The sequence below is a fragment of the Haloarchaeobius marinus genome (assembly GCF_051207415.1).
GTDB lineage: Archaea > Halobacteriota > Halobacteria > Halobacteriales > Natrialbaceae > Haloarchaeobius.
This window is the reverse complement of the sequence record NZ_JBPKGD010000001.1, coordinates 827,607-942,949: the sequence shown is the minus strand read 5'-3', so window position 1 is coordinate 942,949 and position 115,343 is coordinate 827,607. Positions and strand designations below refer to the sequence as shown.

Here is a 115,343-nt window from a genome sequence, read left to right as displayed (position 1 = left end):
CAGGGACGAACACCCCGTGACTCACCGCTACCGACCGCCGCGTCAACGCATCCACACGCCGGGCAATCGCCCGGTACAGCGCGTTACCTGACACGTAGTACGGACGCCCCAGGTAATCGTCGTCCAGCTCCAGCAGCACCTGCTGAATCACCGTCACTGCTCACCACCTCCGAGTCGAGAGCGGCGCTGCATCGTTCGCCACCACGCGTAACTCTCCTCGACGAACTGCAACGCCGTCGACCACGACCGGATCCGCCGCAACTGCGCATCTACCACGCGCCACATCCGGTCAGCATCGACGTCGAACGGATGTTCGGGTAACCGTGTCCACACGTCAGCCCAGGACTGCGCCGGCGCAGCACCAAGCCGCGCGGCCGACCGCTCACCCGGTTCACCAGTGATGCGTAGCGCAAACGACGGCATCACCAACACCGTTCGATGCGGCACCACACGCGGACCGTTCTCCTCATTCTCGGCCTGGTCCACCACGAGGTACAACTCGTCGAACCCGTACCCAGCCCGGTAATTATCCACCAGCGCAGCCGTCAGCAGCGTATGGAACTTCAGCGACGTGTACGGGTAGTACACGGACTCGTTGAAGATCGACGCCACCGACGACTCCAACCACGCCGCGTGCATCTCCACCGGAACCTCGATCTGCACCAACTCCGCCAATGCACTACGGATTCCGCCATCAACCCGACCCGCCGACGTCGCCGTCTCACCCGTCACGAGCGACAACCGGAACGGCGAAATGTGATTCTTCACAGACTGCGTCGGCTCACCACGCGGCCGACTCAGCAACGCTGCATCTGCATCAGCGCCCAACGGTACCGGTTCGTTTACTGGGACACCAGCGAACTCCGTCGCCGCATCTTCATGCGACCGGCCTCGTGACTTGTGCACGTCGTGCCGATACACCGACAGCATCGACACACCCGTATCTGTCTTCACCGACGCCGACTCAGCATCAGCAGTCGGCGACGAGGTCACACCGGCGTTGGCTTCCTGCTCGGTCACCGGACGAATCTCCGTCGACGGCGGCTGCAACTCATCCAACTCGTCGTCACGATCACCACTATCCGTCACGCAGATTCATCCCCCGACTCGCCGTCAGGCACCGGTAAATCTCCGTCACGCGCCGCCGTGCGCGCCTGTAGCGCCTTGACGAACTCCGGCCGGCACTCCGACCGCCACACCTCATCCTTCTCCGCCATCGCAGCGGTCGCGTCCTGCGCTCGATTGAACACGCGCCGCACCTCCCGCTCACTGTACAGCGGATTAATCACCCACGCATCCGCGATCCCGGCCCCGAAATTCCGTGCCCCACCGATCTGGAACTCGAACTGATCACTATGCGCGTCGAGGAACGACACCGCTTCGAGGAACAGCCCGACGAATTCCGGCTTCAACTCCCGGAGCGTCAACTTCCATGTCCCCTCGACGTTGCCGAGCACGTCACGGTCCGCCTGGCGTAGGGGTTGTCCACCATCCTCTTCGTTCCGCGACCGAACCTGATTCGAGATCTGTCGGAAGTGCGCTTCCGCCTCTCCGTCCAAGACATCCACCTGCCGACGGATCGGCGAAAACGACACCGGGCGACGCAGCAACTTCCCCGGCTGATCGCCGAACCCACCGAACAAATCGTAGACGACACACCCATCGTCGTGTTCATCGAGGCACGCGCCCTTCTCGTGGTAACCCGAGTCGAGATCGCGCTCGTACACGTTCGCACGCATGTAATCCGCGTTCGGCTCTCCCGGGTGGCACGCAGTCGCCCCGGCAACCTGGACGACTTGCTCACAGCCGTGCCGCAACCACCCGCTCAGGGTGAACGGGCTAATTTGTCCCTTGATCTGATTCATCGGATCATCCGCCTCATACCGAGACGCCGACGCATGATGCCGATCCGTGACGATCCCGTCCCCAGGGGACAGCAGGTCGATTTCGAGCCCAACGTACACGTCCGGCAACAACATCTCCTCCACCGACCGCGGCAGATCCACCTTGACATCGAGATGCGAATCCACGAGCACCGACTCGCCCGACGTCATCGCTGCATATCACCCCAGAACAACCCGCGAACCACATCGCCATCTGGACGACCCGCACGACGCCGTGCCTCTTCCAGAGACACCTTTGCCTGCGTCTCGGACGTTTCCGGTACCTCGACATCAGACGCGCCGTTCGCAGGCGACCCGCCATCTGGGATCTTTCGTACCGACTTCGTCACCGCCGCACTCAATGCCACCACCTCTGGATCCAACAGGACCGGCCACGACGATTGCGTCGCCCCGTCCGAGCACACCCCAATGCGGCCCTCGACAAGCAATTCCCGCACACCCAAGGTGTACTCCTCCGGCAGCTCGTGACCTTCATCACCGCACACAGCGTGTCCGACCTGAAACATCGCCTCACCAGCCGGCCGAAACACGTACACAACGACCGACTCACCCTCGTGAAGAGGAGAGCCGCACACTTGACACGTCGCGGCCCCTTCCCCGAGCGAAACACCAATTAATTGAGATATTTCTTCAAGTAGTCGATCATCGATGCTCTCTTGACCTACTGGTGCTGATTCGTCCATGGGTTCTTGCATACCTCTGGAAGAGCCCAGCTCGGATGTTACAGGCATCCGGGCCTTCTCGTGAGATCGTGCCCCGTAGAGCTGGGCCTTCCTACATACAATTACTGTATGCAGTCATATAAAGATTACTGTGAGTAGTAACTATGACTGTATGGAGTAACTACGTGACTGCCTTCAGTAAGAATTACTTTGACACCGGGTGCCGAATCGCCAGTATGGTGGACGACCAGTATCGAGGCCTCCTCACCGAACGAGAGCGAGAGATCATCCGGGGAGATGCTGATGTATCTGACAACTATCGCTATCGCGTTGTGAGTCGAATACGTACGAAAATCGAGAATATCGATGAGGACGTAGAGATTCTGGCGGATAACCGGGAAGATTTGCTCGAAGAACTGCGGGAGGTGGTCTGTGCAGATGAAGAATGAGTCATCGGAGGGGTTGTAATGGAGATCGTTAGTACAATGGGGACAGGGTCGTTAGGGCGTGAGCTGAACCTAGAGCCTCTCGTTAGCGACCTTGAGTCACAATTTGGCGAGGTAGTGAATGCAAATTTTCGAGGCGACTCTATGGTGACCATTCGATTGGAAGAAGCCGGTCCTGCATACATTATCTACCGAACCGGTTCATTCCAAATCCGGGGTGCCAAGTCAGAAGACAAGTTAGTTAGTGCTGAGAAACGTTTCCGAGAGGCATTAGGTGAACTTGAAATCGAGATAGACGATTACGAGTTTGATCATGTGACTTCGGTGTTCATGGAAACCCTTGACCAAAAGGTAGATCTTGAAACTGCGATGATTGCTCTTGGTTTGGAAAATGCCGAATACGAGCCGGAACAATTCCCAGGGCTCATTTATCGACCTCCCTCTTTCGAGGTCACTTTGTTGGTCTTCGCAAGCGGGAAGATCATCATTGGCGGAACTACTGACAGGAACCAAGCTCTCGATGCCGTAGATCACCTACGAAGGCAGTTGAGTTCCATAGAACACGTTTGAGGCCCGTGTTCCTAAAAAAGACTATCAATCTGCTCTAAGAGGCCAGCGATTGCCTCTTCGGCCGAAACGACGTCTGTTGTCCCGGTGATGATCACCTTTCCAGAGCCGAAGATTAACATCACAGAGTCATGGTCCATTGGTCGGTAGACTAGCCCAGGAAACTGCTCTGGCTCGTACTCAGTGAACTCCAGTCCTAGTCCGATAGCAAGCGCTGAGAGATTCAGTTGTTGGCCGAGGTCTTCCATACAAACATAGTTCTGAATTTTATACCACTCATCCTCGGCTTTCGGAAGAATACTCTGGTCTGTGAGTAACCGGAGGAATTCTGAGCGAGTAGCAGATGATTCGTCCGCTGAGTCTGCTCCAGTGATAATGTACTTGCCCGTACGGTAAACCGTGATCAGCGGTGCAGAGTCATCAAGCCGGAAATAGGCACCTGGATATTTCTCTGGGTCGTAGTCAACGACTTCACTCAATTCACGTGCTACGGTCTCAAGATCTAGCTCTATACCCAGAGAGCCCGAAGCGACGACGTTCACCACGCTAACCATTCTGTAATCCTCTATGTCACGTCACTCGTCTCGCCGAATAATAAACTGCGGTAACTGACTCTCTTGTCGCCGGTCTTTGCTGGATGTACAAACTGCCAAGAATCGCAGCTGTCCGGAGGTGACGTAGGTTCAAATACGAAAACGAAGGGAATTACCCTCGGATGAGTCACAGACACCCCGCGACTGTTTGCCAAGAGTATATATAATGAAAGGGAGAACAGCCGTCAAGCGAAATATGTCTGTCCGAACTCCCATCGAAGGTCTCACCTCAATCGAAAACGGGGGCGACGTTATCGACTATCTGCTCGACTCAGAAGGTCTAAACTACAGCACCTTTGTCGAGATCCCGAGCGGAATAAAGCGCAACCAAGGGAGGAACGACTGGTACGAAGCACACTTAGTCGATGAGAATGGTGAAGGCATCATTCGATACATCGAACTGGAAGCATCTGGGGATAGTCCCGCATTTAGCGATCTGAAGCGACACCTGAAACGCCACGGAAGCCCAATTAACGAACTATTCACTGTCATCACATACAGGAAATCCGATGAGGGTCCACTGACAAGTCCTCTGAATGATGACCTCACTTTTCTCTACATTGAGGAGCAGTTTTCCTCCGAAGATGTGGAGGTCACATTCGATCTAAACTACTTCACGGTCAAGCGATTTGGCGTCGAACCGGCTTATCTCGACTATCTTGATGATCTCGCTGTAGGCTCTGGGCAGGGGCGAACGAGTCTCGAAGGTGATGTGGAGGAAGTTTTCTCCATTCGGGAGATCACGCGAAGCTTCTACCAGGACTTCGGAGAAATTTTTCGGGAAGACCTTCAAGACGCGATTCACGGTCTGGTAGACCCGGGAGAGAATCTCAACGCCTACACAAGAACAGTCGTCAACCGAGTTCTGTTCCTACTGTTTATCGAGGAGAAGGGTTGGCTCGATGGGGACGTCGACTACGTCGAGAACAAGTATGAAGAGGTGGCCGAAGAGGACGATCTGCACGTTTACTACGACTTATTCGAGCCACTGTTCTTCGAAGCACTCTCAGAGGAGGACACGACGGAATCGGAGAGACTCGGTCGAATTCCCTTCCTCAACGGTGGTCTATTCGAGCGCAGGGATATCGAGGAGGACGTTGAAATTGACGAGGCGTTCTTCGACAAACTCCTCAGTCCGGAGGATGGCGACGATGGCGAACCGGAAGGCTTCCTCCGGCGATACAAGATCTCGCTTCGTGAGTCGAATCCCAGCGAACAGGAACTCGTCGTCGACCCGGAGTTCATCGGGCGTATCTTCGAGATGTTCATGCAGGAGGACGAGCGTTCAGAGGTGGGCGCGTTCTACACCCCGAAACCTATCACCGCCTACATGACGAAGAACGCGCTCAAGCAGCACCTGCTGGGGCAAACCGACATCTCCCACGAAGAGGCTGTGTCACTGGTTAGTGACCACACCGCCCCCGACTCGCTCACCGAGGATCAGATCGCGGACGTCAATAACGCTCTTCGATCTGCGACCGTACTGGATCCGGCAGTGGGCAGTGGCGCGTTCATAATCGCCATGCTGGAGGAGCTTGTCGCCGTCTCGGAAGCACTCGACAGTAGTACTGGCGACGACCGAAGCCGGTTCCAGTTGAAAGAAGAGTTCATCGCGGACACGCTCTACGGTGTCGACATCGACGCCGGTGGTATCGAACTGTGTAAGTTCCGTGTGTGGCTCCACCTAATGCAGGATCTCAACGTGAACCACGACGAGTTCCTTGATTCTAACGAAGAGTTCGCACTACCCAATCTCGGATTCAAATTCTTTGTCGGAAACAGCCTTGTCGGGGAGCATGACCCAACAAACGTTGATGCCCAGCAAGCTACCCTAACAGGGGGGCTCGACAGCACACTCGAAGAGATTCACGAGATTAGGACCCAATACCAGACTGCACACGGTGATGAAAAGGATCGACTCGCCGAGCGTCTTGAGGAACTTACTGACGAACTGGATACTCAGTTGGCCGTTGAGAAGAGTAGCTGGATGACTGAGGTTGCTGAAGAAACGGACGAAACCTTCGCGTGGACACTAAACATTCCAGAGGTTATTCTGGACGGGGGGTTCGATATTGTAATTGGTAATCCACCGTACGAAGGGCAATCTCAACAGGACTATGTCGGAGAACTCGCCCGCTTCTACGACAAGAAGTACGACTTCTACAAGACAATCCCACGCATGCGGCACGACCTGTATCAGAAGTTTAATATCCGGGGCTGGGAGTTGACCCGAAAGGGAGGAGTACTATCCTATATTACGAGCAATACGTTCTACACCATCGGGTCTAAGCAGACGACTCGGCAACTGCTCCAGCGGAACCAATTACTAGACTTACTGCGAGCAAATCCTGACACATTCGATGCGACGGTTGAACCTGCGATTTTCGCATTGCAGAAACGGGACCCGGACTCGTCACATAAATTCAATTATATCGACGCCTCAGAAACAGAGATTCAGGAGTATCGATCGTTTGTTCGGGAATTAGACACTTTCGAATCAGACACTGAACGGGTCAAACCGCTTGACCTCCGCGATTCATCCCGCGGGTACCGCGTCCGACTCCAGATCTACAAAGACACACTTCGGAGCGCATTCTTCGAGCCGACAGAAATGAATCTGAGACTCCATGACCAATTTATGTCTAGAATCAAGGGCCTTGCTGAGGAGTGGGAGTCTGAGTTACAGGACGTAACAACATTGAAAAATAACGCTGAGAAAATAACTCGCAATCATATCTCAGAATTAGACGAGGGTGACGTATCTATAATCGGGCTACTAACTCTCGGAGGACAAGGACTGACAACTGATAAAAATGCCAAGTACATGGCGTTTTTAGAAGGGACTGAGGAGGCCGAAGAGTTAGCCAATCGAAATCCCGATTTCGAACTGAACGAACGGAATGAAAATGAGTATAAATACCTTGACAGGGTTATTTCCAAAGACCGGGTTGCGGATCCCAGTAACCTTACTTCGCATGAACAATTAAATGGGATCGATAGCTCGGAGAAAGCTACGTGGGTTCCCCTTGAAAAGGGATTCCGTCAGTCAGATCTATACTACAAATCAAAAGTCCAATATATAAACTGGTCAAAAGAGTCACTTCAGGAGATTCAAAGTCACAGGAACGGGATTTTGAAAAATATTGACTACTATTTCGAACCCGGTGTCTTCATTTCTAGAGGAGGATTTGCGAACCTCCGGGCACGATACACGAATAATCGGGCTATAGACGCTACTGGAAGTATCTTAGCACCAACTGACCGACAAAAACTGTCCGAAAAGTACCTTACTGGAATCCTCAACTCAGAGGTACCCATCCACATCACCGAGAATTTCATCAATTCAACCGGAATGGAGACCGCCGACCTCCGTCTAATTCCCATCCCCATCCCGACTGAGGAACAGCGGGAGAGCGTCGAGGCGCTGGTCGATAGAGCGATTGAGTCCCAACGAGGGAACCGGTCGGAGTCTCTTGAATCGATTCAGACAGAGGTTGAAGAGATTGTAGAGCAAATTTATCAGGTGGACCTGGATGAGTGACTTTGACTGGTCCGACTACTCTGACGTCCTTGACAACCGCGAGTATGATGTCGCCGAACGAGCGAACGCGCTCGCGCCTGAAGCCGAGACTGTCCGCATCGCTGTCGGATACTTCTACCTCGGCGGTTTCGATCTCCTGAAAGAGAATCTCCGAAGGGCTGAGCGCGTCGAAATTCTCATTGGGACCGATACTGACCAGCGCACCATCGATGAACTCGAACGTGGATTCGCCGACGACCTAGATGAGTACGACCGCACTGAGGCCCAAGAAGGGATCAATCGACTTTACGAACTCATTCAGCAGGATAAGGTAGATGTACGGGTGTACGACGACAGTCGGTTCCATCCGAAACTCTACCTCTTCGAGCACCCGGCAGGGTCCCCGGACCTCGGACGAGCGATTATCGGCTCTTCAAACCTCTCTGCCAGCGGCCTCCGTGGCAACGTCGAACTGAACGTCGAAAAGAAAGACAACAACACTATCCGGTATCTCGGCGAGTGGTTTGCGGACATCTGGGAGGAGGCCAGCGAATTCGATAAGGACCTGATGTCCGCCGAGATAGAGAAGTCGCAGTTCGGAGACGACCTGCCGGACACCTCCACAGGAGAAGGTGAAACATCGGTCGCCGAGGTGGAAACGATTTCACCGTACGAAGCGACGAAGCGGTTTATTGTCGAGCAGTTTTCCCGAGACGTCCGAGAGGGCACCCTACTTCAGGACATTACTGGCGATTACGAGGAACAACTCACAGCGTTCCAGCAAGACGCGTTCAGGGCAGCTCGTCGTCCGCTCGAAAAATACAACGGCGTTGTTCTAGCGGACAGCGTCGGTCTGGGCAAGTCATACATTGGTGCTCCTCTCGTTCAGGACTACACGAGTTCCCGAGATGACGTTCTCATTATCGCTCCCAAACGGCTGAAGCGGATGTGGATGCGGGACCTCCTTGATGCCGACACCGGCGAGTTCCCGACAACTGCTGAGAAGACGTTTATGAGCTTCAATAAACTCTCCCGTCTGTCTGAGAAGGAGATCCAACGGCTCCGTGGAGTTGATCTGATTCTCGTCGACGAAGCCCACAACCTCCGAAATACTGGAACACAGCGCTACGATAAACTCCAGTCAATCGGTCGGATGGGCAAGAAGTTCGTGATGCTCACTGCGACACCGATCCACAACTCCGTCCGAGACGTTGACAATTTGATTAAGGTGTTTGCCGACGACGACGACTTCGACATTGAGCTTCAGGGCTTGTCACCGAGTGAGATCTTCAAACAGTACGACCGCCTCTCCAGCGAGGAAGACAAGTCCACGAGCACCCAGAGTCGCATTTCGAAGCTTGAGAAGCTTATTGAGTCGATTATGCGGGAAGTGATTATTTCGAGGGACCGGAAGTACATTCTCGAAAATTATGAGGACATCACCATCGGAGATCGGGCCATTAGCGTCCCTGATCGAATGCCCCGTCTCGTCACACCTGATGATCCTCGTCTCGACGAACTCTATAGTGATATCGTCGAGACAGTCATCGGCTCAGACGACTCCGAAAACTCCGGATTGAACATCCCCTACGTTAGCGCTGATCGGTATGACGCTGACGGAGACGAAGAAGAGGAACTAATCATTGAGTATCAGAATGCGAGCATTCTGATGCTCATCAATCTCCTCAAACGTCTTGAGAGCAGCCTTGCCGCGTTCGAGAGCTCTGTTGAACGGCTTATGGAACGAGAGCGCATCACACGTCACATCGCTACTGGTGACCTGGATGATGCGCAAAACCGGAGTGACGCAGTCGAACAGATACGAGATACATTCGAGGACGATTTCGCCAAAGATGTTGACTTTGAAGATGTCGCAGAAGCCCTCAATAGAGTCAGCCCATCGAAAAGGGATGAAATCGTAGCAGATATTGACGAAGACCTTCGAGAACTTGATCGTATAAAACGGCAAGCACAGAATGCACTTCAGACCAAAGAAGACGGACGCACTAAAGACGCTAAGGCGGAACGTCTGCGTGGATTAATTGACCGAGAGCTATCGGACGAGAAGGTTCTCATATTCAGCCAGTACGTACCCACGATCACGCATCTCTTTGAGCAACTAACTGGAGAGAATCCAGCACACACTAACGTTGCTACGCTCGGTCAAGATCCGAGTAATCCTACCGTCGGATTTGTCCATGGGGGAAGTGGGTACGATGAGAGAATTGTTGAGCGATTTGCTCCGGAAGCCCAAGAAGCCGATGTGACCCCCGGTGAAGAGATTGACATACTGTTTGCGACCGACGTACTAGGGGTCGGGCAGAATCTTCAGGATGCACGAGTTCTCGTGAACTACGATCTCCACTGGAACCCAATGAAGATGGAACAGAGAATTGGGCGTCTTGACCGCATCACCACGCGGCATGATGAACTGTGGATCTACAACTTTGCTCCGACAGGTGACCTACGGAAGCAGCTCGGGCTCGTCGAGCGGATTCAAGAGAAAATCGAAGATATCGCTAACACGTTTGGTCATGCCGCTCCCATCTTGGATACTGCTGAAGAGCAAGTACACAAGACGCTCATCACCTACGAGCGATTGGAAGAAGGCGGTGCAGAGTTTGGAGACGAACGCTTGGAGGGTATCGGATCGAAGTACGACGATCTCAGAAATGTCGTTCGAGCGTTCTGTGAGGAGAATGATGTCGATATCGAGGAGCTTCAGGAAACCTACGATGCCGTCGCAGACAGGTCTGAACCGCAGTATTTCGTCTCTCCTGGCGAAGAAGGATACGTCTCTCTCGCACACTTAGAACACAGTAGTGGACGCACTGAATGGCGAACCACTATCTTCGATTCAGATCGAGTACAAAGCACCACAATTGGGGGACAAACGGTCTTCACCCAATTCCCACGGCTGGAGACAGATGAAGTTCGAGTGTTCGAGACCATCTCCTCCCCCGATACCACTCGCCACACGATTCCAGAGGACGATTTTGAGGAGTTGAAATCTTTCGTAGGTGAGCTAGGCACGCCAAGTACCTGGCAAAACGATATATTGAGCAGACAGAGTGGCGATAGCGACGTCGTTACCGACATCAAACAGTTATGCCGACAGATTGCGGACAGCGACGAGGACGTAAGCGGAGAAGCAGAGGAAATCCTCGAACTCTTGGATGATCACGAGATGAGCGACTGGGCCGAGGGGCAGTTGCGCACGATACATCGGAGACGTCGTAGATACGGGACCAACGGTACAATCCGAAGGATACACCACAAACTCACAGAGGAGATTGAGCTAGTTGATCCAGAAACCGTTACAGATGCAGATGTCGCTCTTGCAGGGCAACTGGATGACAGTGCATCTGAGACCTGATTGGGTTCGGACCTCTCATAAACCCAATTCGGGATGACAACACGTCTGTGCAACGAACTATAATCAAAGATTAGTCACTGGCACATTGAGTTCTGTTTCAATCGCGTCCAGAACTGTGTCTACTGTGAATTCGGAGAATGCTTCCGTGTTAATGTTCCTGCGGACTTTGTGTGGTCGGTATGATGCGGTCTGCATATTTCGTGTGCGGACGGTTCTGAGCGAGTCTCGGAGACTGGCTTTTTGAACCGGGTTATCGAGGTCGTCTATGGATTCTCCTTTCGGTCGAATCCAGAGTTCCCAGTCGAATCCGTCAGAAAGTATTGCTACTGCATGGATGTCGAGATCGCTGTCAAGATAGTTCTCCATGTCACTCCGTGCGTTTTCGATTTTCTTTGGGGGTTTTACTTCGCCGAAAAACCGGATGTCTTGTTGCATCGCTGCCTCGATTGGAATCGAAGTAATTGCGAAGTCGGGGATGCCGCCGCCTCGTGGCCATCGTGGCGCGTACTGTTTCGGTTGTGGGCGCAACGAGTACCCGAATGCCTGTCGGAGCATCGGGAATACAAGATGGTCTTCGATGAAACGCTCTGGTTTTTGGATGAGGTACTTTCCTTTGAGAAAGTATTGTCCGTCAACGACAGTGTCGAAGTGTGCGGTGCATTCGCGTGCTCCGATCTCATCAATGAAGTCCTCTAGAACGTTTAGGATATGGTTGGCAAGTGGGTCGTGATCATCGAAGGTGGTAGATTGGCTTGTCATTTAGTTAAGTAACGTGTCAATCGGTTATTCTTCAGTACTTATCGGAATGTAGCGTTAGAAATCGAAGAGGGATTGTTGCCGCTCGTAGTCGTATGGTTCAGTGAGTACTTGCCTGATTGCTGAGTAATTTATTTGGGCATGTCGGTTCTCTTCGATTGCCCGATCAACGATCCAGGCTCGGAACTCCTCGTACCGTTCTGTATCATCGATGAGTTCGCTAATATCAACAGTTTGTAATTCTCCGTGACGGGCGAAATATATTCCAACGCGAGTTATTTCGGGGTACTTGCCATTGAATGACTCTCGGCCGCTTCGGGAGACAGTCTCTGCATCATACAGTTCGCGTTGTACGTCATTCAGTACGTAGTATAACAGGAGTTGCCGCCAGAATGCGTTCGTGAATGATTTGCGCTCTGTTGTCTTGATGTCGACGAGTAAATTGTCAACGATGAAGTCGCCTTCTCCCGGGAGAATATGGCGAAAGTGTCCGAATCGAGGCTTTTCAAATACTACCTCACCGGTGCCCCATTCTTGGGCACGGAGAAGGCTGAACAGCTCTTTTATTTCACAGAGGAGTTCGTTCTCAATCGCTTCGCGGTTGATCCAAGACTTGATTGCGTCAGGGGGTTGCCAACCGCGTTAAGCAGCGCGGCTTTCACGACACCGTCTGTATTCATTCCTGTCTCAATGAACTGATTGACTATTTTAGAGAGACCCTCGTGTTCCGCCCACTGAACCGGGCTTCGTTGATCCCAGTCGGGCCGGTCCTCATTCATCGCATCCCATTCGTTTTGATTTGACGGGCCCGCAGCACGGTCTTCCCACTTCTTCCCGTCAAATACGGTAACTTCAACCTTAGGTATTTTACAGTACCGGGCACCCCTAATCCATTTCTCGCCATCATCGTCTTCCAATTCTCTGGAGGAATGAATCGACGGTCGGATTACTTCCTCACAGTTCCGGTACAACCATACCTTACAGAGGAATTCGACTACCTGTCCGATTAGTTTGTGACTGTACCCGTTGTTCGGGACCGAAAGATCACGTGAGGCGTCGGTGCCAGGGTTAGGATACGTAGAATCGATTTCGTGCCGCACTTCGTCAATTTGAATAAAATCCGTCACACCGGTTGCCATACTACTGTGAGTTCGTACTCAAGTCGTCCTGATAAGACCACGCATGAATCAAGCGGGATCCTATGGCATCAAAAAACGTCTTGCAGTGGCCCGGCTTGCTCGACTGTGTCGTAGGTGTTCCGAATGTCGTTAAACGATAGGTATCGGAGAGTGCAGTGGTCGGCGGGTTGGAGGACGTGTTGAAATGTTGGGCGGTTAATCTCTTCCCGGACCTTGTCCTCATCATCGTCCGGGGCGACGATGTGCATATCGACGGCGATGTTTGGGACTTTCACCATGAAGTCGGTCATGCGGAGGATGCCGCTGTAAACGCTGGTAGTACTTTCGACTTCGAACATTTTCACGATGAAATCGTCTTGCAGCCAGATTACATCAACGTACTTGATGATGCGTGTGGCGGCGGCACTGAATCCGGGGAGGTTGAGGTTCTCAACGCAGTCGTTACCGAGCCGGTTCCCGTTGTACGTGCGGTTTTTGTCATTCGTGGCCACGTACACGTCGTAGCCGTGTCGCAGGCCGAGTTGAATGAGTAACCACTGGATTTCGGTGTGTTCACGCGGATCGTCATCGCCTCCACTAGTGTCTGGTGGGTCGATCTTACCACCGTTGTGGAAGTCTTGGAAGGCTTCTTCGATTGAATTGTATTCCCGGAGGAGACTACTGACTGCGTCTTGGGATACGCGAAGGAACCGGTAGGGAACCCAGTTGTCTTCGTACCCGAGTACCTGCGCGATTCGCTCTCGGTCGACAGATATCTCTTGGTAGTCGGTGACAGTATAAATGAACCGGCTGTCAGGGTTGTCCCACAGCGCGTCACCGACTGACGGGTTTTCGAAGGCAGCGCCGACACGCCCGGCAGCAAAGAAACCACCGTCGTTATAGAAGAGGAGCGGGTCACCGGTCTCCATTTCTTCAAAAAACGTGCGTTTCTGATTCCCATCGGTGGTACCCCAAATCCGTGCTTCGGCTTGTTTCTGGAGATCCTCAGGCGCTTCCGCGGGGACAGAAACCGGCGAGGCGACGGTGTCGTTGAATCGCTGAATCCAATCGTCACCGACCGGAACGACATACAGACGAGTCATAATCAGTTGATACCGACTGGAATGTCTTTTAGCTTATCAGGATACTGGTACAGCAAATGTGTAACTAATGTGCCCCGTCCAATTGCATAAAGATCCATACCTTGTCTCTGTCACTGTTTCATTATGCCTCCAGATCGCCTCCGTAGTATTGTCCCGATGTTCGGGGGTGGGACGCGCTACGTTGAGACATTAGATGCGGTACTTGACTTCGTGACCAATCATCAGCCGACGTCGGATGAACTCGTCGGGTGGCACCGTGGTTCATTCCAGAACGTTTCTAGTCGAGATTCGATTATGCGTCGGGTGAGTTATTTACAGCAGGTCGGGTTCCTCCGCCAGACGAACGATCATTAGGAACTCGGTGATGCTGGTCGGGAATACGTTGAGCAGGGTGATGTAGCGACGCTGCTACGAATTATGTGTGATCGGAACGTCGGGTTACGGAGCCTCATGTATGCGTTGGCTGCGGGTCCGATGACACTCGCAGAGGTGAGTGAGCAGCAGCTCGACACGCATCCAGAGTTAGGGTGGAGCCGCGGAGAGACAGACATGGCGAAGCAGCGGGTGAACTGGCTGCGGAGTATGGGGCTTGTCGAGAAACGCGGAGATGAGTACGCGTTGACGGATGACGGCCTTCAGTTCGTTGAGCGTGCGGTGGAGGAGTGGGCTGATTCGGACTGGACACCGTCGGTGAGTGATGATGGGATGCGTGCTGGGACGTACGAAACGACTGTCCACGCACGGTCCGTCGATCCGGAGTTCCGCGCGACAGTGCTGTCCCGGCACGACCGGACGTGCCCGATTTCCGGCGTGGATCATCCCGGCCTGTTGGACGTGGCGCATGTCCTGTCGTGGAGCGATTATCCTGAGCACAGGGCTGATCTCTCGAACGTACTGGCACTCAGTAAGACGCACCACGCGGCGTTCGACCGGGAGCTGTTCACTATCGATCAGGATTACCGGCTGTGCGTGAATCCACGCTTCGAGACACAGAGTGATCTGCTCCAACGGACGATTATCGACCGTGCAGGGGAGCGAATCTCAATTCCGGATGATAATTTGAAGCCGCAGTATATTTCGAGACACAACGCGGCTCTTGAGTGGGTGTGAGTCAGTTTACAGCGGAACGTCTTGAGTGGGTGTGAGTCAGTTTACAGCGGAACGGAATCTCGCTCGCACGCAGCGAGTCGCTGTCAGGACGATGGTGTTTGCCGAAATACCTCGACCGCTCTCAATTTGACCGCTGGGCTTATGTTAATCTCTTCTGATGTGATTATCAGATGGCATCAGTAGAGGTTCTGTGTGTAGCTGATATTCATATCGGGCGTCGTCCAAGCCGGCTTCCTGATAGGTACGATCCGGCCGATTTTTCTCCCCGGACGATCTGGGCTGATCTCGCGGAATCGGCTGTTACTCAGGGAGTGGATGCGGTCGTCGTTGCGGGTGACCTTGTTGACCAAGAAAACAGGTACGCGGAGGCGTTCGGTGCCGTTGAGTCCGTAGCGACCACACTTGCAGAGGCTGGTATTCCTCTCGTTGCTGTCGCTGGTAACCACGACGCCGACGTGCTCCCAAACCTGGCTGAGGCAATCGAAAATCTCCAGTTGCTCGGCCGGAATGGTACCTGGGAGCGAACAGCCTTGACCGACGGTGAGGGTGAACCGAACCTTCACGTCGACGGGTGGTCGTTTCCCGGTCGTTACTACCACGAGAGTCCTTTGGATACGTACGACTTGGTCGATGAGGGCATTCCACGTCTTGGCGTCGTTCACGCAGACGTTAGTGGTGAGGATCGATACGCACCGGTCGCCATGGACGACTTGGCGACGAGTGGGCACTCGGCGTGGGTTCTTGGTCATCTCCACGTCCCGGGCCCCCGTCACGTGAACCCGCCAGTCCTCTATCCAGGGTCGCTCCAACCGTTGGATCCGAGCGAGACCGGCGGTCACGGTGCGTGGTTCGTCTCGGTCAAGACTGACGGGACAGTAGAGACAGAGCCGCTCAGGTCAGCGACACTGCAGTACGAGGAGGTTGTCGTCTCAACGGACCCTGACCACGGGTTCCACGACGTCGTCGATGCCACCCACGAACAGTTACGTGGGACAGCCACAAAGTGCGGCCCCGAAACCGAGGTCCTTGCGGTCACAGTAACGGTTTCGGGACGAACGGACGCAGACACTGATCTCCGAAGTCGTCCCGGGGAGCTTGAACAGGTTGAGCTCACGGACGGCGGGACGGCAGTGCGTGTTATCGACGTGACTGTCGATACGAAACCGTCGATCAATCTCGCTGATCGCGCTGGCGACGATGATCCAGTCGGGTACTTGGCCGGATTGCTGCGTGCACTCGACGATGACGAACCGCTGGACCCGTATCGGGGCGTCATAGAGGCCGCTCACACGAGTGTCCGCGAGACCCACGACTCGAACGCGTATCGGGAGCTCAAGAGCCACGACGAGACGTACACTCGCCCGACGGAAGCTGAAACGAAGGAAGTACTCCGCCGACAGGCTCGGCAACTCGTCGACGCGTTCGTTGAGCAGCAGGGGGTGCCCGCAGATGAGTGAGCCGGTCCCGACTGACGCTGACCAGCCGGACACCGACCGCGCCACAGGAGAAGGCCGAGAGACCCCAGTCGGAATTAACGCTGTTACCCTCGACCGTGCGCCCGGGTTTGAGTCGGCTGGCTTCTCGCTTGACGGGTTTTCGCCAGGGGTCAATGTTGTGTACGGCGCGAATGCGGCTGGTAAATCGACGCTTGCGGAGGCGATCCGTTGGTCGTTGTGGCCCGATGAGGCCCCGTCGGCGGCGACTGTTCGGACTGAACTTACCTACGATGGGGAGTCGCGGCGGATCGAACTGCACGGTGGCATCAGTGAGCACTTTCGTGATGGCGAACCCGCTGATGCAATCCCGGTGCCGTCGCTGGATGGTGGTCGTCGGTACGCATTGTCGTTGCACGACATGCTGCAAGAAGAAACGGACGACGGCGAGTTTGCAAGCGTCATTCAGCGTGAGTCGACTGGCGGGTTCAATATTGATGCAGTCCGTAGTGAGTTCGACCTTACTGATGGGGCCAGCCCTGCCACACGGGGGATTAGTGCCACGAAAGAGGCGGCGGCAGCTATCGATAAGGTCGAGGAACTGCGGCGGGACGCGCCGGATTTGGAGGCAGAACGGACTCGTCTCAGTCAACTCGAAGAGGACCTCGCGGCCGCCGCCGATGCGAGTGAGCGCGTTGATCTGCTTGAGACGGCGATTGAGTACCGGAAGGCGCAGGACGCCTACGACCAGCGGGCCGATGAAGTAACATCGTTCCCGGAGGAGCTGACGTCGTTCGATGGTGATGAACTGGACCAGCTCGACGATCTTGACGAGCAGATAGGGCAACAGAAGCGCGTTGAGCAGGAGGCCGCGGTGAAATGCCGCGAGGCCGCTGACAAACTGGCCGGTACGGAACTCCCGGAGGACGGCGTTACCGATGAGGTGTTGCAGACGCTTCGAGAGTACCGGGATGACCTCGATGAAGCTGAAGATGATCGTGACCGGTTGCAACGCGAAGTAGCAGATGCAGAAGCCACGCGCAGTGAGGTACGGGGGAAGATTCCCCTAAACCTTGACGGTGAGATGCTCCGCGAGGTCGACACGGATGACCTTGCCGAGCTTCGGTCGTTCGTTTCGAAGGTAGCGGAAGTCGACGGGAAGGGGCAGGTTGAGGCTGCTATTGATGAGTGGCTCGCTGGGGAATCGAATGAATCTGCAGATCGTGGAACGCTGGAAAGCGGGCGGAATGCGCTTGAGAACTGGCTCGCAGCCCCGCCAGAACAAGCTACTGACGAACCGAGTAGCCGAGGCCCTGTTGCAGCGGCCATCACGGCGGGGATCCTGACGGGCCTGTCAGGTGTCGTGATCGCGCTGACAGTAAATCCGGCTGGGGGGCTGCTGACGGTCCTCGGGCTCGCCCTCGCTGGCTACGCAGTTCTCTCCGCGAGGAGTGACGATACTGGAACTGACAATACTGCCAGAGCAACCCATGCGGAGACGTTCCGGCAGACTGGACTTCCAGAGCCAGATTCGTGGGAACCTGACGCAGTCAGGGACCGGGTAGCTGACCTTCGTGACCGACTGCGTGTCATCGAAGTGGACGAGCAGGAGGCTCAGAAGCGGGATGAGCTCCGTGCGCAGTTCGATATCGACGATGTCAGGGATGAACTGGAGACGGCGCGTGAGCGCCTTCGGGACCGATTCGACACCGAAATTGACGACGACATTGAACTGGCGGTGACAGTAGAGCGTGTTGAGCGCTGGCAGGCTGCTGATGAAACCGTCACTGGGAAACAGGCGGCACTACAGGAAGCCAGCGATCAGGTCGAAACGTATCGGGAGCAGTTCTGCGCGAAGATTGAGCCCTATGTAACCGACGCGTACTCCTACACGGTCGAAACGAGTGCCGATGCGACGGCTGCTGTTGAGAGTCTCGAACAGCGACAGCGCGACTACGAAAATGCGACTCAGCGACTCGAAGATGTCGATGGGAGCGTTGCTGCGGCCCACGAGGAACTCGACCGGTACAGGGCCGACCGAGAGGTATTATTCACCGAGCGTGGCTTGGATCCTGGCGACCGGGAGCGCCTTGCAGCGCTGTGTGAGCAATACTCGGAGTACGAATCAGCCGTTGAGGCAAAAGGAACTGCGGAGACCACCCTTGAGAATCGACGTTCAGACCTTCGTGACCACGATGCTTACGAGGAAGAGATCGAAGAGCGAGACAGGGACGACTTGGAAAAAGAGTTAGACGAAAAACGGGGGATTGCGGGCCGGTACGACGAGCTGTTACAAGAGAAAACGACGCTGGAGAAGGAAATCGAGGATGCGAAGGCGTCGACGGAGATTGCTGACGCTGTTCAAGAACGAGGTGAAGCCTTGCAAGCACTTGAGGAAGCACTCGAAACGGACGTGGCCGACGCGGTCACGGATACACTCCTTGAGTTCGTCGAGGCGGAGACAGTTACCAGCAACCAAGAGCCGGTGTTTCAGCGGGCGGATGATCTCTTGCGGCGGATTACTGACGGGCAGTTCGAGCTCAGACTCGATGACGGTACGTTTAGGGCATACGATACGGGAGAACAGCGACGTGTTGACCTGAACGATTTGTCGAGTGGGACGCGCGTGCAGGTCCTGCTCGCGGTTCGGGTCGCTTTCGTCGAACACAGAGAGCAGGAGACTGCGCCCCCGTTGTTACTTGACGAGACGCTGGCACCGTTCGATGACCAACGAGCTGAAACGGTCCTTGACACCGTGATTGACCTGGCCCGGGCAGGGAGGCAGGTATTCTACTTCACGGCTCGGCACGATGAACGCGCACGGTGGGAGACGCGGCTTGAAGAGTCGGACGTCGAGTACAGTCTCCAGCAGTTGACGGCGAGCGACGGGCACGACCCTATCGCTGAACCACCGATACTCGAAACATCCAGTGCAATCGACGTGCCAGCCCCGGACGGCGACGATCACCGGACGTACCGTGAACGACTGGATGTCCCGACGTTCGACCCACGACAGGGAGCGGCCTCAGCTCCACTCTGGTACGTGACCGAGGACCCGGAAGTATTGCATCGACTCCGTGCGGCAGGTATTGAGCGCTGGGGGCATCTCCAATCGCTACTGGAGATCGGTGCCGTCGATGGCCTCCTGTCGGACACGTCCCGAGAGCAGGTCCGCCGACACGGTGCGGCACTGGAATCGTTCGTCGAGGCGTACACGGTCGGGCGCGGAAAGGCAGTTGACCGTGACGTACTAGAAGCGATCGACGCTGTCAGCGACAATTTTATTGATGAAGTTAGTGCGTTGGCCGATCAGGTTGATGGCGATCCAGACGCGCTTCTTGAGAAGGTCCCAGACATCCATCGATTCGGCTCGCGCAAAACCGAAAAACTTCTAGAATGTCTCCGCGACGAGGGCTACCTTGATCCGCGCCCAACGCGACCGGACGAACAGATCCGGTCAACAGTGGTTGACACGTACTGTCAGCACGGAGTCGAACCATCCACGGCAGCAACGGCTGCAGATAGACTCCTTGATCGGATTTCAGCAGGCCCCGACCCGAGTGAGAAAGCGGACTGAGAGCACCCTCGATTCATGACTATCCGGTTATCCTAAGCATCGGGATAACGGGAAGAATTAGCATCAGACGATGTCTGTGGCGGGCCGGCGGTAGGTATCGTCGAGGCTGGGACCACCGAGGGCGGTGTAGAGGTTGATGAGGTCCGCGACGTCGCTGATGCAGTAGTCTTTGAGGAGTTGTGTGAGTTCGCGGTGGACGCTGGTATGTTCGATGCCGGCTTTGATGTTTTGTACGTATTTGTTGCCGAGGACTTGCCCGATGTGCTTGCCTTGGACAGCTTTCCCGTCTATTCCAGAGAGATAGTTGTCGGGGAAGTCGTAGTCGTCGTACCAGACGCTGTCGTTGTCAATCCCAGTAAGGTCGTAGGCCTTCCAGTCAGGAAGGATGTGCTGGTCGTCCCAGAGCTCGGCTTCGTACTCGTCGGCAGCTGCGAGCGCGACATCAACGTGGTTCTCGAACAAGGTCTCTGTGCGTGTCAAGAAGTCTCGGTCAGCACTATCGTCGATGTCGCGGGCCCAGTTCAGCAAGTGCGTGCCGTCGAACCAGGTACCATTGTACGTCAGGAGACGATCTACGCTGCGGTCAGCACACCACGCGAAGAGCCGCTCGTAGAGGTCAATCGTATACTGGTCGTCCCAATCGCCGCTCCGAAACAGCACTTCGGTTTTTGGTGTGTCGTTCAGGTCGTCAGCGTACGCGAGGCTGACAGCGAAGAGTTCGAAGTACTGGGTGTCGTTCGAGTTGTCGGGCGGCTCTTCGAACGGGCTCGCGGTTTCGATGTCAATGACAAGTGTGCCCACCTAGGCAGACCTCCTGATGTGATGCGCGTCGGACAGTACCATGTTTGTTGTGGATGCCGATCTGGAGTCCGGCAGTTAGTGGTGAACACTCCAGTAAATTTCAGAAGCACTAGCTGAAAGTTCGGGGAGCCAGTTGAGGTATTGCGGGTACTGTTTGTCTGATGTGAAGAGATCAGTCCCGTTGAGATGAGTGACAATGTTGCTTGTGCCAGATGTTGTGGCACCGTTCGTGAGGAGAAGGCTGGTGACTGTGACGTCTGGGTTGTCAACCGGTGGCGTTACTTGCGACCCCCGCTCGATGACTCGCGGCAGGCGTAGTCGGTTATTCCTCCCACTCGATGGGGCGTTCAATGATCGGGTCGTCGTCGAAGTCGAAGCTGCGGAGGTCTACCTGGACGTTCCGTTCGCGTGTTTCGCGTTGCCGGTTCCGTAACCGGTCGAACGGTTGTGGTATTTCGAGGAGTTCTGCGTCACCGCTGTTGCCGAGTCGAATGTTTCGGGCGACGTAGAGGTAGTAGTGCTCGCTGAGTGGGCCGCCTGCGGCTTTCCATTCGTTCCACGAGAGTGACGGTTTGCGTGTGTTCAGGCCGGAGGTTTTGAGCTCGATGCAACGGTCGATCATTGCCTCGCCGTTGTCGTCGGTTCGGATCGTTAGGACGTCGAATCCGGGCCAGTCGCGGTCGAGCGGGTTTTCTGCGGCGGATAGGCCGCGTTGGTCTGCGAACCGATGAATCGCGGATTCGAGGAGGTCGGAGTGTTCGCGGTGCTTCAGGTATTCTTCTGGTGTGTGAACGTCGAAGACTTTCGATTCCGGGTTGGGTTCGTCGGCATCCGCGAGCCGCGTTCGTTCTGCATCAATCGTAATTGCCATACCGAACGCGTCAATCTCGTCACGATACTCTTGTGACGCAGCTCCACCCCCACCGCTATGATTACTGGACGTGGACTGCTCGTTCCCCGAGTCCTGGCGACCACCGTTATCGGGTGGGTTTGTGGAGACATCGGCGTTCCGGAGTGATTCGGCGATTTGCCGGTCGCCGATTCGAGTGACGGCGTCGATACTAGGGATGCGCGAGGAGTGTGCGCTGGTTCCAGCCGTGCCGGTGGATGATTCCGATCCGCCGTTAGCTGCTGCGGTATGTGTGTTCGTGGTGGAATCGAATGCGCCGTCATTGTCTGGTTCAGGGTCGGGTGGGTGATTTGTCACGCCGTCCACTTTCGGTGGGTCCTCAGGGTCACTTTCGAAGAGTGCTTTCCGAGTCGCTTCGATTTGGCCGTTCGGGACTTCGCTCCCGACGGTTCGGAGTCGCTCATGTAATGCGATAGCTGGCGTTTCGTTCCCGAACGCGTAGTCCACGAGGTTGTTGACAGCCTCGTAGTACTGTGGGACATCGAGCCGGTCGGTGTACGCGCCGGTGAGTGCATCGACGAACGCCTCTCGGTTGAGTGTCGCGTCGATGAGGATCGTGGTAATCGTGTCGCCGTCGCGTTCAATGTGGTACGGTTGCGGTTTCGGGTCGAGATTACGGTTCCAGCTGCCGTCGGTGAGCGTGATGCTGAGATCGAGGTCGGTGACGAACACGATGTTATCGAAGAATGACTTGGTTCGGGTCGTGTCTTGGTCGACGAGCGCGGATGATGGTCGGTTCGTTCGGAGTCGTAGGACGAGCGCGGCAAGGACCGTCTGGAGCCACGTGGTGTCGATTTCGAAGCCAGAGATAGATGTCGGGAGAGGGCGTTCATCGCCGTATCCGGGTTGTTTCTCGACAGCGGCTCGCAAGTCGGTTGCGCCGCAGTATTCGCCGAGACTGACGGCTTCTGGTTTGAACATAGCGAGGAGTGGAACACCGAGGTTTCCGTAGCGGTCACGACTGCTTCGTGACCGGACGAAGTAGGTGTCACCCGCGCGTTTGAGGGCGTACTTATCGTCAACCCGGCAGAGGACAAGTGCGTCCGAGAGCCCACTTTGTTCGGGGTCCCACTCGCCACTGATCTGGTTGCCACGCGTTAGTCTCGGGAGGAGTTCAGCGACGCGTGTGTAGAGTAGTTCGACAGCACTGCTGTACTGAGCGAGGTCGTCATCGGTCCACGCGAGTAACTCCCCGATACGACTGATCACGCGTTCGGCGTCCTGTGGTGAGAACGTGCCTTGCTCCAGCCGTACCCCGATACCGAGTGTGTCGGCGAGTTCTTCGAAGCTGACTGGCGTTTCACTTTCTCTCGTTGGGAAGCCCCCGTCTACGAACGGTAGCAAGGGCTGTAGCCCATTCACGTCAAGGCTGAAGCGCTCACGGTCGTTGCGTGGAAGACTCCACGCGGCCGTTGGGCGGACGGCATCGAACGAGGTCGGCACCCAAGATGCCTGTCGGAGTTGCCACACCCACAGGTTCCAGCCGAGCGCCGATTGTTCATCGTGCGTGAACACATAGCTCACGTTACTGCCACGCCACCGTTCGTTGGTGAACTCCGCGACAGTCGTGTGTCGTCGCTTGGAGAGACCGTGGTCCCACCAGCGCGTGAGGTGCGTGAGGAGACGACTCCCAACCTCGTCCGATAGTTTTGCGGCCGAGAGGATTTCCGACGCGTACTCTAGAGAATTTACTTGGAACAGGTACTGCTCGTCTGGGTCGGGGATTTCCGAGGATACCGCATCCACGAGGTGGTCGCGGTACGACTGCCATTCGGTGTCGGTGAGTCCCGTGTATCGGTGATCGACGGAGTAGACACCGTCTCCTTGGAGGTCTTCGGACGCTGTAATCGTCGAATTCGACGGTTGACTGAGACCCTGTGTCTGACGATACGTCTGCTGTTCACCGGGCGCGAATAGTGGCAGCGGGCGTAGATGTTCGAACACGCCGAGCCACGAGAAGAACGCTGCCCATGCTTCGAGCGTCTCTGCGCGCTCTTCGTCTTCGTCAGTATTGAACCACGTAGGTGAAGCTAGGAACTTCGGATCGAATCGTTCAGAATCAGTTTGGGCGGCGACGGCGTTGAGGAATGGTTCGATGTGGGCGTCTTCGGGGCGGTTGAGCGCGGTTTGCCAAGCCGAACTGAAGTACACGCGGTGTGCAGGATGCCACTCGACTGTGCCGTCCTCTGTTGGCTGTGTCGGGATGGGAAGTTGTGCCAGGGCCGAGTATGGTTTCTTCGCAGATTGGTAGAGTAGTGGAGATTCTGGGCTGCGGTCGTTTTCAGGTGACTGGACGTCCGTCATCTCACGGATCGTTCGTAACACCCCGTCGGATGCGAGGATAGATGGGTCCGCATTTGGTGAGTTTGGTCCAGGGAGATGGGGACTGATTGCGGTGTCGAACACTTGTGAGAACAGGTAGTCGTTGATGTCCCAGATCGTCTGAACGTCGGCGTCGAAGTTCGCCGGGAGTGCGTCTTCCCGAAGCGGTGCCGCGCGGTCGGCGTTCGTGCCGTGGTACAGTTCACGCGGAAGAAATTCGAGCGTCGGTAAGGCGTCTGCTGTAATGTCGCCCTCTGGTGGCATGAAGATCGTACCGGCCTCGTTCGAACCGCGTATCGCGTGCTTCGTCCCTTCTGGGTCGGTTATGATCTCAACGGGGAACACGTCGTGTCGGCGGCATGCTTCGTCGAAGGCTGAACGGTCCTCGTCGCTCTCCATCGTTTTACGTAGACGAACGAGATAGACAAGTACCGGATCGACCGTGAGGCGGCACGGCTCGTCGTCATCTGGGGGGGTTCGGCCGAATTCACGTTCGTCGACGATGCTAAGGAGAGGATCCACAGAAACAGCAGCGAGGGAACCCGGTATCGATGGCGCGTCGTACTGTGACGCACCGTACGCTACTAGCGTCTGGGTGTGGTGGTGGGTGGATAATTCCGCTGAAGGGACGTGCGGCTGGTCGTCGGCTTGACTGTCCCCGGACTGGAGGAGAGACACGAAGTCGGTACCTAAGTCCGAGAGTTGGGCGGACGTTGGGGGTACTGTGATGTCATCGATGGCAACTCGTTGGTTAGCACGCGCACTCGGTAGGAATTCAACGGACGTGAGTCGGGTCTTGATCGCGTCGAAGAGACAGTCCTCGACAGTCCCTTGGGTGAACGACCAGTCCCGGCCTTGCCCCAACGACGGGTCCAGCGTGGTGAGGAAGTCCCCCGCCGATGTTGCGGACTGCTCGACGAATGAAATGACACTGTCTGCGAGGAGCTCGCCGACTGCCGTGAACAGGAGGGCATTGAACTGGCCGTCGTACCCGCGCGAGTCATCGTAGTTGAGTGTGAGATTTCGGCGAGACGTATCTGACTGGAAAGTCCCAGTCACGAGCGCTGGGATCGGACTGCGTTCTTTCGTCGGGAGGAAAACGTGAAGGTACGGTGGTTGGTTGTGAGTCTCACCGTACACGGGCTTGAGTTTCCAACCCTTCGGGCGAAGAGAGGGAGGGGAGTCCCCAGGGGTCACGGAGAACGCGATACCAACGCGTAATTCTCCCATCGCATCCACCTCTGGCTGGGTCAGATCCGCGCGGTCCGATATCTGCTTTTGGTCAAGATCGGTTTGTTCGAACAGGCAGAACCAGTCGGTGCGTGTATCCTCTGGGCTGTCCGCTGTGTCTGTGGTGAGCTCTATGAGCGTTGCGTCACAGCCGGTCATATCGTGTCGGGCAATCTCCCATTCCCAGTCTTGCCCGAGACTGCTGATCTCTATCTTTTGAAGCTGTGGCAGCAGTGCTACCGTGTTTGCGTCTAGACCTTCGAGCTTGGTATGGATTGATTCCCGGTGCCGAGCGGGGTCTCGAAGTGGAAGTTCGAACACCGTGGTAAATCCATCATTCAAAAGTGCTCGCACTCGGGGCGGAGTGGTTGTCTCGTGTGGAAGACAGAGCAAGGGAACTTGTTCAGCGGCGAGTGCGTCGTCCCGCTCAGCAGATATCTTATCGTTGCCATTCAAGAGATCTACCGTCGTATCTCGATTGAATTGCGCCTGAACGTTCTCTGAGTATACACTCGGATTATCCGTGACGCCGAGAACAGACGTGAACCCCCGACCCTTGTGGCCAATAGTCGTCTCGCCAGCTTTTGTCGTTCGGGTCGTGAGCGTCAGCGCGTAAAGGTCTTCGAAGGAGAACGCCGCACCGTTGTTCGCAACGAGGAGCCTGTCCTCCGTGAGTTCAAACCGTACCCGTGGTTCGTCAGTGTCGCCCATCTCGTCGACGGCGTTCTGTAGCAACTCGAAGACAAACCGCCCCTCATAGTCAGCGCGGTCCTGACGTTCAGTCCCCGCGTCAGCCTCAATTCGATCCGGATTACTCTCGTAGGTGTCGACGTGCCGGCATTGAATATCCGAGATCGAGGCCGGTCCGGAACCGTTCATACACACTGGTGTCGAGTCAGAGATATATACCTCAGGGAAAATGGTGTTGAGAGAATGGCACAGGACCAGAACTCATCGACTTCAACAACCCTGGGATCTGCTTAACAGATCAGGAGGAACAGCCAGAATGGAAGATAACAGATTCTTGTTTCCCCTCTCTGAGTAACGAGTGACTCGCTCTCGGCAACGCTCTTTGGGAGACTGTCGGTGATGACGAACCGGTACGGCGCTTGGTAGTCTAATTCTCGGAGATCTTCGCTGTCGGATTGGGTATGTTGGCCGGAGTTGGGGTCGAAGTCTTCGGCGATTGATTCAGCGTTGCCAGTGTGCGGGTGGTAAGAGAGGATGAAGGGGAGAACGTGCCCGTTGCGGTGGAGAATGTAGTCGATGAGACCGGATTCGGTTTCTGTGTATTCGACATCGAATGCTCCGACGGTGTATGCGAGACGTTTGGCGTGATCAAAGGCGACGGTCCGGGCGAGTTTGTATTCGAACTCGTGGTTGAGGGTGTCTTGCTGTTCGTAGCCTTCGAAGCCGTAGTGTTCCTGTCGTTGGGAGAGAAGGACGAGGTGGCGTGGGTTGCGGAGGTACAGGCGGGTGCGGCGGTAGCGTCGCAGGGAGTAGTCGTGTGATTCAGTGACAGCGATCCCCTCATCAAGAACATCAAGGTAACTATCGACCGTCCGCCTGTCGACGCCGATTTGGTCGCTGAGGGCGGTGTACTTGAGTTCCTCACCGGCGTTAGTTGCTGCGATGGAACTGAGTCTGTGGAGGTTTTCGGGTTGTTGGATGGATCGGTACTTGGCAAGTTCTTTGTAGAGGAAGAGGAGGAAGTGCGATTTGGAGAGTTCGTTCCGGATCGTTGGGTCGTCTGTCTGGTGGAGCGTGCCGCCTGTGCGCAGGTACGCGCGTGCGGCGTCGTGAAGATTGTCTCGGTCGTCCGCGTCGAAAAGGTCGAAGCAGAGTTCTGAGAGTGTCTCAACAGCAGTGTCGAGATTGGTCTCGGAATCTCTTCCGGAAAGCCCGGTGCGGATCGTCTTGATCGGCGATGGTCCGTCTAAGTCGGGTGATTGGTACTGTTCGAGTCTGGTTCGGAATTCGTCATCGAAATCGACGCCGAGTCCCTCGCCGATTTGAACAGTGTCGATGAATTTCATCGGGAGAATCGGCCATAATTCGAATTCTTCGATGATGTCGGCGGATTCGGTAGCTGAGAGATCGACTTGAGATGCGACGATGCCGGTCAGGATTAGGTATGTATCCTCGTCGACGGCGTCGAGTAGCTGTGCTTTCCGATCCTCGTCGAGGTCAAGGGCTTGGACATCGTCGAGGAGGATGAACTTTTGTCCTTGACGAGGTGCGACGTGCGTCTGGAAGTAGTCGATGACCTGGTTGAGGCGTTTGATGTCGTCTCCTTCGCGTTCGAGTTGGTATAGGGAGTCCTCTAAGGGGATGTAGAGTATTTGTCGCGGTCCGATTTCGGAGGTGAGTTCGAGTTCTGTGTTTTGGTTCGGGAAGTCTGTCGTGTTGAGGAGCGCTGCGACGAGTTGGTGGAGAAGAGTAGTTTTGCCGATGCCGGTCTGGCCGTGAATTGCGTAGACGAGGCTGTCGACGCCGTCAGTGTAGTGGGTGTTCGTCGTTTTGAGAACGCGGTGGAAATCAGATCGAGGGGTAAGGTCTGTGGCTTGCGATAGTTCTGGAGAGGTACCGTCACCCCACCACTGGTTATGCTGCTCGGCGTCGTCGATGAACTCTTCTGCACTCCCTGTCCCAAGCATAGAGACGATTACTAGGGGCTAGTACAAATATTCACGCATCTCGATGTCTCTATTCAGAGTATACTGATGTCTTGCTGTCTATCAGGCTATGATTGGCAAATTTCCGACGCCCGGTGTCGTTCGGTACTTCCTCATGAATGCCTCATTTGTGGGGAAGAGACGCTTCCACAGAGTTCGTTGCATCTAAAATTGATTTACCGTGTTTGAGATTCGCCTAGTGAAAAATTATATATTCTGGGCGTCCGTTGGTCGGCGTAGATGGCAGTCAAGGCCGATATCGAGGATGGGGAAGAGATCGACATTGAGCTGCGCGTCACGGGGATTGACGAGTGGGAGCACGATGCCATCGCTCGGAAAGTCCAGCTGGAGGACGTCGACGGCGCGGCGGTAGATCTGACAGTGTTTCACAACAACGACGTCGCGGACTTCGAATGGCAGATCGGGGAGTGGTATCTCCTAGAGAACGTCGTCGGGAACGAGTTTCGGGGCGAGATGCAACTCAACCCGGGGTACGACCTTACCGTCACGCTATTAGACGATCCTCCGGCCGCTGCCAGGAGCGATAATTCGACCGGTAGTGAACTCTCGGAAAAACCAGTCGACCAGTTAGGGGAGAGTGGTGCTGCCGCGTCGACATCGGATGAGCCCGGTGACGAAGAGTTCGTTCGCGGAAGCGAGGTCGATGGTAGTTCGCGGCCGACGGCTGATGGTGGCGGCGAGCTCCTGCATCAACAGCCGCTCTCGGACGGGAACTACTTGCTGCAGTTCGAACTCGGGTCGTTGCCTGAGCTACCGGTCCACGAGTACGAAATCCGGGCGACCGGGAGCGGCGGAATCGACCCTGATGATTTCACGAACGGGATTGAGGGGTTCACGGCGAAAGCGGCGAACTACTACCAGTCACGAATCCGGAGTCCCGTGACGACGGCTGACGCGTCCCGGCGGCGTATCTACGCGACCGAGAAACTCCACGGTACTATCTCGATTCACGGGTACACCGTCAAGCCGGTCCATCAGGGCGAGACGACGCTGGAAGCGCGCTCGTACACGAACGACGGCCCGCTCCAGGAGTTCGTCAAGCAGGACGTGAAACGAGCCGTTGCTGGTCGCTTCGAGGTGTCCGGGATCGACTCGATCATCGAGCCCACCCCGCAGCGGACCGCGAACAGCGGGTTGTTCGAAGCCTATCGGAAGTACAAGTGCCGGATTCGCGTCGATGCTGACGGGACCGTGATTTGCGGTGTAAACGTCGCATACCATCTCGAATCGACGTTCTCCGCTGCCGACTGGGTGCAACGCGGATACGACATCGCCGGTGTGACCGTCGAGCACGACACGGACCTGTACGACAGTGCGCGCACGGCGACGGTCACGGAGCTCATCGACATGGACTACGATGATATGCTGGACGGGCCAGGCGTCCCGATGTCGGAGTACCACGAGAAACACGTCGAACAGGACGTCATCGACTCGATGCGGGCCGGGGATCCAGTCATTGCTGACCTAAAGTACGGGAGCGGCGAGGATTCGATCTTCCCGCAGCTCCTGGAGTACTGTAAGGTCATCCCGACGTTCGACCAGTTGGGCCGCGTCGATGAAACGTTCCTGAACGTCATCCACAACGAGAGCCGGATGAAACCCGAGGAGCGGTTCAACGTCGTCACGTCGTTCGTCGACCTGCTCGGCCCGACGCCGTACTTCGGCTTCGACCCGGTCCCGCAGCCAACAAACGCCGGGTACCGAGAACACAAGACACCGAATATCCCGAACCTGCGGTTCGGTGATGGTCGAACAGGGTACTACGGGGCTGGCGGGCTGGAACGGAAGGGCTACGGCGTGTACAAGGCTCCAGAGTCGTTCGACATCATCGCGCTGTATCCGGACAGCGAACAAGCCGCAGCACGACCGTACGTCCTTTCAGTTCTCGGCAAGCTCGCGGACTACGACGGAAAGCCGACGAAGTTCGACCAGGAGACCTACGAACTGGGTTCGGAGTTCCACTACTCCCAGCATGCACAGAAGGCAAGCGACTACGACGCGGCGCTAATCGTCGTCCCTGCTAAGGACAAAGCCGCGGCAGCAGACTACGACGACCCGTATCCCGAGTTTAAGCGCCGACTTGGACAACTCGGGGTGCCGAGTCAGATGATCACCATCGACAATCTCGGCAACGACAGCTATCTCGGGAACATCAGCTCGTCTCTAATCGGGAAAGCGGGCGGCGTGCCATGGCGGATCGACGACGTCCCAGGGGACGTTGACGCGTTCGTCGGCCTCGACGTGACCTACGACCACGCGACAAAGCAACACCTCGGCGCGGCCGCGAACGTCATCATGGCCGACGGAACCATCCTCGCGTCCGAGGCCGTCACGAAGCAAGCTGGCGAGACGTTCGACGAGGACGACGTAGCGAACGTCATCAAGCACGTTCTAGAAATCTTCGCCGAAGAGGAAGGCCGACCACCGCGGCACGTAGTCATCCATCGGGACGGGAAATTCTACCTCGACATCGAGAGCCTGATCAAGCGTATCGACAAGGCTAGGGATCTCATCCAGCGGTTCGACCTCGTCGAGATTCGAAAGTCCGGGAACCCCCGCATCGCCGAGTACGACGAATCGAAATCACGGTTCGATATCGCGGACAAAGGCGTCGCCTTCCACGTCCACAACGGCAACCACTCCTACCTGACCACGACCGGCGGGAAGGAGGGCAGTCCTGGCACGCCGCGGCCGCTACAGATCGTGAAACGCCACGGATCGACAGATCTCGACACGCTCGCGGAGCAAACCTACTGGCTGTCGGAGGCACACGTAGGGTCGCTGAGCCGGTCCACCCGGCTCCCCATCACCACGTACTACGCCGACAAATGCGCCGACTTCGCCATGAAGGGCTACCTCACCAAGGGTAGCGTCATCCGCGGTGTCCCATACATCTGACCATGCGCCAGTACTGCCACACGCAACCACTCACGCACTCATCGCCACACCGGTAACCCTTGCATGACCAAGACTGAATTCGAAGCAACGGTCAAGTTCGATGACGGCAGCACCGCCGACCTGGAGATGGCTGCCGACAAATCATGGGACAGTTTTCTGAACTACTTCGGTGACGCCCAGCACGTCTACTGCGTCACGTACAGTCAGTCACCCGCGTTCATCTACAAGATGTTTCAGAACTGTGACCTCGCAGTGGACTCCCTGGAGGTCATCGTCGGGGACAACCAGCACGATGACTACCGGCGGTCGCTGAAGAACACGAACAACGCGAAGAAAATCGCCGCGCAACTGGAATCGCTGCGGCGAGACGGTGATCTCCGCATCCACACCGTCGATTCCCCGCGTGTCCTCCTCCACACGAAACTCTACATCGTCGAGAACCAGGACGGGTCTCGCACCCTCATCTGTGGCTCGGCGAACCTCTCGAAGCAGGCATGGCAGGGGAGCAAACAAACCAACGTCAACATGGCCTGGCGTACCGACGGGGACACGCCCGTCGACGAGTGGTTCGAACGGCTCTACGCGTTCCACAAGGACTACGCGACGCCGTTCATGGAAGACCTCACCGAGGAGATCGAAGACGCCGACACGGCAGAAGAAGAGGCGAAGATCTACGACATTTGGCTAGGTGGCGACGAGTTCAGTGACGACCCGGTCGCCGAGCTGAACGCCCGGCTCGACGAAGCGGTTGACGACGACCAAGTCAACACGTACAACGTCGTCACGGACGCCGAAGAAGCAGAAAAGGCGGTGTTCGCCGCCGAAGATACGGATACCGATCCAACAGAGATCAGTCCGGACAAGCGTGTGCGCCTCTCCCCGCAGGGGCTCGAAGACGCTATCTCGAATCTGGACGACACGCTGTCCGCCAACAACATCCGTATCAACGACGGTGAAATCGTAGCGACACCCGCCGGCATCGCACGGTACAAAGAGACCTTCACCGGATACCCCGACCTCAACGTCGACAAGGAAGAGAAGACGGTCGGGCTGCGAGTTGACGACTCCGTCCTCGAATTAACGGCTCCTCTCCCGGATGACCCGCAGGAAGTCGCTGACGCGCTCGACCTGATCGAGCAGTACGTCGAAACGGTCGGCGAGTTCGGCGAAACGCGAACGACGAAGGAAACACGCGCGCACTTCTACGAGGGAGTTATCTACTTCTGCTGGGCTCCGTTCGCAAACTACTGCGCCCATCACTACGCCGAGTACGAATCCGCAGAACTCGACAAGGACCTACCGTTCCTGTTCCTTCACGGCGACAACGACAGCGGGAAGGGCATGTTCCTGCGGTTCGGAGCGCGACTCATCTCGAACGGGTACGTACAGGAGGTCACGACCGGCGACGACTTCGTCAAAAACAACATCGAGCGTGCTCGTGCATCGGACACCGTTTTCCCGTACATCGTTGACGACGTGGCGAAGTCGAAGATCGACCGGGACATCATCAAGTCGTACTGGGAGGGAAAATGGGACGGCACCATCCAGATGCCGACGTTCATCTTCTCCTCGAACGACTCGACGAAACCCAAATCCGAACTTCGGACCCGGATGAAAACGCTGGATTTCAACGTCAACTTCTCCGAACTGGAGAAGGACGAACGAGAAGCAGCCGCGCAGATCGCAGGGCAGGCAGACAGTTGTAATCTGTTCCCATGGTTCGCCCACCTGTTCTTGCAGCGGGATATCTCTCTACCAGACCAGTCGGACCGACTCGCGGATGCTCGGGACGTGTTCGCAGAGTTGTACGCGTATGCCGAGAAGGAACCACCGGAGTACGTACCGCTGGAGAAACCCGCCGAGCAGGAACACGACCCAGGGCGTCGGAAGTGGATCAGCGCGCTGACCGACGGGCTGTGTGAACTCGATTTCAAAGACGACGGGCGTGTTGTCGCTGATTTCTCGGCGAATTTGGATCAGCAGCAGTGCTGGCAGTTCCAAAAAGCTACGCCAGCCCATATCCGGGCGAATATTTACGGGCCGGCAGTCCAGTTTGAAAGCGCAAACAGGTTCAAGAATTGGATAGATGAGCCCAATATCATCGAAGAGGCACGACGCGACACTGAAACAACCGCTGACAACACCGGTGTTCTGTCTCGGGTCACACGGCTCGTCCGAGGATAACAGCCATGTCTGACTACTCATCTCACCGGCGATTCGACGGAACGTTAGTCACGGCACCGTTCGGAGGCGAAAACGTCGAACGAACAGCACGGGAGGAATACCAGACGCTCCTCAACGAGCATGATTCTGAGGATGTGCTCGTCATCACGGGTGCGCCGACGAGTACGGACGCGTTCCGGGAGACCTTGGGTAAGGAGTTGCCGGGTGCGGCGACGCCGTACGTGACGTCGCTCGTCGTGCACGCGACCGATGTCCTCAATCAGACCGATGACCGCGTCATTCTCTCCGACGCGCTACGCCGAGAACTCCTCCACCGATTTCTCGTGGATTACGAGTGGGAAACGAAGTACCTCCAACGGGCGTCCGAACAGCCGTCGTTCATCGAGGATGTGGATGCCGTGATGGGCACGATCTCTTGGCAAACGGTCACGCCCGAGGAAACCCCCGAACTCCGTGACATCACGGCTGCGCTCGACGCGTTCCATGAGTGGCTCGCCGAGCACGACCACATGGAACGCGGGCAACTCATCTCGGACGCGCTCGATGTCCTGACCGGGGATGCCCGCGGCGATGTCGTCGATTTCGAGGCGGTGCTCGCAGTCGAGTTTGAGGAGTTCTTCCCGCTCGACCGCGCGTATCTCGACACGCTCGCAGGGGACTGTGAACTCGTCTGTATCGCCGAAGAGAACGCCAGTGTGCGCCGCACGTGGGTCGAGACAGGGCCCGTTATGGACTACGTCTCGTTTAGCGAATCTCGCCGCGGGACATCGGGATCGCCATCGACGCGACCAGCTGCCACAGCAGCGTATTTCGCCGACGAAACGGTCCCGGAAGACCCGGAAACCGGGTCGGTCTCCGTCCTCGCAACAGATTCCAGTGACGAACAACTCGCCGAGATTGCCAACGAGATCGAAGCCCTCGTCGCGCAGTCGGACTGGAACTACGACGACATCGCTGTCGCCACGAAGCAAAGTGGGAGTACCGTTACGGACACTATCGAAGCGCTCGAACGCACTGGAATCCCGACGGAATCGACAACAGTCACTGGTTTCGGAGACGACCCCGCGATTCGGGAACTCCTCGCTGCCGTTCGGCATCTTGCTACCGACGACGAGGACGGGGTGCCCGACCACGGCCCAGACCTCGATACGGAGCGCTTAGACCGCGTCCGCGAGATAGACAACCTCGAAGATGGGATTCGCTGGTTGGCGACAGACGCAGGGTTGAAAGAGCGGATCGCGGAACGCGCGACCCCGCTGAACGCACGGGCGCAGTTCGGAAACGTCAAGCGGGCGTTCCGGATGGCCGAGTTCCTCGAAGAGACTGAGTTCGTGGATGCGACGTGGGAATCCTTCGAGGAGATGCTGGAACGCGCCCACGAGTACGCACCGCAACAGAATCAGACGAGCGCGACTGACCTCGATGGCGGCGTCCGCGTGGACCACTTGCAGGCGATCAAGAACGAGTCGTTCCGCGCGGTGTTTCTCGTGAATCTTGTCGACAGTGAGTACCCGGGTGACCCGTTCCTGACGCGGTTGTTCCCGACCGAGCGGGTCGCGTCGATGCCGGACTACCCCGGTGTCACGGAACTTGACGAGCCGGACGTAGATGCGACGTTCCCGACGACATCCACGGCGTCGAGTCGGCCGTTCGCGCGGTATCACACAGAACACGCGCGGCGACGCCTGGCGATTGGGGCTGGCGCTGCAAACGAGCACCTGTACTGTTGTCTGTACGAGTTCGAGGACACTGCGTTGGAAGAGCGTGCGCAAGCGTCGCGGTTCCTCACAGACGCGTACGACCGCCTGCCGTGGGTCACCCAAGCCGACAAGCCACACATCACGAGCGAGCAAGCGGCGGAGGACTTCCTGTTGTCGCGGGTTGACGACGCGCTCGCCGCGGTTCGTCGCGCGAACAGTCAGGACGTGACGGTGTCGCTCGACGAGGTGGAAGCGGAACTCGGCGAGGTGCAGGACCTGCTCGATAAGAGCGGGGCGCGTGGCGAGGAACTCCGGAAGGCGTTGCGTGCGCGTGTCGAGTTCGCTAACGGGGAGGTGCGACGATGAGCCAGGAGTCGCTCTCACCGTCGCGGCTGGCGAACTATGCGACGTGCCCACGGCTGTACGATTATCGATACGTACAGGACGTGAACGCGCCGGACCGCACTGAACTCTACCTAAATCAGGGGACGATTTACCACGAGACTATCGAAGACACGTGTGAGGCGACCGACCGCGACGATCCACCAGGGGTGATTCACGACCGAGCGATGCGGATCTTTGATGCGAAGTGGGACGAACACAGTAGCGCGGACGACTACGAATCACGAGCACACCGGGAGTACCAGCGCGCTGAGAACCGGGCTGCCATCGAGTCGTTCTTCGATCCTGACGGCGGGGTCGGCATCGACCACGCACTCCGCTCAATCACAACCGAATGCTGGATAGAATGTGAAGTAGATGGGCGAGGACTTCACGGGAAAGCAGACAACGTCGTCCGGACGGACGAGGGTATCCATATCTTCGATTACAAGCGGAAAACACACGGGATGCTCTCCGACGGGACAGCCGAGTACCTCGGCGACCACCTCGACGGGGAGGCCCACGAGCCGAAGCGTGTCCGGAACGCGTTCCAGACGGCGACGTACATCGAGGGCGTGAAGAACGAACCGTTCTACGAGGACGGAATGGAGGTCCGATTCAGTTTCTACGGCCTCCTCAACAAAACGTCGTTCGAGAGTACACCGTCTGGATATGACGTGTCTGCACGCGGGTGGCCACGGGAAACTACGGAGATCTACGAAGACCACTACGAGACAATTTGGGGGCTCATTCGCGCCGCGCACGACGGCATCACGAACGGAACCCACGAGCCAGAACCGTTCAATCTCCTCAACGAGGAGGCGTGCCCGGACTGTGACTATCGAGAGATGTGTGCGGATCGCCTGTCGACGGAGGTGCGACGATGAGCGGTGACAGTGACGAGTACCCGTCGTGGCTCCCGGTCCCGGAGGAAGATGTGTCTCCGGAGCCCCAACAGCAGACGATCATCGACTCTGACGCCTACCCGATGCGTGTGCTCGCCGGGGCCGGGACGGGGAAGACGTTCACGATGGTGCGGAAGATCGAGCACCTCATCGACGAGGAGGACGTGTCCCCGGACCGGATTCTCGCGTTGACGTTCACGAACAACGCTGCGGACTCGATGCGTGAGAAACTCAACGCGAAACTCGGCGCGGCCGGGTACGACATCGACGCGTACACGTACCACTCGATCTGTAACGAGATCCTCACTGACTACGCGTACGAAGCCGGGATCGATCCGGACTTCGAGGTCGCCACGGACGCCGAGAAGTACGCCATCGTGCTGGACGTTCTGGACGACATCGAGTACCGATTTGTGAAACCCAACGTGTACGGGAGCGACGGGTACGCGTCAGGGGCCGCGTCGAAGCTGCTCAACTTCATCGGGTCGATGAAGCGCAGCGGCATCACGCCCGACGACATCGACGACTTCCTCGGCCCTGCTGACTGCGTCTACGAACTCGCCGACCTCTCTGAGCGTGTCGAGGCTATTGCCAGCGACCATCTGGGCGGCCGGTCCGTGTCGAGCGTACTGGGCTCGCTCCCAGACGCGCGTGCTGATCTCGTTACTGAACGCGACGCGCTCGGGACGGACGGTATGGAAGGCAGCGCACGTGACTTCCTCGACCGACTTGTGGATCTTTGCGACGCGCTGGAAGCAGCGTTCGAAGCCCATGAGGTAGGCGAGCGGGAACTGCCGGATAACGCGTACAAGCTCCCGAAGTACCTGTTCGGTGGGTACGCGAGCGGTGCGCCGAAAGGCATTCCGGACAATCTTGATCTCGAACTCACGGACCATCTCGACTCGTTCCTCTCGGACTGTCTCACTGCCCGTGACCTGACTGCGGGGTACGCCGCGTACGAGCGTGAGCTCGACGAGCGGAATCTCATCGACTTCGATGGGCTCGTTGTGGAAACGGCTGCACTGATGGAGTCACCGGTAGGCGAGGAAATCGCTAACCGGTGGGACTACGTGTTCTGTGACGAGTTCCAGGATACCGACCGCCTCCAGTTCGACCTCGTCACGTCACTCGTCACCGACGACAACCTGTTCGTCGTCGGCGACGACGATCAGGCGATCTACGAGTGGCGTGGCGCACACGTCGCCAACATCACTGACGAACTCGACCGTGCGTTCGCCGCGCTCGAAGATGAACCGTTAGAGGAGAACTTCCGCTCCCGACAGCCGGTTCTCGACCTGGCGAACGAGGCGATACAGAAGCTCGATCACCGCGAACGACACAAGACACTGAAGCGCGTCGACGAACCTGCGTACGACGGGGACACTGTCGCTACCGTCGAACTGCCGGATGAGGACGATGCAGACGGCGCTACCCAACTTCGAACCGTCGTGCAGAATCTGCTGAGCGGAGCAGCAGCGAACCCCGATGAGGCGTACGATCCAGGCGACATTGCGTTACTTGTCCGGAAGAACGACCACGCGACGCCCGTCATCGAGGAATTCGAAGATGCCGGCATCCCGTACCAGGTTGCTGGCGATCTGGCCACAGAATCAGTCGGTGTCGGCACCGTGACTGCCTACCTGAAAGCACTCGCACGGCCCGAAGACGAGGTGAGCTGGAATCGCGTCCTCCTGATGCGGTACCGGCTCCGCGATGCGGACCTCCGCACCCTCAACGCGGGCGACGACCCGCTCGTAGACACGCTCCGCAAGACCCCGCTCGACGAGTTCAAGGAGCCTGACCGCGTCGCGGAAGCCCGTAACCACGTCACGGAACTCCTCGACCTCCGAAATTCGGCGTCGCTCAGCCACCTCTACCGCGAACTCACAGACATCACGAACATCGAGTGGTATCTCAGCGAGCAGGAGCGCCGGGACCTCGCCCAACTAGAGGATGTCATCGAACAGTACGGGGATAGTGGCGTCCAACCACCCCTCACGCCGGAGTTCATCGACTCGCTCGAACACTACGACTCCCTGTTCGACGAGAGCGGCTCTTCCCCGACGAGTCAGCCGGATGTCGCCGACGACGCGGTCAGCGTGATGACCATCCACAAGAGCAAGGGCCTTGACTTCCCCGTCGTCCTCATCCCGCAAGTCACAACCGACGAGTGGGCACCGAGTTCACGTACCTACGACGCGCTCGAAACCAGCCTCTCCGACGGCGCAGAGGCTGCGTTCGCCGAGGATTTCGTCGAGCGTGACGCTCGTGAAACCCGTCGTGTGTTCCACGTCGGCATCACGCGCGCCGAAGACATACTCGTTCTTCAGGGCGGCAGCGAGGACGACGACGATGCTGCGGACGTACACCCGGTTACGGAGTCCGTTGACGAGGTTCTCCCACCACGAATTCCGTGGCAGCCAGAGCGAGGACAGCTCCCCCTCTGGGCCGACGTCCAAGAGTGTCTCCCGGGCGAGGCGGTAGACTGGACGGACACACTGGCCAGCGAGACGGTCGGGCACGTTGGTGGTACCGTCAATCACGACGGAGAAGAACTGACAGTCGAGGCAGCGCGCGACCGCGTGATAGACCTCGCAACAGCCACCTTCAACGGAGATCTCTCACCAAGAGCCGAGCGGGAGACACTCCAGATTACGTCGCTAAACGGCCCGTCGACGCCGCCGCCGTCGCTCTCGCACAGTTACACGTCGCTGGCAGCCTACGAGGAATGTCCGCGGAGCCACTATCTGGACTACGTGGTTAACGCATTCCCCGACTATCAGGAGACCGCGGCCACGAGCGATGCTGAGGGCGGTGTATCGCAACGTGAGATCGGACTACTGTTCCACGACACTGCAGAGCAAGCCGCGAAGCAAGACGTAAAACGTCGTGAGAGGTGGTACGAAATCTGTGAGCGGCTCGCCAGTCAACGCCGCGCCGAGGACGCGCTCCTGGCGGCGAAGGAGTGCATCGACCGGTACTTCGAGTTAGACCTCATAGACTACGAGATCATCGACGCGGAGCGGGAGTTCGAACTCGACATCGACGGGCACGAGCTCGTCGGTTACATCGACGCCGTCTACCGGACGCCAGGCGGTGAGCTCCTCGTCATCGACTACAAGGCCACCGAACGTCACCGCGACTTGGAGGACGATAAGCAACTCCCAATCTACCTATTAGCGTGTCGTGACCTGTACGACGAGCCAGTGGCGCGTGCTGGGTACGCGTACGTCGGCGAAATCGGGCCGAAGGTCGAATCCCGAACGTTTAGTGACGGTGACCTGGCGGCAGTCAGGGACGACGTGACGGCGTCGATGACCCGTATTGCCGAGTTCACGTTCGGTCGGTACACTGCTGGTGAGCACTGCCAGTGGTGCCAACACAACCAACTGGCCTGTGCGCCGGACTCGTTCACTGTCGGTCCAGGGTTCGAGGAGTGACCAGTCGAAACCGAGGGATTGGACGGACGGTAGTCCCGGCTCTCCGGCCTTGTTTTTCCTGAATCTTTCGCTGGGCTTGATTCGGTACTCTGTTCGCAGTCCAAGCAACTCTCGGTTGGGTCTGGTTGACCGAATGCATAGATCATTATCGCAGTAATCATTATCTAAAGTATGACCTTCTACGACCGGGAGATTCAGTTGGGGAAGACCTCGTCGAGAGCCTACGAGCGAAGGCCGAGTACGTCCGCTAGGGACCGGCTGATCGAGACGAACGGTTCGCTCTGTTCTCAAAAAACTGGTTCGTCGACGGGCTCGAAGAGCAACTCAACGACTCCTGGTCTCTGTTCAGCGTAACGGACATCGACAATCTCCTCATCCAGATTGAGTGCTCCTGTCTCCGAGTCATAGAGAATGTCTGGTTAAGTCGTTTTGAGTTCGTGTTGTCTTCCAGATTCCGCACATCCTCGGCGATGTGGTGGCATTACAAAGAATTCATCGAGGAAGGTAGGGCTTCCCGGTGGCGCGCGGTGTGTTGAGCGATTCACCGTCTTTTCGCGGGTGAAGTGGTGCCTATATTGTCACTATCGGCGATATGGTCGTGCTGTCAGTCGGGCGGGCATACTGTCAGTCCGGATTTCGGCTTCTAACGGCCTGTGGCGTTAGAAATAGGGGTATCTCAGGGCTAACCCTTTAATACGACCAGGTAATGTCCTGTTTTGACATGCAGCGCGTCATCGACAGGAGACTGTACGACACGGACCGAGCCGAAGAGATTGCCCAGCATGCCCCAAACACGAATCGAGGTGACTTCTACTACCTCATCGAAACGCTATACAAGACCTCAGGCGGGGAGTACTTCCTCCACGGTGAGGGTGGTGCGGCAACGAAATACGCCAAGCCGTGTAGCGGGGGCGGCACGACTGGCGGTGCGGAGATCGAACCCCTCGACGAGGAAGCAGCGCTGGACTGGTGCGAAGAACACTACATCGACGGTGAGATCGTCGTCGACGAATTCGGTCATCTGATCGAAACGTAGCTCCAGCGGCTGCCACGGACACCCAGCGATTGCCTCGGAACCCGACTCCTCACGAGTGGCTGGCGTAACTGCGGATCGTGCCCGCAGCGAGGTATATGAGAGACTCAGAAGAAATCAACCGACTCCACCGTCGGGGAACGGGTAGCAACGCTCGTTCGTATCCTCCGACCCCTGTCCCGTCCCCGGTAACGAGCGGCGGGATAGCCCACTCACCGGTCGCCCCAGTGGGGTTGGACGGGCGTCGGAGTGAACAGGTAGACGACGTCATCCGGCAGCTCACGAGCGACGGGCACGAGATTCCAGCACCGTTCTCTAAAGGAGCGCTGTACCAGACTGCTGCCAGCGTTGGTATCGAGGTGTGGAAGCCCGCAGTGAAGGATCGAATCACAAATCGTGTACTCGACCGACTCAGCTACGAGTGGGACTCAGTCTCTCAATCATTTGCGCCCGTAGTCACAGATGAGCTCATTGAGGACATTCAACAGGCAGCAGGCACCGTCACCCCGGCGTTTGATATGGAATTATCGGAGTCACTCCGCGAGCAAATCCTGGAGTGGTGCGATCTACACGGCCTCGGTTCGTTCGACACTGGGGCGGTACAGCGGACGATTGCACGTCACGCCGTCCTGAGTGTCCTACTGAAATCGGCCCTGTACGAATGGTACCGGTGCCGCGATGTCGTTCCGCCGCTCATCGCTCCGGTACAGCAGGCGTTTCACAACGCACGGAAGCGGACAGGAGACGGAGCGTTCGATACGTTCGTTCTTGACCACGTCGCGGAACTGGCTGATAAGGACGCCCTGGAATCTGCGTTGGCTCACCGGGATCGATTGCTCTTCTCACCCCAGCCGACGGAAGATATCGGGAAGCTCTACGCGGAGCTAACACCGAGCGAGTACCGGCAGTCACTCGGGCAGTTTCGGACACCGCCGGAAATTGCAGCGACGATGAAGTCTTGGGCTAACCGTGACGCCGACCACCTTCTCGACCCTGGAATGGGAGCAGGTGTACTATCCAGCGCGTTTCACCCACGCTGGCGTCTGAACACTGACCCCACGCACGTTGACGGGATCGAACGCAGCCCCCTCGCTCGGGTCATGGGCGCGACAGCGCTCACGTTGAGTGGCCAGCTAAACACACCACGTATGCGCGACTTCTTGGACCTTGATACAGACGATCTTCAGCGCGACATCACCGGGATCGTGTGCAATCCACCGTACACGAGCGGAGATGCACTCCCGAAAAAATACAAAAACCGGATCAACGCGGCCATAGAACAATCGACAGGAATCGACGTGAGTGCGCGGTCACCGCTCTACGCGTACTTTCTGCTCCACGCTCGCTCATTCCTGTCCTCGGGAGACCGTGCGGCATTCCTCACGCCGGACAGCTTCCTCACCACTGCCTACGGCGAATCGCTCAAACAGTTCCTGCTGGACGAGTTTTCCATCACCGCGCTCGTTCAGTTCGACCCGGCAGGCGAATCGGTTTTCGAGGACGCCCAAGTCACCGCACTCGTTTCCTTCTTAGAAGCAAGTTCTGGTGGTAACGAGGGTGAGACGCGCTTCATTCGCGTGGACGAGTCCATCGATTCGAGTACGCTTCATAACGCAGTGCAGAATGGGGAACAGGGTGAGACTGAGTGGGGGTTCATCAATCACGTTCCGCAAGCAGATCTTGTGCCCGGGCAAAACTGGGCAGCACTATTCAATCCCTGCGACGTCGATACAAGCGAGCTGACTGAGCTCGGCGAGTTCGTCACGATCCACCGCGGGAAGTCCACCGGCGATGTGACGTTTTTCTGCCTGACTCAGAACGAAGTCGACGAGTCCGGAATCTCTGAGAAACACTTGTCTCGACTCATTCGCCAACCAAAGCTCGTCGACGGGTACGATTTCCGTGAAGCGGACTGGGAGCAATTACGAGTTACTGGTGAGGAGGTGTGGCTACTAGACCCAGACGAACTACCAGATGTCCCGAAGTCACGGGGAGACTTCGAGAAGCAAGTGCTATTCAACGCTGACTCGGTCCCGAGGAACAGCGACGGCGAGGTGTCGAACGTCGTTTCGTATCTACTGGATAGTGTCTACCGGACCAACTCGCTCGGAGCGAACGTAATCGAGAATCGCCCGTACTGGTATCGACCCCGTCGACAAGCCTCGCCTCGATTCTTGGTACAAGACGCCGGTCGAGACGGCTTCACCTTCATCCTCAACGAGACAACGGCGAGAAATATCAACAACTTTCGTGGATTCTACGACATGTCCCTTGAGGAAACTGAGCTGAAAGCGTTGCTCGCGTACCTGAATAGCAACATCGGACAGCAGGTGATCCAAACACAGACACAACCGCAGCAAGGCGGCTACGAGAAACTCAGCATCAGCGCGCTCAACGAACTCCCTGTTATCGATCCGACATCGCTCGAAGAACCTATCGTGGCGACTCTGGCCGACCTATTCGATGAGTTGCGTGACACTGCTAAAGAGGGAGGGAATTGTGACTCGGTGTTAAACCGACTTGACAGCCTGGTCCAACAAGTGATGTAAATCCCCATCCTCGCTGGTTGAACGCGTTCCACCGACGATATCTGTGTCTTCATTGAACGGATCAACGAGGCAATCATCGTCAAACTCGCCACGACACCTGCTGAAGAGTTCACAGGGCCACGTAATTACTCACTTGTGTACCCACGTATGTACGTGAGTACGAACCTGGGACTGTACTCAGGGTGGAGGTAGATTTTAGGAATGGAGTCACATTGTCGACGGCATGTTTCGACGGTCGTTCCTCAGCGTTCTTTCGGCAGTACCGGTGCTTCCACTGCTTCCAGACCGAGTCCGTAAGGATAAGCGCCAACCCGTTCCGTCCGAAGGCAATCTCATGTTCTGGTTCCATTTCCACGGAGCGATCAAACGCGACCGACCAATGAGCACGGAATGGGCGCGCGAAAAGACCGTGGAGGAGTTGAATCTTCAGAACCTCACCGATGAGGAAGCCATCCGGCTCTTAGAACTGGCGAACGAAGGGGTGTACGACACTGACGACGTGCCCAAACGATGGCGTACCCTCTTCGAGAAGATGGAACAGGAACTCTGAGGGACGAGGAACTGCGTGGAAGCAGACGGGATCCATATCTGAAGTGCTGAGTTGAGTGGCGGGAAAGGGCCGAAGTTGGACGCCAAAGTCTCTCACGCGCAGCCAATTACACTCTCTACCCAAGTATTATGTCCTCGCGGTGTCATTCAAATGCAAGCGAATCGCATGACTCCGGCGACCCCCGTTCCGAAATGTGATGAAATCAAAACGGCCGAAGAGGGGTTCCTTTATAAGCGCCGTACCGCCGTCTGCCAAATGTTACCCGTCACGCAGAATGATGGGCGCTGCAGGATTTGAACCCGCGGCAGCTTGGTCCGAAGCCAAGTACTCTGTCCAGGCTGAGCTAAGCGCCCGTAAGAGACAGGTAGAAGATAGTACCTTTTAACTCCCGCGATTCGGAGTCGGGGCCGTCACTGGAACTCGACGGTGACGACGGTGACCCGGACGACGACCACGTCGGCCGAACAGCTGTACTCGCCGCCACCCAGGTCCTGCCAGCCGTTCTCGACCAGGTAGCGCTCCCAGGCGTCGCCGTACTCGGAGTCGTCGATCGAGAGAACGACGCTGTCGGGCCCGGAGCCGCCGCTGCCGTCCGGGTAACTGTAGAGGAGCTGGTTCGATTCACGCCTGGTGATGACCTCGACGTTGGTGTCGCCCCCGCGGGCACCGGACAGACCGTCGAACGCGACGAGCGAGACGACGGCGCGGTCGTCGCTGCAGACGAACGAGGGCTCGCTCACCATCGCGGACGAACCGCGGTCCTTCCGGAAGACGGCGCCGCTCTCGTAGGCGACGTAGGTGCCGTCGATGGTGTACCGGAGCGAACCGGTCGTGTTGGTCTGTGGCCCCCAGACGGTCGAGCCACTGCTGTCTTCGACGCTGACCTCGAACTCCGTCTGCTCTTCGACCTGGATGGTGCCGCCGTTGAGCTGTATCGCGCCCGAACTGGCGGGCGACCGGTCGTGCTGGACGTTGTCGAATCCGGTGGAGAGAGCGTCGAACGCCCGGACCGCGTTGGTCTTCTGTTCGCCCTGCTGGAAGTCGCTGAGGCTGCTGAACCCGACGCCGTACACCAGTCCGACCGAGGTGATGATGATGGAGAAGACGACGACGAACGCAAGGACGTCGCTGACCGAACGGTCGTCGAGGGGTCTCATTGGCGACCCTCCACGAGCGCCTGTCGACCGACGGTAGACGGGTGACCCAGCCGTGGCGACGGGCGGTCGCTGCTGAGTCGAATCGAAGACCCGTCGTAGACGATGTAGAGGTCGCCGCCGCTGACGCTACTCTCGGTGACGGCGGTGTCGTTCCGGAAGGGCACGACGATGTTCGCCCTCGCCTCGCTGGATTCGAGGACCAGGCACGCCGTCTTCCCGTCGTCGTTGTACGGTGCCGTGTCGTACGGGGCGCACTCCGACGACCCGGGTTCGTACAACCTGACGGCGTAACCACTCCCGGATACCTGTGCCGGATGCTCTGTCTCGAGAGTCATCTCGCCGGTCGACCCGTCGGTGGTGTGGTCGACGTGCGAGAGGTCGGACACGATGCGGTTACCGATGGTCCGGAGTTCGTCGCGTGCCGCGTTGCTCTTCTCGTCCTGCAAGAGCCCACTCGTGCCCACGAGGAGGCCGGCGACGAGGATGGTCGTGATGCCGATGGTCAGGACGTGCGTGATGGCGATGGAGACGCCGCGGTCGTCGTGGGTTGGGACTCGTATCATCGTGTGCTGTCGTTGTACACGGGAACGGTGATCGTTCGTCGATACGACGTGGACTGGGTGTCGTAGTAGACGTCGACGCCTGCTGCCCAGACGATGTCGGTGTGCGATGGTGCACTCCCGGGGTCGTCCAGACTCGTCATCATGGAGTAGTCACCGGTGACTTCGTCCGCGTTTCGGAACCACAGTTCGTACCCCTCACCCCCGCTGATAGGTGCTATCCCGTCGGTGAACGAGAGACATGACTTGGGGACGCCGTCGACGGTGCCGTTGCTCACGTCGATGTCTACCGAACTCGAACCGGGGGCGGTGCACGTCTCGTGTGTCCCGGAGGACCAATCCTCCCAGCCGGATGGTGCAGAGGCGGCAGTGTCGGTGTCGGTGTACGTATCTATCTGCAGGTCCCCACTGGCATCCCGACTGAACCACATGACGCGCCACTTCGCATCGCCGTCTGGAGCCGTTCCACGTACGGCGACGTGGAACGCGTCGGCTCGGTTCTGGTGGAGGCTCCCGGAATCGACCTCCATCTCGAACTCGGCGACGTCCGCTGGCTCGGAGGTATCGGCCAGTGCCCAGTTGCGGCTCCCACTCGAATTTTCGAAACTGCCTCCGCCGTCCACCAACTGAACGCCGTAGTCGGTCGCGCTATCGTTGTACGACACGTTCGCGAGCGTCGGTCCAGACTCCGCGAGTAGTGCCTGCCACACCGCGCTGAAGTCGCTGACGTTCTCGGTCATCGCCGTCTCCAATCCGGCCTGGTTGTAGTCGTCCTGGTTCACCCGGTAGGCCAGTCCGGCGACCGATTCGCCGCCGACGTGTTCGAGTTGTTCGGCCTGGTCGACGGCGGACACGGTGCCCGTCGAACCGACGTTCTCCGCGTAGAGGCTCGTGTTCAGGACCACGACGATACCGAGGATGATGAACGCGATGGCGACCGCGCCGACGAGGACGACCTGTGCCTTCGAGTCCGGTTCGGCGACGTTCACCATAGTATCACCCGTACCACGACGACGTTGTAGACCGGGCCGTCGACGTCGTTCGGGATGGGGAACTCCTGGAGCGTGGCGTTCGCGAGCGTCGGACAGTTCGGTCGACACGCCTCGCCCGTGAGTCGCTGGTCGTCGTACAGCGTGACGGTGTACGTCGCCGTGACGGCCGACTCGGTCGGGACGCCACGGTACACCATCCGCTGTTGCTCCGTCTCGGTGCCGTTCCGGTAGGTGACGAGGACGTTGTACTCCCGTCCCTGCTCGCCGAACGTCTGGTTGAGCATGGGGCCGAACTGCGTCCCGTCGGCGTCACACGCGGTGACGTTCGGGGGTTCGTTCGGTCCGTAGCCGATCCGAGGGTCGATGCCCTCTGCGAACGTGCTCTCGTTCGACCCGTTCCAGTACCGGACGTGGCACGAGAGGCTGCCGTCCTCGGCGTTGATCGCGAGCACGTCGTTCGCCGAGGAGCGTAACTGCTCCTGTACGTCGAGGCCGACCTGACCGGACGTCGTCGGCAGGATGACGACGGACTGGAGTGCGAACAGGACCGCCGTCAGTATCAGTATCGACCCGATGAACCCCTCGAGCGTGTATGCCTGTGAACGTTCGTCGTCTCTCATGCTATCACCACACTCGCACCACCAGGAGGCACTCGACGTCACACTGTCCGCTCTCGACGACGACGACCCGCGTCGTCGACGCCGCAGACGTCTGGGAGCCATACTCGTCTCCGGCGCTCATCTCGTCCCCCGAAGCGGGCCCGACGAGTACCGTCCGCGTCCCGTCGTCGTGGACGTTCATCACCGTCACGTTGACGTCGGCCGACGCTCGCAGGCCGAAGTAGGCCCGAAGGTCGGCGTCCGTGGGGTTGTTGGTGAGGAAGTTGTCCAGTTCCGTGTCGTCGAGCGTCCGTAGTTCGCCCTCGACGAGGTGGTCGTCGATGATGGTCTCTGCGACCCGGTCGGACTTCGCGGTGATGTCGTCCCCGAGAGGCGACCCGAACGGACTCAACAGACTCGGCAGGAATCCGAAGGTGAACCCCACGGTCAGCAGGAAGATGCTGATGCCGACGGCGAAGTCCTGCGTGGTCTGTCCCCGACCGTCGGACCCGCGTCGAAGCGTGTTTCCCGTCGTCTTCATCGTTTTCACGCGACCGCCGCCCACACGACGAGTGCGATTGTCATCAGGCCGAGCACGTACTTCATCCCGCTCATGATGTCCGCGTCGCGGATGTAGCCCGCGATGAGTCCGGACAGCAACGCCTGCATGGTCACCGCGTGGAAGAACAGCAGCGACAGCAGACTCGTGTTGACGCTGCCACCGAAACTCGGCCCGGCAGCAGCGGTGCCCGCAGCGTCTCGCTGCTGCGTCAGCCCCGCGAGCACGTCGAGGAACTGCGTCTTCAGGATCGCCATGACGGCGAGCAGGGTGATGTACGTCATGAGGATGATGGCGACCTGCATCCGCGTCCGGGACTTGCGCTCTCGCTCGATGTCGTCCTGGTTCTCGGACGCTCGCGCCGCCGTCGTCAGCACGTCGGTGATCTGGCTGGACGCCTCCTGTGCCTTGCTGATGAGCTTCACCGTCCGCGCCAGTCTCGGGATGTGGTACTTGTTGTTGAACTCGACCAGCGCGTGCTTGAGGCTCATCCCGTAGTTGACCTTCGCGTGCATCGTCTCGAACTCCGTCGCCAGTTTCCCACTGGTGGTCTCGGAGACGGTCCGGAGCGACTCCAGGAGGGTCAACCCGGTGTCGTTGGCACTCGAGAGTTTCCTGAGGTTGTCGGAGATGCTCGAGATGACGGCCCCCCGCGAGCGGACGTTCCACTCCCGGAAGACGGCCAGGGGCAGGAAGACGATGTACGTCGGCATGTAGACGTACATGAACGTGCCCCAGACCGGGTTCTCGACCAGTCCGTCCCAGGAGGTGGGGACGGCTCCCGTGACCATCGCGACGACGAGAATCAGGAGCGCCACCGGGACCGTCAGTGCCAGCGTGAACATCGGGTTGTCCCGGAAGAACAGGTGGGGCGCCTTGAGGACCTGTACCGTCTCGTAGGTGCCCTCCTTGCTCTTGATGCGGTCGAAGACGCTGTAGTCGCCCGTGAACTCCTCGACGAGGCCGAGGTTGAGCAGACCGGATTCCTGCTGGACCGACAGCCGCTCGTCGGAGTCGGCCGGACTGAGGTAGCCGTCGCCCGGTTCGTCCTGCTTGACCGTCGAGACGAGGACGAGGAACCCGGCACCGGTCATCGGGATGAGGCCGTACACCGTCGCGTACAGCATCTCGACCTGTGCCTCGCCGAGCATGCGCATGATGACCAGGATGATGATGAGCAAGAGCGGGAACAGCGACAGCGTCATGTACATCTCGCCGAACAGCTCCAGGGTCTCCAGGGTCAACTCCTGTTGCTGCTTTGCGGTTCGCATGTGCTTTTCCTTCTTGTCGTTGAGGAACCCCTCCATGTCACCACCGGAGTTGACGATGGAGAGCATGTCCGTGAGGAACTGGGCGAGTTCGTCGCTCGGGGTCTCCATCGCCTGGTTCCGGATGGCCGTCCGGTAGTCGGTGTCGAAGTACTCCGTCTCCTGGACGATGGACTGGAACTCCTTGGCGACCTCTCCGTAGGTGTCTTCCGCCTTCGCCATCGCCTCGAGTATCTCGAGCTGGTTCAGCCCACCGACCGACAGCGCGTACATGAACGACACCGCGTCGGTCAGCAGCATGTTTATCTCGCGCTTGCGCGAGGAGGCCCGCGAGTAGGGGACCGCGACGAGCGCGCCGAACCCCATCGCGAACCCGATAGAGCCGAGGAACAGTCCCGTCACGACGATGAGTGCGGGCACCTTCACCGCGTTGATTATCTCGATGGCGGTCTGGCTCGGGATGGTCGCTCCGAGGAGGTTCTCCGTCGGGACGATTCCCGTCGCGAACAGGAAGTAGCCGATTATCGTCCCCATCAGCCAGAGGACCCCGCCGCTGAGCACGCCGATCGCCAGCGACCGGGAGAGGTACATCTCGACGGTATCGGACATGCGCGCCTGGGCGAGTTTCGTCTCGACGTCGGCGACGAAGTCCGAGTTCTCGTCGAACAGCCGTTCGTACAGCGGGTAGAACCTGTCCCCGAGCGAGTCGGAGGACGTGCTGAAACCGCTCTCGGAGGAGTCTGGCCCCGTCTGCAGGCTCATTCGGCATCACCGTTACCGCCCGCTCCGTCCGCCCCCGCCGAGTCGTCGAAGATGCTCTCGTCGTCCGCCGGGTTGCCGCCGTCACTGAAGATGCCGCCACCGTCGTCGTCCGCGTCGTCGTCCTCCTCGGTGAAGATACCGCCGCTCTCCTCGCCGAATATCGAGTCGACCTCCTCGTCGTCCTCCGAGAAGAACGGTTCGTCCTCCTCGCCGAAGAACGCCGAATCGTCGTCGATCGGGGTCTGCGATTCCGTCTCCGGTTCGGCTTCGTCCCCGGCGCCGGCGTCGAACATCGATTCCGCCCCGGAGTCGTCCACCTCGCCGAAGATGGGCCCGTCGTCGTTGTCGTCCGATTGCCCGTCGAGTGCGGGGAACGAGCCGTTCGCATCGGCGGCGTCGCTCTCGTCGAGCTCCGGCGTCGACGTATCGGACCCGCTCCCGCTCGACCCGGCGCCGGCGGCCGTGCTGGCCGACGACGACTCGAGTTCCGGCGTCCCATCCGCTGCGTCCGCCGTTTCGGCCCGTTTCTCTTCGATGCGACCGAAGTCGTCGTCGCCGAAGTCGAAGCCATCACCGTCGTCGCTGAGCCAGGACGGACTCTCGTCCAGCGTGTTGCTGGAACCGGAGAACGAGAAGTCCTCCTCGTCCTCGTCGAGGGCGAACGAGTCGTCGGCCGACCCGTCGGCTCCCTGCTCGCCGAAGTCGAAGTCGTCGTCGCCGGGTTCGGCCTCGATCATCGGTTCATCCACGTCCATGCCCGACCCGCTCACCGCACTGTCGATGCTCAGGCCGCTGGGAATCTCTCCACGGTACTCCTCGTACAGCGACTCTTCGGCACGTTCGATGATGTCCTGTGCGAGGTTGTACGTCTCGTCGTCGGGGTCGGGGCGGGGGACGAGTTCCTCGTCGTCCGGGTCCACGTCGATGAGGATGGACTCCATGTCGCGGAGGTCCTCGAGGCTCTCCTCGAGTTGGCCGTTCGCGATGAGCGTGAGGATGGTGTCGGGGTCGTTGACGAACGCCTGTGCCGTCGCCGCGACCTGGACGTACGTACTGAGTCCGTTCCTGACGAGGTAGGCGAGAACCACGCGACGCTTGAACAGTTCCTCCTCGAGTTTTTCGCGGCTCCACCCGCGGTCGAACTGTATCTCGTCGAGGGTGTTCGACTCGCCCATCTTGAGGAACTCGTCCGTCTCCGCCTGCCACTGGTAGACGTCCTGAACGTTTATCTCGTCGTTCTCGGCGTCGTAGTGGTTTATCTCGGTGATGTTCCGGTTCCGACGGACCTTCCGCCCGCCGACCCGCGTCTGGGTCTGGATGGAGACGAGGTCGAGCGCCGTGAACATCGTCTTCGAGACGTTGATGGGGTCCGTCGTGAACCGCTTGAGGACTTCACCGACCGAGTCGGCGTGGAACGTGGAGTAGGTGGTGTGGCCGGTGGACATGACCTGGAACAGCGTCCGGCCCTCCTCACCACGAATCTCACCCATGACGATGTAGTCGGGGCGTTGTCGCAGTGCGGCCTCCAGCAGGTCGAACTCGTCGACGTCACCCTGTGCGTCTTCGCTGAACGAGGGGCGGGTGACGCTCGCGATCCAGTTCCGCTGGGGCAGTTCGACCTCGCGAGTGTCCTCGATGGAGACGATCTTCGCGCTCGACGGGATGAACAGCGAGATCGCGTTCAGGCTCGTGGTCTTCCCGGACGCCGTACCGCCGGCGAAGATGAGCGACTTGTGGTTCTCGATGCAGAGCCAGAGGAACGCCATCTCGTCGAGGGAGAACGTGTTCCAGTTGATGAGGTCGATCGGGGTGAACGGGACGTCGTTGAACTGACGGATCGTGTAGTTCGTCCCGTGGTCCGACACTTCGTCCCCGAGGGTCAACTGCGCACGCGACCCGTCCGGCAGGGTCGCGTCGACCTGTGGTCGGCGCTTCGAGATGCCCTTGCCCGAGCGCTGTGCCAGTTTCACGACGAAGTCGTCGAGTCCGCGCTCGCCGTGGTCGACGTTGGAGATTATCTGTTCGTATCCCGTGTGGTAGACGAACACCGGCGAGTTGTAGCCGTTACAGGAGATGTCCTCCACGTTGATGTCGTGCTTGATGGGGTCGATTCGCTCGTACCCGATGAAGTTGCGTTTGAGCAGGTAGAGAAGCTTCTCGACCTGGTACTCGTTGAGCGTGTCGGCGTCCTCGGCCAGTACGATGGGTTCCGGCCGTGCCTTGATGCCCTCGAGGCCCGTCTCGTCGAACACCGGGTCGTCGTCGCTGACCTCGGCGGTTCCGAACAGGTGCCGAATCTGGTCGACGACCCCGCGTTCGTCGTGGGCCGACCCCATGCCCGGTGTGGTTCCGGTGAAGAGGTCGTATCGCTTCAGCAGTCGCTTCGTCTCGCGGTCGATGACCTCCCGTCGCTGCGTCTCGTCGCCCTCCACCGTCACCTCCTCGTCGGAGTACTTGATGGCAGTCCGGAGTTTGCCGGACATGAACTCCTGCAGGTCGGTCTCGATCCGGTTGAGGTACGGTTCGATGGCGTAGTACTTCTTCTCGTTCTCCTTCTCGGAGTGGAAGATGATGACGAACGCGTAGGGCTTGTTCACCCAGTAGCGTTCCTCCTCGCGGAAGTGGAGTTTCTTCTCCTCGGGGACGGCCTTCTCGAGGTCGTACCGGTTGACGACGGTGGTGTTGCCAGCCTCGGTCGAGAAGAAGTCGTCCTCGTCCCCGTGGGTCACGTCGACCGTATTGTCGTCGACGATGTCGTAGAGGTGCTGCCCGATGTCGCCGGCCTTGCTCACGACGCTCCCTATCTCGTCGCCGTCGAACCCGAGGTACTGCTCGGAGTCGAACTCGATCCGCTTTCCCCTGCGGTTCGTCGGTATCGTCCGCCGACCCTCGTAGTAGTACTCGCCCTTGAAGTGTTCCCAGCCCCACAGGTCCATGACGACCGGCGTGGTCTCCGGGTCGCAGTACTCCAGGAAGTACTCGTGGAGCCACTTCGCGTTCGCCCCGGCGATGTCGGTGATCAGTTCCGGAAGTTCGTCCGGGTGGTAGCCGAGGTGGTCTTCCGGGTCGAAGTCCACGTCGTCCCACGCATCGCCGTGCGGTGCAGTGTTAGCCGCGCCCTCGCTATTTCCGAGTCCGAGCCGTCTGGAGTGTCTCGTCCTCCGTCGGTTGACGTCAGAGTACAGCGTCGAGACCTCGTCTTCGTGCCCGAATTCCTCCATGAAGTCCCGCCACGTGTACTCGCCCATCCTGACGTCCGAGCCCTCGACCGGTTCGTCAGGTGGGCTGTCTCCCGACGTAGAGGCCGATTCATCAGTTCCCTCGAACTGATTCGCCTCGGAGCCGTCGGCGTCGTTAACAGCCATTGACTACCCCTTTTCCTACCGGAGCAAAAAACCTTCCACTGATTATCAGGTTTGAAATTCGGACAGTATCCGTTCGACTGTCCGAACCTGTTCCACACCACCACGCCACCGTCATGCGATTTTCGGGCAAGTCTCGGAAGTCGACACCGCGTTCATTTCTTAAGAATATTTGATAATACCAACGTCGTACGGTTCGCATCTACTCCCGAATAGACAGAATTAAGTCCCCGGTGTCGGCCAAGAATCGAGTCCAGACCCGGGGTGGTGACCACAGGTGCCCGTCTTCGTTCGCTGCTCCTCGATACGGTCGCTCCCGAATTTAATTCTTCTTTCTCGCATGCGCGATGCATTACAGTATCGAGCACTGGACAGACGGGGAATCCTGGAGGGGCTCCGGTACGAGGGCGTGACCCTGGACAGACCCCGGGACAGGACGTGACCCTGGACAGACCCCGGGACGAGGGCGTGGCGGGAGTCCCGCGAGCGAACGAAGTGAGCGAGAGGGACTACGCCACGCCCGCGAACGAAGTGAGCGAGAGGGACTACGCCACGCCCGCGAACGAACGAAGTGAGTGAGCGGGCGTGGCGGGATTCGAACCCGCGATCTGAAGGTTAGGAACCGTCCGCCCTGTCCACTAGGCCACACGCCCCGACGGCCGCGAAAAAACGGAGTTAGTTGTCGTTGCTCTCGGTCTCGGTCTCGGTGTCGGCAGACTCCGACTCCGTGGAGTCGGTGTCGATCGGGTCCGGTTCGACCGTGCTGTCGGCAGTGTTCGTGCCGGTGCTGGACGAACTGGTCGCGCCTGTCCGGATCTCTTCGAGTTCCTGTTCGACTTCTTCACGGCCCTTCTGGAATTCACCCATCGCCTCACCGGTCGAGCGCGCGATCTTCGGGATCTTGTTGGCCCCGAAGAGGAGCACGACGACGAGGAAGATGAGCACGACCTCTGGACCACCCAGTCCGCCGACGAACAGCGGTATGGTTTCGAGTGCCATCTCTATCCCGTGCTTACCCGCTGGTAATTATAACCTTTTCCCCTCTGTGGGCCCTCCGAAACGCGCCGTTCCCGGCGCTGTACGGCACATTATAACCTTTTTGCTCGCTCGTACCCACCACCCCGACAGTACCTGAATCCCAAGTATCTTGACCGACTGGTCGTAACTATCGGGCAAAATGATCGAGGTTGGAGACCAGGCTCCCGAGTTCACCGCACCGTCCGCCGCCGACGGGGTCGAGTCGTTCGAACTCTCGAACCGACTGGACGACGCACCGGTCGTGCTCGCGTTCTTCCCGGCCGCGTTCACCGGGACGTGTCGGAGCGAACTGTGTACCTTCCAGGACCAGCTCTCCGGGTTCGAGGACGTCGGTGCGACGGTCTACGGCATCTCCGTGGACTCGCCGTTCGCGCTGGACGAGTTCCGCGACCAGAACGACCTGTCGTTCGAACTCGTCAGCGACTTCGAGAAGGACATCATCGAGGACTACGACGTGCGGACGGACTTCGCCGAACTGGGCGTCCACGGGGTCGCCAAGCGTGCAGTATTCGTCGTCGACGGCGACGGCGAGGTCACCTACCGCTGGGTCAGCGACGACCTCGGCGTCGAACCGGACTACGACGCCGTCCGCGAGGCGGCCGCCGAGGCCGAGTAGGTGACGCCCTCCCGGTGGCTTTTGTACCAGGACGACCAGTGAAGACGTATGAGTGACACCAGTGAGGACCCTACCGCGGGGCGAATCTACACCCCGCAGGAGGAGCACGCGTTCCCCGACGACCGCCTGAACGCGGTCCTCGAATTCGTCGAGAACGACGCCGAGATAGCGACCTATCTCGAGGCCCAGAACGTCAACGCCGTCGACCGCAAGGGGTACAACGACCACGGGCCGAAGCACATCTCCATCGTCCGCCATCGGGCGCTCTGTCTGTACGACCTGCTCAAGCGCGCCGGCATCGAGTTCAACGGCGCTCGCCAGCAGGGCCTCGACGAGGCCGACGAGGCCGTCATCGTCGGACTGGCCGCGACGCTGCACGACATCGGTCACGTCGTCCACCGCGACGGCCACTCGTACTACTCCATCCCCCTCGCCGCCGACGAACTCGACCGCATCCTCCCCGACTTCTACACGAAACCGAAGGCGGTCCGCGTCAAGGGGGAGGTCCTCCACGCCATCCTCTGTCACCACACCGAGGAGGAACCGCTGACCCGGGAGGCGGGGGTCGTCCGCGTCGCGGACGCCCTCGACATGGAACGCGGACGCTCTCGTATCCCGTACGAGAAGGGCGGGCGAGGTATCAACACGCTCTCAAGTCAGGCGATCAAGAACGTCTCGCTCCAGCAGGGAGACGACTACCCGGTCATGGTCGAGATAGAGATGACCAGCGCCGCCGGCGTCTACCAGGTCGACAACCTGTTGAAGGCGAAGTTGCGCGGGTCGAAACTGGAGGACTCCATCCGCATCGTCGCCGTGAAGGCCGACGAGACCGACGAACTCGTCGAACGCATCGAACTGTAGCGCGGTCCCGGGCGGTTGCCGAGAGGGACGGTCTTTTGACCGACGTGCACGTTTCGGAACGTAACGGTGAGCGACGTTGACACCGGCGGGTCCATCGACCTGCTACGCGACCGCGAGTTCCTCGCCCTGTCGGGCACCGCCTTCGCCCGCGCGCAGGCCTACTCGACCATCCTGATAGCCCTCGCGCTCTACGCCGAGCAGTTCGACACGTCGGGGACGGTCGAGGGGTTGTTCGGAACGGCGTTCGCCCTCGCACAACTCGTCATCGTCCTCCCCCTGGGGCGCTACATCGACGTCGGGAACGCGAAGCGGTACCTGCTCGGCGGCCTCGCCCTGAACGTCCTCGTGTTCGTCGGGTTCTCTCTGGTACAGACCGTCGAGCACGTCGTCGCGGTCCGCGTCGTGCAGGGCGTCGGCGCCAGCCTCCTGTGGCTCACCGGGTCGGCCGTCGTCGGCGAGATCTCCCCCGACGGCGAACGGGGCCACTGGCTCGGCGTCTACAACCAGGTCGGTGCGGTGTCGAGTCTCGCCGGCGACGTCTTCGGTGGACTGTTGCTGTACCTGTACGGGTTCCAGGTGGCCTACGCCGCACTCGTCGCCATCACGACGGTCGCACTGGGACTCGTGTTCGTCTACCTGCGCGACGAACCCGGCGGGCGGGCGGACCCCGACGAGGCGACGGGGGTCGAGACGCTGCAGCGCCTCCTCGGTCGCACCGCCATCCGGGCGCTGGTGCTCTTCCGTGTCGCGTTCTCCGTCGGCAAGATGGCGGTCATCATCTTTCTGCCCATCTACGCGAGGACCGCCTTCGGCATCAACCCGTTCGCCATCGGGGGCATCCTCGCGGGCGGGAAACTCACGAAGTCTGCGTTGCAGGGGTACGTCGGCGTCCTCACCGACCGCGTGGACGACCCCTCCCTGTTCGTCCTCGCAGGCGCGGTGTGTTACGCCCTGGGGACGATGCTCATCCCGTTCGCCGAACTCGCCCACCACGTCTTCCCCGTCGTCACCGTCGTCTCGCCGGTCTCGGCGGCGAGCATGACGCTCCCACCGGCGTTCTTCTCCCTGTTCCTGGCCTACGCCGTCCTCGGCGTCGGTGACAGCGTGCGCCTCCCGGCCAGCATGTCGCTGTTCGTCGAGGAGGGAGAACACTTCGACGCCGTCGCCGGGAGCATGTCGCTCCGGTCCATCTCGTGGAAGGTCGGTCAGGTCACCGGCCCGGTCGTCGTGGGTGCCGTCTGGGACGCGACGTCGGTGTTCGTGGCGTTCGCGACGGCCGCCGGTTCGTTGCTGTTCTCGGCGGGGGTGTTCGCCGTCCTGTTCGGCGTCGACCCGGCACCGGAGGCTGGCCCGGCCCCGAACGACTGAGACGGAGAACGAGGCGTTCTTGTCGGACCCGCCGTTAGTGGCAGTATGGTCCGCGACGACGCCGACGACCGCGAGTGGCCGGACCCGCCGGGCGTCGGCGACGGCTCGCGCCGCCAGCCTCGTGACGTACACCGCCTCGGCGTCCGCCTCGCCTGTTCCGCACTGGTCGCACTGGTCCTCCTCCTCGTCTTCAGCGACTACGTCACCGGCTTCCTGCTGACGGCCATCTGGCCGCCCCAGAACCCGCTCTCGCGGTGGGCGACGCTGGTCCTCCTCCAGGTCGGTGGGTTCCTCATCCTCCCACTGATGGTCGGTGGCCTCGTCGGGGACGTGGTCTACGACCGGTTCTTCTGACTCGCCGGTCGGGTCGTGACGAGCAGTCCCGGCTACTGGGTCACTGCGCCGACGCGGCCATCGTCGCGTCGTTCGACCAGGCCGTGGGATTCGAGCGTCCGGAGGACCGACAGGAGGCTCAGCTTCTGGACGTCGAGGTCGGCACACAGGCGGGACGGAGACGCCTCGCCCACCGCGTCGAGGTAGAGGTAGACGAGTTTGGCCCGCGGCGAGTCCACCGCCGTGAGTGCCGTCGGCAGGCCGTCCCCGACCCTCGGGGCGTCCGTCGTCGCTGTGCGTCGTGTCGTCTGCTCGGTCGCGTTGGAGTCGCGCGTCGTCATGCTACTCCGGCCGATGTATTCGACGATAATAAATCTCGGTATCGTCACACGTCGAAAAATCGAGCCTGTGAAACCGTCCGCGACGCATCGCTCGATGGAAGCACTACAGAGAACTGTCGTTTCGAGCCGTCAGGCCCGGAAAACCGCCGGAAGGGAAAATTCGCCGGTACTTCGACGCGTCCTCAGCCGAGGACGTACCGGAGTGCCGGGTACTTCTCGACGAGGGGTTCGCCGTCGACCTCGTACTGCTCGATGTACGCGTCCAGGCCGAGGATGCGGCCCGCACCGAACGCCGCGATGGCCAGGAACACGAGCATGTACGCGAAGTCGCCGTTGATGAACCCGTGTTCGACGCCCCAGTTCCCGAAGTAGAACATGAGCATCATGAACGCGCCGAAGAACGCCGCGAGGCGGACCAGCGCGCCGACGATGAGGCCGAGTCCGATGAGGAACTCGCCCCACGGGACGGCGACGTTCACGAAGTCCATGAACACGGGGGACGCTGCCATGGCGGCGAACATCCCTTCGAGCGGGTTACCGTTCGCGGCCGCGACGTTCTCGATGTACCCGTTCGCGGTCCATCCGCCGGCCGTGACCTTGTCCCAGCCGGCGTAGAGGAAGGCATACCCCATCATCAGCCGGAGCGCGAGCACGAACCACGCGCTCAGGCTGTGGGCTTTGCCCGTGACGGTGATGCCACCGAGTTTGCTTTCGAACGTGTTCGCGCCTGCCGTTAGTTGATTGGTTGCCATTGTTCTTTCCTCCTACATGTAGAGAGACGGCCGTATATCTCATATAAACGGACTGTAATTCCCGACCGACGAGAACGGACGACGGGAGCGACCCCCGCCACAGACGGGCGAACGACGGGTCCTGCGGCGACGGAATGGAACGGCTTTTACTCACGGACCGGCGAACCGTTCGGATAGCATGACCACTACGGAAGTCGTCCTGGCGACGCTCACCGGGTTCGCCGCGGGTGCACTGTTCAAGTTCGTCGAAGTACCGATACCGGCACCGCCGAACCTCGCCGGCGTGATGGGAATCGTCGGCATCTTCCTCGGGTTCCAGGTGATGCAGGAACTCGGTCTCACCCTCGACGACCTGTTCCGGGTCCTCGGACTGGCCTGAACGCGCGAAAACGAGAACGTCCGGCGTCCAGCCGGGTCGTCAGTAGGACCGTTCTTTCGGCTCGTACGTCTTGCTCTCGCCCTCGAGGATGGTGGGACGATAGAATACCGTCGGCTCGCCCCCGTTCCAGGCGATGAGCGTGTGTTTCAGCCACTCGTCGTCCTTGCGCTCCTGGTGCTCCGCGCGCCAGTGCGCGCCGCGGAACTCGGTGCGGACGAGCGCGCCTAGCGTGATGGTCTCGGCGATGTCGATGAGGTTGCGCGTCTCGATGGTCTGTTGCAGGTCCGTGTTGAACGTGCGCGAGGGGTCGTCGACGTAGACGTCCTGGTACGCCTCTCGTATCTCGCGGATGTCCTTCAGCGCCTGCTTCAGCCCCTCCTCCTCGCGGAAGACGTTGACGTTCTGGGTCATCGTCTTCTGGAGGCGCTCGCGGATCTGGGAGTGCTGGATGCCGCTGTCCTTCTCCATCATCTGTTCGACGCGGGCGCGTTCGGCCTCGACCGCCTGCTCGACGACGCGCTCAGCGTCCTGTGCGACGGCACCCCCGTCGGAGCGGGCCTGTGCCGCGCCGGCGTCGGTCTGGGGCCCGGTCATGTCGACCTCGCCGGGCTGGTACGGGAGTTCCGTCTCGTCGTACTCGATGTCGCCGCGTTCGCCCGTCTCGATCTCGGCTTCGCCCATGTCCGCCCCGGCGGCGTGCCGACCGGCGCGGGCGCCGAAGACGATGAGTTCGGGGAGGGCGTTCCCGCCGAGGCGGTTCGCACCGTGGACCGAGACGCAGGCCGTCTCGCCGGCCGCGTACAGGCCGTCGATGCAGGTCTGACCGTTCTCGTCGGTCTCGATGCCGCCCATCTCGTAGTGCTGGCCGGGCTTGACCGGCATCGGCTCTTTCAGGCCGTCCACGCCCTCGAAGTCCTCCGCCAGGTGGAGGATGTTCTCCAGGCGGTCGACGATGCGCTCCTCGCCGAGGTGGCGCATGTCGAGCATCACGTACTCGTCCTCGAACCCGCGCCCCTCGTTGACCTCCGTCAGTTCGGCGCGGGAGACGACGTCCCGGGAGGCGAGTTCACCGGCGTTGTTCGCGTAGCCGTACTCGAACATGAACCGCTCCCCGTCGGCGTTGTAGAGGATGCCGCCCTCGCCGCGAACGCCCTCGGAGATGAGGACGCCGGTGCTCGGCAGGGTCGTCGGGTGGAACTGGACGAACTCCATGTCCTCCAGGGGGACCCCGGCGCGGTAGGCCATCGCGTACCCGTCGCCGGTACAGGCGACGGCGTTGGTCGTGTGGTCGAACGCCTGTCCGGGGCCGCCCGTGGTCAGGATGACGCCCTGGCGCGCACGGAACCCTTCGAGACGCCCGGACTGGACGTCGTACGCGACGATGCCGTGACACTGCCGGTCCTCGGGCGTCTCCTCGTCGGTGACGGCGAGGTTCGTGACGAACCACTCGTCGTACACCTTGATGCCCCGCTTGACGACCTGCTCGTACATCGTGTGGAGCAGGTGGTGTCCGGTCTCCGCGCCCGCGTAGGTGGTCCGGGGGAACGACAGTCCGCCGAACGGTCGCTGGGAGACGCGCCCGTCGTCTTCGCGGGAGAACGGCATCCCCCAGTGTTCTATCTGGAAGACCTCCTCGGGTGCGTCCTGCGCCAGCGTCTCGATGGCCGGCGCGTCGCCGAGGTAGTCCGACCCCTTCATCGTGTCGTAGGCGTGGAGTTCCCAGTCGTCGCCCTCTCGCAGGGCCGCGTTGATACCCCCCTCGGCCGCGCCAGTGTGACTGCGAACCGGATGCAGTTTCGTGACGATGGCCACGTCCGCTCCTTCTTCGTGGGCCGCGATGGCGGCGCGGAGGCCCGCTCCGCCGCCGCCGACCACGAGCACGTCGTGTTCGTACATTGTTAGTTACCAGAACTTGAGGTTGTTCTTGACCGCTTCCCGCTTGAGCTCCTGGATGTGCTCGGTGAGTGGGATGTCCTTGGGGCACACCTCCGTACAGGAGAACTGCGTCTGGCACCGCCAGACGCCGTGTTCCTGTTCGAGGATGCGCAGCCTGTGCTCCTTGAGTTCCTCCTCGTCCTCTCGCTCGTCCATGTAGAACCGGTAGGCCTTGTTGATGGCCGCCGGCCCGAGGTACTGGTTGTCGCCCGCCGCGATGTTACAGGAGGACGCACACGCGCCACACCAGATGCAGCGCGTGGACATCTTGATCTTCTCCCGGTTCTCCCTGCTCTGTCGTTGCTCCTCCGCCGGGAGGTTCTCCGACTGGAAGTACGGCTCGACGGCGTGCATCTGGTCGTAGAAGTGCTCCATGTCCACGACGAGGTCCTTGACCACGTCCTGGTGTGGGAGCGGTTCGATGCGAACCGGTTCCGCCAGTTCGGAGAGTTGTGTCTTGCAGCAGAGACGCTGCCGTCCGTTGACGAACATCGCGTCCGACCCACAGACCGCCTGCCGACAGGAGTGCCGGAACGTCAGCGACGAGTCGTAGTGGTCACGCGCGTAGATGAGCGCGTCGAGGACGGTCATCCCCTTCTTGTAGGGGACGTGGAAGTCGTCGAAGCGGGGCTCTTGCTTGTCTTCGACCTCGGGGTCGTACCGGAAGACCTTGAGCTGGACCGACTCCTCGGCCGCCTTCAGGTCCTCCTCGGCTTTCTTCTCGCCCTCGCGGTACTCCTTCCTGCGGGCCTTCTCGGCCATCCGACGGTCCTGGTGGGACTGGCCGGTCGGCTCCGCGTCGGTCTCTGCCTCGGTCTCGGATTCTGGAACTTGCGTACTCATGCTAGAAACCCGTTCATGTACAGCGCGACTCGCGTCCCCTGCACGACGAGGAGGAGGCCCGCGAGGCCGAGCACGGCCTTGACCGCCGTCTTGCGCGTGCCGGTCAGCCCCTGGTTGACGAGCGCGTTGTAGACGCCGTTGACGCCGTGGAACGTCGCCGTGACGAGGAACAGCCACATCGTGGCGAAGTATCCGACGTCCTGCATCCGCGCCTCCGTGCCCAGCAGGGTTATCTCGAACGCGTGGTGGTAGAAGTGTAGCAAGAAGAAGTGAAACGCCAGCACGACCACGAGGAACGCGGCGGTGATGCGCTGGAAGAGCCAGCCCCACCCGCCACGCTCGAAGGAGGTCGGTGCGCCCGCCATCTCAGGCACCCCCCAGTCCGGCCATGAACGTCGGGACGCTCGCGATTATGATCGCACCCGTCAGCACGAGCGACGCGTAGAACGTCTTGTCCTGCGATTCCAGCCCGATGCCGAGGTCGACCAGCAGCAGGCGGATGCCGTTCAGGATGTGGAAGACGGCGACCGCGAGGAGGCCGACCTCGAGGAGACGCACGACGAAGATGCTCTCGAGCGACGCGAGGGTGTTCGTGTACACGTCGACCTGGGTCCCGGCACCGGTGGTCACTGTCTGCCCGTCTCGCGCCGGAATCACTGTGCTCAACACGGCGATGTGGGTGAACAGATATCCCACGAGCACCCAGCCCGTGAACTTGTGGAATATCCACGCCCACATGCCAGCCGAGAACTCCTTCCAGCGACTGAAGTCCTCGATGAGGCCACGATTGTAAGACTGGCTCATACTCTCAGTTCGGAGGGTTGGACTGTGGGGGTATAGAAGTTACTTCTTGGGCGTACTCCGCCGCGACTCCGACGCCGCCACGACGGTGCAATCGCCACCGAGGTCCCTGCGGACGAGTGGCCACCTCACTGGTCGGCAGCGTCGGATGGCGTCGACTGCTCGCGCTCGACGGCCCGGAGGGTCGAGTTGCCGAGTTCGACGAGGTGACACAGCGGGTTCCCGGGGTAGACCACCGGGTTCTCGAGGACGCCGACCATGACGCCGGTGAACGGGGCGTACACCGGTTCGTTGTCCCGCTTGAACGGACTGGTGATGGTGCAGATGCGGTCGCCCTCGTGGACGAGTGCGCCGCTCTCGAAGTGCATGTCGACGATGCCGCCGGCGTCGGCGCGGAGCCACGTCTTCTCGTCGCTGCCGGTGATTATCGTCCGCCAGCCGGGCCAGCTGACCGACTCCGTCGTCAGCAGGCCGAACTCGGCGAGGACGCTGCGGACGCCGTCGAGCGCCCGGTCGATGAGGTCGCGCTGGAACCGGTGGGCCTCGCCCATCTCGACGGTGATGGTCGGTACCCCGGCGGAAGAGGCCTCCTGTCGGAGCGACCCGCTCGGCCCCTCGCTGGAGATGACGACGTTCGACGCGAACGCCATCGCGACGCGGGCCACCTCCTCGTCGCCGGTGTCGGCGCGCACGTGGAGCATGTTCGTCCGCCCACGGGTCGACGTGTGGAAGTCGATGCCCAGGTCGCACGGTTCGACGAAGTTCGTGAAGATGCGGTGGGCCATGCGCTTGGCGCTGGTCGAGTCCTCGTTCCCCGGGAACGACCGGTTCAGGTCCCGGTCGTATATCGGTAGATAGCGTTGCTGTGCGAGAAAGCCCGGGACGTTCAGCACGGGGAGGCAGACGAGACAGCCGTTGAGGTCCTCCAGCGACCACTCGTGGGCCACCTCGCGGACCACTTCGATGCCGTTGAGTTCGTCGCCGTGGGCGGCGGCCGAGAGGAACACGGTCGGCCCCGGCTTCTCGCCGTTGATTATCGTGACGGGGACCCGAACGGGGTCGCCGAGGTACGTCTCGCTGATGCCGTAGCGTATGTTCGCGGCCTCGCCGGGGTCGACCCGGCCGCCGTTGTACGTGAACGGCCCGTTGTCGAACGTCTGAGCCGTAGCGGAGTCCATACCACACTTCCAGTGCCCACGGTACAAGAGTTTGTGCGTACGGCCGGGGCGGAATGTTATAGGCTATCACGCCGTACCCTGGAGCATGCAGATTCGTGAAGCAACGGCCGACGACTTCGAGTCGATGCGTGCCCTGGCGTCGGCGTCGTTACACGACTCCTACGAGTCGATATTCGACCCGTCGACCATCGACACCGCCGTCGAAGAGTGGTACGGGGACGACCTGCTCTCCGACCAGGTGGCAACCGACGACGCGGTGGTCCTCGTCGGGGAGGCGGACGACGGCCTCGCCGCGTTCTCCCAGAGCGAACTCGTCGGGGATGCCCCCGTCGAGGGGCGCATCCTCTGGTTGCACGTCGACCCCGACCATCGCGGCCACGGATACGGGTCCCGCCTGTTGACCGAGACGAGAGAGACCCTCCTGGACCACGGCGCACAGCGCATCACCGGCGTCGTTCTCGAAGGGAACCGCATCGGGAACGAGTTCTACGAGGCCCACGGGTTCGAGCAGGCCGGAGAGCGTACCGTCGACGTCGGCGACGAGTCCTTCGTCGAGAACGTCTTCGTGGAGGCGTCGAACGACCGGGGAGAGTGGGAAGCCGTCGAAGCCGTCGAGACCGAGGACGGCGACCTCTTCGTCAACTACGCCGAGCCCCATCGCGGTTCGGAGGGGCCGTTCTACGAGGCCTACCGCGACGAGGAGCGGGAACGGCACTTCGGCCTGTTCTGTGCGGTGTGCAACTCCACGGACGTCGCGATGGGAACGATGGAGGAGGTCGTCTGCAACGTCTGCGGGAACCGTCGAAAAGCGACGCGCTGGGACGCCTCGTACCTCTGACCGTGAGAGAGTATTCCACTCGAACGGACCAGTAACTGACAACGTTTTTCACCTGTCCGGGAGTTAAATCCCATATGAGTGGTTCTTCACCGGTCAGTGTCGGCGTTTTGAGCCTACACAGCAGCAAGGAGTCGAAGGCGATCTGCAACGCAGTCGAGGAACTGGGACACGACCCCGAGTGGCTTCGCACCGAGAACACGTCCGTCCGCGTCGGCCCGAACGGCGCGTCGCTGGAACCGGACGTCGACGTCATCGCCAACCGCATGTTGCTCTCGAACACGGAACAGCCGTGCGAGGAACTGGGACTCGCGAACACCCTGAACAGCCTGCGTCCGATGCTCAACGAGCCGTCCGCGACGCTTCGTGCGACACACAAGATAGCGAGCGCGGCGGCGCTCGCGGAGGCCGGCGTCCAGGTCCCCGAGGCGCTTCTCGCGCTCGACGGCGACGAACTCAACGCCCACCGGGACGAGTTCGGCGAGGAGGCCGTCTACAAGACGGCCATCGGCACCCACGGCGGCGGCACGTGGAAGGTCGGACTGGACGACCCGGTCAACGCGAAGGTCGGCAACCGCTACGCGTTCCTCCAGAAACTCATCGAGCGCGACGGCGAGCGCCACCGCGACGTTCGCGTCTACGTCGTCGGCGACGAGGTCGTCGGCGCGATGTACCGCTACGCGCCCGACAACGACTGGCGGACGAACGTCGCCCTCGGTGGCGACGTCGAGGACGCGACGGAGGACCTGCCCCGGAAAGTCCGCAAGATAGCCAGGAAGGCAGCAGACGTCGTCGGACTCGACTACGCGGGCGTCGACATCGTCGAGGGCGACGACGGCTGGTTCGTCCTCGAGGTGAACCCGACGGCCGGGTTCAAGGGGCTCTACAGGGCGACGAACCGCTCCCCGGCGCCGTACATCGCCAAACTGGCCATCGAACGCGTCGGCGGCACGGTCGACGACGAGCGCGTCGAGGAACTCTCGGCGACGCTCGACGACTCCATGCCGGCGTGTGCACCCATCAAGCCACAGGAGAAGGAGAGCGGGCCGGTCATCGTCGGCTACACCGAGGAGGTCGTCCTGTCGGGGACCGCCGGGTCGAAGACGGTCCTCGCGAAGTCGGACACCGGTGCCACCCGGACGAGCATCGACACCCGCCTCGCGGCGGAGATCGGTGCCGGGCCCATCAAGTCGGTCATGCGGGTCAAGTCGGGCAGTCTGAAGAAGGGGAAGTCCCGCCCCGTGGTGGACCTCGTCGTCGGTATCGGCGGCCAGCAACACACGGTCACGGCGAGCGTCGAGGACCGTTCGCACATGGACTACCCGGTCCTGCTGGGACGCGACATCCTGGAGAACTACCAGGTGGACGTCTCGCGGCGCGTCGACGCCAGTTCCGAAGACGCGGACCAGGAGGAAGAGGAGGAGTCCGCAGAGTAGCTCAGTCGCCGTCTGGCGTCGTGTCGAGGAGGTCGTCCGGACCGGACCCGGTGACGTTCGCGTAGACCTGTGCGACTCCCGTCGCGGCGACAGCAGTCGTGAAGGCGGCGACCAGTCCGAGCGCGAGGTCGGGGCCGACGGGGACCACTCCCGTCCCGGCGAGCGTGGTCAGGGCGAGGCCGACGCCGCCGAGGCCGGCGTAGTACGCGCCCCAGCAACCGGCGTCGTCGTCCGCGGCGACGTCCAGGTAGACGTCGAGGCCGTCGACGCCGTCGCCCAGCGAGAGGTCGCCCTGCGACGAGTCGTAGTCGACGAGTCCGACGTCGTCGAGTTTCGGGAGGTGCGTCTGGTGCAACGCGATGTACACCCGCTTTCGTTCGCTCGAGGAGACGTCGTCGACGTCCTTGCCCGTCTCGCGCGCAGCGATGTGGCGTGCGACCTCGCCCTTCGTCGTCGCCTCGTCGTCCTGTTCGAGCAGGTAGCGAAGTGTCTCCCTGCGGCGGCGGTTCGAGAGGGCCTCGAAGAGTTCCCCTTTCGACGGCCCGGCGGCGTCGTCCTCGCTGCGGTGCTTCGGTACCGTGGTGGATTGTTTTTCTGTTCCCATGAATCCCCATTCCTCGACATGTGGGAATGACATTGCACCAAGTGGCACCCGTCACACTTAATAATGAGGCTTTATACGTACGGGTTCGTTCTTATAATCCTCCGACCACTCGCCCGTCGGGACTCGGGCGAACCGGAGTGCCAGTTCGCGTAGATAACGCGCCGGTGGCACGACTGCTTGTGGAGGCGCGGGCGGCGCCGGTCAGGCGACCATGCCGACGAGCCACAGCGTCGCCATCCCCACGGCGATGGTCGCGAGTACGTCCTCGGTCCGCCAGGCGACGACGGCAGCGACGCCCATCGCGATGACTTTCGCCGGGTCGGCCACGAGCGTTAGTGACGGGTCCAGCAGCGTTCCGGTCAGTTCCAGCGCGACGACCGCCGGCACGACCAGCGCCGTGAGTACCGCGGCCGGGACGAACGACAGGACGCGCTCGACCCGGTCGGGTACCGTGTCTACCCTGCCGAACAGCACGACGAACGACAGGCGAAACGCCAGCGTCGCCAGTCCGACCGCGAGGAAGACGGCCCAGAGCGTCGCGTCGTCGTACGACGTCATCGGTGGGCACCTCCGTCAGACTCGTCGGCCGACCAGTCCGTCCTCGCGTCGACGACGATGCCGACGACCAGGCCGAGCAGGGCCGCCGTCATCAACCCGAGGTCGAACGGGAGCGCCGCCGCCGGGATGGCCACGCCGCCGGCGACGACGGCGACGACGGTGCTCGCCCGGTCGTTCACGGCCGGAACCAGCAGGGCGAGGAACGTCAGGGGGACGGCGAACTCCAGCGACAGGCCCCCTGGCACGTTCGCCCCGACGACCACGCCGGTCATCGTCGTGAGTATCCAGACCACCCAGAGCGTCGTCGCGGCCCCGAGGTAGTACCAGCGCCTGCTCCGCTCGTCGGGGTCCGTCTGCTGGAACTCGGTGACCGCGACGGCGAACGACTGGTCGGTCATGAAGTACGAGCAGACCCACTTCCAGGGCGCGCTGAACGCACGGAAGTACGGCGCGATGGACGCGCTGTACATCAGGTAGCGCAGGTTGATGACGACGGCCGTCGCGACGGCCACGGCGACAGGTGTGTCCCTGCCGACGAGGTCGATGAGCGCCAGCTGTGACGCACCCGCGAACATGATGACGGACATACCCACCGCCTGTAGCCCGCTCATCCCCGCTTCGAGCGCGCTGACGCCCGTTACCAGTCCGAACGGGACGATTCCGAGCAGGAACGGCGAGACGTCGCGCGCACCCGCGACGACGTCGGACTTCAGGCTCACCAGTCCACCACCTCCCTCTCGTACCGGGGCGTTGGCATCGTCTTCGCCTCTCCGTCGAAGGTGAAAGGTGGTTCGCTCCCGGGCACCTTCGCCGTCAACGGCCCGCCGCCTCGGCGGTGACGGCGGCGACGCCGGGAGTCAACTCTCGTAGTGCCGCCAGACGTACAGCGTCCCGTACGACCGGTAGGGGCGCCACGGGTCCGCCACCTCGCGCATCTCGGCCCGCGTGTCGACGTCGTAGAGCGATTCGAGGCCCCGCCGGACGCCGAGGTCGCCGAGGGGGAGGACGTCCTCCCGGCCCAGCGTGAAGATGAGGTACATGTGCGCCGACCACTCCCCGATGCCCTTGATGCGGGTGAGTTCGTCGACCACCTCCTCGTCCGTGTGTGACGAGAGGCCGTCGCGGCCGAGGTCGCGCTCCTGGAACGCCTCGGCCGCGTTCCGGACGTACTCGACCTTGGTCGTCGACAGGCCGGCGTCCCGGAGCGCGTCGGTGTCTGCGGCCAGCACCGTCTCTGGCGTCACCGTCCCGTCGAGCAGGTCGAAGACCCGGTCGCGGATGGCCGCCGCCGAGGCCGTCGAGAGTTGCTGGTTGAGGATGGAGACGACGAGGCGTTCGAACTCGTTCGCCGCCGGTGTGAGGTCGACGTCGCCGTGCGTGTCCAGAAGGTCGGCCATGACGGGGTCGGCACGGAGCGTCGCCTGCCAGTCCGTCATCGGCGGGCCTCCACGAGGTCGGAGTCGGTCATGCCCGGCGCAAGGGGCCGGGAGAGATTAAATCCCGCGTCCGGCGAGACGCGGACTGCCTGCCGAACGGTCGGGGCGTCGGAGACGGTCGAGAACGAACGGAGATTAGACGGCCGGGGAGCGACGCGGTTCAGTAGCCCTTGCCGAGCAGTTCGCGGGCGACGATGTTCTTCTGGATCTCGGTCGTGCCCTCGTATATCTGGGTGATCTTCGCGTCGCGGTAGAACCGCTCGACGGGGAAGTCGTTGACGTAGCCGGCGCCGCCGTGAATCTGGACGGCCTCGTTGGCCACGTCGACGGCGACGCGGGACGCGTACTCCTTGGCCATCGAAGCGAGCTTCGTGATGTCCTCGCCCCGGTCGACGTTCCAGGCGGCCTTGTAGGTCAGCTGGCGCGCCGCCTCGGTGCGGGTGTGCATGTCGGCGAGTTTGTGCTGGATGGCCTGGAAGTCAGAGATGGGACGCCCGAACTGTTCGCGCTCCTTGGCGTAGTCGAGTGCGGCCTCGCTGGCACCCTTGGCGATGCCGACGCCCTGTGCGGCGACTGCGGTCCGGGTCTCGTCGAAGAACTGCATCTGCTGGAGGAAGCCAGCGTCCTGCGTCCCGATGAGGTTCTCCTCGGGCACGCGGACGTCGTCGAGGATGAGTTCGGCGGTGTCGGAGGCGCGGATGCCGAGTTTCCCGGTTATCTTCTCGGACTTGAAGCCGTCGCGGTCGGCCTCGACGACGATCTGGCTGAAGCCGTTGTACCGGCCCTCGGCCTCGGGGTTCGTCTGGCAGAGGACGACGTAGTAGTCGCCGACGGACCCGTTCGTGATCCACATCTTGTTGCCGTTGATGACCCACTCGTCGCCGTCCTTCTCGGCCTGCGTGGAGACGGAGGAGACGTCGGACCCGGTGTCGGGTTCGGAGATGGCCGCGCCCATGATTGCCTCGCCCTCGGCGACGGGTCGGAGGAAGCGCTCCTTCTGGTCCTCGGTCCCGAAGCCCATGATGGCGTCCGCGCCGAAGGCGGCGGAGGTGATGCAGAGGCCGATGCCGGGGTCGACCGCGAACAGCTCCTCGGTGATGAGTGCGGATTCGAGGTTGCTGTAACCGGCGCCGCCGTAGTCCATCGGGATGTGTGCGCCGAGGAGGCCCATCTCGGCGGCCTTGTCCATGACCTCGTGGGGGAACTTCTCCTCGACGTCGTACTCCTTCGCCACCGGTCGGATCTCGTTTTCCGCGAATCGGCGGATCTCCTCTTTGATCTGTTTCTGCTCGTCCGAGAGCGCGTAGTCCATGAAAAACTGTTAACGGATTCTAGGTTAAAAATCTATGTAACCCGCGATAAACCGAAGATGCGTTTCTAAGTTCGGATAGGGAAACCTTGAAACGGCTGCCAGTTGACGGACTGCACATGGAGCTGGACGATATCAACACCATCACAGTTCTCGGTGCGGGGAACATGGGACACGGCATCGCGGAGGTCGCAGCGATGGCTGGCTACGACGTCGTGCTGCGCGACATCAACGAGGAACTCGTACAGGAGGGCTACGACAACATCGAGTGGAGCCTGAACAAGCTCGCAGAGAACGACCAGATGACGCAGGAGCAGGCCGACGACGCCCTGGACAACGTGACCGCAGTCGTCGACCTCGAGGACGCCGTCGAGGACGCGGACTTCGTCGTCGAGGCCATCGTCGAACGGATGGACATCAAGAAGGACGTCTTCGGCGAGGTCGACGAGCACGCCCCCGACCACGCCGTCTTCGCGACGAACACGTCCAGCCTCTCCATCTCGGAGATCGCGACGGCCACCGACCGCGAGGACCAGTTCTGCGGGATGCACTTCTTCAACCCGCCGGTCCGGATGGACCTCGTCGAGGTCATCTCGGGTGCCGAGACGAGCGAGGAGACGATGGCCGTGACCGAGGCCCTGGCCGAGGCGATGGGCAAGACGCCGGTCCGCGTCCGCAAGGACGTGCCCGGGTTCATCGTCAACCGCATCCTCGTTCCCCTGATGAACGAGGCCGCGTGGCTGGTCCACGACGGGACGGCGACCATAGCGGAGGTCGACTCCACCACGAAGTTCGACATCGGCCTCCCGATGGGCAGTTTCGAACTCGCGGACTACGTCGGCATCGACGTCGGCGCGCACGTGCTCGACTACATGCACGACGAACTGGGCGACAAGTACGAACCGTGCCCGCTCCTCACCGAGAAGGTGGACGCCGAGGAACTCGGCCAGAAGACGGGCAAGGGCTTCTACGACTACGAGGACGGCGGCGCCGACATCCCGATGGACGAGCACAGCGACCTCGTAAAGGAGCGACTCCTCGCCTGCACCGCCAACGAGGTGGCGTACCTCGTCGGCGACGACGTCGCCTCGGCCGACGAGATAGACGAGGCCGTCAAACTCGGCGGTCGCTGGCCCAAGGGACCGGCCAAGATGGCCGACGAGTACGGCCTCGACGCGCTGTACGAGGCGCTCCAGTCCGCCCACGAGGAGACGGGGCACCCGCGCTACGAACCCGACGAGCACTTCGAGACGGTCGCCGAGCAGGGTGGCTTCTACGACGACGCCGGCGACGACGACGAGGGGGCCGTCGACTTCGACACGCTCGAGATAGACTATCCGGGCGACATGGTCGGCCACGTCGAACTGAACCGGCCCCAGCAGATGAACAGCATCTCGCTGGAACTCATCGAGGAACTCGACGCCGCCATCGACCTGTTCGAGGACGACGACGACGTGCGGGCCATCCTCCTGACCGGTGCGGGCGGGAAGGCGTTCTCCGCCGGTGCCGACTTCATGAGCATCGCGGGCGGGGGCGCCGACCCCTTCGACGCCGTCGAACTCTCGAAGTACGGTCAGGAGACGTTCGGCCGACTCGAAGAGATCGAGATGCCGGTCGTCGCCGCCATCGACGGCTACTGTCTCGGCGGCGGCATGGAACTCGCGACCTGCGCCGACGTGCGACTGGCGACGACGCGCTCCGAGTTCGGACAGCCCGAGTTCGACCTCGGTCTCCTCCCCGGGTGGGGCGGCACCCAGCGCCTCCAGCGCATCGTCGGGATGGGCCGCGCGAAGGAGATAATCTTCACCGCCGAGCGCTACCCCGCCGACGAGATGGCCGACTTCGGCTTCGTCAACGAGATCGTCGAACCGGACGAGTTCGAGGAGCGCGCCCAGGAGTACGCGGCCAAGCTCGCGGGCGGCCCGCCGCTCGCGATGCGCTACACGAAGCGCGCGATGCACAAGGGCTGGGACGACCACGACGCCGGCCTGGAGGTCGAGTCCCTGGGCTTCGGCCACGTCGTCAACTCCGAGGACGTCCACGAGGGCATCAACGCCTTCTTCGGCGACGACGAACCCGAGTTCGAAGGGAAGTAACGCCGGGCCCGTCCACACGGCGACCCGGTCGGCCGTTTTCGGTCTCCTCACCCGCCTAGCGCGTCGTTATCGACCGCAGATATCTTCAGCGAGAGTATAATTGGTCGCGACATTTAAGAACCGGAGTCACCATTGACCCAACGTGGCAGAAAACGACGGTCGAGGGGCAGGCAGCGGGTCCGGTGGCCTCGAAGTTCTCGTCGTCGACGACGAGTCCCGCCTGGCCGACCTGTTCGCCACGTGGCTCCGGGTGGAGTACGACGTGGAGGCGGCGTACGACGGCGAGTCGGCGCTGAACCTGATGGAGGAGTCCGTCGAGGTCGTGTTGCTCGACCGACGGATGCCCGGACTCTCGGGCGACGAGGTGCTCGAACGCATCCGGGAGGCCGGCTACGACTGCCGGGTCGTCATGGTGACGGCCGTCGACCCGGACTTCGACATCGTCGAGATGGGGTTCGACGACTACCTCGTCAAGCCCGTCTCCAAGGACGAACTGCTAGAGGGCGTCGAGAACGTCACGGGACGCTCGGACTACGAGACCGACATCCAGGAGTACTACGCCCTCGTCTCGAAGAAGTCGCTGCTCGAAGCCGAGAAGTCCGACCGCGAACTCGAGACCAGCGAGGAGTACGCCGACCTCTGTGACCGCGTGACAGAACTGCGCGACCGGGTCGACAGCGCCGTCTCGGAGATGCAGGACCACGGCGACTTCGTCGGGGCGTTCCAGGACCTCCCCAACAACGATTGACTAGGGCGACCGTACGTCCACGAACTCGAACCGTGCGCCGCCCGACCCACTCTCGGCGACCCGGGTCGTCCAGTCGTGCGCACTCGCCACTTCTCGCACGACCCAGAGCCCGATTCCCAGCCCCTCGTTCGACGTCGTGAACGCCGAGTCGAACGCGTTCTCACCGACCCCCGCCGGCATCCCCGGCCCGTCGTCGGCGACGTAGAACCCGACGGGGCAGGACGTATCCGCCTCGGCGACGTCGTAGACGAGTCCGACGTCGACCGTCACGTCGTCGCCACCGTGTTCGACGGCGTTGCGGAACAGGTTCTCGAACGCACGGAGCAGGCGCGACCGGTCGGCGTCGACGACCGCGGTCTCGGTCACCGACAGCGTCGCCGACCCGGTCTCGACGTTCGACCACGCCTCCCCGACGAGCGTCTCGAGGTCCGTCGCCTCCGTCTCGGTCACCGTCTGGCCGCGCCTGGCCAGTGCGAGCACGTCGGAGACGATGTCCTCCATGCGGTCCAGTCCGTCGGCGACGTGTTCGAGCGAGGCCGTCACGTCGTCCGACGCGTCGTCCATGGCGAGTTCGAGGTATCCCTGTGAAACCCCGAGCGGGTTCCTGAGGTCGTGACTGACGATGCTGGCGAAGGCGTCGAGGCGGTCGTTCTGTCGCCTGAGTTCCTGCTCGCGCCGTTTGCGCTCGGTGATGTCCCGGACGACGCCCACGGTCCCCCGGAACTGCTCGTCGTGGGGCAAGAGGGCAATCTGGACCTCGCCCGGGTACGTCCGACCGTCCTTCGTGCGGACCGTCACCTCCTGCGTCTCGCCCTCCGTCCGGGTTCCTCGCATCAATCGCTTGATGGTCCGCCGACCGCGGGCGACCGACTCGTCGTCGAGGACGATGGAGATGTGTTCGCCGAGCAGGCCCTCGCGACTGTATCCCGTCGTCGACAACAGCGCGTCGTTGACCGTCATGAAGTGCCCACCAGAGTCCAGTGCGTACATCCCGTCGCCGACCGTCTCGACCAGGCGTTCGTATCGGTCGAGGACACGTTCCTGCTGGTCGATGCGGCCACGGATGGCGATGGTCTCGAGGACGTGGGAGACGCTTCCGGCGATCTCCCGGAGCGCACGCAGTTCCCGCTCCGAGAACCCGGCATCGTCGCGGGAGTACACTCCGAGGACGCCGTACAGTTCCCTCTCGGAGTACAGCGGCGCGACCACGACGGCGGCGCAGTCGCGGTCGGTCGCCGCACCCCGCCAGGGTACCGCGGCGTCGTGGGACGCGATGTCGTCGACGACCTGTAGCTCCCTGGTCCGGAGTGCGCGTTCGACGACCGACGGTCGACCGGTGCTCCGGCCGACCGGGAACGTGACGTTGACCGGCCAGTCCCGGGTCGCACTCGCGGACACCCACGGGACGACCTGTCCCTCGTGGCGGTCGTACTCGCCGATCCAGGCGAAGGTGTACTGCCCCCCGAGGGTGAGTTGCTCGCAGACCGCGCGCTCGACGTCCATGGGCGAGGAGGCGTCCACGAGCGAGCGCCTGACGTCCCCGACCACGGCCTCCGGGCGGGTTCCCCCGCGCGGGCCCGCGCCGGTCGGAGTGTGGACGACCGAGTTGGCGACCCACCCGGCGAAGGCGTCGTCGGACCCGGGCGTCCCGACCCCGTCGAGGAAGTCGACGACCTCCATGACGGCGGTGCCGCTCCCGTCGTCGGCGCTGTACTCGGCGACGACGAGCAGTGGGAGTGCCGGGTGGCGCTCCCGCGTCGCCTGGAGGACCGCGGGCGCGTTCGCGACCGTCGTCGCGTCGCTGACGATGCACTCCAGGTCGCCGTCCGCGAGTCGGTCGACGGCATCGGTGAAGCCCGCGGCGGTGAGTACCTCGACCGTGAGGTCAGTCCCCTCCAGCGGCGCGGCGATTCGGCGTCGCAACTCGGCGTCGTCGCTGACGATGAGGACCCTGTTCGTCGCCGTCATTCTCGGTGTGACCCCTGTGCGTGGTGGGCGACCCCCACGGTTCTGGTGCTCACCCTGTTTCTGTGACACGATAAAGACGCTTGCGGTCGCCTGCATCCCGGTCCCACTCTCGTCGGCCGTCGTCCGGGGACGAGGGTCGGAGCGCGTTACGGGACCACGCTACTCGAGGGGCACCTCGGCCTCCACCTCGACCAGGAACGACTCCTGTGCGAGCTGGTCGACGCCGATGATGGTGAGGCAGGGGTACGGCTCCTCGTCGAACACCTCGTTCCACACGTCGAGGAACGACTCGACCCGGGTCGCGGGGTCGACGACGTAGCCGGTGACCTTCACGACGTCGGTCAGGTCACGGTCGACCTCCGAGAGCAGTATCTCGACGTTCTCGAACGCCCGTCTCGTCTGCGACTCGACGTCCTCGCCAGCCACCTCGAAGTCGGCGTCCCAGCCGACCTGTCCCGACGTGTACAGGACGCCGTTCACCACTCTCCCCTGACTGTATCCGATACCCGTCGAATCGACGAGGTCCTCGGACTCGATGACTCGGTCCTCCATGCCGTCCCTGTCGTGGCCGAACTGCAATGCGTTTTCCCCGGACACGCCGGACCGTGCGAGAACCGACGGTCAGGCCTGCCGGAAGACGAGGTTCCGCTGGAGGGCGTTCGCACCCTCGTAGATGACCGGGATTCGGACGTCGCGGTACACCCGCGAGATGCGCCGTTCGTCGAGGACGGACCGGCCCCCGTGGAGTTGCATCCCGGTCTCGGCGTTGTGCGTCGCCGTCTCCGTCGCCTTCGTCTTTGCCATCGCCGCCCAGTACCCGGGGTTGACGCCGTTCTCGACCTTCTCGCAGGCCCGCCACGTGAGCGCCCGGGCGGACTCGAACTCCGTCAGCATGTCCGCGACGTCGTGCTGGACGGCCTGGAAGTCGGCGATCGACCGGCCGAACTGCTCGCGGTCGTGGACGAAGTCCCACGTCTCCTCGATGGCGGCGGCGGCGAGGCCAAGTCCGTGGCCGGCGACGACGACGCGACCGTGGTTGAAGAAGTCGGCGAGCATCATGAAGCCGTTCCCCTCGTGTCCGATGCGGTTCTCGACGGGGATGCGCGCGCCGTCGAAGGTGACGTGGGCCTGCTTCGAGGCGCGAAAGCCGATCTTCTCGGGGATGTGCTCGGCCTCGTAGCCGTCGACGTCCGTCGGGACGATGAACAGCGAGTGGTTGCCGTACCGGTTGTCGTCGTCGTCACCGGTCCGGGCGTAGAGGGTTATCCAGTCCGCCTCGACGCCGTTGCCGATCCAGTACTTCTCGCCGTCGAGGACGTACTCGTCGCCGTCGCGTTCTGCTGTCGTCTCGATGCCGGCGAGGTCGCTCCCGGTCTCCGGTTCGGAGACGGCGAGTCCGGATATCTGGTCGCCCTCGGCGACCGGCCGGAGGTACTTCTCTTTCTGCTCGTCGCTCCCGTACTCGTAGGTCAACTCGCACCCGAAACTGGCCAACTGGAGCGTCAGGGCGATGCCTGCGTCGGCACGGTAGAACTCCTCGGTCATTGCGAGCACCTGGGGCAGGGAGAGTCCCCGCCCGCCCCACTCCTCGGGGATGTCCTGGGCGACCAGGTTCGCGTCCTGCCCGGCCTCGAGCACCTCCCACGGGTACTCGCCCGACTCGAAGTACCGCTCGGCGTCGGGTTCGATGTGTTCGGCGGCGAACTCGTGGGCTTCCTCCTTGATGCCTCGCGCCTCCGACGGCACGATGCTCTCGTCGAGCAGGTCCATGGACTCGCTTCGGCACGGACGACCAAATAGGGTTTGCCGGGGGCGTCGACTCCGGTAGGCGTCACCTGGCCCGGTTCGCGTCCGGGTCGTGCCGCTCGGCGACGTACGTCTCGCCCCGGAACGAGAACCGGTCCGAGTTGCGGACGGCGCGTTGTGCCCTCGAGACGACGGCGCTGCTCGTGGTGAGACGGGCCGCGTCCAGCGTCTCGTCGCCGTCGAGGTACGAGAGCGTGTTCCGGAGTCCGTCCGACGCGACGGCGCGTTCGAGGAGGAGTCTGCTGGCCGCGTCCACGTCGGTTCGTCGGACCTCCAGCGTCGCTTCCTCGCGCAGGTCCACCGCCTCGACCCGGGACGATTTGACGACGAGCGTGTCGTCGCGTCGCCCGGTGCCGACGACGTGGTCGGTCGGCGTCAGCTCCACGGCGGGGGCGTCCGCCACGTCGACGACGGCCGCTGTCGCGGCGCCCGATTCGAGGACGCCCCACTGGACCGCGTACCGACCGGGGCGCAGTGCCGGCACCCACTCGTCGCCCTCGTCCGTCCCCAGGCCGACGGTGACGGACGCCGCCTGGCCGGGATAGACGATCCGGGCGTAGTCCGAGATGGTGAATCCCCCCGCGAGGAGTTGCCACCAGCGCCCGTCTTCGAGTCGGAACAGCTGGACCCCACCCGTATTCACCGCGTCTCGCCCGAAGTTGTGCAGCGTACAGTCGAGGACGGTCGGCGCGTCGACCCGTTCGGCCCCGGGGACGAGGTAGGTCGACGCGTCGTTCGACCGCGCATCGTGGAACCAGCGTACCTCTCCACGCCGTTTGGGGGACGGGACGGACGCGCCGGCGAACCTGGATTCCGGTGGCGTTCGGTCGGTCCGGACCCAGACGGAGAGGACGAACGAGAAGTCGTACCGTTCGCTCGCGAACCGGTAGGCACCCGCCGGGAGACACGCCGCCGCGTCGGGCGGCGTCACCAGCACGAACTCCTGGCCGACGGTGTCGCCGGGGTCGAGCGACACGAAGCGACGCTCCGGCGGTTCGGTGCGGGCGCTGCGTCCCCGCCAGCAGTCGTCGGTCGGTGCGTCGGGGCGCACCTCGTCGAACGTCGGGTCGTCGCGGGGGACCAGCCAGAGTTCCGGTCCTTCCTCGTCGTCGCGTACGTCGCGACGGATTCCAGTCCGGGCGGGCCGGCCGACGAAGCCGTCGAACGGGACCGCACCGTCGAAGACGAAGCGTTCGGTCCAGTCCTGCGTGTTCGTCAGGCCGACCCAGAGACGGACCGGACTCGCCTCGTCGCCGCCGCGCGTGAACCCGACCGTGAACGACGGGTCGACGCCGGCGTTCGAGGGGAGCACGAGGACGTTCTTCGGCGTGCCGAGGGTGGCGACGGCACCGACCGCCGGGTCCGCCGGCGGTTGCGAGGGGTAGTTCGACGTATCGTCGCCCCACGACGCCGTCGTCTCGACGCCGAAGGTGGGACGTGACCGACCGTCGGCCAACTCGTTACAGCCAGCGAGGGAGGTGAGGACGCCAGTCAGGGCGGTGAGGGCTGTTCTGCGTCGCACGTCACGGGCGTCACGTCCGCGACGTATCTGTGTTCCGATGTGTCGAACTACGACGCACCCACGTCGACGCGGTAGCCGGTCCCGCCGAACGCGAACCGGACCGTCCCCTCGCCGTCGTCGACGCCGAGACGCGCCGCCGCCCGGAAGAAGCGTCGGACTCGCTCCCGGGACGTTCCGAGGGCGACCTCGTCGAGGTCGTCGTCATCGTGGAGGTACGAGAGGCTGTCACGGAGCACCTGGAACTGGAGGACCTGTTCCAGCAACAGCGTCGCGTCCGGGGCGTCGGCGAGGCGCTCGACGGACACGAACCACGGGTCCCGGGTCCCCGTGTCGACTTCGAGGGTGGCGCCGTCCCTGGCCGTCTCCGAGACCGCACTCGACGGCGACAGCGTCGGCGGGTTCCCGACGAGGTCAACCGCAGCGGCGAGGCTGACGACGCGCTGTCGCGTGGCACCGCGCCAGACCGACGCCCGCACCAGGGCGACCGCGTAGCGTCCCGGCCGGAGGCCGCCGACCGTGGTCGGTGGGTCGACGTCGAGGCGGGGGCTGTTCCACAACCGGAGCGCCACGGTGCCGGTCTCCCCGGGCCTGACTGTCTCGACGCCGGGGTCGGCGTCGTCGAACGGGGCGACGAGTCGCCACCCGTCGGCGTGCTGGCGGTAGAGTCGCCACTCCCTGCGCAGGTCGACCGGCCCGTGGCCGTAGTTGTACAGGGTGAGTCTGAAGTCGCCGCCGTTCAGTCCGACCTGCTCGTCGTTCGGGCCGGCGTACACGGCGGGGTCGTCGCCGGCCAGCTCGTGGTACCACGACGTCCCCTCGGACCCCGGGAACGAGAGCTGGGGCAGGTCGTCCGGGGCGAACTGCGACGAGAGCTGGTCCCGGCCGGCCTCGGTGAACACCGACAGGCCCACCGACCAGTCGCCGTCCCCGGCGACCACGTACTGCCCCACCGGGAGGCAGACGCCCGCACCCCGCATCGTCGCCAGCGCGTACGGCCGGCCGACCATCTCGCCCGGTGGCACCGTCACGGTCCGGGTGGTCTCCGGTTCCTCGACGACGCCGCGGTCCCGGGTCTTCCAGCACGAGTTCCACAGGCGAAGCCCCGCCGTCGTCTCGTCCATCTCGACGGGGACGAGGTAGAGGGGCTGGTCCCCGTCCTCCGGACGTAACCGGTAGGTCGACACCGGCGGGGTTCCCCCGAGGTCGAGCGTCGTCTCGGTGTCGGACCGGTTCTCGACGCCGACCCAGAGCAAGAACGGACGCTCCCGCGTCGCGCCGCCGAGGAAGCCGGTTCGGACGGCCAGGCCGTCGGGGACGTTCCGGGGCCGGAGCGAGACGAGCGTCCGCGTCGGGCCGACCCGCGTGCGTGCGGCGGGCGTCGGGTCCCCGGTCGGGTCGGCGATGGCCGTCCGCGTCGGCGTCGGCGGTTCGGTCTCGACCCCGAGGGGCGGTCGCGTCGTCCGGTCGGGACTCCCGCCGATGGCGTTACAGCCGGCGAGTCCGACCGCGGAGAGCGTAGAGATCAGGGCACGGCGGCGCATGTCGGGGCGGTACGAGGTCGAGATTGAAGTGTGTTGACCCCGGCTTCACAACTACTACGTGGCTGTGTCGATTCGTGGCGAACGGCCATGCACGCACCGCAGTTCATCTACGTGGGCCTCGTCTGGGTCGGACTCGGCTACCTGTTCATGCGACGACCCGAGTCGATGTACGTCGTGCGGAACTTCGCCGACTTCGCCCTCGCCGAGGAGGAACCCGAGTTGAGCGACTCCGGGGTCGCGCTCTACCAGGCCATCGGGTTCGCCTTCGCGAGTGCCGGGGTGACGATGCTCGTCTACGCGCTCGGCGTCCACACGGTCGGCGTCCGGCGACTCGCGGCCGCTGGCGTCGCCGGCATCGTCGTCGCGGTCACGCTCGTCCGCAGCGACGTCGGGACGGTCCTCCCGGGCGGCCGCGCCGTCGCAGAATACGTCGCAATCGGGTGTGGCATCGTCGCCCTCGGGACGATCGGGGCGGTCCTCGTCGTTCTCGTCTAGTCGAATCGAAGGCGCGACGCCCCGCCGAGGGCGTCAGTCGTCGTCCGGTGCGGCCTCCTCGGGTGCCTTCCCCTCGACGAGGTCGCTCTCGTCGCCGTACCGTTCGCGCAGGACCTTCTTGTCGAACTTGCCGGTCGCCGTCTTGGGGACGGCGTCGATGTACACCACGTCGTCGGGGACCCACCACTTCGGGTAGTCGGACCGGACGGAATCCAGCAGTTCGTCCTGCAGGCCGTCCGTGTCGACCCCCTCCACCGGGACGACGAACGCGACCGGACGCTCCTGCCAGCGCTCGTGGGGGATGCCGATGACCGTCGCCTCCGCCACGTCGTCGTGGGCCATCAGCGCGTTCTCCAGTTCGAGGCTGGATATCCACTCGCCGCCGGACTTGATGACGTCCTTCGCCCGGTCGACGATCTGGACGTAGCCGTCGTCGTCGACGGTGACCACGTCGCCGGTCTTCAGCCACTCGCCCTCGAAGTCGGCCTCGTTGGCGTCGGGACGCTCGAAGTACTCCGTCGTGACCCACGGCCCGCGAACCCAGAGTTCGCCGAAGTCCTCGCCGTTCCAGGGGACCTCCTCGCCGTCGTCGTCCACGACCTTCATCTCCAGGCCGGGGACGAGCAGTCCCTGCTTGGCCTGCTTCGCGTACTTCTGGTCGGCATCCCAGTCCTCCATCCCGGGCTTGAGGTGGGCGACGGTCCCGATGGGCGACATCTCGGTCATGCCCCACGCGTGGACCACCTCCACGTCGTACTCCCTGTCGAACGTCTCGATGACGGCCTCCGGGGCGGCGGACCCGCCGATGATGATGCGTTCGAGCGAGGAGAGGTCGACCTCGTTGTCGCGGGCGTACTCCAGTATCCCGAGCCAGACCGTCGGAACGCCGGCCGTCAGGGTGACCTCCTCCTCCTCGATGAGGTGGACGAGGTCTGCCGGTTCCGGCGAGGGTCCCGGGTAGACGTGCTTCGCACCGGCGGCCGTCGTCGAGAACGGCAGCCCCCACGCGTTGACGTGGAACATCGGAACGACGGGCATGACGACCTCGTCGGCCCCGATGCCGATGCCGGATTCGGGGAGCGTCGCCATCGTGTGCGCCCAGAGCATGCTCTGGGTGTACTCGACGCCCTTCGGCTTCCCCGTCGTCCCGGACGTGTAGCACATCCCGGCCGGCGCGTCGCTCGATAGCTCCGGCCAGTCGTACGCCGTGTCCTGCTCGCCGATGAACGTCTCGTAGTCGACGACGGGGTCGAGCGAGGTGTCGGGTACCTCGCTCCCCATGACGACGAACTGGGAGACGCCGTCGAAGGAATCGGACTCCGCCGGCCCCTCCAGTTTCGGCGCGAGCGACGGGTCGACGAACAGCACCTCGTCGTCGGCGTTCTCGACGATGTACTCGATGTGGTGGTCGGGGAGCAGTGGGTTGATGGTGTGTAACTGCGCCCCAGAGTTCGGCACGCCGAAGTACGTCTCGAAGTGACGGTGGTGGTTCCAGCAGAAGGTCCCCACCCGGTCCCCCGACTCGACCCCGGCCGATTCCAGGGCGTTCGCCAACTGGGCGACCCGGTCGGCGTACGCCTCGTAGTCGTACCTGACGATACCCTCGTGGGTGCGCGAGACGACCTCGCGGTCGGGAAACATCTTCTCGGCGCGCCACAGGAACGGTCGCAACGTCTGGTCTGTTGCACCTGGCATACGGCCCCTTTCGGACGGGTGGATAATGATGTTTGCTAACACCACGCTCTGTTCCCCTATCAGGTCGCATCACGGACCGGTTCGAGGCACGAAGCTATTTGCCCCCCTGGGTCGAACGTGTCAGAACTGAATGAGTACAGACGGTGGGTCCGACGCCGCTGCCTGTCCGTCGTGTGGGGCAGCGGTGGGGGACGAGGACCGCTTCTGCGCGGTCTGTGGTGCGGCCCTCAGGGAGGGCGGCGGCGACGACGGCGGCGACCCGGGCCGGGAGGCAGGGGACCGTTCGGCCGACGCGGACGCCGACCTCGAGTCGTGGCAGAAACGGTGTCCGGAGTGCGGGGCGGTGCTCGTCACCCAGGCCGTCCGGTGTACCGACTGCGGGACGCCCCAACCGGACGCCGCGACGGACGATGGACGGGCCGCGACGGGACTCGGTTCCCACGACGGCCCCGGGGACCGTGCCGGTGGCCCGGGACGGTGGGACGACAGCCACGGGTGGTCGCCGGGGGCTCGGCCGCCTCGCGACGGCGAACCGCCGTCCGACGGCCGACGCCGCCGGACCACCCACGCCGGCGGTGGCGAGGTGCAGTACGAACGCGACCCGACCCGAAGCCGTGGCGAGGACGGCAGCACTGGCCCCGGACGCGTGCCGGGCGATACCGACGCCCGACCGCATCAAGACGCCGGTCGGGACCCGGAGAAGCGCCTGCGAGCGCGCCAGCGCTCGCGTCGCGCGACGGGGTCCGGGTCGGACCCGTTCGAGCCAGCACCCCCGAGCGACCGCTGGTGGGTGGGCGTGTTGCTCCCCGCACTGCTGACGCTGGTTGGGAGCGCTCTCGCGGTGTGGACGGACCCCATGGCCGTCGCGACGGGGTCGATACCGTGGGTCGGCGACGCGTACGGCCTGCTCGAACTCGCCATCGTGCTGACCCCGACGCTCTCGCCGTTCGCCCTCTACTTCGACCGGCGCTACGTCGGTCACGAGACGGGCACGCGGCCGTCGGCCGCGTACCTCCTGGTCGCGGTGCCGTACCTGAACGTCGTCGTCGCGGGACTCTACCTCTGGTCGCGCCAGCGACGACTCGCCGCGCCGTAGGGCACAAGCGCTTTCCCGGCGTCGGCCGACACGACGGTATGTACCTCGCCGACCAGACCTGGCCGGACCTCGGACCGTACGTCGCAGAGGAGTCGCTCGCCGTCGTCCCTCTCGGGTCGACCGAACAGCACGGCCCACACCTCCCCCTCAGCACGGACCACACGATTGCCGAAGGACTCGCACGGACCGCCGCCGAACGGACGGGCTACCTCTGTACGCCGACCATCGACATCGGCGTCAGCGTCCACCACAAGCAGTTCCACGGCACGATGTGGACCGACCCGCCCGCGTTCCGCGACTACGTCGAGAGCATCTCGCGGAACCTCACCTACCACGGCATCGACCGCATCGTCTACGTCAACGCCCACGGGGGGAACATGCAACACCTCCGCGAGGTCGGCCGACGCCTCCGTGCCGACCGCGAGGCCTTCGCCGTCGAGTGGATGTGGGACGAGTCCATCCCGGACCTCGTCGACGACCTGTTCGAGCACAACGGCCCCCACGGCGGCCCGAAGGAGACCGCGATGATGCTCTACCTGGACCCGGAGCACGTCCGCGAGGACCGCCTCGAGGACGCCCGGGACGGCGGTTGCGTCCACCTCGAAGACGGTACCCCGACCGTCCACGGCGCACGGAACTTCTACGACTCCATCGACAACTCCGAGAACGGGGTCTTCGGCGACCAGACCGACGCGACGGCCGAGAAGGGCGAGCAGTTGTTCGAGGCCGCGACCGACCAGCTGGTGCAGCTACTGGAGTGGATCGACGACAGACCGTTCGACGACCTGATGGCGAAACCCCACGTCGACCCGCAACCCGGGAGTCGGCGGTAGCCCGTCGGTCGTCGCCCGAAGACGGCGGCGGGGTGTTTCGAAACGAATATCAACGTGTTGTCCTGATACTCGGGTCATGGACGAACGCGTACGTCGACACGCGGAGATTCTCGTCGAGGACTGCACCGACATCGAACCGGGAGACAACGTCATCGTCTCGGGGCCGGCCGACGCCGAGGACCTGCTCGTCGCCATCGCGGAACTGCTCGGTGAACGGGGTGCTCATCCATCGACGCGCATCCGTGCCCCCCGCGTCCAGAGCGCGTACATGCTCGCGTCCGACCCCGACGGCTTCGATACGCCCGAACACATCCTGGCGATGGCCGAGGAGACGGACGCGTTCATCTCCATCCGCGGGTCCGAGAACATGTACGAGTCGAGCGACGTGCCGCCGGAGAAGAACCAGGCACGGAGCCAGCACATGAAGCCCGTCCAGGAGGCGTACATGGACTCGAAGTGGGTCGTCACGCAGTACCCGTCGCAGGGCGACGCACAGAAGGCCGAGATGTCGACGCCGGCGTACGAGGACTTCGTCTGGGGTGCCATCAACAAGGACTGGGACGAGCAGGGCGAGTTCCAGGAGCAGATGGTCGAGATACTCGACGGCGCCGACGAGGTCCACATCGTCTCCGGCGAGACCACCGACGTCACGATGTCGGTGAAGGGGAACGTCACCATCAACGACACCGCCGAGCACAACATGCCCGGTGGCGAGGTGTTCACCGCACCGGTCCCCGACTCGGTCGAGGGCGAGGTGCTGTTCGACAAGCCGCTGATGGCGCAGGGACGCGAGGTCACCGGCGTCCACCTCGTCTTCGAGGGCGGTGCGGTCGTCGAACACAGCGCCGAGAAGAACGAGGAGGTCCTGACCGCGGTCCTCGATACCGACGAGGGCGCGCGTCGTCTGGGCGAACTGGGAATCGGGATGAACCGCGACATCGACCAGTTCACGTACAACATGCTGTTCGACGAGAAGATGGGCGACACCGTCCACATGGCGCTGGGCCGCGCCTACGACGAGACCGTCGGCGAGGACAACGAGCAGAACGAGTCGGTCGTCCACCAGGACATGATCGTCGACATGAGCGAGGATTCGTACATCGAGGTCGACGGCGAGGTCGTCCAGCGCGACGGGACGTTCCGGTTCGAGGAGTAGGGAGGTTCCGAGCGAAGCGAGGAACCTCCAGTGTGCGAGCGGGGAGCGAAGCGGCCCTCTCACTGGAACGGCGAACGAAGTGAGCCGTGCCGTGGAGACGGGGTCGGCCCGTCGCTACCCGTCCCGATAGCTGACCGAGATTCCCTCGCCGACGGGCAGGACGACCGTCTCGAAGTCGGGGTCGGACCGGACCGCGTCGAGGTAGTCCGCGATGCCCTGCGTGTTCTCGTTCACCTCGCCCGGGTCGTCGCCCTCGACGATGGCGAGCAGTTTCTCGAACTCGATGGGGCCGGCGGTCATCGCGTTGTCCGCCACCACGACGCCGCCGGGGGCGACCTTCTCGCGGACCGCCTGGAACGCCTCCCGGTAGCGGTGCTTCTGGTGGTCGACGAGGACGCAGTCGAACGGGCCCTCGTAGTGCTCGATGGCGTCGAGGGCGTCCCCGTGTTCGTACCGGGCGACGTCGTCGAACCCACCGCGGGCGAGGAAGTCCCGGGCCAGGTCGAGTTCGTCGGCGTCGAACTCGGTGAGCACGATCTCGCCGTCCTCGGGGAGCGCCTGTGCCCACCAGTAGGCCGAGTAGCCGAAGCCGGAGCCGAACTCGAAGATACGTTCGGCGTCGACCATGCGAGCGAGCAGTCGCAGGAGGCCGCCGACCTCCGGACCCACGTGGGGGAACCCGTGCGTGCGTGCGTACTCGTCCATCTCGACGGCGAGGTCGTCCGCCTCGGGTGCCGTCGCGCTCACGAACCGGGCCGTCTGCTCGGGGAGCAGGTCCATACTCGGGGTCCGTCCGACTCACACGTAAGCGTTTCCGGGGAGTGCGCGAGTCGCTGGAGCGGAGTCCGGACCCATCCCATCGAAGGGGGTCGAACGCCCGACCGCTCCCGGCGGGGCGAACGAGGACGGTGGCGGCGTCGACGTCGACTCAGGCGTCCCGAACCGCTGGCCGGTCGACCGCGAACCCGTCGATGGGCAGGTCGGACTCGCCGTCGAGTGCCAGGTCGGCGAGTGCCTCGCCGACGGCGCTGGCGAACTTGAAGCCGTGGCCGGAGAACCCGGCCGCGACGACGACGTTCTCGTGCCCGGGGAGCGTGTCGACGACGAAGTCCATGTCCGGCGAGTTCGTGAACAGACAGGTCGAGAGTCCCATCGTCGGGCCGTCGGCGGCGGGGAAGTGGTCGGTCAGGACCGACCGGAGTTCCTGCTCGTCGCGACGGGTGGGGGCGGCCACGTCGTCGGGGTCGACGGACTCGTGGAGGTGGTGGTAGACGCCGACCTTCACGCCGGGGCGGTCGTACCGCGGGAAGCCGTAGTACTCGGTTCCCTCGTCCGTCTCGGTCACGAACACGGGGAACCGCTCCGGCGTGAAGTCGGTCGGGTCGGGCGGCTGGAACCAGCCGAGCACCTGCCGTTCCGGGACGACGGTGCCCGCGAGGTCGGGCAGCAGGTGGGCGGTCCACGCGCCCGCCGCGAGGACGAGACTGTCTGCGGCGTACGAACCGCGGTCGGTCTCGACGACGACGCCCGACTCGTCGGCCGACCAGTCGGTGACGGTCTCTCGCGCGTGAACCGTGCCACCCTCGTCCTGGGCGCGCTCGACGTGGGCGACGACGGCCCGTTCGCAGTCGAGGAAGCCACCCTCCGGCTGGTAGAGCGCGTCGTAGCCGTCGGGAATCTCGTAGCCCGGGAACCGGCCGTTCAGTTCGGCCGCGGTCAGGTCCTCGTAGTCGAGGCCGTGGGTCTCACAGGCCTCCCGCGCGCCGGCGACGAGGTCGCCGTCCTGCGGGCCGGCACAGACCGACCCGGTGACGTGCAGCAGGTCCCGGCCGGAGTGGGCCTCGAGGTCGCGCCAGTTCTCGTACGCGCGCTCGACCAGCGGGACGTAGTCGGGGTGTTCGTGGTACGCCTTCCGGATGATGCGCGTCGACCCGTGAGAGGAGCCGTTGGCGTGTGGTACGTCGAACCGTTCGACGCCGAGGACGTCGACGTCGCGGGCGGCGAGGTGTGCGCAGGCCGCACTGCCCATGCCGCCGACGCCGACGACGACCACGTCGTACTCGTCCGTCATGGTCGAAGCTGTCGGCGTGCAGGCTTCAATTCGTCGCCCATCGCCCGGGACGGTCCCGCCGGTTCGACGCCACGCCGGACCGTGGCTGATTTTTTCACGGTGGGGGTGCAACCCCCGGGCATGCAGGAGGTACTCGACCGCGTGGACAACCTCGTCCACCCGGAGACGCAGGTCCGCGAGCACGGCATCGACCTGACCGTCGGCGCGATCCACGAGGTCGCCGAACCGGGTCGCATCGACTTCGGCGGCGGGGAACTCGCCGAGGCGGACCTCGAACCCCACGAACTGACGCGACGGCACCCCGACGACGAGTACCAGTGGTGGCACCTGGACGCGGGGACGTACGTCGCCCAGTACAACGAGTTGCTCACGGGCGACGAGCACGCGCGACTCCTCCTCCAGCCACGGAACAAACTGCTGGCCCGCGGTGCCTCTCACCCGACGGTGACGGTTGGCGGCCACCTGCCCCTGATCCCGCTGACTGTCGGCGGTGCGGGCATCGAGATAAAGGAGAACGCCCGGATCTCGACCGTCGTTCCCGTCGCGGCGGGCCCGGGTATCGGCGAGTTCGGCGACCGCGACGCACCGGTCGACGACGTCGTCGAGTAGCCGCGTCGGTTACTCCCGCGCCGCCTCGACGACCGCCCGGACCCGCTCTTCGTCCACTGGATTCGTCGTCCGACCGTCCGTCTTCAGGTCGGTCCCGACGATGACGCCGTCGGCGACCGTGAGCGTCTCGGCGACCGTCTCCCGGGTGACGCCGCTCCCGACGAACAGGGGCGTGTCCGGCGCGACCGACTCGATGGCCTCGCGGGCCTCCTCGAGGACGCTCCGGTCGGTCGGGTCGCCCGTCCCCGCGCCCGAAACGACGATTCCATCCGCGAGGCCGCGCTCGACGGCGTCGCCCACCTCCTCGCGGAGTGGCCGCTCGGCCAGCGGTGCGGCGTGCTTGACGCCGACGTCTGCGAGTACCGCCACGTCGGCGTCGAGGCGGTCGCGCAGGCGCATCGTCTCGTGGGCGTTGCCCTGGAGGAGCCCCTGGTCGGTGACCGTCGCGCCGGTGTGGACGTTCACGCGGACGAAGTCGGCCCCCGTGGCGGCGGCGACCGAGAGCGCTGCAACCGCGTCGTTCCGGAGGACGTTGACGCCGACCGGCACCGACGCCGATTCGACGAGTTCGCGGCCGTAGACTGCCATGTCCGCGACGACGTGCTTCGGCACGTCCTGGGGGTAGAACGGTGCGTCGCCGAAGTTCTCGACCACGATGCCGTCGACGCCGCCGGCTTCGAGCGCGCTGGCGTCGGCTTGAATCCGCTCTCCGATGGCCGACCGGTCGCCGTCGAACCGTGGGGCACCGGGAAGCGGCGGGAGGTGAACCATCCCGACCACCGGTGCGTCGGTGTCGAAGGTCGCTCGCAGGTTCATGGGTCCTCGTTCTGTCCCGAACGCGATAAGTCCGGCTCTTCCGAACCGGCAAGGCCGACGCCATCCGGTGGGATTAGGCCCCGCGACCGTCTACGACCGTCGATGAGCGACCTCTTCGCCTCGCTGGAGCTGCGGGGGACGACCGTACCGAACCGGGTGATGGTCTCGCCGATGTGCCAGTACTCCTGTGACACCGACGGGCTGGCGACGGACTGGCACCAGCAACACCTCGGGAGTCGGGCCGTCGGCGGGGCGGGCATCGTGATGACGGAGGCGACGGCCGTCTCCCCGACGGGTCGCATCTCTCCGCAGGACCTCGGCCTGTGGAGCGAGAGCCACGCCGACGCGCTCGCGCCCATCGCCGACTTCGTCGCCGAGCAGGGGTCTGTTCCGGCGGTGCAACTCGCTCACGCCGGGCACAAGGGGTCGAAGACCCCGCCGTGGGACGGGTCGACGTCCGTCTCTCCCGACGACGACGGCTGGGTCGCACCCTCACCCTCGGCCGAGGCCTACCCCTACGACGACGAGAAACCCGTGGAGACGATGTCGACGGCGGCGGTCGAGGCGCTGGCCGGCGACTTCCAGTCGGCCGCGGCGTACGCGCTGGAGGCTGGGTTCGAGATCGCCGAGGTCCACGCCGCCCACGGCTACCTGCTCCACGAGTTCCTCTCCCCGGTGACGAACCGCCGCGAGGACAGGTACGGCGGCGACTTCGAGTCCCGGAGCCGGGTCGTCCGCGAGGTCACCGCCGCCGTGCGGGAGACCTGGCCCGACGACAAGCCGGTGTTCGTCCGCGTGTCCGCGACCGACTGGCTCCCCGACCGGGACTCCTGGACCGTCGACGACACCGTCAGACTCGCAGGCGACCTCCACGACCTCGGCGTCGACCTCGTCGACGTGTCGGCGGGCGGACTCCACCCCGACCAGCAGATCCGGAACCCGGGACCCGGCTACCAGGTCCCGTTCGCCGAGCGGGTCAACGAGGGGAGCGCCGCACGGGTCGGTGCCGTCGGGGGCATCACCGCCCCGGAGCAAGCCGACGAACTGATACGGAACGACCGCGCAGACCTGGCGATAATCGGGCGCGAGCACCTCCGCGACCCGTACTTCACGCTCCACGCCGCAAGGGAACTCGGCCGCGAGGACGCGGTGGAGTGGCCCATCCAGTACCGGCGGGCGGTCTGACCGGACCGAACGCCCCGCGAGAGGACGCCGACCTGTCACGTCGAAGCCGTCGGTTGTCACTTCGTCGGACCGTCTACCGAGGCCACGTCCGACGTGCATTCCGAGCCCAGAACCGCCGTACTGGCCGGCGAACACGTCGGGTTCTGCCGAGGGTCCCGGACCACCACTGGTGTGGTATATCACGGCAAACGTCATACTCCTGCCCAATGAAGTGTACGGTATGCCATCGGCCAACCACAACCTCGTCGACTACGACGCACTGTGCCAGGAATTCTCGTGGGACGACGTCTACGCCGAGGCGGACTGGGACGCCCCCGGTCGGTTGAACATCGGCCACGAGGTGTGTGACCGGCACGCGGACGACCGTTCCCGGGTCGCGCTCTACTACGTCGGGACGGACGGCGAGACGGAGACGGTCCCGTTCTGGGAACTGCGCGACCGGTCGAACCGGTTCGCCAACGTCGTCGCCGACCTCGTCGACCAGGGCGACCGCGTGTTCTCCTACATGCCAAGGGTCCCGGAGCACTACGTCGCACTCGTCGGGACGCTGAAAGCCGGCGCAGTCTGGGGGAGCGTCAACGAGCGCTTCGGCCCCGACGGCATCGCCTACCGCCTCGACGACTGCGACGCGAAGGTCGTCGTCACGACGGCGGACAACCGCGAGACGGTCGCCAGCGCCGTCGAGGACGTGCCGTCGGTCGAGCACGTCGTCGTGCTCTCGTCGGACGGCCGGGGACTCCGGCAGGGGGACATCAGCTTCCGGGCGGCCGTCGAAGAGGCCAGCCGTGAGTTCGACGCCGTCGAGACCAGTGGCGAGGACGACGCCCTGCTCTACTACACCAGCGGGACGACGGGGCTGGCGAAGGGCGTCCAGCACAAGCACCGGTGGGTCGCCGGCGTCGCCGCCACCCAGCGCTACGCCGTCGACCTCCAGCCGGGCGACCTCTACTGGTCGACCGCCGACCTCGGCTGGCTCACCGGCCCCATCAACACGCTCGGGGCGTGGTTCTGGGGGGCGAGCCTGTTCACCTACGAGGGGGAGTTCGACCCCGCGACGTGGGCGGACCTGCTCGACGAGTACCCCATCTCGGTGCTGTTCTCGGTGCCGACGGCCTACCGGATGCTCCGGGCCAACGAGGAGGTGCTCGACGACGTGTCGCTCGACCTTCGTCACGCCCTCTCCATCGGCGAACCGCTCTCAGGGGGCGTCGTGGAGTGGGCCGAGGACCGACTGGGCGTCACCGTCCACGACACCTACGGCCAGACCGAGACGGGCAACATGATCATCAACAACTACCCGACGATGGCGGTCCGGCCCGGTAGCATGGGCAAGCCCCTGCCCGGCATCGAGGCCGCCGTCGTCGACCCCGAGACGGGCGAGGAACTCGACCCCGGCGAGACCGGCGAGATCGCCCAGCGCGGCGACTACCCCTGCTTCTTCGCTGGCTACTGGCAGAAGCCCGAGGAGACGGAGGACTGCTTCGTGAACGACTGGTACCTCTCCGGTGACCTCGCCCACGTCGACGAGGACGGCTACTTCTGGTTCGAGGGCCGGGCCGACGACGTCATCCTCTCGTCGGGCTACCGCATCGGTCCCTTCGAGGTCGAGTCGAGCCTCGGCGAGCACCCGGCCGTCGCCGAGGCCGCCGTCGTCCCGAAGCCCCACCCGGAGCGTGGGAACATCGTGAAGGCCTACGTCGTGTTGACCGACGACTACGAGCCGTCGGACCAGCTCGCGGAGGAGATCAAAGAGCACGTGCGGACCGAACTGTCGGCCCACGAGTACCCCCGGGAGATAGCGTTCGTCGAGGACCTCCCGAAGACGGTGACCGGGAAGATCCGCCGGACCGAACTCAGGGACCGGACCGAGGACCCGACCGGGTGACCCGTCGCGCCTGCGGCGGTCGTCGACCCGGGTCTACTTCCACTTGATGGAACAGCCCTGCGAGGGCTTCCACTCGAGGTCGACGTCCTCGCCGGCGAGCATCGCGTCGATGGCCTCGCGGATCTGGAACCGCGTCGGTTCGTCCTCGGGGTTGAGCGCGTCGTCCAGTCGGCCCTGGTACACCAGTCGGAACTCGTCGTCGACGCGCTGGAACAGGAACGGGTCGGGAGTGCAGACGGCGCCGTACGCCCGGGCGACGTCCTGGGACTCGTCGCGCAGGTAGGCGTCGTACTGCACCTTGCCCTCGTCCACGTACTCCCGCATCGCCTCGAAGGAGTCGTCGGGGTACTCCTCGTCGTCGTTGGGGTTGATGCCGACGACGGCGACGTCGTCGTACTCGTCGGCGAGTTCGTTCAGCAGGTCGAACTTCGCCTTCGCGTAGGGGCAGTGGTTGCAGGTGAAGACGACGAGCAGTCCCTCGTACCCGGCGAACGAGGAGAGCGAGTACGTCTCGCCGTCGGTCCCGGGGAGGTCGAAGTCGGCAGCGACGTCGCCGCGTTCCATCTCCGAGTCGGATTCGAGTCGAACCATGTCCGACACTCGTCGTCCCGGTCGCTTGTCGGTTTCGCTCGTGGACGACCTGCTCGCACCTGGTGGACCGAGGCGTCCACGTTTATTACCCAGCGGACCAATGATGGACGTATGCCAGAACTGACTGTCTCGGGGGACCAGAAGGCGTTCGTCGAGGAACTGCGCGACGTGATGCAGGCCGAGTTTCGCTACGCCTACGTGAGAGAGCGAGACGCCTTACAGTACCTCATCGACAACTTCGAAGACGACAAACTGGACATCGACGTGGACGTCGCTGCTCCGACGACGACGGACGACGGGGGGACCGAGGCGCAGATGGCCGACGACGAGGAGGAAGTCGCGGAGACGCCTATCGAAGCCGACGGCGAAGTCGCGGAGACGCCAGTCGAAGCCAGCGAAGTCGCGGAGACGCCAGTCGAAGCCAGCGAAGTCGCGGAGACGCCAGTCGAAGCCGGCGAAGTCGCGGAGACGCCCGTCGAAGTCGACGAGGAACTCGAAGAACCCGCCGCCGAAGCCGACGACGAAGTCACGGAGACGCCCATCGAAGTCGACGAGGAACTCGAAGAACCCGCCGCCGAAGCCGACGACGAAGTCACGAAGACGTCGATCGAAGTGGACGACGAAGGCACTGGGACGCCCATCGAGGTCGACGACGAAGTCGAAGAACCCGACACCGAAGCCGACGACGAAGTTCCGGAGACGCCCGTCGAAGCCGACGACGAAGTCGAAGAACCCGACACCGAAGCCGACGACGGCGAGGTGACCGGGACGAACGCGGCCGACGACCAGGTCCCGGCGATGCCCATCGGAGCAGCCGCCGCCGGAGGGGCAGAGATGCAGACGCCCGGCGACGACGAGGTCGCGGCGACGTCCGTCGGAGCCCCCGACGGCGGCGGGACGACGGTCGTATCGAGCAGTGGCGGCGCGACCGTGTCGGCCTCGGGGAGTGACGACGACCGACTGAGCGCCATGATGAACCTGCTCGACACGCACGAGGACAAGTGGCGGAAGGCGTCGAAGGGAGACGCCCGGTACGAGGTCGACATGCCGGACGGCACCACGGAGTACGTCCAGACCAAGGACGACGTCCGGGCGCACCTGTTCAAGAACTACTGACCCGGCCCCGTCCGCCCCGGTCGTGAACCCGGGCAGGGGTCGAACGCGTCGGTCGCGGCGAACGGAGACGCGGAAGAAACGCTTTTTGCCCAGTCACCGCCTCGTCATAGTATGACGGCACGGGACGACCTGCTCGACCTGCTGTTGGACGACGCCCGCCACACGACGGCGGACCTCGCACGTATGACCGACCTGAGCGAGGAGGAGGTCGACGCAGAGGTCGCAGCACTCGAGGCCGACGGCGTCATCAAGGGCTACCAGGCCATCGTCGACTGGGACAGGACCGACCGCGAGGTCGTCCGCGCGACGGTCGAACTCAACGTGACCCTCGACCGCGAGACCAGTTACCGCGACATCGCAGAGCGCCTCGCACGTTTCCCGAAGGTGAAGACGCTCCGACTCGTCAGCGGCGACTACGACTTCCTCATGGAGGTCGAGGGCGAGTCGATGCACGACGTCTCCATCTTCATCAGCGAGAAGGTCGCACCCGTACCCGAGGTTACCCAGACGGTGACCCACTACGTCATGACGACGTACAAGGACCGTGGCGTCGTCCTCGACGACGGCGACGACGACGACAGACTCTCGGTGTCACCCTGACCATGGGGCTCGATATCTCAGAGCGCGTGCGAAGCGTGCCACCGTCGGGCATCCGCAAGTTCTTCGAACTCGCCGAGGAGCGCGACGACGTCATCTCGCTGGGCGTCGGGGAACCGGACTTCTCCGCACCCTGGGCCGCCCGCGACGCCGCCATCGACTCCCTGGAGCGCGGCCGGACCAGTTACACCGCGAACCGGGGGATGCGAGAACTCCGGGCGGAGATATCCCGGCACGTCGCACGTCGGTACGACCAGCAGTACGACCCCGTCGAGGAGGTGCTCGTGACGACCGGCGTGAGCGAGGGCGTCGACGTGGCGCTCCGGGCGCTCGTCGACCCCGGCGACACCGTCGCCGTCGTCGAACCGGCGTACATCTCCTACGTGCCGGGCGTCACCTTCGCCGGCGGCGAACCGCTCCGCGTGCCCACCCGCGAGGCCGACGAGTTCAAACTCACGTACGAGGCGCTGGAGCGCGCCGGCGCGGCCGACGCCGACCTGCTGATGCTGTGCTATCCGAACAACCCGACGGGGGCGGTCATGACCGAGGCGGACCTCGAACCCGTCGCGGAGTTCTGCCGGGAGCACGACCTCGCGGTCGTCTCGGACGAGATTTACGCCGACCTCCAGTACGAGAACGACCACACCTCCATCGCGACGCTGCCGGGGATGCGCGAGCGAACCGTCGTGTTCAACGGCTTCTCGAAGGCGTACGCGATGACCGGCCTGCGACTGGGCTACGTGATGGCTCCCGCTGAGGTCGTCGCCGCGATGAACCGCATCCACCAGTACGTGATGCTGTCGGCCCCGACGACCGCACAGCACGCCGCACTGGAGGCGCTTCGCTCCTGTGACGACGAGGTCGAGGAGATGGTCGACGAGTACGACCGCCGGCGCCGGTTCGTCCTCTCCCGGTTCGACGAGATGGGCATCGACTGCTTCCGCGCTAGAGGCGCGTTCTACGTCTTCCCCGAGGTTCCGACCGACCAGACGGCCGACAAGTTCGCCGAGGCACTGCTGACGGAACAGGGCGTCGCGCTCGTCCCCGGAGACGCCTTCGGCCCCGGCGGGGCGGGCCACCTGCGCGTCTCCTACGCGACGGGGCTGGACGACCTCCGCGAGGCGCTGAACCGGTTCGAGGCGTACGTACGGGACTACGAGGCCTGACCCCGTCTACGCCACGTTCTGCTCGTCGACGAGGTCGCCCTCCTCGAACCGGTCGCTGCGAAGTCGCGAGACGTCCACGAGCGACGCCGCCCCGTCACAGACCAGTTCGGAGACGATTCGCCCGACTGCCGGCGCGTGCTGGAAGCCGTGGCCCGAGAACCCGATGGCGTTCACGAAGCCCGGAACCGTCTCCTCGACGATGGGATGGTGGTCCGGCGTCACGGCGTACAGTCCGGCCCAGCCACGCTTGATGCGCGTCTCCGGTCCGAAGTAGCCGGCACAGTCGCTGGCGCGTTCGACCGCCTCGACCATCCAGTCCATGTCCGCGCGCCCGGAGAAGTCGTCCGGGTCGACGTCGGGGTCGGTCTCGGCGAAGTGTCCACCGACGATGGCGCTCCCCTCCCGCTCCGGTCGGAAGTACGAGCCAGTGTCGAGGTCGATTGTCAGCGGAATCTCGTCGGGCACCGGCACCTCGGGGTCCACGACGGCGACCTGGCGGCGACGGGGCGCGACCGGCAGGTCCAGGCCTGCCATCTCCGCGACGTGCCCGGCCCACGGCCCGGCGGCGTTCACGACGAAGTCTGCGTCGAGTCGCCCGTCGTCCGTCTCGACGCCGACGACGGCTCCCTCGTCCCGTCGGATAGCGGTGACGCCGGTGTGGGTCCGCACGTCGACGCCACCCTCGGCCGCCGCCTGCGAGAACCCCTGCAGGGCGAGGTGCGGGTCGGCGAACCCGTCGTCCGGGCAGTAGGTCGCCGACAGGAACCGGTCGGCGTGCAGTTCCGGACAGACCGCCTTCGCCTCCGTCGGCGTGAGCAGGCGCGCGTCGACGCCCTCCCCTCGCTGCATCGCGACGTTCGCCTCGAACCCCTCGGCCGTCCCGTCGTCACGGGCCAGGAAGAGGTATCCCGCCCGGCGGTACTCGATGTCGACGCCGAACTGTTCCTCGAACGACTCCCAGACCCGGACGCTCTCCCGGGAGAGCTGGACGTTCACCCGCGTGGAGAACTGGTGCCGGATGCCCCCGGCAGACCGCTCGGTGCTCCCGCTCCCGATGCTCCCGCGCTCGCAGACCACCACGTCGATACCCCGTTCGGCGAGGTAGTACGCGCTCGCCAGTCCGACGATTCCCCCACCGACAACGACGACGTTCATAACCGTTCAACTCCGTGTGGGGTGGTAAACGTTCGTTCTGGCGACCCCGGCCACGTCACTCGATGGCACACCGGGCCAACGTTCTTGGTCCAGCGAGTCGGCCGGTGTACCATGGTCGACTATCGCCCGCTGACGGACGACGAGGCGGCGACGTTCCACGAGTTCGTCTCCTACGCCTTCCGACCCCAGGCGGGCCCCGAGGGGCTGGAGTACGACCCCGAGGAGGACGATTCCGAACGGAACCGACTCGGGGCGCGACGGGGGGTGTTCGACGGCGACGAACCGCTCGCGGTGTGCCAGCACTACTGGTTCGAGACCACCCTCCGTGGCGAGACGGTCGAGATGCCGGGGCTGTCGGCGGTGGCGTCGCCACCGGAGCACCGACGCGGCGGCAACGTCCGACGGATGCTCGCGGCCTCCCTGGAGGAGTACCGCGACCGGGACGCACCCATCTGTGCGCTCTGGCCGTTCGAGTACGGCTTCTACCGCCAGTACGGCTGGGACACCTGCAACCGGTGGACGAGACTCTCGTGCTCGCCCGAGACGCTCTCGTTCGCCGCCGAGGCTGCGGACGAGGCTGGGGAACGTCGGACGGGGGACCGGGAAGACGCTGCGGGTAGATGGCGTCGCCTCGACGCCGACGACTGGGACCGCGTCGACGCCGTCTACCGCGCCGAGTTCGCCGCCACGGACCTCGCGGTCCACCGCGACGAGGACTGGTGGCGATACCGGCGATTCGAGGGCTGGGAGGACGACCCCTTCGTCTACGGCTGGTTCGTCGGCGACGAACTCCGCGCCTACATCGTCTACGAGGTAGAAGACGGCGACGACGGGCGGGAGTTGCAGGTCTGGGAGTCCGGTGCGCTGGACTTCGAGGCGTACCTCCGGTGTCTGGACTTCTGTCACGACCACGACTCGCAGGTCGGCTCCGTCACGCTCCACGAGGACGCGGACCCGCTCCTGCTGGACGTCGCCGACGCACCCGACGACGTGGAGGCCGAACTCGAGACGGGGCCGATGGTCCGGGTGGTCGACGTGGTCGACGCGCTGGAGGCGGTGCCGTACCCCGGCGTGGACGAGGCGCGGGTCGTCCTCGACGTCTCCGATCCGATGGCCGACTGGAACGACGGCCGGTTCGAACTCGCCGTCGCCGACGGTCGGGCGACCTGCGGACCGACCGACGCCGACCCGGACGTGACCCTCGACGTGGCCGCGCTCTCCCAGCTGGTCGTCGGCTATCGGCCCGTCTCGCACCTGCAGCGGACCGGCCGCATCGACGGCGGCGCCGGGACGCTGTCGGCGCTGTTCCCGCCACGGGAGCCGCTGCTCTGGGACTTCTTCTGAGAAGTGCCCCGGGCGTCGGCCGGTCGCACGTCGACGCCCAACGGAAACGGACGGCCACGTGTCCACGTCGTACCTCCGGTCGGGGTGGGGAAGACTGGACTGGCCACGAAAGGTAAGTATGGGTATTCCGTACTCACTGGCAGTCGACTAGCTATGCACGCGCTACCTCCGTCGCTGCCCGCGCTCTCTCCGACGGTGGTCCTCGCGTGACCGACCGCACCGGGGCGACCGACCTCTCGGTCCCCATCCTCGACCGGGTCGAGGACGCCTTCTTCGCGCTGGACACCGACTGGCGATTCACGTACATCAACGACCGCGCCGAGTCCATGCTCAAGCGCTCGCGCCGCCGACTGGTGGGGCGGGTGATGTGGGACGAGTTCCCCGAGACGGTCGAGACGCAGTTCCCCGAGGGCTTTCACCGGGCGATGGAGACCCAGGAACCCGTCTCCTTCGAGGTGTATCACCATCCACTCGACACGTGGTTCGAGGCCCGGGCGTACCCCTCGTACACCGGGTTGTCGGTGTACCTGCGGGACATCACGGACCGGAAGAGCCGGGAGAACGAACTCGCCCAGCACGCCCGCGTCGTGGAGGCGGTCCACGACGGCGTGCTCACCATCGACGACGACAACCGCATCGCCAGCGTGAACGAGGCCATCGAGGAGACCCTCGGTGCAACCCGCGAGGCGGTCGTCGGGGAACCCATCCGGCGCCTCCCGGAACTCGCGTCCCTCGACTCGCAGGGCGCGATGGCCATCGGCGAGGCGATGGGGAAGCTACAGGCCGGCGATACGGCCCACCAGCGCTTCGAACTGACCTTCGTCGACGCCGAGGGCGACGAGCGCATCGGCGAGATGCGGATGGTACCGCTGGGGCAGGGCCAGGCGAGCGTCGCCGGCGTCCTCCGCGACGTGACCGAACAGCGCGAGTACGAACGGACCGTCGACTCGCTCCACGAGGTCACCCGGTGGCTGTTCCAGGCGGAGGACGCCGCCGAGATCTGTTCTGTCGCCGTCCACGCCGCGAGCGAACTGCTCGACCTGCCACTCACCGGCGTCTGGTTGCTGGACGACGAACGCGGCGTCCTCGACCCGACCGCCGCGACGATGGGCGCACACTCCGAACTCGGTGGACTCCCGCAGTTCTACGAGGGCGAGGGACTCGTCTGGGACGTCTACCGCGACGGCGAACCGACGGTGTTCGACGACCTCCACCAGGAGGCGGATCGCTACAACGAGAACTCGCCGCTCCGGTCGGAGATCATCGTCCCGATCGGGACGCACGGCGTGCTGATGACGGGGTCGACGGTCGTCGACGGCTTCGACGACACCGACGTCGAACTCGTCTCCCTGCTGGCCTCGAACACGGAGGCCGCCCTCGACCGTGCCGACCGCGAGAAGATGCTCCAGGACCGCAACAAGTCGCTCGCTCGACAGTCGGAACGGCTCCGCGCAGTCGCCGACATCCTCTCGGAGGACCTCCAGGAGCACCTCGACAGCGTGGCGACGGAGGTCGAGACGGGCGACGAGGAGGCGGCCGACGTCACCGAGACGCTGACCCGGGCCGAGGAACTCGTCGACGACGTCCTGGAGTTCGCCCGCGACCAGACGGCGATGGGGTCGCGCTCCTCCGTCGACTTCGAGGGGGCGCTCTCGGACGCCCTCGACGCCTCCATCGCCGAGGACATGACCGTCTACCTGGAGTTCGAGGCCCGCGTCCGCGCCGAGCGCGACCGCTTCGTCCACATGCTCGAGACGGTGTTCAACGACGTCACGACCCGCGCCGACGACGCCAGTGCCACCGTTCGCATCGGCCTCGTCGAGGACGACGCGACCAGTCGACCCACCGGGTTCTACATCCTCGACGACGCCGAGGCCATCCCGGAGACGCAGTTCGACCGCGTCTTCGAACCGGCGACGACGAGCGGGGGCGAGAAGTCGGGGCTCGGTCTCGCCGTCGCCCGCGAGATAGCCGAGGCCCACGGCTGGTCGGTCGACGTGTCGACCGGCCAGGCCGGCGGGACGCAGTTCTCGATAACCGGGATGGTCACGTTCGAGGTCGTGCGGGCCTGACCGCGGGCGGAATATCAGTTCGTCCGCGAGAGGTCCTGGCAGACGCGACCGTACTCGTCGTGGGTCGACAGTTCGGCCATGGTCTCGTCGAGCTGGGCGCGCATCACGTGCAACTGGTCCTCCAGTCGGGCGTACGTCTCCGACGACCGGACGTCGGCCTCGGTCTGCTGGGAGGTCAACAGGGCCTTCTTCGAGGCGAGTGCGAAGAGCCCCTGTATCTGTTCGTCGTACGCCGACCTGAGCAGCAACTGGTCGACGGTCGAGCGCAGGTCGTCCTCCGAGACGGGCTCGACGAGGTAGTCGTCGAAGCCCATCTGGACGACGTCGAAGTCGGGTTCGACCGCGGTGACCATCGCGACGCGGGCGTCGAGTCCGCGGGTTCGGATGGTCGAGAGCACCTCGTCGCCGGAGAGACCGGGCATCCGCCGGTCCAGCAGGACGACGTCCAGGGAGTCGTCCATCGCCTCGAGTGCTCGACGCCCGTCGCTCGCCGTCGTCACCGTACAGGCGTCACTCAGCCACGTGGCGTACAGGTCCGCCAGGTCGGGGTCGTCCTCGACGAGGAGGACCGATGGCGGGTCCGCCACGGCCTCACCGGCCCCCGTTCGCGGTGGCATCGTTCGACTGTTGTTAGCTCTCGTACAAATAGGTGACGGGGGCCACGGTCCCCCTTCTCCGGGTCCGCGCCCGTGAACGGACGCTCACTCCATCGCGTCGGCGATGACCGAGCGCAGGTCCGCGATGTCCGCTGCGTCGTACCGGAGGCGCTCGTCGCCGACGGCGACTTCGAGCGCGCCGGCGTCGGTCCCGGCGCCGAGTTCGACGACGGGTGCGACGCCGTCGAACGCACCGCGGACGGCGTCCGCGTCGGTGGTCTGTATCAGGACGCGTCCGGCTTGCTCCGCGAACAGGGCGCCGGTCGGGTCCGCCGTGTCGAGGGACACCTCCAGCCCCGCCCCGGCGTGGACCAGTTCGGCCAGGGCGACTGCGAGACCGCCGTGGCTCACGTCGTGGGTCGCCTGCACGTGGTCGGCGTCGGCCACCTCGGCGAGGGTCGCGACGAACGCTGCGGCGTCGTCCGGGACGGCGGGGAACCGGTCGGTGCCACCGTGTCGGGCGAGGTACTCGGACCCGCCCACGGCCGGTGTCTCGCCGTCGGCGAGGTGCCGGTCGCCGACGAGCAGGAGGGTCCCCTCCGGCGTGGCCCGCATCGGTGGGGCGCTGTAGCCGTCCGTCGTCCCGACCATCGCCAGCGTCGGCGTCGGCGGGATGGGACCGGACGGGGAGTCGTTGTACAGCGAGACGTTGCCGCCGACGACGGGGACCGAGAGGGCCGAACACATGTCGGCCAGGCCGTCGACGATGCCGGAGAAGCCGGCGTAGACGTCCGGTTTCTCGGGGTTGCCGCCGTTCAGGCAGTCGACGGCGGCGAGGGGCGTCGCCCCCTTGGCCGCCAGGTTGGTCGCGTTCTCCAGCGCGACGGCCCGGGCGCCCTCGTAGGGGTCGCACTCGGTCCAGAGGGGGTCCGACCCGGCGGAGATGGCCAGCCCCTGCTCCGTCTCCCGGACGGCCACGATGGCCGCGTCGTCGCCGGGGCGGACGCTCGTCCTGACGCCGACCTCGTGGTCGTACTGCCGGTACACCCAGCGCTTGGAGGCGGTCGTCGGACTGCCGACGACGGCGTCGAACGCGGCGTCGAGGGGCACGTCAGGCAGGTCCGTCTCGGGGGTCGGCAGGTCGGCCGTCGGCAGGTCGTTCATCGGCGCGCCCTCGCCGAGGAACTCGGCGGCGACGTCGACGACGGTCTCGCGCTCGCCGTCGTCGCCCTCGAACGTGCAGACGTAGTTCCCGTCCGTGACCTCGCCGATGACGGAGCATCCGAGGTCGAAGCGCTCGGCGACCTCGCGCACCCGGTCGACGTCTTCGGGTCGGACCTCGTAGCACATCCGTTCCTGGGACTCGGCGAGGAGGATCTCCAGCGCGTTCATGTCCGGTTCCCGCTGGTGGACCCGGTCGAGCTGGATGTCGGCACCGAGGCCGCCCTTGGCGACGAGTTCGGAGGAGGCACCGCCGAGGCCGGCGGCCCCGAGGTCGCGGGCGGACTGGACGAGTCCTTCCTCGACGAGGACCTCGTTGGTCTCGATGAGCAGTTTCTCGGTGTAGGGGTCACCGACCTGCACGGCGGGTCGGTCCTCGGTCTCCGCGTCCTCGCCGAGGTCTTCGCTGGCGAAGGAGGCGCCGCCGAGGCCGTCCCGGCCGGTGGCGTTGCCGACGAGGACGAGTCTGTTGCCCGGTTCCTGTGCGACGGCGGTGACGAGTCGCTCCTCGTCGAGCAATCCGACGCATGCGACGTTCACGAGCGGGTTCCCCACGTAGTCCGGGTGGAAGTCGACCGACCCGGCGACCGTCGGGACGCCGATGCAGTTGCCGTAGTGGCTGATTCCCTCGACGACGCCCTCGAAGAGGTACCGCGAGTGCTCCCGGTCGAAGTCGCCGAAGTACAGCGAGTCCGCCAGCGCGATGGGATACGCGCCCATCGACAGCGTGTCGCGGACGATGCCGCCGACGCCGGTGGCAGCCCCGTCGAACGGGTCGACGAAGGAGGGGTGGTTGTGGCTCTCGATGCCGAGCGTGATGTACGTGTCAGAGTTCCCGTCACCGGCGGCGGCCGGCAGGGCGACCACGGCGGCGTCGTCGCCGGGTCCGACGACGACCTGGTCGCCCTCCGAGTCGAACGCACCGAGCAGGGGCCGCGAGGAGCGGTACGCGCAGTGTTCGCTCCAGAGGTTCTCGAAGAGCGCGGCCTCCGCCGGTGTGGGGTCGCGCCCGAGTTCGTCCACCACGAGTTCGCGGTCGGAGTCGGCGAGGCTCATTCATCCTTCTGTTGAAAATGAGCGTGTTTATGCGTTTCCATGCGCACGTTCGTGTACATCCCACGTCAGCCGTTCCCCGTGACGGTCACACCCTCGGCGACCCACGCCACTCCCCGGAGGAACCAGCCGACGAGGATGGCGACCGTGGCACCGAGTTCGCCGACGCCGCGACCGAGCGCGTCGGCGAGGGAGTACCTGGGGTGCATTCGTCCGTCCGGCCGCGCAGGGGTGCCGTTCCGGCGCCGAGGCCGTACCGAGGCGCTTTTAGCCCTCCCGCTAGTACGCCAAGCCGTGCTATCGGTCGAGTTGCACTGTCACTCGGAACTGTCCTACGACGGCCGAGACCCCGTCGAGTTACTCCTGGCCCAGGCCCAGGCCGTCGGCCTCGACGCACTGGCGGTGACCGACCACGACGAGATCGACGCCAGTCTCGACGCCGCAGCGAAGGCCCCCGAGTACGGCCTGCTGGGCATCCCCGGGATGGAGGTGACCAGCGCCGACGGGCACATACTCGCCCTCGGGGTCGAGGAGGTCGTCCCTGCCGGGCTCCCGTTCGACGACACCGTCGAGTACATCCGGGACCTCGGCGGCATCGCCGTCGTCCCCCACCCGTTCCAGGAGTCCCGAAGCGGCGTCATGGAACACATCACCGACACGCAACTCGCCACCGCGGACGCCATCGAGGTGTACAACTCCCGCCTGCTGACCGGCCGGTCGAACCGGCAGGCAGAACGCTTCGCCCGTGACCACGGGCTACCGATGACGGCCGGGAGCGACGCCCACATCAGCGAGATGGTCGGCCAGGCCGTCACGCGCGTCAACGCGACGGAGCCGACCGTCGAGGGCGTGCTCACGGCCATCCGCGAGGGGCGGACGACGGTCGAGGGCAAGCGGACGCCGTGGCGCATCAGCTTCCGACAGGCCGCAGGCGGTGCCAAGCGCCGCGTGACGAACCGCATCCAGGACTTCTTGCTGTGACGCTCCGTGGTGCCGCCGAGGCGACCGTCCGCCGGGCCGTCGCGGAGCGCGACCCGCTACCCGGGACCGCCGGGTTCGCCGGCGAAATCGACGGGGCCCTCGTCCGCGACGTGCTCGGGCGCCAGCCGCTCTTCGTCGACCGCGACGGCGACGACTGGGCGTTCGACCCCGCCCAGCTCGGCGACCCCGACCCCGTCCCGGCGGGCGTTCGCCGGACCCCCGATGGCGACGACCACCTGTGGACCCTTCCCGACCCGGACCAGTACGCCGACGACTCGACCGCCGTCGACGCCGTCCGGAAGGGGATTCGAGAGAGTGCGGCCGCACTCGCCCGGGGCGACGGCGACGTCGCCGTCGCCTTCTCCGGCGGCGTCGACTCCGCGCTGGTCGCGGCACTCGTCGACGGCCCGTGTTACGTCGTCGGCTTCCCCGACAGCCACGACGTCGCGGCCGCGAGGAGTGCCGCCGCCGAACTGGACGTCGACCTGACCGTCGTCGAGTTGACCCACGACGACGTCGAGCGCGCCGTCCCCCTCGTCGCCTCGGCCACCGGGCGCACGAACGCGATGGACGTCCAGATAGCCCTCCCGCTGTACCTCGTCGCGGAGCGTGCGGCCGCCGACGGCTACGGGCGACTCGCCGTCGGACAGGGCGCCGACGAACTGTTCGGCGGGTACGCCAAGGTGGCGAACGCGCCGACCGACGACCGCGTCGAGGCCGACACCGTCCGGGGGGCGGTCAGGGAACAGGTCGCCACGCTCCCCGGGCAGCTCGAACGCGACGTGCTGGCGCTCCGTGCGGCGGGCGTCGAACCGGTGGCGCCCCTGTTGCACGACGCGGTGGTCGCGGCGGCGCTCCCCCTGCCCGGCCAGTTGCTGGTCGACGACGACGGCACCCGAAAGCGCGCGCTCCGGGTGGCGGCCCGCGAGTGGCTTCCCGCGTCAGTCGCCGACCGGGAGAAGAAAGCCGTCCAGTACGGGAGCCTCGTCGCACGCGAACTCGACCGGCTCGCACGACAGGCCGGTTACAAACGTCGGATGGACGACCACGTCACGAAGTACGTCGAGTCGCTCGTCGACGGACCGTGACGGCCGGGTGGCGGTCCGGTAGGCACGCCGCCACCCATCCGAACGTGCGGTAAGTGTAACGTTATAGAGTCTGAAACCCCTGTTTTCCCGCGTCTCGCTTGCAATAGTAGGCGTCATCCTGATACCGGAACCTGCCATACCTCGCACCGGTGAGAGACATGAGTGACGCGGACGACGCCGATACGCGGGACCGCGAACAGACGACGGGGAACCGCGAGACGACCGCCAGCGACCGAGGGAGGTGGCTATCCGCGGTCATCGCGCTCCTGGGCATCTGGATGGTCGTCCAGGCGGTCTGGTTCGACCCCGGGGCGGCGCAGTTCTGGAACGACGTCGTCGTGGGAGTGCTGTTGCTCGCCGCCGGCGGGTACAACTACACGCGACGGTCGGAGGCGCGACTCGGCACCGTCGGTGCCGCCGGACTCGCCGCACTCCTCGGCCTGTGGCTCCTGCTGGCCCCGTTCGTGCTGGGCGGCGACGCGGGCGCGACCGGGACGGCGACCGGCATCGCAGTCTGGAACGACGTCGTCGTCGGCCTCCTCGCCATCCTGTTCGGTGCCTACAGCGCCTACGTCGCACGTGGCAGACGGCGAGAGACGGCCGGGGCGATGGCACGGTAGGCAGGGTCCGACGGGACCGTCCCCTCTCGGGACAACTCACTCAGTCTTCGGCCAGCGCCGTGTCACGTAGTCGCGGCGATACGCCGCGACGTGGTACCTGGTGAGAGCGACGGAGTAGGCGACCAGGACCAGTGCGAACGCGGCGATGACCGGGAGCGACCCGCCGTGGAGGAAGACGTTCACTAGCTGGAACACTCCGAACAGTGGCAGTCCGAACGTGAAGAGACCCGTCCGGACCGGGAACTCGCGTGCCATCCTGACGAACGCGTCTCTGTCGTCGGTCACTTTCTCGTCCATCGTCCCGGTCGAATCCTGTGCCGCCCTCTGCAGAGGGCGCGTATAATCGCTTCGGAAGCGTCGTAACACGTTCCTACTGACGTGACTGGGGCCCAGACCCTGCAGTAAGCGGAGCCTCGTCCGTCGTACGTGCGCCTCGGGATGCTGGACGACCCCGGACGTTATCAACCGCCGGACCGTTCGTCCCGTATGACCTATCGAACGACGGTCGGTTGGTCCCTCTTCTCGTCGGGACTCGTGACGCTCGTCCTCGGGTTCCTCCCCGGCGACGACCTGTTCTGGGGCGTCCTCCTCGTCGCACTCGGACTCGCCGTCCTCTTCGTCAGGCAGACGTGACCGGCGCTGTCGGCGGTGAGGGCCAGTCGCCGGGTCCGACCGCGGTCCCCCACACCGTCGACCGATGACCGAACCGTTTTACCCCCGTGGCCCGCCACTCCGAACGTCGAATGCGACTCCGTCACCTCCTCGTCGTCACCGTCGCTGTCCTCGTCCTCGGTGGCATCGTCACCGCAGTGGGTGCGTTCGCCGTCCCGAACGAGTGCGAGACGGACTACGCCGTCACGCTAAACCGGACCGCAGACACCGACCGGCCGGTGGTCGAGGCCGGGAACCTCTCGCGTCCGGTACAGGAACCGGTCCAGACGGCGGTCGAGGGGAACCGCACCGTCTTCGTCACGGGCGAGGAGTACGAGGGCGAACTGGCGAACCGGACGATACAGTACGAGGGGACGCTGTACGAGGTGTCCGGCGAACCGGTCCAGGACTGCGGCGGCGGCACCGACGACCTCGTCGTCCTCGCCGGGTTCTGGCTCGCCGTCGTCGGTGCAGTCGCGACGCTGCTCGTCGTGCTGTACGAGTACGGACAGGACCTGTTCCCGACGGACGAGGAGTACCGACGACGGCAGTAATCAGGCCGAGTGCTCGGATTCGAGGAGTTCGTGGTAGCGGTTCCGGATGGTGACCTCGGAGATGTTCGCCACCTCGCTGACCTCGTTCTGGGTCACCTTCTCGTTCGTGAGTAGCGAGGCGGCGTACACCGCGGCGGCGGCGAGGCCGACGGGCGACTTGCCGGAGTGGATGCCCTCGCGCTTTGCGGCTTCGAGGAGCTGGCGGGCGCGGCGTTCGGCCTCGTCGGAGGTGCCGAGTTCGCTGGCGAAGCGCGGGACGTAGCTGACGGGGTCTGCGGGCTGAATCTCGAGGTTCAGTTCTCTGACGACGTACCGGTACGTCCGGGCGATCTCGTCGCGACCCACCCGGCTCACGTTCGTCACCTCGTCGAGGCTCCGGGGCGTGCCGGCCTGTCGTGCGGCGGCGTACAGCGCCGCCGTGGCGACGCCCTCGATGGAACGACCCGGCAGGAGGTCCTCGCTCAGGGCACGTCGGTAGATGACGGAGGCGGTCTCGCGGACGTTCTTGGGGAGGCCGAGGGCGCTGGCCATGCGGTCGATCTCGCCGAGGGCCTGCTTGAGGTTGCGCTCCTTGCTGTCGCGGGTGCGGAAGCGCTCGTTCCAGGTGCGCAACCGCTGCATCTTCTTGCGCTGGCTCGAACTGAGCTGGCGGCCGTAGGCGTCCTTGTTCTGCCAGCCGATGTTCGTCGACAGCCCCTGGTCGTGCATCATCTTCGTCGTCGGCGCGCCGACCCGGGACTTCTGGTCCTTCTCGGCGGAGTCGAACGCGCGCCACTCCGGTCCGCGGTCGACCTGGTCCTCGTCGACGACGAGACCACAGTCGTCGCAGACGGTCTCCCCGCGCCCCTCGTCTTCGATAACGTGGCCGCCACACTCCGGGCACCGGAAGTCGCCGTCCCGGGCTCGTTCTTCGGTTCGTTCGTCCGACTCTTCGACCTGCGTTCGCCTGGTTTCGTCTGTCTGTTGCCGTCTGATAGTCGTGTCAGTCATTGTGGGGAATGAGGGAGGGCGTTCAGAACGGACGCTCGTAGAGAAAGTGTTGCACGTTCGCCAACTTAAACGCTATGGCTAACTCCATTTTTGATTTCAATTCGTAACGATGGGTTTCCACCAAATGTTTTTTCCTGTTCTGGTAACTTACTGGTAACCACCGTCGCAGGAGACCGCTGGAGCGTTCACGTATCGAAACCCTTACTCGGTGGAACCAAGTCGGTACGAGCATGAGCGACACCTCCGCCACACCCGAAGACGTCCGTCACGTCGCGGACCTGGCCAGGGTCGACCTCGACGAGGCCGAGGTCGACGAGTTCGCCGAGCAGTTCGCGGACATCCTCGGGTACTTCGACGCACTGGACGAGGTGCCCCACGTCGACCGCGAGGTCGACCTCGTGAACGTGATGCGTCCCGACGAGGAACGCGAGTGTCTGACCCGCGAGGACGCCCTGCGAAACGCCGCCGAGACAGAGGACGGGTACTTCAAGGGGCCGAACGTCTCATGAACGTCTACATCACCGAGGAGACCATCGAGGGGGCCGAGGACGGTCCACTCGCCGGCCGCACCGTCGCGGTCAAGGACAACATCTCGACCGAGAACGTCCGGACGACCTGCGGGTCGGCGATGCTCGAGGACTACGTCCCGCCGTACGACGCGACGGTCGTCTCCCGCCTCAAGGAGGCCGGTGCCACCATCGTCGGCAAGACCAACATGGACGAGTTCGGCATGGGGACGACCACCGAGACCTCGGCGTTCGGACCGACCGAGAACCCGGTCGCCGAGGGGCGGGTCCCCGGCGGGTCGTCCGGCGGGTCGGCCGCCGCCGTGGCCGCCGGCGAGGCCGACCTGGCACTCGGGAGCGACACCGGCGGGTCCATCCGCTGTCCGGCCGCCTTCTGTGGAGTCGTCGGCATCAAGCCGACCTACGGCCTCGTCTCCCGGTACGGGCTCGTCGCCTACGCCAACTCGCTGGAACAGATCGGCCCCATCGGGAACACGGTCGAGGACGCCGCCGCGCTCCTCGACGTCATCTCCGGTCCCGACGAGCGCGACTCGACGACCCGGGACGAGGGTGCCGACTCGAACTACGCGGCCGCCGCCGACGGCGACGTCGACGGGTTGACGGTCGGCATCCCGACGGAACTCGTCGAGGGTGCAGACGAGGGCGTCCTCGACGTCTTCTGGGACGCCATCGACGACCTCGAATCGCAGGGGGCGACGACGCGAGAGGTCTCGCTCGAATCGGTCGAGTACGCCGTCCAGGCGTACTACGTCATCGCCATGTCCGAGGCGTCCTCGAACCTCGCGCGCTTCGACGGCGTGCGTTACGGGCACTCCGGCGGATACGACGGCAACTGGAACGAGGTCTTCGGCAGAGCCCGCGAGGAGGGGTTCGGCCCGGAGGTCAAGCGACGCGTCCTGCTCGGCACGTACGCCCTCTCGGCGGGCTACCACGACAAGTACTACAAGAAGGCACAGGACGCCCGTGCGCTGGTCGAGCAGGACTTCGACGAGGCCTTCGCCGAGACGGACGTGCTGGCCTCGCCCACGATGCCCGTCCCGCCGATGGAACTCGGCGAGAGCCTCTCGGACCCGCTGAAGATGTACCTCGCCGACGCCAACACGGTGCCGGTGAATCTCGCGAACCTCCCGGCCATCTCTGTGCCGGCGGGCGAGACGGACAGACTCCCGGTCGGCCTGCAACTCGTCGGGCCGGCGTTCGAGGAGGAGACCATCGTCCGCGCCGCGAGCGCCCTGGAGTGACCCGGACGCGGACGCGGCCAGAACGGGACGGGACGGGACGGGACGGGACCGCTGTAGAACGAGTGCTTCGTCGCGCTACTCCTCGTAGGCGAGGTTCATTATCCACTGGGTGAACGCGTCGGACTGGGGGTCGGCCTCTTCTTCGCCGATGTACGGCGAGAGCATGTCTCCCGCCATCAGCAGCGAGAAGTCGAGGTCGCGGGCGACCGGCGAGACGAGGTACGTGTTGTGCCCCTGGTAGACGGTCTCTTCCCGGTCGACGAGTCCCTTCTCGACCAGAGACTCGACGATGCGTGAGCCCTTGCGAGAGGAGACGTCCAGTTCCTTCCAGAAGTCGCTCTGGTGGATGCCGCCGGTCTCTCGAACGAGTTCGAGTCCGGCGCGCTCGTCCTCGGACAACTCCTCTTCGGCGACGCTCACGCCGACCACCCCCGTGCCCTCGGTACGACAGGCATGGCTATCACGTCCAATAGTACGAATGTCGTCCCGCTTAAACCTGCCCTTCGAGTGCCACGGGTTCGTAGGGCGTCTCGCAGGGCGGTCCGGGCGCGAACCAGTACTCCGGGTCGTCCCCCAGCACGATCAGCGACGACGACCGGGTCCCGAACCGCCCGCCGGGGTCGTGGACGCAGACGCCCATCTCGTGGTCCCCGAGAACCGTGGCGGCCCGGTCCCGCCACTCCCGGGCGGTCTCCCCGTCGCGGGGTTCGAGCGCCTCGCGGACGTGGGCGACGGCGTCTACCTGTCTCTGTTCCGCGTCGGGCCGCAGTCCGGGCAGTTCGAGGGCGTCGTCGGCACCGACGTTGACGACGACGTGGACGCCCGGGTCGAAGGCGGTGCGAACGAGTTCGCCGTCCCACTCCAGCAGGACGGCGTCCTCGGCGTCCGCGACGACGAGGTTGAACCCCTGGTACTCGTACTCGGCAGTGCTCTCCTCGACGAGTGCGGCGGCGTCGGAGGCGCGCTCCTGGCGGAGCGCGTCGCGAACGAGCAGTCCACGTGAGCGCTCACCGGCGAGGTCCGCGTCGACCCAGCGGTTCGTCACGCCCACGAACAGGCCGTGTTCGTTGTATCCGACCCAGGTCCCACCGGCCTCCTCGTCGAGGGGGGCGACGACGCGCGGGTCGGTCTCGACGACTCCCGGTGGGACCGACGGACGGTCGAGCAGTTCGTCCCGGTTCGCGGCGACCACGACCGGTTCGTCGAACACGCGCCAGGCGAGCGTCAGAGTACACACGGGCGCTGGTAGGGACGCCACCGAGATAAAGCGTAAGCGTCCAGCGACCGAACGACGGGTATGCGAGCCGCCGTCGCCGGTACGTTCGGACCGATCCACGACGGGCACCGCTCCCTGCTCGAGACCGCCCTCGACGTCGGGTCCGACGGCGTCGTCGTCGGCCTGACCAGCGACGAGTTCGCGACCGCGTCGCGCGACCGCGAGGTCCCCGGGTTCACCGAGCGCGTGACCGCACTCCGACGCGAACTCGACGCGCTCGACCGGTGGGGACGCGAGGTCGAGGTGCGCGAGATAGCCGCCGAACACGACTTCGCGGCGACCGACGAGACGCTCGACGCGCTGGTCGTCTCCCGCGAGACGGCCGAAGAGGTCCCGGACCTGAACGAGGTCCGGCGCGAGAACGGACTGGAACCACTCGTCGCCGTCGTCGTGCCCCTGGTCCGCGCCCACGACGGCGACCGACTCTCCTCGACGCGCGTCGTCGCCGGCGAGGTGGACGAACACGGCCGGCGACGGCGGGGATGACCGCTCACCGTGACGACCCGGCGCTCCGGAGTCGGTCGCGGACTGCGTCCCGGTCGACGGTCCCCGACGCGGTGCGGGGTATCTCGGCGGCGAACGCCACCGTCCGGGGGAGCTCGTAGTCCGCCAGCCGTTCCCGGGCGTGGGAGTCGAGGGCTGCCGGCGTGAGGTCGTCGGCCGCCGGGACGACCAGCGCCGCCACCCGGTCGCCCCACTCGGGGTCGTCCAGACCGACGACGGCCACGTCCTCGACGTCCGGGTGCTCCCGCAGGAGCGACGCGACGCGGTTCGGGTCGACGTTCTCGCCGCCGGAGACGAGCAGGTCGTCGACCCGGCCGGTGACCCAGAGCCGTCCGTCCTCGTCGCGGTAGCCCACGTCGCCGGTGTGCAGGCCGTCGTCGTCGAACGCGGCCCTCGTGTGTTCGTCGTCGAGGTACCCACGGGTGACGGCCGGCCCGTCGACGACGAGTTCGCCACGCTCGCTGGGGGCGCAGGGGTCGCCGTCGGCGTCGAGTATCCCGACCGTCGCGTTCAACAGCGGTTGCCCGACGGTACCCGGGAACCGACGTGCCTGCTCGGGCGTCGCCGTGGCGACCTGCGACGACGCCTCGCTCATGCCGTAGGTCGGCCAGGCGGGGACGCCGGCGTCGGCACAGCGGTCGAGGAGTTCCTGGGTCGCCGGCGCGCCGCCCAGCAGGACCACGCGCAACCGGTCGTCGGGCGTCCACCCGGAGTCGAGCAACCGGTCGAGCATCGTGGGCACCAGCGAGACGCAGGTCACCTCGTGGTCGCGCAGGTGCTCGGCCGTCGCCTCCGGCTCGAAGCCGCCGCCGCGCTGGAGGACGGTCGTCGTCCCGTACAGCGTCGACCTGACGACCGGGGACAGGCCGCCGACGTGGTACGTCGGGAGCGGGACCAGCCATCGGTCCCCCCGTTCGACGCCGAGTCTGAACGCCGAGGCCGTCGCGCTCGCCACGAGGTTCCGGACCGTCAGTCGGACGCCCTTCGGTCGACCTGTCGTCCCCGACGTGAACACGAGCAGCGCCTCCGAATCCGGGTCGGGACCGGTCGAGTGCGACCCCTCGGCATGGCGGTCGTGTTCGGCGTCGAGCGCGTCGCGTTCGGGGACGGCGGCCGGGCCGTCCCTGTCGTCCGTGCTCGCCACGGTACAGTCCCCGGGCGCGACGGACCGGGCCACCTCGGCCGTCCCGGCCGTACAGACCAGCACGTCGAGGTCGGCACGCTCGGCCTGCGCAGCGAGGTCGGCTGTCGCGGCCCTGACGTTCAACGGGACCAGCGGGGTCCCGAGTCGCATCGCCGCGAAGAGCTGGGGGACGACCGCGACCCGGGCGGGCGAGAGCAGGCCGATGCGACCCGTCCCGACGTGTGGGGCGAGCGCGTCGACCAGCACGTCGACGGCGGCGTCGAGGTCCCGGTACCGCCACGTCTCGCCGGTCTCCGCGGCGACGAGCGCCGGGCGCTCCGGCGTCCGACTCGCACGTTCGGCGAGCAGGTCGCCCACCGGCCAGTCGACCGGCGGCCTCACTCCCACACCCCCTCGACGCCGAGTCCGGGGGCGTCGGGTACGCGGACGACGCCGTCGTCGACCGGGCAGGGGTCCGGCCCGACGTCGGTCGAGAGCCAGTCCGCCGTCGCCAGTCCGCAGGCCGAGACGCCCGGTATCGAGGCGGCCAGGTGGACCGCGGCGGTCCGGGCGACCACGGCGTCGACCGTCGTCGTGACCACGGACGCGACCTGCTCCTCGCGGGCCCGGAGCGCCGCCTGGCGGGCGCGTTCGACGCCGCCGAGGGCCATCGGCTTCAACACCAGCAGGTCGGCCGCGTCGGCGTCCAGCACGCCGGCGACCGAGTACGACGCCAGGGACTCGTCGAGTGCGACGCCGACCGGCCCGCCCCGGAGCGCGGCGTGTCCGGCCAGGTCGTCGGGCGGCAGTGGCTGTTCGACGAAGCGGACCCCGGCGTCGGCGAAGCCATCGAAGGCCTCGGTCGCCTGCTCGCGGTCCCATGCACCGTTGGCGTCCGCCCGGAGTTCGACGCCCTGTCCGACGGCGTCCCTGACAGCACGCACCCGGGCCACGTCCTCGGCCACCGGGCGCGTCCCGACCTTCACCTTCACCGCACCGTACCCGGCCTCGACCGCCTCCCGGGCGGCCGCGACCGTCTCGGCCTCGGGGTCGTCACCGAGGGTCGCGTTGACCGGCACCGACTCCCGTTCCGACTGGCGGCCGAGATACCGGTAGAGGGGTTCGCCGCGACGTCCGGCCCGGAGGTCGGCGAAGGCGAGCGACAGTCCGTGTCTCGCCGCCGGCGCGTTCGAGAGGTCCTCCAGCACCTCGCCGGGGGTCTCCTCGCCGGCGGTCAGGCGGTCGGCCGCGGAAGCGAGCGCCGACCTGCACTCGCCGAGGGACTCGGTCCACGAGGCCAGCGGCGTCGCCTCGCCGAGGCCGACCGCGTCACCGTCGGTCACGCGGACGAGCACGCCCTCGCGGTCGGTCATCTCGCCCCGGGCCGTGGCAAGCGGGCGGGCGAGCGACACCGCGAACTCGCGCGTCTCGACGCGCATCAGACCACCACCGGGGCGAGAAAGCCCAGGGCGAACAGTATCGAGTACAGCGCGAGCAACTGGCCCGTCCGTTCGAGCGCCGGGTTGAGCGCCGCCCCGTCGGTCCGCGTCAGCACCGTCCGCGCCACCGAGACCGCAAGCGGGAGCGACAGCCACGCAGCCAGGACCGGCAGCGGTGCGTCGAGGGCGACGACGAGCGCGACCGGCGTGAGGTAGGCCACCGCCAGCATCGTGACGTACTCGGCGCGGCCGAACCGGTAGCCGAACTTCACGACGACCGTCTCCTTGCCCGTCCGGGCGTCCTCCTCCCTGTCGCGGACGTTGTTCACGACGAGGATGTTCGTCGAGAGGGCCGCGACGGGGAGGCTCGCGACCAGCGCGAGGCCGAGGTCGGGGACGGCGACGAGCCCCGTCGCGAGTGGCTTGCCCAGCACCGCCGCCGCCTGCACGTAGTACGTCCCCGTCACCGCGACGAGGCCGAAGAAGACGAAGACGAACACGTCGCCGAGCCCGTGGTAGCCCAGGGGGTACGGGCCGCCGGTGTACGCCACGCCACAGGCCACGCTCACCAGGCCGACGACGAGGATGGGCACGCCTGCCACGTAGACGAGGTAGGTGCCCGAGATGACGGCCAGCGCGAACGTCAGCACCATCGCACGCTTGACCTCGCCGGGTTCGATGAGGCCGCCAGCCGTCACCCGGGTGAAGCCCTCCCGGTCCTCGGTGTCCGCGCCCTGCTTCGCGTCGTAGTAGTCGTTTGCGAAGTTCGTCCCGACCTGGATGAGCGCCGCGCCCACGAACGCCATCGTCGCCGCCAGCGGGTCGAACACGTCGCCGTAGGCCGCCACCGCCGTCCCCACGACGACGGGTGCCGCCGCCGCCGGGAGCGTCTGCGGCCGGGCCGCCATCACCCACGCCCTCGTCTTCGAGACCTCTGCCGTTTCGGTCATCTCCCGGGTGTTGGGGGTCCTCCCGTGTCAACGTTCGGTCTTCGGCGTCGAGGGGACCCAGGGTCACGAACGCGGAACCCGTCACGCTTTAACGGGCGCGAATCGAACGCGAGAGTAGTAATGAGTACGCAGGCTGCCCAGCAGGACGACCTCGCGGCCGTCATCGGTCTGGAGGTCCACGTCCAGCTGGAGACGGACACGAAGATCTTCTGTGGGTGCCCGACGGAGCCGACGGAGGAACCGAACACGAACGTCTGCCCCGTCTGTCTCGGCCTGCCCGGGTCGCTCCCGGTGCTGAACGAGGCGGCGGTCGAGGCGGCGGTGAAGGTCGGCAAAGCCATCGACGCCGACATCCCCAGGGAGACCCGCTTTCACCGGAAGAACTACTACTACCCCGACCTGCCCAAGAACTTCCAGATAACGCAGTACGACGAGCCCATCTGCCAGGACGGCGAACTGGACGTGTCCGTCGAGGGCGAGCGTCGCACGGTCCGCATCCGACGCGCACACCTGGAGGAGGACCCGGGCAGTCTCCAGCACGTCGGCGGCGGCATCGACACGGCGACCCACACCCGCATCGACTACAACCGGGCGGGGACGCCCCTGATGGAGATAGTCACGGAACCGGACTTCCGACGGCCGACGGAGGCGCGTGCGTTCCTGGCGAAACTGGAGGAGGTCCTCGAGTACCTGGGCGTGTTCGACAGCCAGCGCGACGGCAGCCTGCGCGTCGACGCGAACCTCTCCATCGTCCCGGCGGCCGACGTCCGGGACGGCGAGGAGATGGACCCCGAGACCCTGGAGAGCGCGAACCGGACGGAGGTCAAGAACATCTCCAGCCACAAGGGGGCCGAGACCGCCCTCGCCTACGAGGAGGCGCGCCAGAAGAACCTCATCAGGCGCGGGAAGGCGGTCGAACAGGAGACCCGCCACTTCAACGAGACGCACGGTTCGACGGTGTCGATGCGCTCGAAGGAGGCCGAGAAGGACTACCGCTACTTCGAGGAGGCCGACCTGCCGCCGTTGCAGGTCTCGGACTGGAAGGAGCGCATCGACATCCCCGAACTGCCCGACGCCCGGCGCGAGCGCTTCGTCTCGGAGTACGGTCTCGACGAGGAGTCGGCGTCGAAACTGACCAGCACGAAGCAGGTCGCGGACTTCTACGAGGACGTCGCGTCGTCGTTCGACCCGGACCTCGCGGCGACGTGGGTCGCCGACAACCTCCTCGGCGAACTCAACTACCGCGACATGGCCATCACCGACGTCGCTGGTCGACTCGACGAGTTCACCCGACTCGTCGAACTCGTCGCCGGGGACGAG

Annotated in this window: 98 protein-coding genes and 2 tRNA genes (2 of these 100 cut by a window edge); 46 read left to right on the top strand and 54 right to left on the bottom strand. The window is 63.6% G+C overall.

Annotation, left to right across the window (positions count from 1 at the left end; all coding sequences use genetic code 11):
- The 4 genes in view from ACSC1W_RS04760 to ACSC1W_RS04745 are tightly spaced (each overlapping or abutting the next) and all read right to left on the bottom strand, a layout consistent with a single transcriptional unit that may run on beyond the window.
- Window positions 1–157: the beginning of a hypothetical protein gene (locus ACSC1W_RS04760; RefSeq protein ID WP_435345718.1), read on the bottom strand. Its footprint begins 803 nt before the window's first position; only the first 157 of its 960 coding nucleotides appear in the window; it begins with the start codon at window positions 155–157; its stop codon lies off the left edge, out of view.
- Window positions 154–1,089, bottom strand: a complete 936-nt coding sequence (locus ACSC1W_RS04755; protein WP_435345717.1) for a DUF8168 family protein — start codon at window positions 1,087–1,089, stop codon at window positions 154–156. Before ACSC1W_RS04755 ends, ACSC1W_RS04760 begins: the two co-directional genes overlap by 4 nt.
- Window positions 1,086–2,054 carry a hypothetical protein gene (locus ACSC1W_RS04750; RefSeq protein ID WP_435345716.1) on the bottom strand — a complete coding sequence of 323 codons (969 nt, stop codon included), beginning with the start codon at window positions 2,052–2,054 and terminating at the stop codon, window positions 1,086–1,088. The genes ACSC1W_RS04755 and ACSC1W_RS04750 overlap by 4 nt, the downstream gene beginning before the upstream one ends.
- Window positions 2,051–2,587 carry a DUF8112 family protein gene (locus ACSC1W_RS04745; RefSeq protein ID WP_435345715.1) on the bottom strand — a complete coding sequence of 179 codons (537 nt, stop codon included), beginning with the start codon at window positions 2,585–2,587 and terminating at the stop codon, window positions 2,051–2,053. Before ACSC1W_RS04745 ends, ACSC1W_RS04750 begins: the two co-directional genes overlap by 4 nt.
- Before the next feature lie 215 nt (window positions 2,588–2,802).
- On the opposite strand from ACSC1W_RS04745, the gene ACSC1W_RS04740 reads away from it, so the two are divergent.
- Together ACSC1W_RS04740 and ACSC1W_RS04735 are read left to right on the top strand one after the other, a co-directional pair.
- Entirely contained in the window at window positions 2,803–3,015 is a 213-nt protein-coding gene (locus tag ACSC1W_RS04740) for a hypothetical protein (RefSeq protein ID WP_435345714.1), read from the top strand.
- An 18-nt stretch (window positions 3,016–3,033) separates the two neighbouring features.
- Window positions 3,034–3,582: a TATA-box-binding protein gene (locus ACSC1W_RS04735; RefSeq protein ID WP_435345713.1), complete on the top strand. Its 549-nt coding sequence runs from the start codon at window positions 3,034–3,036 to the stop codon at window positions 3,580–3,582.
- 11 nt (window positions 3,583–3,593) lie between these two features.
- Here ACSC1W_RS04735 and ACSC1W_RS04730 read toward each other — a convergent pair whose 3' ends face one another.
- Entirely contained in the window at window positions 3,594–4,133 is a 540-nt protein-coding gene (locus ACSC1W_RS04730; RefSeq protein ID WP_435345712.1) for a TATA-box-binding protein, read from the bottom strand.
- A gap of 205 nt (window positions 4,134–4,338) precedes the next feature.
- Between ACSC1W_RS04730 and ACSC1W_RS04725 the strand changes: the two genes are divergently transcribed.
- Window positions 4,339–7,713, top strand: coding sequence for an Eco57I restriction-modification methylase domain-containing protein (locus tag ACSC1W_RS04725; RefSeq protein WP_435345711.1), 3,375 nt, complete (start codon window positions 4,339–4,341; stop codon window positions 7,711–7,713).
- Complete coding sequence (locus ACSC1W_RS04720; RefSeq protein ID WP_435345710.1) at window positions 7,706–11,068, top strand: helicase-related protein; 3,363 nt, start codon at window positions 7,706–7,708, stop codon at window positions 11,066–11,068. Before ACSC1W_RS04725 ends, ACSC1W_RS04720 begins: the two co-directional genes overlap by 8 nt.
- Window positions 11,069–11,131: 63 nt before the next feature.
- Here ACSC1W_RS04720 and ACSC1W_RS04715 read toward each other — a convergent pair whose 3' ends face one another.
- The 3 genes from ACSC1W_RS04715 to ACSC1W_RS04705 all read right to left on the bottom strand — a co-directional run bounded on the left by ACSC1W_RS04715 (window position 11,132) and on the right by ACSC1W_RS04705 (window position 14,045).
- Window positions 11,132–11,827 carry a hypothetical protein gene (locus ACSC1W_RS04715; RefSeq protein ID WP_435345709.1) on the bottom strand — a complete coding sequence of 232 codons (696 nt, stop codon included), beginning with the start codon at window positions 11,825–11,827 and terminating at the stop codon, window positions 11,132–11,134.
- 560 nt (window positions 11,828–12,387) lie between these two features.
- Complete coding sequence (locus tag ACSC1W_RS04710; RefSeq protein ID WP_435345708.1) at window positions 12,388–12,963, bottom strand: hypothetical protein; 576 nt, start codon at window positions 12,961–12,963, stop codon at window positions 12,388–12,390.
- A 68-nt stretch (window positions 12,964–13,031) separates the two neighbouring features.
- Window positions 13,032–14,045: a type II restriction enzyme NmeDI-related protein gene (locus ACSC1W_RS04705; protein WP_435345707.1), complete on the bottom strand. Its 1,014-nt coding sequence runs from the start codon at window positions 14,043–14,045 to the stop codon at window positions 13,032–13,034.
- A gap of 474 nt (window positions 14,046–14,519) precedes the next feature.
- Between ACSC1W_RS04705 and ACSC1W_RS04700 the strand changes: the two genes are divergently transcribed.
- From ACSC1W_RS04700 to ACSC1W_RS04690, 3 genes are all read left to right on the top strand, one after another.
- Window positions 14,520–15,155, top strand: coding sequence for an HNH endonuclease (locus ACSC1W_RS04700; protein WP_435345706.1), 636 nt, complete (start codon window positions 14,520–14,522; stop codon window positions 15,153–15,155).
- A gap of 170 nt (window positions 15,156–15,325) precedes the next feature.
- The gene (locus ACSC1W_RS04695) at window positions 15,326–16,612 is read left to right on the top strand and encodes a metallophosphoesterase family protein (RefSeq protein WP_435345705.1); all 1,287 of its coding nucleotides are present in this window, start codon (window positions 15,326–15,328) and stop codon (window positions 16,610–16,612) included.
- Entirely contained in the window at window positions 16,605–20,165 is a 3,561-nt protein-coding gene (locus ACSC1W_RS04690; protein ID WP_435345704.1) for an AAA family ATPase, read from the top strand. The genes ACSC1W_RS04695 and ACSC1W_RS04690 overlap by 8 nt, the downstream gene beginning before the upstream one ends.
- Window positions 20,166–20,228: 63 nt before the next feature.
- Here the strand turns inward: ACSC1W_RS04690 and ACSC1W_RS04685 are convergent, their stop codons facing one another.
- The 3 genes from ACSC1W_RS04685 to ACSC1W_RS04675 form a co-directional block, all read right to left on the bottom strand.
- Window positions 20,229–20,966, bottom strand: coding sequence for a hypothetical protein (locus tag ACSC1W_RS04685; protein ID WP_435345703.1), 738 nt, complete (start codon window positions 20,964–20,966; stop codon window positions 20,229–20,231).
- Between the two features lie 322 nt (window positions 20,967–21,288).
- Window positions 21,289–26,307 (bottom strand): sacsin N-terminal ATP-binding-like domain-containing protein, encoded by a 5,019-nt coding sequence (locus ACSC1W_RS04680; RefSeq protein WP_435345702.1) that lies wholly within the window; start codon window positions 26,305–26,307, stop codon window positions 21,289–21,291.
- A 101-nt stretch (window positions 26,308–26,408) separates the two neighbouring features.
- Window positions 26,409–28,085: a DUF8612 domain-containing protein gene (locus tag ACSC1W_RS04675; RefSeq protein WP_435345701.1), complete on the bottom strand. Its 1,677-nt coding sequence runs from the start codon at window positions 28,083–28,085 to the stop codon at window positions 26,409–26,411.
- Between the two features lie 258 nt (window positions 28,086–28,343).
- Between ACSC1W_RS04675 and ACSC1W_RS04670 the strand changes: the two genes are divergently transcribed.
- The 8 genes from ACSC1W_RS04670 (at window position 28,344) to ACSC1W_RS04635 (ending at window position 43,764) form a co-directional block, all read left to right on the top strand.
- Window positions 28,344–31,022 carry a Piwi domain-containing protein gene (locus ACSC1W_RS04670; RefSeq protein WP_435345700.1) on the top strand — a complete coding sequence of 893 codons (2,679 nt, stop codon included), beginning with the start codon at window positions 28,344–28,346 and terminating at the stop codon, window positions 31,020–31,022.
- 63 nt (window positions 31,023–31,085) lie between these two features.
- Window positions 31,086–33,206, top strand: coding sequence for a phospholipase D-like domain-containing protein (locus ACSC1W_RS04665; protein WP_435345699.1), 2,121 nt, complete (start codon window positions 31,086–31,088; stop codon window positions 33,204–33,206).
- 5 nt (window positions 33,207–33,211) lie between these two features.
- Window positions 33,212–35,272, top strand: a complete 2,061-nt coding sequence (locus ACSC1W_RS04660) for a PD-(D/E)XK nuclease family protein (protein WP_435345698.1) — start codon at window positions 33,212–33,214, stop codon at window positions 35,270–35,272.
- Window positions 35,269–36,174 (top strand): RecB family exonuclease, encoded by a 906-nt coding sequence (locus ACSC1W_RS04655; RefSeq protein ID WP_435345697.1) that lies wholly within the window; start codon window positions 35,269–35,271, stop codon window positions 36,172–36,174. The genes ACSC1W_RS04660 and ACSC1W_RS04655 overlap by 4 nt, the downstream gene beginning before the upstream one ends.
- Window positions 36,171–39,632, top strand: a complete 3,462-nt coding sequence (locus ACSC1W_RS04650; RefSeq protein WP_435345696.1) for an ATP-dependent helicase — start codon at window positions 36,171–36,173, stop codon at window positions 39,630–39,632. The genes ACSC1W_RS04655 and ACSC1W_RS04650 overlap by 4 nt, the downstream gene beginning before the upstream one ends.
- A gap of 721 nt (window positions 39,633–40,353) precedes the next feature.
- The gene (locus ACSC1W_RS04645; protein WP_435345695.1) at window positions 40,354–40,668 is read left to right on the top strand and encodes a hypothetical protein; all 315 of its coding nucleotides are present in this window, start codon (window positions 40,354–40,356) and stop codon (window positions 40,666–40,668) included.
- 95 nt (window positions 40,669–40,763) lie between these two features.
- Complete coding sequence (locus tag ACSC1W_RS04640) at window positions 40,764–43,214, top strand: Eco57I restriction-modification methylase domain-containing protein (protein ID WP_435345694.1); 2,451 nt, start codon at window positions 40,764–40,766, stop codon at window positions 43,212–43,214.
- Window positions 43,215–43,593: 379 nt separating this feature from the next.
- Window positions 43,594–43,764, top strand: a complete 171-nt coding sequence (locus ACSC1W_RS04635) for a hypothetical protein (protein ID WP_435345693.1) — start codon at window positions 43,594–43,596, stop codon at window positions 43,762–43,764.
- A gap of 278 nt (window positions 43,765–44,042) precedes the next feature.
- Here the strand turns inward: ACSC1W_RS04635 and ACSC1W_RS04630 are convergent.
- The 8 genes from ACSC1W_RS04630 to ACSC1W_RS04595 form a co-directional block, all read right to left on the bottom strand.
- Window positions 44,043–44,117 (bottom strand) — tRNA-Arg (locus tag ACSC1W_RS04630).
- A 57-nt stretch (window positions 44,118–44,174) separates the two neighbouring features.
- On the bottom strand, window positions 44,175–44,921 hold the full coding sequence (locus ACSC1W_RS04625) for a DUF7289 family protein (protein ID WP_435345692.1): 747 nt from the start codon (window positions 44,919–44,921) through the stop codon (window positions 44,175–44,177).
- Window positions 44,918–45,484 (bottom strand): DUF7266 family protein, encoded by a 567-nt coding sequence (locus ACSC1W_RS04620; protein WP_435345691.1) that lies wholly within the window; start codon window positions 45,482–45,484, stop codon window positions 44,918–44,920. Before ACSC1W_RS04620 ends, ACSC1W_RS04625 begins: the two co-directional genes overlap by 4 nt.
- Window positions 45,481–46,473, bottom strand: a complete 993-nt coding sequence (locus tag ACSC1W_RS04615; RefSeq protein ID WP_435345690.1) for a DUF7261 family protein — start codon at window positions 46,471–46,473, stop codon at window positions 45,481–45,483. Before ACSC1W_RS04615 ends, ACSC1W_RS04620 begins: the two co-directional genes overlap by 4 nt.
- On the bottom strand, window positions 46,467–47,093 hold the full coding sequence (locus ACSC1W_RS04610) for a DUF7288 family protein (protein ID WP_435345689.1): 627 nt from the start codon (window positions 47,091–47,093) through the stop codon (window positions 46,467–46,469). Before ACSC1W_RS04610 ends, ACSC1W_RS04615 begins: the two co-directional genes overlap by 7 nt.
- Window positions 47,094–47,097: 4 nt before the next feature.
- Window positions 47,098–47,613: a DUF7287 family protein gene (locus ACSC1W_RS04605; protein ID WP_435345688.1), complete on the bottom strand. Its 516-nt coding sequence runs from the start codon at window positions 47,611–47,613 to the stop codon at window positions 47,098–47,100.
- Window positions 47,614–47,618: 5 nt separating this feature from the next.
- Window positions 47,619–49,661: a type II secretion system F family protein gene (locus tag ACSC1W_RS04600; RefSeq protein WP_435345687.1), complete on the bottom strand. Its 2,043-nt coding sequence runs from the start codon at window positions 49,659–49,661 to the stop codon at window positions 47,619–47,621.
- Window positions 49,658–53,026 (bottom strand): ATPase, T2SS/T4P/T4SS family, encoded by a 3,369-nt coding sequence (locus ACSC1W_RS04595; protein WP_435345686.1) that lies wholly within the window; start codon window positions 53,024–53,026, stop codon window positions 49,658–49,660. The genes ACSC1W_RS04600 and ACSC1W_RS04595 overlap by 4 nt, the downstream gene beginning before the upstream one ends.
- A 435-nt stretch (window positions 53,027–53,461) precedes the next feature.
- On the opposite strand from ACSC1W_RS04595, the gene ACSC1W_RS04590 reads away from it, so the two are divergent.
- Complete coding sequence (locus ACSC1W_RS04590) at window positions 53,462–53,602, top strand: hypothetical protein (RefSeq protein WP_435345685.1); 141 nt, start codon at window positions 53,462–53,464, stop codon at window positions 53,600–53,602.
- A gap of 1 nt (window position 53,603) precedes the next feature.
- On the opposite strand, the gene ACSC1W_RS04585 is transcribed toward ACSC1W_RS04590, so the two are convergent.
- Together ACSC1W_RS04585 and tatA are read right to left on the bottom strand one after the other, a co-directional pair.
- Window positions 53,604–53,676 (bottom strand) — tRNA-Arg (locus ACSC1W_RS04585).
- A gap of 22 nt (window positions 53,677–53,698) precedes the next feature.
- The gene (gene tatA, locus ACSC1W_RS04580; RefSeq protein ID WP_435345684.1) at window positions 53,699–54,022 is read right to left on the bottom strand and encodes a twin-arginine translocase TatA/TatE family subunit; all 324 of its coding nucleotides are present in this window, start codon (window positions 54,020–54,022) and stop codon (window positions 53,699–53,701) included.
- 178 nt (window positions 54,023–54,200) lie between these two features.
- Here tatA and ACSC1W_RS04575 point away from each other — a divergent pair, with 178 nt between their 5' ends.
- The 4 genes from ACSC1W_RS04575 to ACSC1W_RS04560 all read left to right on the top strand — a co-directional run bounded on the left by ACSC1W_RS04575 (window position 54,201) and on the right by ACSC1W_RS04560 (window position 57,260).
- Window positions 54,201–54,677, top strand: coding sequence for a redoxin domain-containing protein (locus ACSC1W_RS04575; RefSeq protein ID WP_435345683.1), 477 nt, complete (start codon window positions 54,201–54,203; stop codon window positions 54,675–54,677).
- Between the two features lie 48 nt (window positions 54,678–54,725).
- Complete coding sequence (locus ACSC1W_RS04570) at window positions 54,726–55,538, top strand: HD domain-containing protein (protein WP_435345682.1); 813 nt, start codon at window positions 54,726–54,728, stop codon at window positions 55,536–55,538.
- A 66-nt stretch (window positions 55,539–55,604) separates the two neighbouring features.
- Window positions 55,605–56,906: an MFS transporter gene (locus tag ACSC1W_RS04565; protein WP_435345681.1), complete on the top strand. Its 1,302-nt coding sequence runs from the start codon at window positions 55,605–55,607 to the stop codon at window positions 56,904–56,906.
- 45 nt (window positions 56,907–56,951) lie between these two features.
- Complete coding sequence (locus ACSC1W_RS04560; protein ID WP_435345680.1) at window positions 56,952–57,260, top strand: hypothetical protein; 309 nt, start codon at window positions 56,952–56,954, stop codon at window positions 57,258–57,260.
- A 32-nt stretch (window positions 57,261–57,292) separates the two neighbouring features.
- On the opposite strand, the gene ACSC1W_RS04555 is transcribed toward ACSC1W_RS04560, so the two are convergent.
- Together ACSC1W_RS04555 and ACSC1W_RS04550 are read right to left on the bottom strand one after the other, a co-directional pair.
- The gene (locus ACSC1W_RS04555; RefSeq protein ID WP_435345679.1) at window positions 57,293–57,580 is read right to left on the bottom strand and encodes a helix-turn-helix domain-containing protein; all 288 of its coding nucleotides are present in this window, start codon (window positions 57,578–57,580) and stop codon (window positions 57,293–57,295) included.
- 182 nt (window positions 57,581–57,762) lie between these two features.
- On the bottom strand, window positions 57,763–58,332 hold the full coding sequence (locus tag ACSC1W_RS04550) for a DoxX family protein (RefSeq protein WP_435345678.1): 570 nt from the start codon (window positions 58,330–58,332) through the stop codon (window positions 57,763–57,765).
- Between the two features lie 178 nt (window positions 58,333–58,510).
- Between ACSC1W_RS04550 and ACSC1W_RS04545 the strand changes: the two genes are divergently transcribed.
- Complete coding sequence (locus ACSC1W_RS04545; protein WP_435345677.1) at window positions 58,511–58,711, top strand: XapX domain-containing protein; 201 nt, start codon at window positions 58,511–58,513, stop codon at window positions 58,709–58,711.
- Window positions 58,712–58,750: 39 nt separating this feature from the next.
- Here ACSC1W_RS04545 and ACSC1W_RS04540 read toward each other — a convergent pair whose 3' ends face one another.
- The 5 genes from ACSC1W_RS04540 to ACSC1W_RS04520 form a co-directional block, all read right to left on the bottom strand.
- Window positions 58,751–60,607 (bottom strand): FAD-binding protein, encoded by a 1,857-nt coding sequence (locus ACSC1W_RS04540; RefSeq protein WP_435345676.1) that lies wholly within the window; start codon window positions 60,605–60,607, stop codon window positions 58,751–58,753.
- 6 nt (window positions 60,608–60,613) lie between these two features.
- Window positions 60,614–61,489: a succinate dehydrogenase/fumarate reductase iron-sulfur subunit gene (locus ACSC1W_RS04535; protein WP_435345675.1), complete on the bottom strand. Its 876-nt coding sequence runs from the start codon at window positions 61,487–61,489 to the stop codon at window positions 60,614–60,616.
- A complete protein-coding gene (locus ACSC1W_RS04530; RefSeq protein WP_435345674.1) occupies window positions 61,486–61,854 on the bottom strand; it encodes a succinate dehydrogenase/fumarate reductase transmembrane subunit in 369 nt (122 codons plus the stop codon). Before ACSC1W_RS04530 ends, ACSC1W_RS04535 begins: the two co-directional genes overlap by 4 nt.
- A 1-nt stretch (window position 61,855) precedes the next feature.
- Window positions 61,856–62,293 carry a succinate dehydrogenase, cytochrome b556 subunit gene (gene sdhC / locus ACSC1W_RS04525; RefSeq protein WP_435345673.1) on the bottom strand — a complete coding sequence of 146 codons (438 nt, stop codon included), beginning with the start codon at window positions 62,291–62,293 and terminating at the stop codon, window positions 61,856–61,858.
- Window positions 62,294–62,418: 125 nt separating this feature from the next.
- Complete coding sequence (locus ACSC1W_RS04520) at window positions 62,419–63,468, bottom strand: succinylglutamate desuccinylase/aspartoacylase family protein (RefSeq protein ID WP_435345672.1); 1,050 nt, start codon at window positions 63,466–63,468, stop codon at window positions 62,419–62,421.
- 85 nt (window positions 63,469–63,553) lie between these two features.
- On the opposite strand from ACSC1W_RS04520, the gene ACSC1W_RS04515 reads away from it, so the two are divergent.
- A complete protein-coding gene (locus ACSC1W_RS04515; RefSeq protein WP_435345671.1) occupies window positions 63,554–64,306 on the top strand; it encodes a GNAT family N-acetyltransferase in 753 nt (250 codons plus the stop codon).
- Between the two features lie 74 nt (window positions 64,307–64,380).
- Entirely contained in the window at window positions 64,381–65,739 is a 1,359-nt protein-coding gene (locus ACSC1W_RS04510) for a RimK family alpha-L-glutamate ligase (protein ID WP_435345670.1), read from the top strand.
- 1 nt (window position 65,740) lies between these two features.
- Here ACSC1W_RS04510 and ACSC1W_RS04505 read toward each other — a convergent pair whose 3' ends face one another.
- From ACSC1W_RS04505 to ACSC1W_RS04485, 5 genes are all read right to left on the bottom strand, one after another.
- Window positions 65,741–66,343: a DUF7344 domain-containing protein gene (locus ACSC1W_RS04505; RefSeq protein WP_435345669.1), complete on the bottom strand. Its 603-nt coding sequence runs from the start codon at window positions 66,341–66,343 to the stop codon at window positions 65,741–65,743.
- A gap of 201 nt (window positions 66,344–66,544) precedes the next feature.
- On the bottom strand, window positions 66,545–66,901 hold the full coding sequence (locus ACSC1W_RS04500; protein ID WP_435345668.1) for an AzlD domain-containing protein: 357 nt from the start codon (window positions 66,899–66,901) through the stop codon (window positions 66,545–66,547).
- Entirely contained in the window at window positions 66,898–67,620 is a 723-nt protein-coding gene (locus ACSC1W_RS04495; RefSeq protein ID WP_435345667.1) for an AzlC family ABC transporter permease, read from the bottom strand. The genes ACSC1W_RS04500 and ACSC1W_RS04495 overlap by 4 nt, the downstream gene beginning before the upstream one ends.
- Window positions 67,621–67,758: 138 nt before the next feature.
- Window positions 67,759–68,337 (bottom strand): DNA-3-methyladenine glycosylase family protein, encoded by a 579-nt coding sequence (locus ACSC1W_RS04490; RefSeq protein ID WP_435345666.1) that lies wholly within the window; start codon window positions 68,335–68,337, stop codon window positions 67,759–67,761.
- A 160-nt stretch (window positions 68,338–68,497) separates the two neighbouring features.
- Entirely contained in the window at window positions 68,498–69,649 is a 1,152-nt protein-coding gene (locus ACSC1W_RS04485; RefSeq protein ID WP_435345665.1) for an acyl-CoA dehydrogenase family protein, read from the bottom strand.
- Between the two features lie 116 nt (window positions 69,650–69,765).
- On the opposite strand from ACSC1W_RS04485, the gene ACSC1W_RS04480 reads away from it, so the two are divergent.
- Window positions 69,766–71,742 carry a 3-hydroxyacyl-CoA dehydrogenase/enoyl-CoA hydratase family protein gene (locus ACSC1W_RS04480; protein ID WP_435345664.1) on the top strand — a complete coding sequence of 659 codons (1,977 nt, stop codon included), beginning with the start codon at window positions 69,766–69,768 and terminating at the stop codon, window positions 71,740–71,742.
- 142 nt (window positions 71,743–71,884) lie between these two features.
- The gene (locus tag ACSC1W_RS04475) at window positions 71,885–72,490 is read left to right on the top strand and encodes a response regulator transcription factor (RefSeq protein WP_435345663.1); all 606 of its coding nucleotides are present in this window, start codon (window positions 71,885–71,887) and stop codon (window positions 72,488–72,490) included.
- Here ACSC1W_RS04475 and ACSC1W_RS04470 read toward each other — a convergent pair whose 3' ends face one another.
- The 5 genes from ACSC1W_RS04470 to ACSC1W_RS04450 all read right to left on the bottom strand — a co-directional run bounded on the left by ACSC1W_RS04470 (window position 72,491) and on the right by ACSC1W_RS04450 (window position 79,327).
- Entirely contained in the window at window positions 72,491–74,458 is a 1,968-nt protein-coding gene (locus ACSC1W_RS04470) for a PAS domain S-box protein (protein WP_435345662.1), read from the bottom strand.
- 159 nt (window positions 74,459–74,617) lie between these two features.
- The gene (locus tag ACSC1W_RS04465) at window positions 74,618–75,010 is read right to left on the bottom strand and encodes a RidA family protein (RefSeq protein ID WP_435345661.1); all 393 of its coding nucleotides are present in this window, start codon (window positions 75,008–75,010) and stop codon (window positions 74,618–74,620) included.
- A 69-nt stretch (window positions 75,011–75,079) separates the two neighbouring features.
- Window positions 75,080–76,228 (bottom strand): acyl-CoA dehydrogenase family protein, encoded by a 1,149-nt coding sequence (locus ACSC1W_RS04460; RefSeq protein ID WP_435345660.1) that lies wholly within the window; start codon window positions 76,226–76,228, stop codon window positions 75,080–75,082.
- 61 nt (window positions 76,229–76,289) lie between these two features.
- On the bottom strand, window positions 76,290–77,786 hold the full coding sequence (locus ACSC1W_RS04455; protein ID WP_435345659.1) for a hypothetical protein: 1,497 nt from the start codon (window positions 77,784–77,786) through the stop codon (window positions 76,290–76,292).
- A gap of 47 nt (window positions 77,787–77,833) precedes the next feature.
- A complete protein-coding gene (locus tag ACSC1W_RS04450) occupies window positions 77,834–79,327 on the bottom strand; it encodes a hypothetical protein (protein ID WP_435345658.1) in 1,494 nt (497 codons plus the stop codon).
- A gap of 87 nt (window positions 79,328–79,414) precedes the next feature.
- On the opposite strand from ACSC1W_RS04450, the gene ACSC1W_RS04445 reads away from it, so the two are divergent.
- Window positions 79,415–79,822, top strand: a complete 408-nt coding sequence (locus ACSC1W_RS04445) for a DUF6199 family natural product biosynthesis protein (RefSeq protein ID WP_435345657.1) — start codon at window positions 79,415–79,417, stop codon at window positions 79,820–79,822.
- A gap of 33 nt (window positions 79,823–79,855) precedes the next feature.
- Here the strand turns inward: ACSC1W_RS04445 and ACSC1W_RS04440 are convergent, their stop codons facing one another.
- The gene (locus tag ACSC1W_RS04440) at window positions 79,856–81,517 is read right to left on the bottom strand and encodes a long-chain fatty acid--CoA ligase (RefSeq protein ID WP_435345656.1); all 1,662 of its coding nucleotides are present in this window, start codon (window positions 81,515–81,517) and stop codon (window positions 79,856–79,858) included.
- 130 nt (window positions 81,518–81,647) lie between these two features.
- Between ACSC1W_RS04440 and ACSC1W_RS04435 the strand changes: the two genes are divergently transcribed.
- From ACSC1W_RS04435 to ACSC1W_RS04425, 3 genes are all read left to right on the top strand, one after another.
- Window positions 81,648–82,613 carry a zinc-ribbon domain-containing protein gene (locus ACSC1W_RS04435; RefSeq protein ID WP_435345655.1) on the top strand — a complete coding sequence of 322 codons (966 nt, stop codon included), beginning with the start codon at window positions 81,648–81,650 and terminating at the stop codon, window positions 82,611–82,613.
- A gap of 38 nt (window positions 82,614–82,651) precedes the next feature.
- A complete protein-coding gene (locus ACSC1W_RS04430) occupies window positions 82,652–83,446 on the top strand; it encodes a creatininase family protein (protein WP_435345654.1) in 795 nt (264 codons plus the stop codon).
- 76 nt (window positions 83,447–83,522) lie between these two features.
- Complete coding sequence (locus tag ACSC1W_RS04425; protein ID WP_435345653.1) at window positions 83,523–84,602, top strand: aminopeptidase; 1,080 nt, start codon at window positions 83,523–83,525, stop codon at window positions 84,600–84,602.
- A 114-nt stretch (window positions 84,603–84,716) separates the two neighbouring features.
- Here ACSC1W_RS04425 and ACSC1W_RS04420 read toward each other — a convergent pair whose 3' ends face one another.
- Both ACSC1W_RS04420 and solA read right to left on the bottom strand, forming a co-directional pair.
- Complete coding sequence (locus tag ACSC1W_RS04420; RefSeq protein WP_435345652.1) at window positions 84,717–85,382, bottom strand: O-methyltransferase; 666 nt, start codon at window positions 85,380–85,382, stop codon at window positions 84,717–84,719.
- Between the two features lie 148 nt (window positions 85,383–85,530).
- Complete coding sequence (gene solA, locus ACSC1W_RS04415; RefSeq protein WP_435345651.1) at window positions 85,531–86,673, bottom strand: N-methyl-L-tryptophan oxidase; 1,143 nt, start codon at window positions 86,671–86,673, stop codon at window positions 85,531–85,533.
- Between the two features lie 120 nt (window positions 86,674–86,793).
- Between solA and ACSC1W_RS04410 the strand changes: the two genes are divergently transcribed.
- Window positions 86,794–87,282: a dCTP deaminase/dUTPase family protein gene (locus ACSC1W_RS04410; protein WP_435345650.1), complete on the top strand. Its 489-nt coding sequence runs from the start codon at window positions 86,794–86,796 to the stop codon at window positions 87,280–87,282.
- Between the two features lie 9 nt (window positions 87,283–87,291).
- Here ACSC1W_RS04410 and ACSC1W_RS04405 read toward each other — a convergent pair whose 3' ends face one another.
- Window positions 87,292–88,098 carry a BtpA/SgcQ family protein gene (locus tag ACSC1W_RS04405; RefSeq protein WP_435345649.1) on the bottom strand — a complete coding sequence of 269 codons (807 nt, stop codon included), beginning with the start codon at window positions 88,096–88,098 and terminating at the stop codon, window positions 87,292–87,294.
- 102 nt (window positions 88,099–88,200) lie between these two features.
- On the opposite strand from ACSC1W_RS04405, the gene ACSC1W_RS04400 reads away from it, so the two are divergent.
- Both ACSC1W_RS04400 and ACSC1W_RS04395 read left to right on the top strand, forming a co-directional pair.
- Entirely contained in the window at window positions 88,201–89,283 is a 1,083-nt protein-coding gene (locus ACSC1W_RS04400; protein WP_435345648.1) for an NADH:flavin oxidoreductase/NADH oxidase, read from the top strand.
- Window positions 89,284–89,503: 220 nt separating this feature from the next.
- Window positions 89,504–91,168, top strand: a complete 1,665-nt coding sequence (locus tag ACSC1W_RS04395) for an acetate--CoA ligase (protein WP_435345647.1) — start codon at window positions 89,504–89,506, stop codon at window positions 91,166–91,168.
- A 33-nt stretch (window positions 91,169–91,201) separates the two neighbouring features.
- Here ACSC1W_RS04395 and ACSC1W_RS04390 read toward each other — a convergent pair whose 3' ends face one another.
- Entirely contained in the window at window positions 91,202–91,759 is a 558-nt protein-coding gene (locus ACSC1W_RS04390; protein ID WP_435345646.1) for a thioredoxin family protein, read from the bottom strand.
- Window positions 91,760–91,870: 111 nt separating this feature from the next.
- On the opposite strand from ACSC1W_RS04390, the gene ACSC1W_RS04385 reads away from it, so the two are divergent.
- From ACSC1W_RS04385 to ACSC1W_RS04375, 3 genes are all read left to right on the top strand, one after another.
- Window positions 91,871–92,875: a hypothetical protein gene (locus ACSC1W_RS04385; protein ID WP_435345645.1), complete on the top strand. Its 1,005-nt coding sequence runs from the start codon at window positions 91,871–91,873 to the stop codon at window positions 92,873–92,875.
- A gap of 111 nt (window positions 92,876–92,986) precedes the next feature.
- Complete coding sequence (locus tag ACSC1W_RS04380; RefSeq protein ID WP_435345644.1) at window positions 92,987–93,475, top strand: Lrp/AsnC family transcriptional regulator; 489 nt, start codon at window positions 92,987–92,989, stop codon at window positions 93,473–93,475.
- Between the two features lie 2 nt (window positions 93,476–93,477).
- Window positions 93,478–94,638: a pyridoxal phosphate-dependent aminotransferase gene (locus ACSC1W_RS04375; RefSeq protein WP_435345643.1), complete on the top strand. Its 1,161-nt coding sequence runs from the start codon at window positions 93,478–93,480 to the stop codon at window positions 94,636–94,638.
- Between the two features lie 6 nt (window positions 94,639–94,644).
- Here ACSC1W_RS04375 and ACSC1W_RS04370 read toward each other — a convergent pair whose 3' ends face one another.
- Window positions 94,645–95,793 (bottom strand): NAD(P)/FAD-dependent oxidoreductase, encoded by a 1,149-nt coding sequence (locus ACSC1W_RS04370; protein ID WP_435345642.1) that lies wholly within the window; start codon window positions 95,791–95,793, stop codon window positions 94,645–94,647.
- A 111-nt stretch (window positions 95,794–95,904) separates the two neighbouring features.
- On the opposite strand from ACSC1W_RS04370, the gene ACSC1W_RS04365 reads away from it, so the two are divergent.
- Together ACSC1W_RS04365 and ACSC1W_RS04360 are read left to right on the top strand one after the other, a co-directional pair.
- On the top strand, window positions 95,905–97,137 hold the full coding sequence (locus ACSC1W_RS04365) for a GNAT family N-acetyltransferase (protein ID WP_435345641.1): 1,233 nt from the start codon (window positions 95,905–95,907) through the stop codon (window positions 97,135–97,137).
- Window positions 97,138–97,343: 206 nt separating this feature from the next.
- Window positions 97,344–99,209 carry a PAS domain-containing sensor histidine kinase gene (locus ACSC1W_RS04360; RefSeq protein WP_435345640.1) on the top strand — a complete coding sequence of 622 codons (1,866 nt, stop codon included), beginning with the start codon at window positions 97,344–97,346 and terminating at the stop codon, window positions 99,207–99,209.
- A gap of 14 nt (window positions 99,210–99,223) precedes the next feature.
- Here the strand turns inward: ACSC1W_RS04360 and ACSC1W_RS04355 are convergent, their stop codons facing one another.
- From ACSC1W_RS04355 to ACSC1W_RS04345, 3 genes are all read right to left on the bottom strand, one after another.
- Entirely contained in the window at window positions 99,224–99,826 is a 603-nt protein-coding gene (locus ACSC1W_RS04355) for a HalX domain-containing protein (RefSeq protein ID WP_435345639.1), read from the bottom strand.
- Between the two features lie 84 nt (window positions 99,827–99,910).
- A complete protein-coding gene (gene purL / locus ACSC1W_RS04350; RefSeq protein ID WP_435345638.1) occupies window positions 99,911–102,082 on the bottom strand; it encodes a phosphoribosylformylglycinamidine synthase subunit PurL in 2,172 nt (723 codons plus the stop codon).
- A 65-nt stretch (window positions 102,083–102,147) separates the two neighbouring features.
- On the bottom strand, window positions 102,148–102,288 hold the full coding sequence (locus tag ACSC1W_RS04345; RefSeq protein ID WP_435345637.1) for a hypothetical protein: 141 nt from the start codon (window positions 102,286–102,288) through the stop codon (window positions 102,148–102,150).
- Between the two features lie 85 nt (window positions 102,289–102,373).
- On the opposite strand from ACSC1W_RS04345, the gene ACSC1W_RS04340 reads away from it, so the two are divergent.
- From ACSC1W_RS04340 to ACSC1W_RS04330, 3 genes are all read left to right on the top strand, one after another.
- The gene (locus ACSC1W_RS04340; RefSeq protein ID WP_435345636.1) at window positions 102,374–103,060 is read left to right on the top strand and encodes a PHP domain-containing protein; all 687 of its coding nucleotides are present in this window, start codon (window positions 102,374–102,376) and stop codon (window positions 103,058–103,060) included.
- Window positions 103,057–104,148, top strand: a complete 1,092-nt coding sequence (locus tag ACSC1W_RS04335) for an asparagine synthase C-terminal domain-containing protein (RefSeq protein ID WP_435345635.1) — start codon at window positions 103,057–103,059, stop codon at window positions 104,146–104,148. Before ACSC1W_RS04340 ends, ACSC1W_RS04335 begins: the two co-directional genes overlap by 4 nt.
- 158 nt (window positions 104,149–104,306) lie before the next feature.
- Complete coding sequence (locus ACSC1W_RS04330) at window positions 104,307–104,768, top strand: SPW repeat domain-containing protein (RefSeq protein ID WP_435345634.1); 462 nt, start codon at window positions 104,307–104,309, stop codon at window positions 104,766–104,768.
- A gap of 36 nt (window positions 104,769–104,804) precedes the next feature.
- Here ACSC1W_RS04330 and ACSC1W_RS04325 read toward each other — a convergent pair whose 3' ends face one another.
- Complete coding sequence (locus ACSC1W_RS04325) at window positions 104,805–105,053, bottom strand: hypothetical protein (RefSeq protein ID WP_435345633.1); 249 nt, start codon at window positions 105,051–105,053, stop codon at window positions 104,805–104,807.
- Between the two features lie 201 nt (window positions 105,054–105,254).
- Here ACSC1W_RS04325 and ACSC1W_RS04320 point away from each other — a divergent pair, with 201 nt between their 5' ends.
- Both ACSC1W_RS04320 and ACSC1W_RS04315 read left to right on the top strand, forming a co-directional pair.
- Window positions 105,255–105,401 (top strand): hypothetical protein, encoded by a 147-nt coding sequence (locus ACSC1W_RS04320; protein ID WP_435345632.1) that lies wholly within the window; start codon window positions 105,255–105,257, stop codon window positions 105,399–105,401.
- Window positions 105,402–105,511: 110 nt separating this feature from the next.
- Window positions 105,512–105,973 carry a DUF7979 domain-containing protein gene (locus tag ACSC1W_RS04315; RefSeq protein WP_435345631.1) on the top strand — a complete coding sequence of 154 codons (462 nt, stop codon included), beginning with the start codon at window positions 105,512–105,514 and terminating at the stop codon, window positions 105,971–105,973.
- Here ACSC1W_RS04315 and ACSC1W_RS04310 read toward each other — a convergent pair whose 3' ends face one another.
- Window positions 105,974–106,963, bottom strand: coding sequence for a transcription initiation factor IIB (locus tag ACSC1W_RS04310; protein WP_435345630.1), 990 nt, complete (start codon window positions 106,961–106,963; stop codon window positions 105,974–105,976).
- Between the two features lie 230 nt (window positions 106,964–107,193).
- Here ACSC1W_RS04310 and gatC point away from each other — a divergent pair, with 230 nt between their 5' ends.
- Both gatC and gatA read left to right on the top strand, forming a co-directional pair.
- Complete coding sequence (gene gatC / locus ACSC1W_RS04305; protein ID WP_435345629.1) at window positions 107,194–107,472, top strand: Asp-tRNA(Asn)/Glu-tRNA(Gln) amidotransferase subunit GatC; 279 nt, start codon at window positions 107,194–107,196, stop codon at window positions 107,470–107,472.
- A complete protein-coding gene (gatA, locus tag ACSC1W_RS04300) occupies window positions 107,469–108,731 on the top strand; it encodes an Asp-tRNA(Asn)/Glu-tRNA(Gln) amidotransferase subunit GatA (protein WP_435345628.1) in 1,263 nt (420 codons plus the stop codon). The genes gatC and gatA overlap by 4 nt, the downstream gene beginning before the upstream one ends.
- Window positions 108,732–108,806: 75 nt before the next feature.
- Here gatA and ACSC1W_RS04295 read toward each other — a convergent pair whose 3' ends face one another.
- Window positions 108,807–109,160 carry a helix-turn-helix transcriptional regulator gene (locus tag ACSC1W_RS04295; protein ID WP_435345627.1) on the bottom strand — a complete coding sequence of 118 codons (354 nt, stop codon included), beginning with the start codon at window positions 109,158–109,160 and terminating at the stop codon, window positions 108,807–108,809.
- Between the two features lie 61 nt (window positions 109,161–109,221).
- Window positions 109,222–109,968 carry an NRDE family protein gene (locus ACSC1W_RS04290; RefSeq protein WP_435345626.1) on the bottom strand — a complete coding sequence of 249 codons (747 nt, stop codon included), beginning with the start codon at window positions 109,966–109,968 and terminating at the stop codon, window positions 109,222–109,224.
- Window positions 109,969–110,028: 60 nt separating this feature from the next.
- Here ACSC1W_RS04290 and ACSC1W_RS04285 point away from each other — a divergent pair, with 60 nt between their 5' ends.
- Window positions 110,029–110,493, top strand: a complete 465-nt coding sequence (locus ACSC1W_RS04285; RefSeq protein WP_435345625.1) for a pantetheine-phosphate adenylyltransferase — start codon at window positions 110,029–110,031, stop codon at window positions 110,491–110,493.
- A gap of 4 nt (window positions 110,494–110,497) precedes the next feature.
- Here the strand turns inward: ACSC1W_RS04285 and ACSC1W_RS04280 are convergent, their stop codons facing one another.
- The 3 genes from ACSC1W_RS04280 to ACSC1W_RS04270 are packed head-to-tail and all read right to left on the bottom strand — an operon-like array spanning window position 110,498 to window position 114,023.
- On the bottom strand, window positions 110,498–112,042 hold the full coding sequence (locus ACSC1W_RS04280; protein WP_435345624.1) for a class I adenylate-forming enzyme family protein: 1,545 nt from the start codon (window positions 112,040–112,042) through the stop codon (window positions 110,498–110,500).
- Window positions 112,033–113,073: a mandelate racemase/muconate lactonizing enzyme family protein gene (locus ACSC1W_RS04275; protein WP_435345623.1), complete on the bottom strand. Its 1,041-nt coding sequence runs from the start codon at window positions 113,071–113,073 to the stop codon at window positions 112,033–112,035. The genes ACSC1W_RS04280 and ACSC1W_RS04275 overlap by 10 nt, the downstream gene beginning before the upstream one ends.
- On the bottom strand, window positions 113,073–114,023 hold the full coding sequence (locus tag ACSC1W_RS04270; protein ID WP_435345622.1) for a 1,4-dihydroxy-2-naphthoate polyprenyltransferase: 951 nt from the start codon (window positions 114,021–114,023) through the stop codon (window positions 113,073–113,075). Before ACSC1W_RS04270 ends, ACSC1W_RS04275 begins: the two co-directional genes overlap by 1 nt.
- A gap of 120 nt (window positions 114,024–114,143) precedes the next feature.
- Between ACSC1W_RS04270 and gatB the strand changes: the two genes are divergently transcribed.
- Window positions 114,144–115,343, top strand: partial view of an Asp-tRNA(Asn)/Glu-tRNA(Gln) amidotransferase subunit GatB gene (gene gatB, locus ACSC1W_RS04265; RefSeq protein ID WP_435345621.1) — the 5' portion only. Its footprint extends 285 nt past the window's final position; the window shows 1,200 of its 1,485 coding nt (coding positions 1–1,200); its start codon is at window positions 114,144–114,146; its stop codon lies off the right edge, out of view.

Excerpts from the sequence above, each read along its gene's own strand:
- ACSC1W_RS04285 (WP_435345625.1), top strand. The coding sequence starts at position 110,029 with ATGCGAGCCGCCGTCGCCGGTACGTTCGGACCGATCCACGACGGGCAC.
- ACSC1W_RS04500 (WP_435345668.1), bottom strand. The coding sequence starts at position 66,901 with ATGACGTCGTACGACGACGCGACGCTCTGGGCCGTCTTCCTCGCGGTC.
- ACSC1W_RS04410 (WP_435345650.1), top strand. The coding sequence starts at position 86,794 with ATGCAGGAGGTACTCGACCGCGTGGACAACCTCGTCCACCCGGAGACG.
- ACSC1W_RS04725 (WP_435345711.1), top strand. The coding sequence starts at position 4,339 with ATGAAAGGGAGAACAGCCGTCAAGCGAAATATGTCTGTCCGAACTCCC.
- ACSC1W_RS04400 (WP_435345648.1), top strand. The coding sequence starts at position 88,201 with ATGAGCGACCTCTTCGCCTCGCTGGAGCTGCGGGGGACGACCGTACCG.
- ACSC1W_RS04545 (WP_435345677.1), top strand. The coding sequence starts at position 58,511 with ATGACCACTACGGAAGTCGTCCTGGCGACGCTCACCGGGTTCGCCGCG.
- ACSC1W_RS04395 (WP_435345647.1), top strand. The coding sequence starts at position 89,504 with ATGCCATCGGCCAACCACAACCTCGTCGACTACGACGCACTGTGCCAG.
- ACSC1W_RS04560 (WP_435345680.1), top strand. The coding sequence starts at position 56,952 with ATGGTCCGCGACGACGCCGACGACCGCGAGTGGCCGGACCCGCCGGGC.
- ACSC1W_RS04700 (WP_435345706.1), top strand. The coding sequence starts at position 14,520 with ATGACACTCGCAGAGGTGAGTGAGCAGCAGCTCGACACGCATCCAGAG.
- ACSC1W_RS04645 (WP_435345695.1), top strand. The coding sequence starts at position 40,354 with ATGCAGCGCGTCATCGACAGGAGACTGTACGACACGGACCGAGCCGAA.
- ACSC1W_RS04270 (WP_435345622.1), bottom strand. The coding sequence starts at position 114,023 with ATGACCGAAACGGCAGAGGTCTCGAAGACGAGGGCGTGGGTGATGGCG.
- solA (WP_435345651.1), bottom strand. The coding sequence starts at position 86,673 with ATGACGGACGAGTACGACGTGGTCGTCGTCGGCGTCGGCGGCATGGGC.
- ACSC1W_RS04320 (WP_435345632.1), top strand. The coding sequence starts at position 105,255 with ATGACCTATCGAACGACGGTCGGTTGGTCCCTCTTCTCGTCGGGACTC.
- ACSC1W_RS04615 (WP_435345690.1), bottom strand. The coding sequence starts at position 46,473 with ATGGTGAACGTCGCCGAACCGGACTCGAAGGCACAGGTCGTCCTCGTC.
- ACSC1W_RS04740 (WP_435345714.1), top strand. The coding sequence starts at position 2,803 with ATGGTGGACGACCAGTATCGAGGCCTCCTCACCGAACGAGAGCGAGAG.
- ACSC1W_RS04605 (WP_435345688.1), bottom strand. The coding sequence starts at position 47,613 with ATGAAGACGACGGGAAACACGCTTCGACGCGGGTCCGACGGTCGGGGA.
- sdhC (WP_435345673.1), bottom strand. The coding sequence starts at position 62,293 with ATGAGCCAGTCTTACAATCGTGGCCTCATCGAGGACTTCAGTCGCTGG.
- ACSC1W_RS04680 (WP_435345702.1), bottom strand. The coding sequence starts at position 26,307 with ATGAACGGTTCCGGACCGGCCTCGATCTCGGATATTCAATGCCGGCAC.
- ACSC1W_RS04445 (WP_435345657.1), top strand. The coding sequence starts at position 79,415 with ATGCACGCACCGCAGTTCATCTACGTGGGCCTCGTCTGGGTCGGACTC.
- ACSC1W_RS04330 (WP_435345634.1), top strand. The coding sequence starts at position 104,307 with ATGAGTGACGCGGACGACGCCGATACGCGGGACCGCGAACAGACGACG.
- ACSC1W_RS04480 (WP_435345664.1), top strand. The coding sequence starts at position 69,766 with ATGGAGCTGGACGATATCAACACCATCACAGTTCTCGGTGCGGGGAAC.
- ACSC1W_RS04520 (WP_435345672.1), bottom strand. The coding sequence starts at position 63,468 with ATGGACTCCGCTACGGCTCAGACGTTCGACAACGGGCCGTTCACGTAC.
- ACSC1W_RS04315 (WP_435345631.1), top strand. The coding sequence starts at position 105,512 with ATGCGACTCCGTCACCTCCTCGTCGTCACCGTCGCTGTCCTCGTCCTC.
- ACSC1W_RS04670 (WP_435345700.1), top strand. The coding sequence starts at position 28,344 with ATGGCAGTCAAGGCCGATATCGAGGATGGGGAAGAGATCGACATTGAG.
- ACSC1W_RS04405 (WP_435345649.1), bottom strand. The coding sequence starts at position 88,098 with ATGAACCTGCGAGCGACCTTCGACACCGACGCACCGGTGGTCGGGATG.
- ACSC1W_RS04660 (WP_435345698.1), top strand. The coding sequence starts at position 33,212 with ATGTCTGACTACTCATCTCACCGGCGATTCGACGGAACGTTAGTCACG.
- tatA (WP_435345684.1), bottom strand. The coding sequence starts at position 54,022 with ATGGCACTCGAAACCATACCGCTGTTCGTCGGCGGACTGGGTGGTCCA.
- ACSC1W_RS04460 (WP_435345660.1), bottom strand. The coding sequence starts at position 76,228 with ATGGACCTGCTCGACGAGAGCATCGTGCCGTCGGAGGCGCGAGGCATC.
- ACSC1W_RS04730 (WP_435345712.1), bottom strand. The coding sequence starts at position 4,133 with ATGGTTAGCGTGGTGAACGTCGTCGCTTCGGGCTCTCTGGGTATAGAG.
- ACSC1W_RS04510 (WP_435345670.1), top strand. The coding sequence starts at position 64,381 with ATGAGTGGTTCTTCACCGGTCAGTGTCGGCGTTTTGAGCCTACACAGC.
- ACSC1W_RS04655 (WP_435345697.1), top strand. The coding sequence starts at position 35,269 with ATGAGCCAGGAGTCGCTCTCACCGTCGCGGCTGGCGAACTATGCGACG.
- ACSC1W_RS04710 (WP_435345708.1), bottom strand. The coding sequence starts at position 12,963 with ATGGCAACCGGTGTGACGGATTTTATTCAAATTGACGAAGTGCGGCAC.
- ACSC1W_RS04535 (WP_435345675.1), bottom strand. The coding sequence starts at position 61,489 with ATGAGTACGCAAGTTCCAGAATCCGAGACCGAGGCAGAGACCGACGCG.
- ACSC1W_RS04650 (WP_435345696.1), top strand. The coding sequence starts at position 36,171 with ATGAGCGGTGACAGTGACGAGTACCCGTCGTGGCTCCCGGTCCCGGAG.
- purL (WP_435345638.1), bottom strand. The coding sequence starts at position 102,082 with ATGAGCCTCGCCGACTCCGACCGCGAACTCGTGGTGGACGAACTCGGG.
- ACSC1W_RS04720 (WP_435345710.1), top strand. The coding sequence starts at position 7,706 with ATGAGTGACTTTGACTGGTCCGACTACTCTGACGTCCTTGACAACCGC.
- ACSC1W_RS04390 (WP_435345646.1), bottom strand. The coding sequence starts at position 91,759 with ATGGTTCGACTCGAATCCGACTCGGAGATGGAACGCGGCGACGTCGCT.
- ACSC1W_RS04735 (WP_435345713.1), top strand. The coding sequence starts at position 3,034 with ATGGAGATCGTTAGTACAATGGGGACAGGGTCGTTAGGGCGTGAGCTG.
- ACSC1W_RS04750 (WP_435345716.1), bottom strand. The coding sequence starts at position 2,054 with ATGACGTCGGGCGAGTCGGTGCTCGTGGATTCGCATCTCGATGTCAAG.
- ACSC1W_RS04430 (WP_435345654.1), top strand. The coding sequence starts at position 82,652 with ATGTACCTCGCCGACCAGACCTGGCCGGACCTCGGACCGTACGTCGCA.
- ACSC1W_RS04640 (WP_435345694.1), top strand. The coding sequence starts at position 40,764 with ATGAGAGACTCAGAAGAAATCAACCGACTCCACCGTCGGGGAACGGGT.
- ACSC1W_RS04470 (WP_435345662.1), bottom strand. The coding sequence starts at position 74,458 with ATGACGGCGACGAACAGGGTCCTCATCGTCAGCGACGACGCCGAGTTG.
- ACSC1W_RS04665 (WP_435345699.1), top strand. The coding sequence starts at position 31,086 with ATGACCAAGACTGAATTCGAAGCAACGGTCAAGTTCGATGACGGCAGC.
- ACSC1W_RS04555 (WP_435345679.1), bottom strand. The coding sequence starts at position 57,580 with ATGACGACGCGCGACTCCAACGCGACCGAGCAGACGACACGACGCACA.
- ACSC1W_RS04550 (WP_435345678.1), bottom strand. The coding sequence starts at position 58,332 with ATGGCAACCAATCAACTAACGGCAGGCGCGAACACGTTCGAAAGCAAA.
- ACSC1W_RS04715 (WP_435345709.1), bottom strand. The coding sequence starts at position 11,827 with ATGACAAGCCAATCTACCACCTTCGATGATCACGACCCACTTGCCAAC.
- ACSC1W_RS04490 (WP_435345666.1), bottom strand. The coding sequence starts at position 68,337 with ATGACGGACTGGCAGGCGACGCTCCGTGCCGACCCCGTCATGGCCGAC.
- ACSC1W_RS04365 (WP_435345641.1), top strand. The coding sequence starts at position 95,905 with ATGGTCGACTATCGCCCGCTGACGGACGACGAGGCGGCGACGTTCCAC.
- ACSC1W_RS04435 (WP_435345655.1), top strand. The coding sequence starts at position 81,648 with ATGAGTACAGACGGTGGGTCCGACGCCGCTGCCTGTCCGTCGTGTGGG.
- ACSC1W_RS04420 (WP_435345652.1), bottom strand. The coding sequence starts at position 85,382 with ATGGACCTGCTCCCCGAGCAGACGGCCCGGTTCGTGAGCGCGACGGCA.
- ACSC1W_RS04625 (WP_435345692.1), bottom strand. The coding sequence starts at position 44,921 with ATGAGACCCCTCGACGACCGTTCGGTCAGCGACGTCCTTGCGTTCGTC.
- ACSC1W_RS04595 (WP_435345686.1), bottom strand. The coding sequence starts at position 53,026 with ATGGCTGTTAACGACGCCGACGGCTCCGAGGCGAATCAGTTCGAGGGA.
- ACSC1W_RS04575 (WP_435345683.1), top strand. The coding sequence starts at position 54,201 with ATGATCGAGGTTGGAGACCAGGCTCCCGAGTTCACCGCACCGTCCGCC.
- gatC (WP_435345629.1), top strand. The coding sequence starts at position 107,194 with ATGAGCGACACCTCCGCCACACCCGAAGACGTCCGTCACGTCGCGGAC.
- ACSC1W_RS04275 (WP_435345623.1), bottom strand. The coding sequence starts at position 113,073 with ATGCGCGTCGAGACGCGCGAGTTCGCGGTGTCGCTCGCCCGCCCGCTT.
- ACSC1W_RS04745 (WP_435345715.1), bottom strand. The coding sequence starts at position 2,587 with ATGGACGAATCAGCACCAGTAGGTCAAGAGAGCATCGATGATCGACTA.
- ACSC1W_RS04690 (WP_435345704.1), top strand. The coding sequence starts at position 16,605 with ATGAGTGAGCCGGTCCCGACTGACGCTGACCAGCCGGACACCGACCGC.
- ACSC1W_RS04465 (WP_435345661.1), bottom strand. The coding sequence starts at position 75,010 with ATGGAGGACCGAGTCATCGAGTCCGAGGACCTCGTCGATTCGACGGGT.
- ACSC1W_RS04610 (WP_435345689.1), bottom strand. The coding sequence starts at position 47,093 with ATGAGAGACGACGAACGTTCACAGGCATACACGCTCGAGGGGTTCATC.
- ACSC1W_RS04515 (WP_435345671.1), top strand. The coding sequence starts at position 63,554 with ATGCAGATTCGTGAAGCAACGGCCGACGACTTCGAGTCGATGCGTGCC.
- ACSC1W_RS04450 (WP_435345658.1), bottom strand. The coding sequence starts at position 79,327 with ATGCGCCGCCGTGCCCTGATCTCTACGCTCTCCGCGGTCGGACTCGCC.
- ACSC1W_RS04385 (WP_435345645.1), top strand. The coding sequence starts at position 91,871 with ATGCCAGAACTGACTGTCTCGGGGGACCAGAAGGCGTTCGTCGAGGAA.
- ACSC1W_RS04370 (WP_435345642.1), bottom strand. The coding sequence starts at position 95,793 with ATGAACGTCGTCGTTGTCGGTGGGGGAATCGTCGGACTGGCGAGCGCG.
- ACSC1W_RS04530 (WP_435345674.1), bottom strand. The coding sequence starts at position 61,854 with ATGGCGGGCGCACCGACCTCCTTCGAGCGTGGCGGGTGGGGCTGGCTC.
- ACSC1W_RS04425 (WP_435345653.1), top strand. The coding sequence starts at position 83,523 with ATGGACGAACGCGTACGTCGACACGCGGAGATTCTCGTCGAGGACTGC.
- ACSC1W_RS04355 (WP_435345639.1), bottom strand. The coding sequence starts at position 99,826 with ATGCCACCGCGAACGGGGGCCGGTGAGGCCGTGGCGGACCCGCCATCG.
- ACSC1W_RS04540 (WP_435345676.1), bottom strand. The coding sequence starts at position 60,607 with ATGTACGAACACGACGTGCTCGTGGTCGGCGGCGGCGGAGCGGGCCTC.
- ACSC1W_RS04570 (WP_435345682.1), top strand. The coding sequence starts at position 54,726 with ATGAGTGACACCAGTGAGGACCCTACCGCGGGGCGAATCTACACCCCG.
- ACSC1W_RS04600 (WP_435345687.1), bottom strand. The coding sequence starts at position 49,661 with ATGAGCCTGCAGACGGGGCCAGACTCCTCCGAGAGCGGTTTCAGCACG.
- ACSC1W_RS04635 (WP_435345693.1), top strand. The coding sequence starts at position 43,594 with ATGAGCACGGAATGGGCGCGCGAAAAGACCGTGGAGGAGTTGAATCTT.
- ACSC1W_RS04375 (WP_435345643.1), top strand. The coding sequence starts at position 93,478 with ATGGGGCTCGATATCTCAGAGCGCGTGCGAAGCGTGCCACCGTCGGGC.
- ACSC1W_RS04505 (WP_435345669.1), bottom strand. The coding sequence starts at position 66,343 with ATGGGAACAGAAAAACAATCCACCACGGTACCGAAGCACCGCAGCGAG.
- ACSC1W_RS04675 (WP_435345701.1), bottom strand. The coding sequence starts at position 28,085 with ATGCTTGGGACAGGGAGTGCAGAAGAGTTCATCGACGACGCCGAGCAG.
- ACSC1W_RS04440 (WP_435345656.1), bottom strand. The coding sequence starts at position 81,517 with ATGCCAGGTGCAACAGACCAGACGTTGCGACCGTTCCTGTGGCGCGCC.
- ACSC1W_RS04485 (WP_435345665.1), bottom strand. The coding sequence starts at position 69,649 with ATGGACTACGCGCTCTCGGACGAGCAGAAACAGATCAAAGAGGAGATC.
- ACSC1W_RS04620 (WP_435345691.1), bottom strand. The coding sequence starts at position 45,484 with ATGATACGAGTCCCAACCCACGACGACCGCGGCGTCTCCATCGCCATC.
- ACSC1W_RS04345 (WP_435345637.1), bottom strand. The coding sequence starts at position 102,288 with ATGCACCCCAGGTACTCCCTCGCCGACGCGCTCGGTCGCGGCGTCGGC.
- gatA (WP_435345628.1), top strand. The coding sequence starts at position 107,469 with ATGAACGTCTACATCACCGAGGAGACCATCGAGGGGGCCGAGGACGGT.
- ACSC1W_RS04380 (WP_435345644.1), top strand. The coding sequence starts at position 92,987 with ATGACGGCACGGGACGACCTGCTCGACCTGCTGTTGGACGACGCCCGC.
- ACSC1W_RS04695 (WP_435345705.1), top strand. The coding sequence starts at position 15,326 with ATGGCATCAGTAGAGGTTCTGTGTGTAGCTGATATTCATATCGGGCGT.
- ACSC1W_RS04310 (WP_435345630.1), bottom strand. The coding sequence starts at position 106,963 with ATGACTGACACGACTATCAGACGGCAACAGACAGACGAAACCAGGCGA.
- ACSC1W_RS04705 (WP_435345707.1), bottom strand. The coding sequence starts at position 14,045 with ATGACTCGTCTGTATGTCGTTCCGGTCGGTGACGATTGGATTCAGCGA.